Origin of the sequence: Citrobacter sp. C1 (assembly GCF_014596895.2) — a bacterium.
Lineage (GTDB): Bacteria > Pseudomonadota > Gammaproteobacteria > Enterobacterales > Enterobacteriaceae > Citrobacter > Citrobacter gillenii.
Map to the genome: position 1 here is coordinate 4,309,708 of NZ_CP115035.1, position 115,343 is coordinate 4,425,050.

General features: G+C 53.4%; 110 protein-coding genes, 4 tRNA genes, 2 pseudogenes and 1 other annotated feature (2 of these 117 only partly in view). Of the genes and pseudogenes, 51 read left to right on the forward strand and 65 right to left on the reverse strand.

Features of this window, described 5'->3' with window-relative positions; translation table 11 throughout:
- From thrA to yjjY, 4 genes are all read right to left on the reverse strand, one after another.
- Window positions 1-659: the 5' portion of a bifunctional aspartate kinase/homoserine dehydrogenase I gene (gene thrA / locus IB214_RS20650; RefSeq protein ID WP_117342345.1), read on the reverse strand. The gene continues 1,804 nt to the left of window position 1, outside the view; the window shows 659 of its 2,463 coding nt (coding positions 1-659); the start codon lies at window positions 657-659; its stop codon lies beyond the left edge, outside the window.
- Between the two features lie 23 nt (window positions 660-682).
- Window positions 683-809: a sequence feature (Thr leader region), on the reverse strand.
- A complete protein-coding gene (thrL, locus tag IB214_RS20655; protein ID WP_096759473.1) occupies window positions 739-804 on the reverse strand; it encodes a thr operon leader peptide in 66 nt (21 codons plus the stop codon). Its footprint overlaps the feature before it by 66 nt.
- A gap of 206 nt (window positions 810-1,015) precedes the next feature.
- The gene (locus tag IB214_RS20660; RefSeq protein ID WP_115259514.1) at window positions 1,016-1,702 is read right to left on the reverse strand and encodes a tRNA/rRNA methyltransferase; all 687 of its coding nucleotides are present in this window, start codon (window positions 1,700-1,702) and stop codon (window positions 1,016-1,018) included.
- A gap of 399 nt (window positions 1,703-2,101) precedes the next feature.
- On the reverse strand, window positions 2,102-2,242 hold the full coding sequence (gene yjjY / locus IB214_RS20665) for a protein YjjY (RefSeq protein WP_001541509.1): 141 nt from the start codon (window positions 2,240-2,242) through the stop codon (window positions 2,102-2,104).
- Window positions 2,243-2,337: 95 nt separating this feature from the next.
- Between yjjY and arcA the strand changes: the two genes are divergently transcribed.
- Window positions 2,338-3,054 (forward strand): two-component system response regulator ArcA, encoded by a 717-nt coding sequence (gene arcA, locus IB214_RS20670; protein WP_001194359.1) that lies wholly within the window; start codon window positions 2,338-2,340, stop codon window positions 3,052-3,054.
- Window positions 3,055-3,114: 60 nt separating this feature from the next.
- Here the strand turns inward: arcA and creD are convergent, their stop codons facing one another.
- The 4 genes from creD to creA are packed head-to-tail and all read right to left on the reverse strand — an operon-like array spanning window position 3,115 to window position 7,118.
- Window positions 3,115-4,461 carry a cell envelope integrity protein CreD gene (gene creD / locus IB214_RS20675; protein ID WP_115259515.1) on the reverse strand — a complete coding sequence of 449 codons (1,347 nt, stop codon included), beginning with the start codon at window positions 4,459-4,461 and terminating at the stop codon, window positions 3,115-3,117.
- 57 nt (window positions 4,462-4,518) lie between these two features.
- Entirely contained in the window at window positions 4,519-5,943 is a 1,425-nt protein-coding gene (gene creC / locus IB214_RS20680) for a two-component system sensor histidine kinase CreC (RefSeq protein ID WP_117342346.1), read from the reverse strand.
- The gene (creB, locus tag IB214_RS20685; protein ID WP_096758387.1) at window positions 5,943-6,632 is read right to left on the reverse strand and encodes a two-component system response regulator CreB; all 690 of its coding nucleotides are present in this window, start codon (window positions 6,630-6,632) and stop codon (window positions 5,943-5,945) included. Before creB ends, creC begins: the two co-directional genes overlap by 1 nt.
- Before the next feature lie 12 nt (window positions 6,633-6,644).
- Window positions 6,645-7,118 (reverse strand): protein CreA, encoded by a 474-nt coding sequence (gene creA, locus IB214_RS20690; protein ID WP_096758388.1) that lies wholly within the window; start codon window positions 7,116-7,118, stop codon window positions 6,645-6,647.
- Window positions 7,119-7,329: 211 nt separating this feature from the next.
- Between creA and robA the strand changes: the two genes are divergently transcribed.
- A complete protein-coding gene (gene robA, locus IB214_RS20695) occupies window positions 7,330-8,199 on the forward strand; it encodes an MDR efflux pump AcrAB transcriptional activator RobA (protein ID WP_096758389.1) in 870 nt (289 codons plus the stop codon).
- Here the strand turns inward: robA and gpmB are convergent.
- Window positions 8,196-8,843, reverse strand: coding sequence for a 2,3-diphosphoglycerate-dependent phosphoglycerate mutase GpmB (gene gpmB, locus IB214_RS20700; RefSeq protein ID WP_096758390.1), 648 nt, complete (start codon window positions 8,841-8,843; stop codon window positions 8,196-8,198). The two genes, robA and gpmB, sit on opposite strands and share 4 nt — an antisense overlap.
- Window positions 8,844-8,895: 52 nt before the next feature.
- Between gpmB and yjjX the strand changes: the two genes are divergently transcribed.
- Complete coding sequence (yjjX, locus tag IB214_RS20705; RefSeq protein ID WP_096758391.1) at window positions 8,896-9,411, forward strand: inosine/xanthosine triphosphatase; 516 nt, start codon at window positions 8,896-8,898, stop codon at window positions 9,409-9,411.
- Window positions 9,412-9,460: 49 nt separating this feature from the next.
- Here the strand turns inward: yjjX and trpR are convergent, their stop codons facing one another.
- Both trpR and sltY read right to left on the reverse strand, forming a co-directional pair.
- Complete coding sequence (gene trpR, locus IB214_RS20710) at window positions 9,461-9,787, reverse strand: trp operon repressor (protein ID WP_096758392.1); 327 nt, start codon at window positions 9,785-9,787, stop codon at window positions 9,461-9,463.
- Window positions 9,788-9,875: 88 nt separating this feature from the next.
- Window positions 9,876-11,813, reverse strand: a complete 1,938-nt coding sequence (sltY, locus tag IB214_RS20715) for a murein transglycosylase (RefSeq protein ID WP_117342347.1) — start codon at window positions 11,811-11,813, stop codon at window positions 9,876-9,878.
- 331 nt (window positions 11,814-12,144) lie between these two features.
- Here sltY and ettA point away from each other — a divergent pair, with 331 nt between their 5' ends.
- Entirely contained in the window at window positions 12,145-13,812 is a 1,668-nt protein-coding gene (gene ettA / locus IB214_RS20720; RefSeq protein ID WP_096758394.1) for an energy-dependent translational throttle protein EttA, read from the forward strand.
- 101 nt (window positions 13,813-13,913) lie between these two features.
- Here the strand turns inward: ettA and nadR are convergent, their stop codons facing one another.
- The 3 genes from nadR to serB all read right to left on the reverse strand — a co-directional run bounded on the left by nadR (window position 13,914) and on the right by serB (window position 17,651).
- A complete protein-coding gene (gene nadR / locus IB214_RS20725; protein WP_117342349.1) occupies window positions 13,914-15,146 on the reverse strand; it encodes a multifunctional transcriptional regulator/nicotinamide-nucleotide adenylyltransferase/ribosylnicotinamide kinase NadR in 1,233 nt (410 codons plus the stop codon).
- A gap of 142 nt (window positions 15,147-15,288) precedes the next feature.
- The gene (gene radA / locus IB214_RS20730; RefSeq protein WP_117342350.1) at window positions 15,289-16,671 is read right to left on the reverse strand and encodes a DNA repair protein RadA; all 1,383 of its coding nucleotides are present in this window, start codon (window positions 16,669-16,671) and stop codon (window positions 15,289-15,291) included.
- 11 nt (window positions 16,672-16,682) lie between these two features.
- Complete coding sequence (gene serB, locus IB214_RS20735) at window positions 16,683-17,651, reverse strand: phosphoserine phosphatase (RefSeq protein ID WP_117342351.1); 969 nt, start codon at window positions 17,649-17,651, stop codon at window positions 16,683-16,685.
- Window positions 17,652-17,766: 115 nt separating this feature from the next.
- On the opposite strand from serB, the gene IB214_RS20740 reads away from it, so the two are divergent.
- Window positions 17,767-18,408: a YtjB family periplasmic protein gene (locus IB214_RS20740; protein WP_096758398.1), complete on the forward strand. Its 642-nt coding sequence runs from the start codon at window positions 17,767-17,769 to the stop codon at window positions 18,406-18,408.
- 22 nt (window positions 18,409-18,430) lie between these two features.
- Window positions 18,431-19,447, forward strand: coding sequence for a lipoate--protein ligase LplA (gene lplA, locus IB214_RS20745; RefSeq protein ID WP_117342352.1), 1,017 nt, complete (start codon window positions 18,431-18,433; stop codon window positions 19,445-19,447).
- A gap of 85 nt (window positions 19,448-19,532) precedes the next feature.
- Here lplA and deoD read toward each other — a convergent pair whose 3' ends face one another.
- The 4 genes from deoD to deoC all read right to left on the reverse strand — a co-directional run bounded on the left by deoD (window position 19,533) and on the right by deoC (window position 23,836).
- Window positions 19,533-20,252 carry a purine-nucleoside phosphorylase gene (gene deoD, locus IB214_RS20750; RefSeq protein ID WP_000224864.1) on the reverse strand — a complete coding sequence of 240 codons (720 nt, stop codon included), beginning with the start codon at window positions 20,250-20,252 and terminating at the stop codon, window positions 19,533-19,535.
- A gap of 99 nt (window positions 20,253-20,351) precedes the next feature.
- Window positions 20,352-21,575 carry a phosphopentomutase gene (gene deoB, locus IB214_RS20755; protein ID WP_117342353.1) on the reverse strand — a complete coding sequence of 408 codons (1,224 nt, stop codon included), beginning with the start codon at window positions 21,573-21,575 and terminating at the stop codon, window positions 20,352-20,354.
- Window positions 21,576-21,626: 51 nt separating this feature from the next.
- On the reverse strand, window positions 21,627-22,949 hold the full coding sequence (deoA, locus tag IB214_RS20760; protein ID WP_115259523.1) for a thymidine phosphorylase: 1,323 nt from the start codon (window positions 22,947-22,949) through the stop codon (window positions 21,627-21,629).
- A gap of 107 nt (window positions 22,950-23,056) precedes the next feature.
- Window positions 23,057-23,836, reverse strand: a complete 780-nt coding sequence (gene deoC, locus IB214_RS20765) for a deoxyribose-phosphate aldolase (protein ID WP_197970842.1) — start codon at window positions 23,834-23,836, stop codon at window positions 23,057-23,059.
- A gap of 261 nt (window positions 23,837-24,097) precedes the next feature.
- Here deoC and IB214_RS20770 point away from each other — a divergent pair, with 261 nt between their 5' ends.
- Together IB214_RS20770 and IB214_RS20775 are read left to right on the forward strand one after the other, a co-directional pair.
- Window positions 24,098-25,648, forward strand: a complete 1,551-nt coding sequence (locus IB214_RS20770) for a YjjI family glycine radical enzyme (protein WP_117342355.1) — start codon at window positions 24,098-24,100, stop codon at window positions 25,646-25,648.
- Window positions 25,620-26,483, forward strand: coding sequence for a YjjW family glycine radical enzyme activase (locus tag IB214_RS20775; protein WP_117342356.1), 864 nt, complete (start codon window positions 25,620-25,622; stop codon window positions 26,481-26,483). Before IB214_RS20770 ends, IB214_RS20775 begins: the two co-directional genes overlap by 29 nt.
- Window positions 26,484-26,540: 57 nt before the next feature.
- Here IB214_RS20775 and IB214_RS20780 read toward each other — a convergent pair whose 3' ends face one another.
- From IB214_RS20780 to IB214_RS20815, 8 genes are all read right to left on the reverse strand, one after another.
- Complete coding sequence (locus IB214_RS20780; RefSeq protein ID WP_117342357.1) at window positions 26,541-27,317, reverse strand: metal-dependent hydrolase; 777 nt, start codon at window positions 27,315-27,317, stop codon at window positions 26,541-26,543.
- Window positions 27,314-28,387, reverse strand: coding sequence for a patatin family protein (locus IB214_RS20785; protein WP_117342358.1), 1,074 nt, complete (start codon window positions 28,385-28,387; stop codon window positions 27,314-27,316). Before IB214_RS20785 ends, IB214_RS20780 begins: the two co-directional genes overlap by 4 nt.
- A gap of 121 nt (window positions 28,388-28,508) precedes the next feature.
- Window positions 28,509-28,670, reverse strand: coding sequence for a DUF1328 family protein (locus IB214_RS20790; RefSeq protein WP_003019081.1), 162 nt, complete (start codon window positions 28,668-28,670; stop codon window positions 28,509-28,511).
- Between the two features lie 126 nt (window positions 28,671-28,796).
- A complete protein-coding gene (gene osmY, locus IB214_RS20795; RefSeq protein ID WP_115259528.1) occupies window positions 28,797-29,414 on the reverse strand; it encodes a molecular chaperone OsmY in 618 nt (205 codons plus the stop codon).
- A gap of 305 nt (window positions 29,415-29,719) precedes the next feature.
- Window positions 29,720-31,309: a peptide chain release factor 3 gene (prfC, locus tag IB214_RS20800; RefSeq protein WP_115259529.1), complete on the reverse strand. Its 1,590-nt coding sequence runs from the start codon at window positions 31,307-31,309 to the stop codon at window positions 29,720-29,722.
- Between the two features lie 92 nt (window positions 31,310-31,401).
- Entirely contained in the window at window positions 31,402-32,082 is a 681-nt protein-coding gene (yjjG, locus tag IB214_RS20805; protein WP_117342359.1) for a pyrimidine 5'-nucleotidase, read from the reverse strand.
- A 14-nt stretch (window positions 32,083-32,096) separates the two neighbouring features.
- Window positions 32,097-32,543 carry a ribosomal protein S18-alanine N-acetyltransferase gene (gene rimI / locus IB214_RS20810; protein WP_096758411.1) on the reverse strand — a complete coding sequence of 149 codons (447 nt, stop codon included), beginning with the start codon at window positions 32,541-32,543 and terminating at the stop codon, window positions 32,097-32,099.
- Window positions 32,512-32,925 (reverse strand): DNA polymerase III subunit psi, encoded by a 414-nt coding sequence (locus IB214_RS20815; protein WP_096758412.1) that lies wholly within the window; start codon window positions 32,923-32,925, stop codon window positions 32,512-32,514. The genes rimI and IB214_RS20815 overlap by 32 nt, the downstream gene beginning before the upstream one ends.
- A gap of 155 nt (window positions 32,926-33,080) precedes the next feature.
- On the opposite strand from IB214_RS20815, the gene rsmC reads away from it, so the two are divergent.
- From rsmC to IB214_RS20835, 4 genes are all read left to right on the forward strand, one after another.
- Window positions 33,081-34,112, forward strand: a complete 1,032-nt coding sequence (gene rsmC, locus IB214_RS20820) for a 16S rRNA (guanine(1207)-N(2))-methyltransferase RsmC (protein WP_115259530.1) — start codon at window positions 33,081-33,083, stop codon at window positions 34,110-34,112.
- 137 nt (window positions 34,113-34,249) lie between these two features.
- Window positions 34,250-34,336, forward strand: a tRNA-Leu gene (locus IB214_RS20825).
- A 29-nt stretch (window positions 34,337-34,365) separates the two neighbouring features.
- Window positions 34,366-34,451 (forward strand) — tRNA-Leu (locus IB214_RS20830).
- Between the two features lie 34 nt (window positions 34,452-34,485).
- Window positions 34,486-34,571: transfer RNA gene (locus IB214_RS20835), tRNA-Leu, on the forward strand.
- Window positions 34,572-34,610: 39 nt separating this feature from the next.
- Here the strand turns inward: IB214_RS20835 and IB214_RS20840 are convergent.
- Window positions 34,611-34,847: a DUF1435 domain-containing protein gene (locus IB214_RS20840; RefSeq protein WP_223240169.1), complete on the reverse strand. Its 237-nt coding sequence runs from the start codon at window positions 34,845-34,847 to the stop codon at window positions 34,611-34,613.
- A 255-nt stretch (window positions 34,848-35,102) separates the two neighbouring features.
- On the opposite strand from IB214_RS20840, the gene IB214_RS20845 reads away from it, so the two are divergent.
- From IB214_RS20845 to IB214_RS20855, 3 genes are all read left to right on the forward strand, one after another.
- Window positions 35,103-36,167, forward strand: a complete 1,065-nt coding sequence (locus tag IB214_RS20845; protein ID WP_115259532.1) for a diguanylate cyclase — start codon at window positions 35,103-35,105, stop codon at window positions 36,165-36,167.
- 119 nt (window positions 36,168-36,286) lie between these two features.
- Window positions 36,287-37,084 (forward strand): siderophore-iron reductase FhuF, encoded by a 798-nt coding sequence (gene fhuF, locus IB214_RS20850; protein WP_117342361.1) that lies wholly within the window; start codon window positions 36,287-36,289, stop codon window positions 37,082-37,084.
- A gap of 155 nt (window positions 37,085-37,239) precedes the next feature.
- Window positions 37,240-37,698, forward strand: coding sequence for a YbaK/EbsC family protein (locus tag IB214_RS20855; protein ID WP_115259534.1), 459 nt, complete (start codon window positions 37,240-37,242; stop codon window positions 37,696-37,698).
- A 54-nt stretch (window positions 37,699-37,752) separates the two neighbouring features.
- Here the strand turns inward: IB214_RS20855 and bglJ are convergent, their stop codons facing one another.
- A complete protein-coding gene (bglJ, locus tag IB214_RS20860; protein ID WP_117342362.1) occupies window positions 37,753-38,430 on the reverse strand; it encodes a DNA-binding transcriptional activator BglJ in 678 nt (225 codons plus the stop codon).
- The gene (locus tag IB214_RS20865) at window positions 38,391-39,116 is read right to left on the reverse strand and encodes a LuxR C-terminal-related transcriptional regulator (protein WP_117342363.1); all 726 of its coding nucleotides are present in this window, start codon (window positions 39,114-39,116) and stop codon (window positions 38,391-38,393) included. Before IB214_RS20865 ends, bglJ begins: the two co-directional genes overlap by 40 nt.
- Before the next feature lie 456 nt (window positions 39,117-39,572).
- Between IB214_RS20865 and IB214_RS20870 the strand changes: the two genes are divergently transcribed.
- From IB214_RS20870 to opgB, 6 genes are all read left to right on the forward strand, one after another.
- Window positions 39,573-40,349 carry a threonine/serine exporter ThrE family protein gene (locus IB214_RS20870; RefSeq protein ID WP_138140550.1) on the forward strand — a complete coding sequence of 259 codons (777 nt, stop codon included), beginning with the start codon at window positions 39,573-39,575 and terminating at the stop codon, window positions 40,347-40,349.
- Complete coding sequence (locus IB214_RS20875; protein WP_096758421.1) at window positions 40,340-40,813, forward strand: threonine/serine exporter; 474 nt, start codon at window positions 40,340-40,342, stop codon at window positions 40,811-40,813. Before IB214_RS20870 ends, IB214_RS20875 begins: the two co-directional genes overlap by 10 nt.
- Before the next feature lie 122 nt (window positions 40,814-40,935).
- Complete coding sequence (gene dnaT / locus IB214_RS20880) at window positions 40,936-41,475, forward strand: primosomal protein DnaT (protein ID WP_096758422.1); 540 nt, start codon at window positions 40,936-40,938, stop codon at window positions 41,473-41,475.
- Between the two features lie 2 nt (window positions 41,476-41,477).
- Entirely contained in the window at window positions 41,478-42,215 is a 738-nt protein-coding gene (gene dnaC, locus IB214_RS20885; RefSeq protein ID WP_096758423.1) for a DNA replication protein DnaC, read from the forward strand.
- A 68-nt stretch (window positions 42,216-42,283) separates the two neighbouring features.
- Window positions 42,284-42,772 carry a DUF2501 domain-containing protein gene (locus tag IB214_RS20890; protein WP_115259538.1) on the forward strand — a complete coding sequence of 163 codons (489 nt, stop codon included), beginning with the start codon at window positions 42,284-42,286 and terminating at the stop codon, window positions 42,770-42,772.
- 235 nt (window positions 42,773-43,007) lie between these two features.
- Window positions 43,008-45,299 carry a phosphatidylglycerol--membrane-oligosaccharide glycerophosphotransferase gene (gene opgB / locus IB214_RS20895; RefSeq protein WP_117342365.1) on the forward strand — a complete coding sequence of 764 codons (2,292 nt, stop codon included), beginning with the start codon at window positions 43,008-43,010 and terminating at the stop codon, window positions 45,297-45,299.
- A gap of 46 nt (window positions 45,300-45,345) precedes the next feature.
- Here the strand turns inward: opgB and IB214_RS20900 are convergent, their stop codons facing one another.
- Window positions 45,346-46,368 (reverse strand): zinc-binding alcohol dehydrogenase family protein, encoded by a 1,023-nt coding sequence (locus IB214_RS20900; RefSeq protein ID WP_115259540.1) that lies wholly within the window; start codon window positions 46,366-46,368, stop codon window positions 45,346-45,348.
- Between the two features lie 137 nt (window positions 46,369-46,505).
- Between IB214_RS20900 and IB214_RS20905 the strand changes: the two genes are divergently transcribed.
- Both IB214_RS20905 and IB214_RS20910 read left to right on the forward strand, forming a co-directional pair.
- Complete coding sequence (locus IB214_RS20905) at window positions 46,506-47,420, forward strand: GntR family transcriptional regulator (RefSeq protein ID WP_096758427.1); 915 nt, start codon at window positions 46,506-46,508, stop codon at window positions 47,418-47,420.
- A gap of 213 nt (window positions 47,421-47,633) precedes the next feature.
- Window positions 47,634-48,995: an MFS transporter gene (locus IB214_RS20910; RefSeq protein WP_096758428.1), complete on the forward strand. Its 1,362-nt coding sequence runs from the start codon at window positions 47,634-47,636 to the stop codon at window positions 48,993-48,995.
- 82 nt (window positions 48,996-49,077) lie between these two features.
- On the opposite strand, the gene tsr is transcribed toward IB214_RS20910, so the two are convergent.
- Window positions 49,078-50,742, reverse strand: coding sequence for a methyl-accepting chemotaxis protein (tsr, locus tag IB214_RS20915; RefSeq protein WP_117342366.1), 1,665 nt, complete (start codon window positions 50,740-50,742; stop codon window positions 49,078-49,080).
- A gap of 364 nt (window positions 50,743-51,106) precedes the next feature.
- On the opposite strand from tsr, the gene btsT reads away from it, so the two are divergent.
- The 3 genes from btsT to yjiA all read left to right on the forward strand — a co-directional run bounded on the left by btsT (window position 51,107) and on the right by yjiA (window position 54,528).
- Entirely contained in the window at window positions 51,107-53,257 is a 2,151-nt protein-coding gene (btsT, locus tag IB214_RS20920) for a pyruvate/proton symporter BtsT (protein ID WP_117342367.1), read from the forward strand.
- Window positions 53,258-53,364: 107 nt separating this feature from the next.
- A complete protein-coding gene (locus tag IB214_RS20925) occupies window positions 53,365-53,559 on the forward strand; it encodes a YbdD/YjiX family protein (RefSeq protein WP_003830038.1) in 195 nt (64 codons plus the stop codon).
- A 12-nt stretch (window positions 53,560-53,571) separates the two neighbouring features.
- A complete protein-coding gene (gene yjiA, locus IB214_RS20930) occupies window positions 53,572-54,528 on the forward strand; it encodes a GTPase (RefSeq protein ID WP_096758431.1) in 957 nt (318 codons plus the stop codon).
- Window positions 54,529-54,638: 110 nt separating this feature from the next.
- Here yjiA and IB214_RS20935 read toward each other — a convergent pair whose 3' ends face one another.
- The 3 genes from IB214_RS20935 to IB214_RS20945 form a co-directional block, all read right to left on the reverse strand.
- Window positions 54,639-54,941, reverse strand: a complete 303-nt coding sequence (locus tag IB214_RS20935; RefSeq protein WP_117342368.1) for a BrnA antitoxin family protein — start codon at window positions 54,939-54,941, stop codon at window positions 54,639-54,641.
- Window positions 54,928-55,215 carry a BrnT family toxin gene (locus IB214_RS20940; RefSeq protein ID WP_117342369.1) on the reverse strand — a complete coding sequence of 96 codons (288 nt, stop codon included), beginning with the start codon at window positions 55,213-55,215 and terminating at the stop codon, window positions 54,928-54,930. The genes IB214_RS20935 and IB214_RS20940 overlap by 14 nt, the downstream gene beginning before the upstream one ends.
- A 172-nt stretch (window positions 55,216-55,387) precedes the next feature.
- Window positions 55,388-55,552 (reverse strand): DUF1127 domain-containing protein, encoded by a 165-nt coding sequence (locus IB214_RS20945; protein WP_117342370.1) that lies wholly within the window; start codon window positions 55,550-55,552, stop codon window positions 55,388-55,390.
- Window positions 55,553-55,728: 176 nt separating this feature from the next.
- Between IB214_RS20945 and IB214_RS20950 the strand changes: the two genes are divergently transcribed.
- Window positions 55,729-57,141 (forward strand): PLP-dependent aminotransferase family protein, encoded by a 1,413-nt coding sequence (locus IB214_RS20950; protein ID WP_117342371.1) that lies wholly within the window; start codon window positions 55,729-55,731, stop codon window positions 57,139-57,141.
- A gap of 26 nt (window positions 57,142-57,167) precedes the next feature.
- Here IB214_RS20950 and IB214_RS20955 read toward each other — a convergent pair whose 3' ends face one another.
- Window positions 57,168-58,118, reverse strand: a complete 951-nt coding sequence (locus IB214_RS20955) for an Rpn family recombination-promoting nuclease/putative transposase (RefSeq protein ID WP_117342372.1) — start codon at window positions 58,116-58,118, stop codon at window positions 57,168-57,170.
- Between the two features lie 274 nt (window positions 58,119-58,392).
- Between IB214_RS20955 and mdtM the strand changes: the two genes are divergently transcribed.
- Window positions 58,393-59,634, forward strand: coding sequence for a multidrug efflux MFS transporter MdtM (gene mdtM, locus IB214_RS20960; protein ID WP_117342373.1), 1,242 nt, complete (start codon window positions 58,393-58,395; stop codon window positions 59,632-59,634).
- A gap of 81 nt (window positions 59,635-59,715) precedes the next feature.
- Here mdtM and metC read toward each other — a convergent pair whose 3' ends face one another.
- Both metC and IB214_RS20970 read right to left on the reverse strand, forming a co-directional pair.
- On the reverse strand, window positions 59,716-60,906 hold the full coding sequence (gene metC, locus IB214_RS20965) for a cystathionine beta-lyase (RefSeq protein WP_117342374.1): 1,191 nt from the start codon (window positions 60,904-60,906) through the stop codon (window positions 59,716-59,718).
- 32 nt (window positions 60,907-60,938) lie between these two features.
- Window positions 60,939-62,171 carry a dicarboxylate/amino acid:cation symporter gene (locus IB214_RS20970; protein ID WP_115259547.1) on the reverse strand — a complete coding sequence of 411 codons (1,233 nt, stop codon included), beginning with the start codon at window positions 62,169-62,171 and terminating at the stop codon, window positions 60,939-60,941.
- Between the two features lie 224 nt (window positions 62,172-62,395).
- Between IB214_RS20970 and IB214_RS20975 the strand changes: the two genes are divergently transcribed.
- From IB214_RS20975 to IB214_RS20995, 5 genes are all read left to right on the forward strand, one after another.
- Window positions 62,396-63,322, forward strand: coding sequence for a LysR family transcriptional regulator (locus tag IB214_RS20975; protein ID WP_115259548.1), 927 nt, complete (start codon window positions 62,396-62,398; stop codon window positions 63,320-63,322).
- Between the two features lie 75 nt (window positions 63,323-63,397).
- Entirely contained in the window at window positions 63,398-64,678 is a 1,281-nt protein-coding gene (locus IB214_RS20980) for a DUF445 domain-containing protein (protein WP_115259549.1), read from the forward strand.
- A 9-nt stretch (window positions 64,679-64,687) separates the two neighbouring features.
- Window positions 64,688-64,927 carry a DUF2164 domain-containing protein gene (locus IB214_RS20985; RefSeq protein ID WP_115259550.1) on the forward strand — a complete coding sequence of 80 codons (240 nt, stop codon included), beginning with the start codon at window positions 64,688-64,690 and terminating at the stop codon, window positions 64,925-64,927.
- Window positions 64,928-65,016: 89 nt separating this feature from the next.
- Window positions 65,017-66,204: an MFS transporter gene (locus IB214_RS20990; protein WP_117342375.1), complete on the forward strand. Its 1,188-nt coding sequence runs from the start codon at window positions 65,017-65,019 to the stop codon at window positions 66,202-66,204.
- A gap of 192 nt (window positions 66,205-66,396) precedes the next feature.
- Window positions 66,397-66,798: a hypothetical protein gene (locus IB214_RS20995; RefSeq protein WP_115259552.1), complete on the forward strand. Its 402-nt coding sequence runs from the start codon at window positions 66,397-66,399 to the stop codon at window positions 66,796-66,798.
- A gap of 63 nt (window positions 66,799-66,861) precedes the next feature.
- On the opposite strand, the gene IB214_RS21000 is transcribed toward IB214_RS20995, so the two are convergent.
- The 6 genes from IB214_RS21000 to dld form a co-directional block, all read right to left on the reverse strand.
- Complete coding sequence (locus IB214_RS21000) at window positions 66,862-67,869, reverse strand: porin (RefSeq protein WP_096758445.1); 1,008 nt, start codon at window positions 67,867-67,869, stop codon at window positions 66,862-66,864.
- Window positions 67,870-68,059: 190 nt separating this feature from the next.
- Window positions 68,060-68,260: a hypothetical protein gene (locus IB214_RS21005; protein ID WP_096758446.1), complete on the reverse strand. Its 201-nt coding sequence runs from the start codon at window positions 68,258-68,260 to the stop codon at window positions 68,060-68,062.
- Window positions 68,261-68,975: 715 nt separating this feature from the next.
- Complete coding sequence (locus IB214_RS21010) at window positions 68,976-69,671, reverse strand: lactate utilization protein C (protein WP_117342376.1); 696 nt, start codon at window positions 69,669-69,671, stop codon at window positions 68,976-68,978.
- Window positions 69,664-71,091, reverse strand: a complete 1,428-nt coding sequence (locus tag IB214_RS21015; protein WP_117342377.1) for a LutB/LldF family L-lactate oxidation iron-sulfur protein — start codon at window positions 71,089-71,091, stop codon at window positions 69,664-69,666. The genes IB214_RS21010 and IB214_RS21015 overlap by 8 nt, the downstream gene beginning before the upstream one ends.
- A 10-nt stretch (window positions 71,092-71,101) precedes the next feature.
- Entirely contained in the window at window positions 71,102-71,821 is a 720-nt protein-coding gene (locus IB214_RS21020) for a (Fe-S)-binding protein (protein ID WP_064186363.1), read from the reverse strand.
- A gap of 130 nt (window positions 71,822-71,951) precedes the next feature.
- Entirely contained in the window at window positions 71,952-73,649 is a 1,698-nt protein-coding gene (gene dld / locus IB214_RS21025) for a D-lactate dehydrogenase (RefSeq protein WP_096758449.1), read from the reverse strand.
- A 432-nt stretch (window positions 73,650-74,081) separates the two neighbouring features.
- On the opposite strand from dld, the gene IB214_RS21030 reads away from it, so the two are divergent.
- Window positions 74,082-75,635 (forward strand): L-lactate permease, encoded by a 1,554-nt coding sequence (locus IB214_RS21030; protein WP_096758450.1) that lies wholly within the window; start codon window positions 74,082-74,084, stop codon window positions 75,633-75,635.
- A gap of 472 nt (window positions 75,636-76,107) precedes the next feature.
- Here IB214_RS21030 and IB214_RS21035 read toward each other — a convergent pair whose 3' ends face one another.
- Together IB214_RS21035 and IB214_RS21040 are read right to left on the reverse strand one after the other, a co-directional pair.
- Window positions 76,108-77,373, reverse strand: a complete 1,266-nt coding sequence (locus IB214_RS21035; RefSeq protein WP_096758451.1) for an aromatic amino acid transporter — start codon at window positions 77,371-77,373, stop codon at window positions 76,108-76,110.
- Between the two features lie 189 nt (window positions 77,374-77,562).
- Window positions 77,563-78,933: a tyrosine phenol-lyase gene (locus IB214_RS21040; RefSeq protein ID WP_096758452.1), complete on the reverse strand. Its 1,371-nt coding sequence runs from the start codon at window positions 78,931-78,933 to the stop codon at window positions 77,563-77,565.
- A 780-nt stretch (window positions 78,934-79,713) separates the two neighbouring features.
- On the opposite strand from IB214_RS21040, the gene symE reads away from it, so the two are divergent.
- Window positions 79,714-80,076: an endoribonuclease SymE gene (symE, locus tag IB214_RS21045; RefSeq protein ID WP_117342378.1), complete on the forward strand. Its 363-nt coding sequence runs from the start codon at window positions 79,714-79,716 to the stop codon at window positions 80,074-80,076.
- A gap of 58 nt (window positions 80,077-80,134) precedes the next feature.
- On the opposite strand, the gene tssD is transcribed toward symE, so the two are convergent.
- The 8 genes from tssD to IB214_RS21085 all read right to left on the reverse strand — a co-directional run bounded on the left by tssD (window position 80,135) and on the right by IB214_RS21085 (window position 88,095).
- Entirely contained in the window at window positions 80,135-80,620 is a 486-nt protein-coding gene (gene tssD / locus IB214_RS21050; protein WP_094760967.1) for a type VI secretion system tube protein TssD, read from the reverse strand.
- Window positions 80,621-80,639: 19 nt separating this feature from the next.
- Complete coding sequence (locus IB214_RS21055) at window positions 80,640-80,972, reverse strand: DUF1493 family protein (RefSeq protein ID WP_117342379.1); 333 nt, start codon at window positions 80,970-80,972, stop codon at window positions 80,640-80,642.
- The gene (locus IB214_RS21060) at window positions 80,966-81,421 is read right to left on the reverse strand and encodes an STM2901 family protein (RefSeq protein WP_094760969.1); all 456 of its coding nucleotides are present in this window, start codon (window positions 81,419-81,421) and stop codon (window positions 80,966-80,968) included. The genes IB214_RS21055 and IB214_RS21060 overlap by 7 nt, the downstream gene beginning before the upstream one ends.
- Window positions 81,422-81,963: 542 nt before the next feature.
- Window positions 81,964-82,974 (reverse strand): Ldh family oxidoreductase, encoded by a 1,011-nt coding sequence (locus tag IB214_RS21065; RefSeq protein ID WP_117342380.1) that lies wholly within the window; start codon window positions 82,972-82,974, stop codon window positions 81,964-81,966.
- Between the two features lie 11 nt (window positions 82,975-82,985).
- On the reverse strand, window positions 82,986-84,587 hold the full coding sequence (locus tag IB214_RS21070; RefSeq protein WP_117342381.1) for an APC family permease: 1,602 nt from the start codon (window positions 84,585-84,587) through the stop codon (window positions 82,986-82,988).
- 11 nt (window positions 84,588-84,598) lie between these two features.
- The gene (locus IB214_RS21075) at window positions 84,599-86,206 is read right to left on the reverse strand and encodes an aldehyde dehydrogenase (NADP(+)) (protein ID WP_117342382.1); all 1,608 of its coding nucleotides are present in this window, start codon (window positions 86,204-86,206) and stop codon (window positions 84,599-84,601) included.
- A gap of 14 nt (window positions 86,207-86,220) precedes the next feature.
- Window positions 86,221-87,141, reverse strand: coding sequence for a dihydrodipicolinate synthase family protein (locus tag IB214_RS21080; protein ID WP_117342383.1), 921 nt, complete (start codon window positions 87,139-87,141; stop codon window positions 86,221-86,223).
- A gap of 138 nt (window positions 87,142-87,279) precedes the next feature.
- Entirely contained in the window at window positions 87,280-88,095 is an 816-nt protein-coding gene (locus tag IB214_RS21085) for an AraC family transcriptional regulator (protein ID WP_117342384.1), read from the reverse strand.
- Between the two features lie 308 nt (window positions 88,096-88,403).
- Here IB214_RS21085 and IB214_RS21090 point away from each other — a divergent pair, with 308 nt between their 5' ends.
- From IB214_RS21090 to IB214_RS21105, 4 genes are read left to right on the forward strand one after another with little or no spacing between them, the layout of a single operon-like run.
- Window positions 88,404-89,345: a 4-hydroxyproline epimerase gene (locus IB214_RS21090; RefSeq protein ID WP_117342385.1), complete on the forward strand. Its 942-nt coding sequence runs from the start codon at window positions 88,404-88,406 to the stop codon at window positions 89,343-89,345.
- On the forward strand, window positions 89,342-90,445 hold the full coding sequence (locus IB214_RS21095; RefSeq protein WP_117342386.1) for an FAD-dependent oxidoreductase: 1,104 nt from the start codon (window positions 89,342-89,344) through the stop codon (window positions 90,443-90,445). Before IB214_RS21090 ends, IB214_RS21095 begins: the two co-directional genes overlap by 4 nt.
- Window positions 90,442-90,696, forward strand: coding sequence for a 2Fe-2S iron-sulfur cluster-binding protein (locus IB214_RS21100; RefSeq protein ID WP_117342387.1), 255 nt, complete (start codon window positions 90,442-90,444; stop codon window positions 90,694-90,696). The genes IB214_RS21095 and IB214_RS21100 overlap by 4 nt, the downstream gene beginning before the upstream one ends.
- A complete protein-coding gene (locus IB214_RS21105) occupies window positions 90,683-91,939 on the forward strand; it encodes an FAD-dependent oxidoreductase (protein ID WP_117342388.1) in 1,257 nt (418 codons plus the stop codon). Before IB214_RS21100 ends, IB214_RS21105 begins: the two co-directional genes overlap by 14 nt.
- 545 nt (window positions 91,940-92,484) lie before the next feature.
- On the opposite strand, the gene IB214_RS21110 is transcribed toward IB214_RS21105, so the two are convergent.
- From IB214_RS21110 to IB214_RS21130, 5 genes and pseudogenes are all read right to left on the reverse strand, one after another.
- Window positions 92,485-92,874, reverse strand: a complete 390-nt coding sequence (locus IB214_RS21110) for a TA system toxin CbtA family protein (protein ID WP_117342389.1) — start codon at window positions 92,872-92,874, stop codon at window positions 92,485-92,487.
- Between the two features lie 38 nt (window positions 92,875-92,912).
- Window positions 92,913-93,056, reverse strand: a pseudogene (locus IB214_RS21115) (type IV toxin-antitoxin system YeeU family antitoxin); the annotation flags it as partial.
- A gap of 8 nt (window positions 93,057-93,064) precedes the next feature.
- A protein-coding gene (locus IB214_RS21120) for an IS3 family transposase (protein ID WP_117342391.1) occupies window positions 93,065-94,233 on the reverse strand; the annotation gives its coding sequence in 2 pieces (ribosomal slippage) (window positions 93,065-93,984 and window positions 93,984-94,233; 1,170 coding nt in all).
- A 75-nt stretch (window positions 94,234-94,308) separates the two neighbouring features.
- Window positions 94,309-95,169 (reverse strand): annotated as a pseudogene (locus IB214_RS21125) (integrase arm-type DNA-binding domain-containing protein); the annotation flags it as partial.
- 186 nt (window positions 95,170-95,355) lie between these two features.
- Window positions 95,356-95,440 (reverse strand) — tRNA-Leu (locus tag IB214_RS21130).
- Between the two features lie 289 nt (window positions 95,441-95,729).
- Here IB214_RS21130 and IB214_RS21135 point away from each other — a divergent pair.
- From IB214_RS21135 to IB214_RS21145, 3 genes are all read left to right on the forward strand, one after another.
- Complete coding sequence (locus IB214_RS21135) at window positions 95,730-96,743, forward strand: HNH endonuclease (protein ID WP_117342392.1); 1,014 nt, start codon at window positions 95,730-95,732, stop codon at window positions 96,741-96,743.
- Window positions 96,743-97,324, forward strand: a complete 582-nt coding sequence (locus tag IB214_RS21140) for a class I SAM-dependent methyltransferase (RefSeq protein WP_096758481.1) — start codon at window positions 96,743-96,745, stop codon at window positions 97,322-97,324. The genes IB214_RS21135 and IB214_RS21140 overlap by 1 nt, the downstream gene beginning before the upstream one ends.
- A 74-nt stretch (window positions 97,325-97,398) precedes the next feature.
- Window positions 97,399-98,418 carry an NAD(P)-dependent alcohol dehydrogenase gene (locus tag IB214_RS21145; RefSeq protein ID WP_096758482.1) on the forward strand — a complete coding sequence of 340 codons (1,020 nt, stop codon included), beginning with the start codon at window positions 97,399-97,401 and terminating at the stop codon, window positions 98,416-98,418.
- Window positions 98,419-98,449: 31 nt separating this feature from the next.
- Here IB214_RS21145 and idnK read toward each other — a convergent pair whose 3' ends face one another.
- On the reverse strand, window positions 98,450-98,971 hold the full coding sequence (gene idnK / locus IB214_RS21150; RefSeq protein WP_117342393.1) for a gluconokinase: 522 nt from the start codon (window positions 98,969-98,971) through the stop codon (window positions 98,450-98,452).
- 217 nt (window positions 98,972-99,188) lie between these two features.
- On the opposite strand from idnK, the gene idnD reads away from it, so the two are divergent.
- The 5 genes from idnD (at window position 99,189) to IB214_RS21175 (ending at window position 105,042) form a co-directional block, all read left to right on the forward strand.
- Entirely contained in the window at window positions 99,189-100,232 is a 1,044-nt protein-coding gene (gene idnD, locus IB214_RS21155; RefSeq protein WP_096758484.1) for an L-idonate 5-dehydrogenase, read from the forward strand.
- 11 nt (window positions 100,233-100,243) lie between these two features.
- A complete protein-coding gene (gene idnO / locus IB214_RS21160) occupies window positions 100,244-101,008 on the forward strand; it encodes a gluconate 5-dehydrogenase (RefSeq protein WP_096758485.1) in 765 nt (254 codons plus the stop codon).
- An 82-nt stretch (window positions 101,009-101,090) separates the two neighbouring features.
- Window positions 101,091-102,410: a gnt-II system L-idonate transporter gene (gene idnT, locus IB214_RS21165; RefSeq protein ID WP_016155581.1), complete on the forward strand. Its 1,320-nt coding sequence runs from the start codon at window positions 101,091-101,093 to the stop codon at window positions 102,408-102,410.
- Between the two features lie 51 nt (window positions 102,411-102,461).
- Window positions 102,462-103,460, forward strand: a complete 999-nt coding sequence (locus tag IB214_RS21170) for a LacI family DNA-binding transcriptional regulator (RefSeq protein WP_096758486.1) — start codon at window positions 102,462-102,464, stop codon at window positions 103,458-103,460.
- 79 nt (window positions 103,461-103,539) lie between these two features.
- Complete coding sequence (locus tag IB214_RS21175) at window positions 103,540-105,042, forward strand: helicase HerA-like C-terminal domain-containing protein (RefSeq protein WP_117342394.1); 1,503 nt, start codon at window positions 103,540-103,542, stop codon at window positions 105,040-105,042.
- Between the two features lie 122 nt (window positions 105,043-105,164).
- On the opposite strand, the gene lptG is transcribed toward IB214_RS21175, so the two are convergent.
- The 3 genes from lptG to IB214_RS21190 form a co-directional block, all read right to left on the reverse strand.
- Entirely contained in the window at window positions 105,165-106,247 is a 1,083-nt protein-coding gene (gene lptG, locus IB214_RS21180; RefSeq protein ID WP_115259560.1) for an LPS export ABC transporter permease LptG, read from the reverse strand.
- Window positions 106,247-107,347 carry an LPS export ABC transporter permease LptF gene (lptF, locus tag IB214_RS21185; protein WP_115259561.1) on the reverse strand — a complete coding sequence of 367 codons (1,101 nt, stop codon included), beginning with the start codon at window positions 107,345-107,347 and terminating at the stop codon, window positions 106,247-106,249. The genes lptG and lptF overlap by 1 nt, the downstream gene beginning before the upstream one ends.
- A gap of 62 nt (window positions 107,348-107,409) precedes the next feature.
- Window positions 107,410-107,460 carry a hypothetical protein gene (locus IB214_RS21190; protein WP_212723231.1) on the reverse strand — a complete coding sequence of 17 codons (51 nt, stop codon included), beginning with the start codon at window positions 107,458-107,460 and terminating at the stop codon, window positions 107,410-107,412.
- 153 nt (window positions 107,461-107,613) lie between these two features.
- Here IB214_RS21190 and pepA point away from each other — a divergent pair, with 153 nt between their 5' ends.
- From pepA to IB214_RS21210, 4 genes are all read left to right on the forward strand, one after another.
- A complete protein-coding gene (gene pepA / locus IB214_RS21195; protein ID WP_115259562.1) occupies window positions 107,614-109,125 on the forward strand; it encodes a leucyl aminopeptidase in 1,512 nt (503 codons plus the stop codon).
- A 129-nt stretch (window positions 109,126-109,254) separates the two neighbouring features.
- Entirely contained in the window at window positions 109,255-109,698 is a 444-nt protein-coding gene (gene holC / locus IB214_RS21200) for a DNA polymerase III subunit chi (RefSeq protein WP_096758490.1), read from the forward strand.
- The gene (locus IB214_RS21205) at window positions 109,698-112,553 is read left to right on the forward strand and encodes a valine--tRNA ligase (protein ID WP_117342395.1); all 2,856 of its coding nucleotides are present in this window, start codon (window positions 109,698-109,700) and stop codon (window positions 112,551-112,553) included. Before holC ends, IB214_RS21205 begins: the two co-directional genes overlap by 1 nt.
- A 207-nt stretch (window positions 112,554-112,760) precedes the next feature.
- On the forward strand, window positions 112,761-113,264 hold the full coding sequence (locus tag IB214_RS21210) for a GNAT family N-acetyltransferase (protein WP_115259564.1): 504 nt from the start codon (window positions 112,761-112,763) through the stop codon (window positions 113,262-113,264).
- Window positions 113,265-113,289: 25 nt separating this feature from the next.
- Here the strand turns inward: IB214_RS21210 and IB214_RS21215 are convergent, their stop codons facing one another.
- From IB214_RS21215 to rraB, 3 genes are all read right to left on the reverse strand, one after another.
- On the reverse strand, window positions 113,290-114,120 hold the full coding sequence (locus IB214_RS21215) for a topoisomerase II (RefSeq protein WP_096758493.1): 831 nt from the start codon (window positions 114,118-114,120) through the stop codon (window positions 113,290-113,292).
- Between the two features lie 148 nt (window positions 114,121-114,268).
- Window positions 114,269-115,027 (reverse strand): tRNA isopentenyl-2-thiomethyl-A-37 hydroxylase MiaE, encoded by a 759-nt coding sequence (gene miaE / locus IB214_RS21220; protein WP_117342396.1) that lies wholly within the window; start codon window positions 115,025-115,027, stop codon window positions 114,269-114,271.
- Between the two features lie 51 nt (window positions 115,028-115,078).
- Window positions 115,079-115,343 carry the 3' portion of a ribonuclease E inhibitor RraB gene (gene rraB, locus IB214_RS21225; protein WP_117342397.1) on the reverse strand. 167 nt of this gene lie beyond the right edge of the window, so 265 of the gene's 432 nt are visible here — the last part of the coding sequence; its start codon lies off the right edge, out of view — the gene reads right to left on this strand; it ends in the stop codon at window positions 115,079-115,081.

Sequence of the window (115,343 nt, forward strand, 5' to 3'; positions counted from 1 at the left end):
GCACGCAAACAGGCAGCCAGCACGGCGGCGGAGTAATCAGAGCCGTTACGACCCAGCACCACCAGCTCACCTTTTTCATTCCCGGCGGTAAAGCCTGCCATCAACACCATATGGTCTGCCGGAATACGGCTGGCGGCAATTCGACGCGTAGATTCGGTAATATCAACGGTCGATTCGAGGTAATGACCCACCGCTAACAGTTTCTCAACCGGATCAATAACCGTCACTTTGTGGCCACGTGCTTCCAGCAGCCCGGCCATAATTGCGATCGACATTTTTTCACCACGGCAGATAAGCGCGGCGTTGATGCTGTCCGGGCACTGTCCCAGCAGGCTGATGCCGTGCAGAACATGCTTAATTTGGGCAAATTCTTGTTCAACAAAGGCTTTGAGTTGCGCCAGCGGGAAACCGGGCTGAACCGCGGCAAGACCGACCAAAAGCTCAGAGAAAATACGTTCGGCGTCGCTGATATTGGCTAAAGCATCCTGGCCACCGATGGTCTTCTCAATCATCGCCACCAGATGGTTAGTGATTTTTGCCGGGGCAGAGAGGACGGTCGCAACCTGCCCCTGCCTGGCATTGCTTTCCAGAATATCGGCAACCCGCATAAAGCGCTCTGCATTTGCCACTGATGTACCGCCAAACTTCAACACTCGCATGGTTTACCTCGTTGCCTCTGGTCGAAAAAAAAGCCCGCACTGTTTAGGTGCGGGCTTTTTTCTGTGTTTCCTGTACGCGTCAGCCCGCACCGTTACCTGTGGTAATGGTGATGGTTGTAGTAATGGTGGTGCCGATGCGTTTCATGATGTTGTGTGCTCTGTAATTATTATCTGTCTGTGCTCTATTCTTTTAGGGTTAAAGTATCTCGTGACCTAAGTCAATAAATTTCTAAATTGATCACGTTCCGAAACTTGTTCACGAGTCACTGCTTACCGTTTTACTTTCAACCAATACGGCGCGTCAGGCACGCTTGAAGTTAGAATAAAAAACCCACAAAGAATAGATTGGCAATATTTTATTTTGTGATATTTTTTTCAATATCATGTAAAAAACGGTGCAACATTGCCGTGTCTCGCTGTCCTAACAGGCCCATTCGTTGTTGCAACCAGTCCGTGAGTTTGATGTCATCGGCAACATCCAGCGTGGTCAATAAACGTAAAACACGCGTCCGTAATGCCTGGAGCTGAAGCTCATCCGTCACCTCAGCGGTTTTAGCGGGCTGTTGTATTAAACCGGCTAATTGATAGCAATACACCATCACCGCCTGCCCCAAATTCAGTGAAGGATAGTCAGCCACCATCGGTACGCCGGTCAACACGTCTGCCAGCGCCAGTTCTTCATTCGTCAGGCCAGAATCCTCACGGCCAAAAACCAGCGCAGCGTGATCCATCCACGCCGATTTCTCCTCCAGCAACGGAACCAATTCGACCGGAGTCGCGTAATAATGAAACTTTGCGCGACTGCGCGCCGTGGTAGCAACGGTAAAATCCACGTCGTGCAGCGCCTCGGCTAACGTTGTAAAAACGTTAATATTATCAATAATGTCACCCGAACCGTGGGCCACCCAGCGCGTGGCCGGTTCCAGGTGTGCCTGACTGTCAACGATCCGCAACTCGGTGAATCCCATGGTTTTCATCGCACGGGCTGCCGCACCAATATTTTCCGCTCTGGCAGGGGCCACCAGAATAATTGTTAAACGCATTTTGCTACTCTTTTTGGTCAGTTTGCCGATAATAATGTGATGCACATCAACATATTACGCAGCGCGAATTTACATATTTTTAACAGAGATCACTGAAAAAGCATTTTACATTAAGTAAAAAATGCTAAACTGTTTCGTACCTGTACTATTGCTTTTTATGTTAACAGAAGTTGCATATCCTTCTGTTTATTCATGATAATTTAATTTAAAATGGATCTCATTCGTAGGATTCATTACATTTATTAGTTAGCACGTGCAACTAGTTGTATTATTGCAATTTTGTGATGAAAGCTAACATTTGGATACGATGATTTCATCAAACTGTTAACGTGCTACAATTGAACTTGATATATGTCAACGAAGCGTAGTTTTATTGGGTGTCCGGTACGTCTTAGCCTGTTATGTTGCTGTTAAAATGGTTAGGATGACAGCCGTTTTTGACACTGTCGGGTCCAGAGGGAAAGTGCCCACGACCAAGCTAATGATGTTGTTGACGTTGATGGAAAGTGCATCAAGAACGCAATTACGTACTTTAGTCATGTTACGCCGATCATGTTAATTTACGACATGCATCAGGCAGGTCAGGGACTTTTGTACTTCCTGTTTCGATTTAGTTGGCAATTTAGGTAGCAAACATGCAGACCCCGCACATTCTTATCGTTGAAGACGAGTTAGTAACACGTAACACGTTGAAAAGCATTTTCGAAGCGGAAGGCTATGATGTATTCGAGGCGACAGATGGCGCGGAAATGCATCAGATCCTCTCTGAATATGACATCAACCTTGTGATTATGGATATCAATCTGCCAGGTAAAAACGGTCTTCTGTTAGCGCGCGAACTCCGCGAACAAGCTAACGTTGCGCTGATGTTCCTGACGGGCCGCGATAACGAAGTCGATAAAATTCTCGGCCTCGAAATCGGCGCGGATGATTACATCACCAAACCGTTTAACCCGCGTGAACTGACTATCCGTGCTCGTAACTTGCTGTCCCGTACCATGAACCTGGGCACGGTCAGCGAAGAACGTCGTAGCGTCGAAAGCTACAAGTTCAATGGTTGGGAACTGGACATCAACAGCCGTTCTCTGATCGGTCCTGACGGCGAGCAGTATAAACTGCCACGCAGCGAATTCCGTGCCATGCTTCACTTCTGTGAGAATCCGGGCAAGATCCAGTCTCGCGCAGAACTGCTGAAAAAAATGACCGGTCGCGAACTGAAGCCGCATGACCGTACCGTTGACGTGACTATCCGTCGTATTCGTAAGCATTTCGAATCTACGCCGGATACGCCAGAAATCATCGCCACCATTCACGGTGAAGGCTATCGTTTCTGCGGCGACCTGCAGGATTAATCTCATCCTTGCGGGAACAAAAACGGCGCGTAAAGCGCCGTTTTTCATTTTATCTCCACCCTACTTCCACAAACGAAATTCATCGTTTTCCACGGGTTGCGTCTCTTTTGCTTTGGGCCGAGCCAGTGCGTGCCAGTCAAGATGACGCGTCAGGAACATAATCCCGCACAGTGCCAATAACAGCACGCCGGTTCCCAGTAGCAAAGAACTGTCCTGCGAACGCAGTAACACCCACATCACCCCGTCCAGTGCCAACAGCGCCAGGGTGAACAGAATACTGTTACGCCACCCTTGTAATACCGCCTGTAAATACACGCCGTTCATCAGGGCACCAATCAGGCTGGCAATAATCCACGCCGCGGTAAAACCAATATGTTCTGACAGTGCCAGCAACAGCAGATAAAACATCACCAGCGATAACCCTACCAACAGATACTGCATGGGGTGCAGGCGAAGACTGGTCATACTCTCAAGCACAAAGAAAGACATAAAAGTCAGTACGATCAGTAAGATGGCATACTTCGTTGCTCTGTCGGTCAGCTGATATTGATCGGCCGGTGTAGCTACCGCCACGCTAAACGCTGGCATTCCCTGCCAGCCAATTTTTTCCCCATCAAAACGATCACCGAGGTTATTGGCAAACCAGCTGCTTTGCCATTGGGCCGTAAACCCTGATGCACTAACTTCACGCTTCGTGGGCAAAAAATCCCCCAGAAAATTGGGATGCGGCCAGTTACTGGTTAGGGTCATTTCGCTGTTACGTCCAATGGGGACAACGGAAAAATCCCCGGTACCGTTCAGATTAAGCGACAGCGCCAGACTAAGGTTTTGCTTCGTCCATTCCGCATCCGGCAGCGGAATGTGGATCCCCTGCGCACGCCCATCAAGCCCCGTTCCCGGCTCAACGGCCAGCGACGTCCCGTTAATCTGCGGCACTTTCACCACGCCAATCCCGCGTGCGTCGCCGACGCCAACCACAATAAACGGTTTCCCTAACGTTATATTAGGGTGATGCAATTCACTCAGCCGTTCCGCATTGAACTCCGCGTTCAACGACACATCGTTATGCCAGACCTGGCCCTCATAAATGCCGACTTTACGTCCTTCAACATTTTGATTGCCCTCAACCATCAACGACTCCGGCAGCCAGAAATGGATATAGCTGCGCTTTTGCGAGACTTCTTTACCGTCTTCCAGCGAGGTATAAAGTTCGGTCACGGGGATAGCAATTAGCGGCCCAACTAACTTCTGCGGCCCACTGGTACTCTGCCGGATAGCATCTTCGACCTCATTACGGTAATCCGATCGCTCAACGATTATCTGCCTGACCATCGTCAGAGGAATTAACAGCAACAGCATGGCGCCACCTAAGGTGACGATTTTCCAGAACAGGGGGGATTTCAACATAGCGTTCTCCTTTGCAATGACGACAAGGTAGAACGGCTATGTGCGCAGAATTTGAAGTTATGTGAAGTGACGGTGAAGTGTGAACGACGCCTGTACTCCGCCTTCGGGGCGATTACTCAGTGTCACATCGCCGTCAAACAGACGGGCAACTTCGCTGACAAACGCCAGCCCCAGACCGCTGCTCTTGTGACCATTCTTGCGGGGCAGTGAATAAAATCGTTCAAAAATGCGCGGTAACGCAAAATCAGGGATCCCGCTGCCGCAGTCCGTCACCTGCAATGAGACCTTTTCTCCTTGCTGCTGCGCACTCAGGACAATGGTCCCCTGTTCAGGGGTAAAGTCGATGGCGTTATCCAGCAGATTACCCATGGCCTGCTCCAGCAGCGCAGGTTCAGCCGCAACCACCCATGATGAGGGCACAATGTTGAGCGTGATATGTTTAGCAGCCAACTGGACGCTACGCGACTCGCGCAACTGAGCAAACAGTACATCAACCGCAACGGGCGTAAACGCAACATCCTGCCGGTTTTCCAGCCGCGCCTGGCGCAACAGGGTTTCGACCAGTGCCTGCATACGCGCATTTTGCGTCAGAATATTTTCGGTAAAACGTGCCACCACGTCAGGTGGCGGCCCTTCACGTAAAATCTCCGCCGCGCCACGAATAGCCGCCAGCGGGCTTTTCAGTTCATGGGTTAAGGCATACACATACTGCTCAATGTAATTCTTACCCTCCAGCTTCAGGCGCATACTTTCCAGCGCCTGCGCCAGTTTTCGCAATTCACTGCTGCCTAAATCCGGTAACGCGACGGGCCGATTCTCCGTCACCGAGTCAGCATAGCGCGCCAGCCGGGCAATAGAGCGGTTGATCCACCATACCATTCCCACGCCAATCACTAATGCGATCCCCAGCAACACCGCGCTCGCCCACAGCATCCGCCGCTCGCTGCGTTTAATTACCGGTGCCATTGCCGCATTGGGCTTCCCGACGCTAAGCACCCCAATAATGCGCTCACCGTCGATAATCGGTGCCGCAACGTACATCACCGAGCTTTCCGGGTCAGCCGGATTTTGCAGCGTACTGCGCGCACCATATTGCCCGCGCAGCGTTAACCACACGTCGTTCCAGCGGGAATAATCTTCCCCTACTGCTTTATTGGCGGAATCAAACAACACCTTGCCCTGAGCATCTGTCATGTAGACGTGATACTCATTGCGCACTTTGTTAATGCCGCTGATGTTGGCACGAAAAGGGCGGTTATGCAGTTGCGAGAAGGCCTGCGCCAACTTGCCGTTGGCAGCAGAGCCAGAGAGTACGTCGTCGCGTGCCAGCGCCGCTAACAGCGTGGCGGTGTCAATCAGCGTGCCTTCGGTGGCCCGGCGTACGCCAGGTTTAATCTCCTGCACAAAAATAGACAGAACAAACCAGGCGGCAACGGCGACAATCAAAAAGTAGCCCAGCAGCAGTCGCATGCCAATGCGCATCAGGCGTTCCTCAGGCTGTATCCCATCCCGCGATGCGTGTTAATCGGCGAGAGATCCGGATTAATAGCTCGCAGTTTGGCGCGCAGTGTTTTGATATGCGTGTCCACCGTTCTGTCGTAGGTATCCTGCGCATCGGCCCAAACTAAATCCATCAGTTGCTGGCGCGAGTAGATACGCCCCGGCGACATCAGCAAGGTTTTCAGCAACAGGAACTCATAGCGCGTCAGGTTTAACGGACAGCCAAACCACGCAATCTGCGCGGCGGGTTCATTGAGTTCAAAATTGCCAAAACGCGCTGCCGATGGCGGTGCTGCAAATTTCCTCACCCGCCGCAGCAGCGTGCGCACTCGGGCGCACACCTCGCGCGGCGAGAAGGGTTTGGCGACGTAATCATCCGCGCCGATCTCCAGACCTAACAGGCGGTCCACTTCATCGCTGCGGGCGGTCAGAAAAAGAACCGGCAGCGCCGGGTGGCGCTCCAGCAGACGTCGGCACAGTTCAAAACCGCTGATATCAGGCAGTCCGACGTCGAGGATTATCGCATCCGGGCATCGCTGACGCGCGCTTTCCAGCACCGGCAGTCCACGCTCAAACGCCTCCACGCTAAAACCTTCCTGTTGCAGCATGTAGATAAGCGTATCCGCGATACCCTGCTCATCCTCAACCAACCAGATCAACGCCTGTTGCATTTTGCTTCCTTGTTACTGCCGCCACGGCATGATGGGCACCGCGCTGATGGCATTTTTCGGCGAACCGTCGACAACCTTGTCGGAATAGGCCAGATACGCCAGCGTGTTGCGTTTTTCATCATAAAAACGCACCACCTGTAATGATTTAAACACCAGCGACGTCCGTTTCTTAAAGACGACTTCGCCCTGCGCTTTACCGTTCTTGATTCTGTCGCTTAGCTCAACCGGCCCCACTTGCTGGCAGGAAATGGCGGCATCGGAGGTATCTTCAGCCAGCCCTAACCCGCCCTTAATGCCGCCGGTTTTTGCGCGGCTAACATAGCAGGTCACGTTGGTTACATCGGGATCGTCAAACGCTTCGACGACGATTTTATGATCCGGTCCAAACATTTTAAATACCGTATCGACAGAACCAATCTGCTCCGCATGGGCCACCTGCGCCAACAACAGCAAAATTGAGGAAATGACTAAGCTCTTATATTTCATATTGTTACCATTTTTAAAAGTTGCCCTGAGCAATTATTCAACATTCTAAAATAAAATGTATACAGATCACAGGATTACAATAATCACGCTTTCGTATGTCCGAAAACAGCATTTATGAGCAAAAAAAACACTGAATGCTAAAACAGCAAAAAATGCTATTATCCTCTTACCTGACGTCAGGTACTCGCTGTTGAAAGGATGAGGATATTTTATGGATCAGGCTGGCATTATTCGCGACCTATTAATCTGGCTGGAAGGTCATCTGGATCAGCCTCTGTCGCTTGACAATGTGGCGGCAAAAGCAGGCTATTCCAAGTGGCATCTGCAGAGAATGTTTAAGGACGTGACGGGCCACGCTATTGGTGCCTACATCCGCGCCCGTCGTTTATCGAAGTCCGCTGTGGCGCTACGCCTGACTGCGCGTCCGATTCTGGATATTGCCCTGCAATACCGTTTTGACTCTCAACAGACGTTTACCCGTGCGTTCAAAAAACAATTCGCTCAGACGCCTGCACTGTACCGCCGCTCGCCGGAATGGAGCGCTTTTGGTATTCGCCCACCGATGCGACTCGGGGAATTTGCGATGCCAGCGCATCAGTTCGTGACGCTGGAAGACACGCAGTTGCTCGGCACCACGCAAAGCTACTCTTGCTCGCTGGAACAGATTTCCGACTTCCGTCATGAAATGCGTATTCAGTTCTGGCGCGACTTCCTGAGCCAGGCTCCTGCCATTCCGCCGGTGCTGTACGGACTCAACGAAACGCGTCCGAGTTTTGAAAAAGATGACGAGCAGGAAGTCTTCTATACCACCGCACTCACGCCGGAACAGGCCAGCGGCTATGTACCGTCCGCGCAGCCAATCCTGTTGCAGGGCGGCGAATATGTCATGTTTACCTATGAAGGCCTGGGAACGGGCGTGCAGGAATTTATTCTGACAGTGTATGGCACCTGTATGCCAATGCTGAACCTGACCCGTCGTAAAGGTCAGGATATAGAGCGATACTACCCGGCAGAAGATGCCAAAGCAGGCGATCGCCCTATTAACCTACGCTGCGAATTCCTGATTCCTATTCGCCGTTAACGCTGTAGCTCATCCAACGCAGGGGCGTCCAGATGCGAGATGTCCCCTGCCGTTTCGACCACCCAACCCGGCGCAAGCCATAAACTTTCCTGATAATCGACGCGGGAAATCGAGCAGTTGCGCAGACGCAGCCGACGCTCAGCCCAGGCGGGCAGTCCCAGAATCGTACTCACCAGGCAACCCAGCGCAATACCGTGGCTTACCAGCAATGGGCGGCTCCCTTGCGGCAGTTCCAGACAAGATGCCAGCGCGGCGTTAACACGATCGGCCAGTTCCTGCATGGATTCCCCATCCGGAATACGACCATCAACCGTGCCGTTGACTAACTGGCGACGCCAGCCCTCTTCCTCTGGCGTCAGAGAGTCGATGTGGCGCTTTTCCAGCACCCCCATATTCAGCTCGCGCAGGCGGGCGTCGAAGGTGATATCACAGCCACACGCCTGGGCGATGATTTCTGCGGTGCGTCGTGTACGACCTAAATCGCTACTGATGACGTGAGTAATGCCAAGCGAGCGGGCGCGTTCGCCAACCTGCATAGCTTGCTGTTCACCTTTAGCGGTCAGCGGGCTGTCTGACTGGCCTTGAATACGTCGCTCGGCGTTCCACTGCGTTTCACCGTGGCGAACAAGGTATACCTGTAACATGCGTTTTTTCCGTTATACTGCGATGCGATGAATTTTCAAACTGAGCTTAATTATGCACAAGGTTATCTCTGCGACCACCAATCCTGCCAAAATTCAGGCAATTCTTCGGGCATTTGAAGAGATTTTCGGTGAAGGATCCTGCCATATTGAACCCGTCGCCGTCGAGAGCGGTGTGCCGGAACAACCTTTTGGAAGTCAGGAAACGCGCACTGGCGCACGAAATCGCATAGATAACGCACGCCGCCTGCATCCGCAGGCCGATTTCTGGGTGGCCATTGAAGCCGGCATTGACGATGACGCGACCTTCAGCTGGGTGGTGATTGATAATGGCGTTCAGCGCGGTGAAGCGCGTTCCGCTACGCTGCCGCTGCCGGCGGTGATTCTCGACAGAGTCCGTCAGGGAGAAGCGCTCGGTCCGGTGATGTCACAGTACACTGGCATTGACGAGATAGGCCGTAAAGAAGGGGCGATTGGCGTGTTTACCGCCGGGAAGTTAACCCGTGCTAGCGTCTATCACCAGGCGGTGATCCTGGCGCTCAGCCCGTTCCATAACGCGGTGTATCGGTAATTATTTGCGCTACGTTGTAGGCCTGATAAGCACAGCGCCATCAGGCAATTCAATCTTTTCCGAGCAGCACCTGTTCCAGCCACTGACGCAGCTCGACCGGCGCAGTTTTGAGGCTATTGGACCCACGCGTTATGGTCGCAATACCGGCCCCAAGCTCGTTTTTCAACTCGCGTTGGCTCATCTCGCCGCGCAGCAGTTCTTCAATAATGCGCACGCGAGTCCCCAGCGCTTCGCGCTCATCAGGCGTTAACATCAAATTGAGCAATGGCTGGTGTAAATCTTGCTCATAAGCGTGTTTAAGCAGGTCGACAAAACGTAACCACTCCTGGTGACGCTGTTCTGCCATCTCTGCTGAATAGGGTGATTGCTGAGTCATAAGATATCGCCATCGTTGCGGGGGAGGCGCGATTGCCTCCCCCTTTGTACTCTTTAACGAGTACGATAGCATAACACACTCACCACGATCAGTAACGGCGTTGCCATTCTGCGTCGTTCATCAATTCCGGCTTATCACCGAGGAAGTAACGATAGTAGGCATCGTAAGCCAGCACGTTTTTCACGTACCCACGGGTCTCGGAGAACGGGATGCTTTCTACAAAGGCCACCGCGTCAATGCGCCCTGCACTGTTGCCAAGCCAGGTACGAACGCGGCCCGGTCCGGCGTTATAGGCTGCTGAAGCAAAGATGCGGTTATTGCCAAACTGTTGATACACATACTGTAAATAGCTGGTGCCGATGTTGATATTGGTCTCAGGATCCAACAGCTGATTAGGACTGCTGTAACCCGGAATCGAGAACATCTTCACTGTATGCGTCGCCGTACCCGGCATAATTTGCATCAACCCGCTGGCACCCACCGGCGATTTTACCTTCGGGTTCCAGGCACTTTCCTGACGGGCAATGGCCATCGCGTAGCTTGGCTGAATGTCTTTCCCGCTGGTGTAACGGGTAAACAGATCTTTGTAGGCCAGCGGGAAACGCTCTTCCAGATGATCCCAGAGTTTGCCAGCGATCGTGGCCTGCACGCTCAGATCCCACCAATGGTTGTTAAACGCATAACGCGCCAGCTGCGCCTGCTCAGACTTGGTGCGGCTGGTGACCAGATTCGCCCACTCGCTGCGCGCGGTGTTGTCCATGTTCCAGTACATCAACTCACGTACGCGCGCCATCTCCGGTCCCTGCGTCAGGGCAGCGTCAACATCCGCAGGCGCTTTGTCGATTTTCAGCGTGTATTCTTCACCAAGGCGCTGTGCTGCCACCATCGGATAGAAGCCACGCTGCTGCATCAGCGCATGCAGGATCTCTTTCGCTTCGGCGTCACGTCCGCGCTCCAGCAGCAGATCCGCCTGCCAGTAACGCCATTCATCTTTTTCCTTCGCGTCCATCGGCAGACGCGCCAGCCAGGTATTCAGCCCTCGACGATCGCCAGTTCCCAGCGCCATCCGCACGCGGCGCTCCACAAGCGTGGTGGATTGTGAGCGCATAATCGCGTCATCGCGCCATTTGGCCTGCTCGTCAGTAACGTCGTTGCCCATCAGACGCCAGGCGACGATATCGCGCAGCTCCTGAGTTTGATCGTCATTTAACTGCTGCGCCTGCGCCAATGAAGGGATCATCAAACGTGCATTTTCCGCGTCCTGACGCGCTACGCTGGCAAACGCCACCGCCGCCATCTGACGGGTAAAATCCGTAGCGCCGGTGGTGCGCGCAAACGTCATCACCGAATTAGGGTTATTTGCCAGTGCAATAATCGCTGAAGCAATGGTCTGATAATCCGCTGGCATTTGTCCGGCCAGCGCGGTAACCAGTCCGGTATTACCCGCCTTCATCGCCAGGCGAATACGTTCAAGATACGCTAACGGATCCTGAGTCCCCGATGCCCGCCATACGCCGAATAATTTGTCACAGGCGTTAGGCTGACTCTTCCCGGTCAGCCAAAGATCTTTTGCACCTTGCCAGGCTTCTTCGGCCTGCCCGGTACTCCATTTCGCATAGTAGTAATTACATTGCGCTTCGGTGGTGCCGGGCTTATCCGGGCTGAATGCTAACAACCCTCGCCAGTCTTCCCGACGTGCCAATTCGTTCACGAAGCGCGATTGCAACGTGCGTGCAGGCGGCAGCGTTGGATTAGCGCGCACAAAATTGGTGACGGTAACGGTGGGCTGATTCATCAGATCGTCAGTAATCTGGCGATATTCAAGGTAGGGATACAGAGGGTAGCTTTTCAGGCCCGGCATCATCTGCTCGACGATGTCCATCTGCCGGTTATCCCAGGCCTGCTTAATTTGTGCATAGCGATTGCGCTGTTCATCCAGAGAATCCGCTCGCGCCACTTGACTGATCGTCAGCAGACATACGCTGGCTGCCAGCAGGCGCCAGGCTACGTGTTTGGCTTTGTCCACAAGCTCTTCCTCTTATCGTGTTACGACTGTGCAGCATCATGCCGCTTAATAGATTCATGCTAATCAGACATTGCAGAAAGTGCCACGTTCCGGACACTTTTTTACTTTTGTTGCGAGTGAGATCTGCTGGCTGGGATTGAGCAATGAAAAAGGCTACACTTCGCCTTTGATAACTATTCATCACCCTACTCAAAATCATTCTGGCTGCATCAAGGCGGCAAGAGAGAAAATCCCTGCAAGCATAGATAGCTATGTGACCAGGGTTTTCGAATGCAGCCAACACAGAGGCAGCCTGAAGGATGAAGAGTATATAAAAGAGGCGAAGTCCAACGTGGCTCAATTCGTTTATACCATGCATCGTGTCGGCAAAGTCGTTCCGCCGAAACGTCATATTCTTAAAAACATCTCTCTGAGCTTCTTCCCGGGTGCCAAAATCGGTGTACTCGGTCTGAACGGCGCGGGTAAATCCACCCTGCTGCGCATCATGGCCGGTATTGATACCGACATCGAGGGCGAAGCTCGTCCACAGCCGGGCCTCAAGATCGGTTACCTGCCTCAGGAGCCGAAGCTGAATCCGGAACATACCGTGCGTGAGTCCGTTGAAGAAGCGGTCGCCGACGTGGTTAACGCCCTGAAAGGCCTGGATGAAGTGTACGCGAAGTACGCCGAGCCGGATGCCGACTTCGATAAGCTTGCCGCACAGCAGGGTAAATTCGAAGAAATCATTCAGGCACACGACGGCCACAACCTGAACGTACAGCTGGAGCGCGCCGCTGACGCACTCCGTCTGCCGGACTGGGATGCCAAAATTGAGAAGCTGTCCGGGGGTGAACGCCGCCGCGTCGCGCTGTGCCGCCTGCTGCTGGAAAAACCAGACATGCTGCTGCTCGACGAACCGACCAACCACCTGGATGCTGAATCCGTGGCATGGCTGGAACGCTTCCTGCACGACTTCGAAGGGACCGTGGTGGCAATTACCCACGACCGTTACTTCCTCGATAACGTGGCTGGCTGGATCCTGGAGCTTGACCGCGGTGAAGGTATTCCGTGGGAAGGTAACTACTCTTCCTGGCTGGAGCAGAAAGATCAGCGTCTGGCGCAGGAAGCCTCTCAGGAAGCTGCTCGCCGTAAATCCATTGAGAAAGAGCTGGAGTGGGTACGCCAGGGTGCAAAAGGCCGTCAGTCGAAGGGTAAAGCCCGTCTGGCACGCTTTGAAGAGCTCAACAATACCGAATACCAGAAGCGTAACGAAACCAACGAACTGTTTATCCCACCAGGACCTCGTCTGGGCGATAAAGTCGTTGAGGTTACTAACCTGCGTAAATCCTACGGCGACCGCGTCCTGATCGACGACCTGAGCTTCTCGGTACCGAAAGGCGCTATCGTCGGGATCATCGGTCCGAACGGCGCAGGTAAATCCACCCTGTTCCGCATGCTCTCCGGTGAAGAACAGCCAGATAGCGGCACCATTGAACTGGGTGAAACCGTGAAACTGGCCTCCGTTGACCAGTTCCGTGACGCAATGGATAACAGCAAAACCGTGTGGGAAGAAGTATCCGGCGGGCTGGATATCATGAAGATCGGTAACACCGAAATGCCAAGCCGCGCTTACGTAGGCCGCTTCAACTTCAAAGGTGTTGATCAGGGTAAACGCGTCGGCGAACTGTCCGGTGGTGAGCGTGGTCGTCTGCACCTGGCGAAGCTGCTGCAGGTTGGCGGCAACATGCTGCTGCTCGATGAACCGACCAACGACCTGGATATCGAAACCCTGCGCGCGCTGGAAAACGCCCTGCTGGAGTTCCCGGGCTGCGCAATGGTTATCTCGCACGACCGTTGGTTCCTCGACCGTATCGCCACCCACATTCTGGATTACCAGGATGAAGGCAAAGTCGAGTTCTTCGAAGGTAACTTTACCGAATACGAAGAGTACAAGAAACGCACGCTGGGCGCAGATGCGCTGGAACCGAAGCGTATCAAGTACAAGCGTATTTCTAAGTAATTGCCGTTAAGTGCCGGATGGCGCTGTGCGTGTCCGGCCTACGAGGTGAGTGCAACTTGTAGGCCGGACAACGCGTTTACGCCGCCATCCGGCATTAAAATCTATCCCTGCTCACCCATCAATTCTTTCACCAGCTCCACGCAGCGCAGGAAGCGGCCGTCATAGTCAGGCTCCTCGACGTGGACAAAATCGATGTTATTTTCCTGCAGCATTTCCACCAGCAGCGACTGAAACGCCTTCCGGTCAACCGAACTGCCCAGACTGCGTAGTCCATCTGCCACCCACGGCGTGTTATTTTCCAGCAGAATCACCAGGTCAAAGCGGTACTCGTCGATCAGCGCCTGCACAAACGGGTGCTCACGCCCTTCGTACTTTTTACAGAACGCCTGCGTCGTGACAAAGTCGGTGTCGATAAATGCCACTTTATTAGCATATTTAACTGCAAAATCAATGTATTGCGCTTGTCCAAGCGCGATTTTATCGTAATCGGAATACTGCAGAGCCATCTCATCGCCGCCCAAATGGGAGAAGACGTAATCACGGCCATATTCCCACGCACTGGTGGTGTTGAAGATATTGGCGAGTTTGTTCACCAGCGTCGATTTCCCGCTCGACTCACCGCCAAGGATCGCCACGGTGCGCACGAAAAACGGCTTCACCTCGGTGGGGATATACTCCCAGTAGCGAAACGGGTTTTCACGGATTTGCCCACCGCTGATGCTCATGAATGTGCGCCTGGGATCGACCAGCACCGTTTCGATTCCCAGATGTTCCAGATACTGCGGCGCATCGGCTTCTTCAGAGGTGTAGATCCAGTTTGGTTGGATCCCTTTCTCCTGCATAAACGTTTTTATGCCGTTACTCCAGACATCCCAGCCGTGCGGATAGGGCTCCATGCCTTCTTCATTAAAGGCATGAATACGGATATTTTTCTGATATTTGAAGGTTTGCAGCAGCCAGCGAAGACGGTCAGAAACTGTGGGCTGCTGTGACATGGCGCTGTCTTCAAACAGGCTACGGTCGCGCGTTTCATCATAGCCCATGATGATATGCAGCTCGTCAACCTGGCTACAGGCGCGCTGGATCAGATAAATATGCCCGGTATGCAGCGGATAAAACTTACCGAATACCACACCGATATTTTTCTGCTGACGGGGAAACTCAAGCCCGAGAAAACGGTGCAGCGCCTCCAGCTTTTGCGCGCTGGGGCTTTTGATTTTGGCATTCAGCAGTTGGCTTAAATATCCCTTGGTCATACCACTGGCATCCGCCACCTGTTGCAAGGTACAGCCCTTTTGCTTAATGGCGGTTTTGAGATAGTCGAACGATGACACAAGAGCCTCCTGCTGGAAAAATCGCGTAACACTGCCTGATGGCGCTTCGCTTATCAGGCCTACAGGGTGAAACAAATAATTACCCTATGGATTTCTGGTGGCAGCCAACACACCTGCCGACAGAAAGACGACGGGTAATGAATTATAAGTCGTCAAACACGTTTAACGCATCCGCGAGCTTTTTAACGCCAAAAACCTGCATTCCTTCCGGCACCTTTTTCGGCACATTGGCGGCAGGGACAATCGCCCGACGGAAACCGTGCTTCGCCGCTTCAGAAATTCGCTCCTGGCCGCTGGGAACCGGGCGAATCTCCCCCGCCAACCCCACTTCGCCAAAGACCACGAGATCGTGCGGTAGCGGCCTGTCGCGCAGGCTGGAAACCATCGCCAGCAGTAACGCAAGATCGGCACTGGTTTCGGTGACTTTGACGCCGCCAACCACGTTAACGAACACGTCCTGGTCAGACATTTGCAGGCCGCCGTGACGGTGCAACACTGCCAGCAAGATCGCCAAACGGTTTTGTTCCAATCCGACTGCTACGCGCCGAGGATTCGCCATCATCGAGTGATCGACCAGCGCCTGAATCTCCACCAGCAGTGGACGCGTCCCTTCCCAGACCACCATCACCGAGCTGCCGGAGGTCACTTCATCGCCACGGCTTAAGAAAATAGCGGAAGGGTTACTGACTTCGCGCAGGCCCTGTTCGGTCATGGCGAAGACGCCAAGCTCATTCACCGCACCAAAGCGGTTTTTATGGCTACGCAGGGTACGGAAACGAGAATCCGCATCGCCGTCAAGCAGCACCGAGCAGTCAATGCAGTGCTCCAGTACTTTTGGCCCAGCCAGAGAGCCATCTTTGGTGACGTGACCGACCATGACAATCGCCACGCCGCGCGTTTTAGCAAAGCGCGTCAGGTATGCGGCGGTTTCACGCACCTGCGCCACGCTGCCCGGCGAAGACTGAATATCCGCCATGTGCATCACCTGAATGGAGTCGATGACCATCAGCTTTGGCTGCTCTTCCTCTGCAATCAGGCAAATCTGCTCAATGCTGGTTTCTGACAGCATATTCAGATTTGCCGTCGGCAGACCGAGTCGATGGGCACGCATCGCCACCTGTTGCAGCGATTCTTCCCCGGTGACGTACAGGGTCTTCATCTGCTCGGCAAGCTTGCACAGCGTTTGCAGCAGCAGGGTGGATTTCCCGGCGCCTGGATTACCGCCGATCAGAATGGCACTGCCGGGCACCACACCGCCGCCCAACACGCGGTCAAACTCTTTAAAACCGGTAGAAAAACGCGGCAGCTCTTCCAGACTGATATCCGCCAGCTTTTGCACCTTAGCGATGCCTGCATTACCGGCATAGCCGCTGAGGCGCTCGTTACGCGCCACCGTCGGTGACGCCGCAAGACGCACCTCGGTGATGCTGTTCCAGGCCTGACAGGCGCTACATTGCCCCTGCCAGCGCGGATAATCGGCCCCGCATTCATTACATACAAAGGCGCGTTTAGGAGCTTTTGCCACGTTTTACCTCGTTATTTCTGGTTCATGCTGCCGGAGAGAATGCAGAACACCCCCATCAGGTCAGCGTGACGGATAGTAATCTCCGTCTTTTCATTCACTTTCGGCTTAGCATGGTAGGCGATCCCCAGCCCTGCCGTTTTGATCATCGGCAGATCGTTAGCGCCGTCGCCAATCGCCACCGTTTGCGTCATTGGGATTTCATATTCCTGCGCCAGTCGGGTCAGGGTGGTGGCCTTGTACTGAGCATCGACGATATCGCCAATCACGTTGCCGGTAAATTTCCCGTCCATGATCTCCAGCTCGTTCGCCACAACCGCCGTCAGGCGCAGCTTTTCGCGAAGATATTCAGCAAAGAAGGTAAAGCCACCGGAGGCTATCGCGACTTTCCAGCCCAGCGTTTCCAGCTTCAGCACCAGTTGCGTTAAGCCGGGCATCAGCGGGAGATTTTCACGTACCTGCATCAAAATATTGGCATCCGCACCCTTCAGCGTGGCGACGCGGCTGCGCAAGCTAGCGGTAAAATCCAGCTCCCCGCGCATCGCGCGTTCCGTCACTTCTGCGACCATCTCGCCGGTTCCGGCCAGTTTAGCGATTTCGTCAATGCACTCGATCTGGATCGCCGTCGAATCCATGTCCATCACCAGCAGGCCTGGCGTGCGCAAATGCGGGATTTTCCCCAGCGGGGCAACATCCAGTTTGGCATCATGCGCCAGTTTTGTTGCCCGCGGCGTTAACGATCCCGCGAGGCGAATCACCTGATAATCCTCGACGCACCAGGCCGCCACAATCACCATCGCCGCCCCCAGTTTGCTCTGGTATTGCGTTAAGCGTTGTTTATCCAGCCCATGACCATACAGCAGCCAGCCGCTACGGCCCGCGTGGTAATCCAGTGGCATCACTTCATCACCACTTAAAGAGAGGGGCAGACCTGGCCACAGAGAGACATCTTCAGGTAGATCGCACCAGGTAATGTTAGGCATTAAAGCTCCTGTAAAATCGTTCGGGTCGGAATCATCAGGGGAAAATAACGCATGAGGCTACCCTGTAACCAGCGCTTCTGGCAACATTAAGTCTCAAATTTTCAGCAGGTGGAATATGGCTCGCGCAAAACTGAAATTCCGACTTCATCGTGCAGTGATTGTATTGTCCTGCCTCGCGCTGCTCGTCGCCCTGATGCAGGGCGCGTCGTGGTTTAGTCAAAACCATCAACAGCAGCGAAATCCGCAGCTGGAAGAGCTGGCCCGCACGCTGGCCCGCCAGGTTGCGTTAAACGTCGCGCCGCTGATGCGTACCGAAACGCCGGATGAAAAACGCATCGCTGTCGTGCTGCGCCAACTCACCGACGAGAGCCGTATTCTCGATGCCGGTGTCTATGATGAACAGGGCGATCTCATTACGCATGCCGGTGAGAGCGTGAATGTTCGCGACCGGCTGGCGCTGGACGGTAAAAAAGCCGGGGGCTATTTTAATCAGCAAATTGTCGAACCCATTCAGGGCAAAAATGGTCCGCTGGGCTACCTGCGCCTGACGCTGGATACCCACACCCTTGCCACCGAGGCCAAACAGGTGGATAACACCACCAACATTCTACGCCTGATGCTGCTCCTGTCACTGGCGATTGGCGTGGTATTAACCCGGACATTACTGCAAGGTAAGCGCACCCGCTGGCAACAATCGCCGTTCCTGCTGACCGCCAACAAACCGGTGCAGGAAGAAGACAGCGAGAAAAAAGAGTAATTCACCAGGAAGGAAATCAACCATGACCACATTACGCCTGCTTATCTCCGACTCTTACGATCCGTGGTTTAATCTGGCGGTTGAAGAGTGCATTTTTCGTCAAATGCCCGCCACGCAGCGCGTGCTGTTTTTATGGCGCAACGCCGATACGGTGGTCATTGGCCGGGCGCAAAACCCGTGGAAAGAGTGCAATACCCGACGCATGGAAGAGGATAACGTCCGGCTGGCTCGCCGTAGCAGCGGCGGCGGCGCGGTGTTTCACGATCTCGGTAATACCTGCTTTACCTTTATGGCAGGCAAACCGGAATACGACAAAACCATCTCCACCACTATCGTACTCAATTCCCTGAACGCGCTGGGCGTCAACGCTGACGCCTCCGGGCGTAACGATCTGGTGGTCAAAACGGCCGAAGGCGATCGCAAAGTTTCAGGTTCGGCGTATCGAGAAACTAAAGATCGCGGGTTCCACCACGGTACGCTGTTGCTGAATGCCGACCTCAGTCGTCTCGCGAATTACCTCAACCCTGATCAGAAAAAGCTTCAGGCGAAGGGGATCACCTCCGTGCGTGGTCGGGTCGCGAATCTGGTTGAACTGCTGCCTGAGATCACTCATGAAAAAATCTGTGAAGCCGTGACCGACGCCTTTTTCCAACACTACGGCGAACGCGTAGCGGCTGAAATTATTTCCCCGGATAACACGCCGGATCTGCCCAACTTCGCCGAAACGTTTGCCCGCCAGAGCAGTTGGGAGTGGAACTTTGGTCAGGCCCCTGCCTTCTCTCATCTGCTGGATGAGCGTTTTACCTGGGGTGGCGTCGAGTTACATTTCGACGTGGAGAAAGGCCATATCACCCGCGCGCAGGTCTTTACCGACAGCCTCAATCCCGCGCCATTAGAAGCGCTGGCGGGCAGCTTGCAAGGGTGTCTGTATCGGGCGGACAGGCTGCAACAGGAGTGCGAGGCGTTGATTGGCGATTTCCCGCAACAGGAAAAAGAGCTACGAGAACTGTCGGCGTGGATAGCGAGCGCGGTACGCTAATAAAAAAGCCCGCTGGCGCTGTGCTTAGCGGGCCTACAAAACCGTAGGCCGGGTCAGGCGAAGCCGCCTCCCGGCACTAAAGATATTACTCTTTATCGCCCAGCAGCACGGATTCCAGCGCGATTTTGATCATGTCGTTGAAGGTCGTCTGACGTTCAGCAGCCGTGGTCTGCTCGTGAGTACGGATATGATCGGACACGGTGCAAATGGTCAGCGCTTTCGCACCAAACTCAGCCGCAACACCGTAGATACCCGCCGCTTCCATTTCCACGCCCAGCACGCCGTATTTTTCCATCACGTCGAACATTTCGCCGTCCGGCGAGTAGAACAGGTCAGCGGAGAACAGGTTGCCCACGCGCGCGTCTACGCCCAGCGCTTTGGCCGCATCAACAGCATTACGCACCATGTCGAAGTCAGCAATAGCGGCAAAGTCATGATCTTTAAAGCGGATACGGTTAACTTTGGAGTCGGTGCAAGCACCCATTCCAATCACCACGTCACGCAGTTTGACGTCCATACGCACAGCACCACAGGAGCCTACGCGGATGATTTTCTTCACGCCGAAATCGGTGATCAGTTCTTTGGTGTAGATGGAGCAGGATGGGATACCCATACCATGACCCATGACGGAGATCTTACGGCCTTTGTAAGTCCCGGTGAAACCTAACATGCCGCGAACGTTGTTCACTTCACGGACATCTTCGAGGAAAGTTTCAGCAATGTGCTTCGCACGCAGCGGGTCGCCAGGCATCAATACGACGTCAGCGAAATCACCCATTTCTGCATTAATATGTGGAGTTGCCATCTTTTATCCTTATTTCGTTGTTATTGCCTGATGGCGGCTACGCCTTATCAGACCTACAAAACCGTAGGCCCGGTAAGCTTGCGCCACCGGGCAATTGCATTACAGCATGTTTTTACCGTAGTCCATCGGCGACGTACCAAAGTAGCTCGCCAGCGTCTGACCGATATCCGCGAAGGTTTCGCGGTGACCCAGTGAACCCGGTTTAACTTTCGGGCCATAGATCAGCACCGGAATGTGCTCACGCGTGTGGTCAGTGCCCGGCCAGCTTGGGTCACAGCCGTGGTCAGCGGTCAGGATCAGAATGTCATCTTCACCCACCAGCTCCATCAGCTCAGGCAGGCGGCGGTCGAACAGCTCCAGGCCTGCGGCATAACCGGCGATATCGCGACGATGGCCCCATGAGGAGTCGAAATCGACGAAGTTGGTGAAAACGATAGTCTCGTCACCGGCTTCTTTCATCTCTTTGATGGTGGCGTCAAACAGCGCGTCCAGACCGGTCGCTTTCACTTTTTTAGTGATACCGCAGTTCGCGTAAATGTCGGCAATTTTACCCACAGAAACAACGTGGCCATTTTTCTCGTCGACCAGCTTCTGCAGAACGGTCGCCGCTGGCGGTTCTACAGCCAGATCGTGACGGTTACCGGTACGCTGGAAGTTACCCGCTTTATCGCCAACAAACGGACGGGCGATCACGCGACCAATGTTATAGCCGCCTTCGGTCAGTTCTTCACGGGCGATTTCGCACAGCTCGTAGAGTTTATCCAGACCATAGGTCTCTTCGTGACAGGCAATCTGGAACACGGAGTCAGCGGAGGTATAGAAAATCGGCTTGCCGGTTTTCATATGCTCTTCGCCCAGTTGGTCCAGAATCACCGTACCGGAAGAGTGGCAGTTGCCGAGGTAGCCCGGCAGGTTGGCACGCTTAACCAGCTTGTCCAGCAGCTCCTGCGGGAAGCTGTTTTCATGATCGGAGAAGTAACCCCAGTCAAACAGAACTGGCACACCGGCGATTTCCCAGTGACCAGACGGCGTGTCTTTGCCGGAAGAGAGTTCATGCGCCCATGCGTAGGCACCGATCACTTCTGCATTACCGTCCATTCCGGCGGCAATTTTACCTGTAGAACCTTCGTGAGCTTTCACCAGGCCCAGACGGGTCAGGTTAGGCAAATTCAGCGGACCTTTGCGACCATTGTCAGCTTCGCCTTTCGCACAGGCTTCTGCAATATGCCCCATAGTATCGGCGCCAACATCGCCAAAGCGGTCAGCGTCTTCAGTCGCACCTATACCAAAGGAGTCCAGCACCATAATAAATGCACGTTTCATCTTGTTCTCCATACATCTGCGCCGCAAAAAAGCGATCAGATCAGTATACAGTTATTCGGTTATACGACGATAGACTGTCGGTGTAATTTCTGGCGCTTTGTCGTCAAGACTGATTGCCGCTTTGACCGCTTTCGCCGCTTCCTGCCAGCTGGCTTCATCTTTGGCATGGATCACCGCCAGCGGACGCTGCCCGTCTACGCTGTCGCCCAGACGCGCCATGTCGCTAAAGCCGACGCTGTAATCAATGGTGTCCGATGCCTGACGACGACCGCCGCCCATGGAAACTACCGCCATCCCCAGCGCACGGGTATCCATTGCGCTAACAAAACCTTCGGTATCAGCATATACCGCTTTGCTGAGCATTGCCGTCGGCAGATACTTCGCATAATTTTCCACGAAGTCGGTCGGACCTTTTTGCGCCGCGACCATGCGACCAAAAATTTCCGCCGCTTTACCGTTATCCAATACCGCCTGCAGCTTGGCGCGGGCTTCGGCATCGTCTTTCGCCAGTTTGCCGGAGATCAGCATTTCCACACTCAGCGCCATGGTGACGTCTAACAAACGTGGATTGCGGTATTCACCGGTCAGGAACTGCACGGCTTCGCGGACTTCTACTGCGTTACCGGCGCTGGAAGCCAGCACCTGGTTCATATCGGTTAACAGTGCGGTGGTACGCACGCCTGCCCCGTTCGCCACGCCGACAATTGCTTCAGCAAGGGCTTCTGAAAGTTCGTAGGTTGGCATAAAGGCGCCGCTACCAACTTTCACGTCCATGACCAGCGCATCCAGCCCTTCCGCCAGCTTTTTCGCCAGGATCGAACCGGTGATCAGCGGAATGGAATCCACCGTCGCGGTAATGTCGCGGGTGGCATAAAAACGTTTATCCGCCGGTGCGAGCGAGCTGGTTTGCCCAATAATCGCCACACCCACGTCTTTAATAATTTCACGGAAACGCGCGTCATCCGGGAAGATGTCAAATCCCGGGATCGCTTCCAGTTTATCCAGCGTACCGCCGGTATGACCCAGACCCCGCCCGGAAATCATCGGAATATAGCCGCCGCATGCTGCGACCATTGGACCTAACATCAGTGACGTTACGTCACCCACACCGCCGGTAGAGTGCTTATCCACAATCGGGCCGTTCAGCTGCAGACTCTTCCAGTCCAGCACGGTTCCTGAATCACGCATTGCCATGGTCAGCGAAACACGCTCAGGCATTGTCATATCGTGGAAGAAAATGGTCATCGCCAGGGCGGCGATTTGCCCTTCAGAGATGGTGTTGTCGCGAATACCGTTAATAAAGAAACGAATTTCTTCATCACTCAGCGCATGACCATCACGTTTTTTACGAATAATTTCTTGTGCGAGAAACAAGGGAACCTCCCGATTATGGGCCGGGTAAGCAATGCGCCACCCGGCAAGTCGTATTCATGCCGGATGGCGGCTTGCACCTTATCCGGCCTACGATGGGCAATAAAAACTTAGTAGCTGCTTGCGCTCTTACCGTCGCCGTGACCCAGCGCCTTCAGCAAGCTTGCCAGCAGGCTGGATGCGCCAAAGCGATAGTGACGGGAATCCGCCCAGTCTGCGCCAAACAGTTCATCGGCAATGGCGAGGAATTGCTGCGCGTCTTCCGCAGTACGCACGCCGCCAGCCGGTTTGAAACCAACGGTTTTCGAAACGCCCATATCGCGGATCACTTCCATCATGATGCGTGCGCTTTCCGGCGTCGCATTAACCGGGACTTTACCGGTAGAGGTCTTGATGAAATCAGCCCCTGCTTTGATGGAGATTTCAGATGCTTTGCGAATCAACGCTTCTTCTTTCAGTTCACCGGTTTCGATGATCACTTTCAGCAGCACGTTTGCCGCTGCACATGCTTCTTTACAGGCTTTCACCAGGTCAAAACCGACCTGCTCATTACCGGCGATCAGCGCACGATACGGGAATACCACATCAACTTCGTCTGCGCCGTAGGCAATCGCTGCACGGGTTTCTGCCAGCGCAATATCGATGTCATCGTTGCCGTGCGGGAAGTTGGTTACCGTTGCAATACGGATATCCGGCGTGCCCTGCTCGTTCAGCGTTTTACGCGCAATAGGGATGAAACGCGGATAGATACAGATTGCCGCCGTGTTACCCACTGGGGTTTTTGCCTGATGACACAGCGCGATCACTTTTTCGTTGGTGTCGTCATCATTCAGGGTGGTCAGGTCCATCAGTTTCAGGGCACGCAGGCTGCTTGCTGTTAAATCGGTCATAACATTCTCCAACGGCATCGCCGTATAAAATTTCACCTTGCGAGTTTGTTAGTATTCTAACATCCGCTCGCTATTACACTTCGATATACATCACAGTTAATGAAAACCACATACAGATTTGCATTACTCTAATGAGATCTACTTCAAATAATCGAGCTTTACTGGCGAGAAGCGATGGCATCAGGCGCATCCGGATCAAAGGTTAAGGATCGGTTGCTTCCTACAATGTTGCTTAACCTTCGGCACATAAAGGAATCGACGATGCCCACTTCAAGCGAACTCGCGCTGCAACAGCGCTGCCAACAAATCGTGACCAGTCCGGTGCTCAGCCCTGAGCAGAAACGCCACTTTCTGGCGCTGGAGGCAGAAAACGCACTGCCTTATCCGCAGTTGCCTGCTGAAGCACGCCAGGCGTTGGATGACGGAGTTATCTGCGATATGTACGAAGGTCATGCCCCGTTCAAACCACGTTATGTTTTGCCCAATTATGCGCATTTTCTGGCCAACGGTTCAGCCTGGCTGGAGCTGGAAGGTGCACAGGATCTTGATGACGCCTTATCCTTGCTCACCATTCTGTACCACCATGTTCCGTCAGTGACGTCGATGCCGGTGTACCTTGGTCAGCTCGATGCCCTGCTGCAACCGTATGTTAGAATTCTAACACAAGAAGAGATCGATATTCGAATAAAACGTTTCTGGCGGTATCTCGACAGAACCCTGCCAGACGCCTTTATGCATGCCAATATTGGCCCGGCCGATACGCCGATCACCCGCGCCATTTTACGTGCAGATGCAGAGCTAAAGCAGGTTTCGCCTAATCTTACCTTTATTTATGATCCACAAATCACACCTGACGACCTGCTGTTAAACGTGGCGCAAAATATTTGCGAATGCAGTAAACCGCATATTTCCAACGGCCCTGAAAATGATAAAATTTTCACAAAAGGCCATTATGGCGTCGTCAGTTGTTACAACTCGCTGCCGCTGGCGGGCGGCGGAAGTACACTGGTTAGGCTGAATCTGAAAGCCATCGCAGAGCGCAGCACGTCTGTCGATGACTTCTTTACGCACACCCTACCGCACTATTGCCAGCAGCAAATTGCCATCATTGATTCACGGTGTGAATTCCTCTATGAGAAATCACATTTCTTTGAGAATAGCTTCCTGGTGCAGGAAGGGTTGATTGATCCCGAACGTTTTGTGCCGATGTTTGGTATGTACGGCCTGGCGGAGGCGGTAAACCTGCTGTGTGAGAAGGCCGGGCTGCACGCACGCTACGGCAAAGATGAGAGCGCTAATGAGATGGGCTATCGGATCAGCGCCCAGCTTGCCGACTTTGTGGCCAACACTCCGGTGAAATACGGCTGGCAGCAGCGGGCGATGCTGCATGCGCAGTCGGGGATCAGTTCAGACATTGGCACCACGCCGGGCGCGCGTCTGCCGTATGGCGACGAGCCGGATCCTATTACTCATCTGCAAACCGTGGCCCCGCATCACGCGTATTATCACGCCGGGATCAGCGACATCCTCACGCTGGATGAAACCATCAAGCGTAACCCACAGGCGCTGGTACAGCTTTGCCTGGGCGCGTTTAAAGCCGGAATGCGTGAATTTACCGCCAACGTCAGCGGTAACGATCTGGTCCGCGTCACCGGTTATATGGTGCGCCTGTCGGATCTGGAAAAATACCGTGCCGAAGGCTCACGCACCAACACCACCTGGCTGGGCGAAGAGGCCGCTCGCAATACTCGTATTCTGGAACGTCAACCTCGCGTGATGAGTCATGAACAGCAGATGCGCTTCAGTAAGTAGGCTGATCCCTTTCTCCTGCGTCGACGGGCCGGGCAGTCGCCTGGCCCTGTTCCTGCAAGGGTGCAATCTGCGCTGTAAAAATTGCCACAATCCGTGGACGATGGGGCGATGCAACGATTGCGGGGAGTGCGTACTGCATTGTCCACATGACGCCTTAAGTCTGAGTGCGGGAAAAGTGTGGTGGCAGTCCGATGTTTGCCAGCAGTGCGACACCTGCCTACAAATGTGCCCGCAGCAGGCCACGCCAATGACGCAGACGATGAGCGTCGATGAGGTGCTGCATCACATTCGTAAGGCATCGTTGTTTATTGAAGGGATAACCGTGAGCGGCGGTGAGGCGACAACGCAGCTTCCTTTCGTGATTGCGCTGTTCTCAGCGATCAAAGCCGATCCGCACCTGCAACACCTGACCTGCATGGTGGACAGCAACGGCATGCTGCGTGAAACCGGCTGGGAGAAGCTGCTGCCGGTTTGCGATGGTGTCATGCTGGATTTAAAAGCCTGGGACAGCGCATGTCATTTGCAGCTCACCGGGCGCGATAACGCGGCAATCAAGCGCAGTATTCTCTTTCTGGCCGAGCGGGGAAAACTGGCGGAGCTTCGCCTGCTGGTCATTCCCGGACACGTTGATTACCTGCAGCACGTTGATGCGCTGGCCGCGTTTATTCACCGCCTGGGCAACATTCTCGTGCGGCTTAACGCGTTTCATGCGCATGGCGTGTATGGTGAAGCCAAAGCCTGGCCGAGCGCGACGCCAGAGGACGTGGAAGAATTGGCAAAGGAATTACGGGCACGCGAGGTTGATAACCTAATTTTCCCGGCGTTATATCTGTGACTTGCCGGATGCGACGCCAAAGCGTCTTATCCGGCCTACAAGCGGCGTCGCCCGCAGTCAAACATTAAACAACGTCGTCGTATTGCGATACAACGCCTCGGCGATGACCTCTGCGGGCTCCGGGCGCAGCTCACATAATACTTCAAACACCCTGGTGACCTGCTCCGGGCGATTGGGCTGACCCTGAAAGCCGTTGAGCGGCATATCCGGCGCATCGGTTTCCAGCAGCAAAGATCCCAGCGGCAGCCGCGCCATCACCTCGCGCGTTTTGCTGGCACGGGGATAGGTAATGGTTCCGCCCACGCCAATTTTATATCCCAGCTGCACAAAGCGTTCCGCCTGCTGCAAGCTCCCGGCAAAGCCATGCACTACGCCGGTACGCGGTAGCGCATGGCGCTTAAGGTGCATCGCCAGTTTGTCATGAGTACGTCGTGAATGCAGGATCACCGGCAGTTCGTAGCGCTTCGCCAGTTGAAGCTGCGCGTCCAGCATCCTTTCCTGCTTGTCGAACTGCGGATCATCACGATACAAATCCAGTCCTATCTCCCCTACCGCCACCACCTTCTGTACACGCTTTTCCAGCGCCTGTTGCAACTGGTCTAGGGCATCATCGTCATGATGTTCAATCACAATCGGATGTAAACCCAGAGCTGCAAATAGCGGGGGGTAGGTTTGCGCCAACGCCAGCACGCGGGAAAAGTTCGCCGCCTCGGTCGCCGGCACAATAATGCGGCTCACACCGGCTTCAATTGCCCGCTGAATGCTTGCAGGTTCGTCGCCGGTGAACGGCGGAAAATCAAAATGACAATGCGTATCGATAAACCGATAGCTCACGCCAGATCCTCATGGCTAAACGTCGTGTCGTTGGCCTGAGGTGCATCGGCCACCACCGGTATAAGGGCATCGTTGGCAACCGGTGCCGGAGGGACCACCACCGGTCCAGGCACCATAATCTTCGGCGTCTGGCGGGGCAACGGTGTGTTTTTCGCCAACAGTTTACCGACGGTCGCCAAAAAGTAACGTCCGCACAGGCGTCCGGTTTTATAGTCTTCCCGCAGGGCCGGAATTCGGCTTCCCAGCGCCATACTGTGGAGCGGCTTGGGCGGATAGATCTCAAAGATACGCAGCTTACCCGGCGGTTTTTCAATAAAACTCTGAATGGCGCGGTAGCTGGCCTCATGATGCTGCACCAGATTGACCAGCGGTTGCAGGCTGCTTTCCCCCAGCCAACGTTCCATGCGTTTGAACCACTGCGGGGTGTAGTACATTTGCGAGGGCACGGTGCGGATCACCACCAGCGTTTTCGCCCCCTGCTTTACCGCCTGCTGAACGGGGATGGCGTCACTGACCCCACCATCCAGATAGTTCACGCCGTCCAGCGCTACCCCGCTACGATAAAATCCAGGAATGGCGCTGGACGCACGCAGAAGGTCGAGCCAGTTTTGTCGGTTCGGCAAAAAATAACCCGGCGTGTAGTCATCTCCGCGACAGGCGCACATGTAAAACGCTTTTCCCGCGGCAAATAACTGTTCGGCATGGTCTATCGCCAGCGGCATCTGCGCGGCGGTGGCCTCTACCAGCCAGTCGAGATCGATGAGATTTCCCCCGCGCACAAACCGCACCGGGTCAAAGAATTCACGTCGGGTGGTGTAGCGCATAATCACTTTGCGCCCGTAACCTGGCTGGTTACAGAGATAGGCCGACAGGTTTTGCGCACCAGCGGACGTCCCGTAGAAGAGATCAAAAGGATTAAACTGCGCGCGCATAAACTCGTCCAGCACGCCCGCGGTAAAAATGCCTCTTTGCCCTCCGCCCTCGCACACCAGCGCCATGCTGCCGGGTTGAAACGGACGTAACGATAACGGCGCAATATTACCGAGCGTGACGGGTATTCTCTGCCCCACCTCTGCCTTCCTGTTTTTTTTATGATAGAGCGACAAAGTAACGCAAATTACGTATCACTAAAACCGTAAAAGCCAGTCCGCTGGACTGGCTGAGTAGCAATTTTTCTTTACGGTTTACCAACTAGGGTCGTTTACGCCCGGTAAACAGGCTGACCAGGAACAAGATAATCCCCACCACGAAGACAATTTTCGCTGCACCTGCAGCGGTACCCGCCAGTCCACCAAAGCCCAGAGCGGCGGCAATTAACGCGATAACCAGAAATATGATGCCCCAACGAAACATACGCTTCTCCTTTACCATAGTTAATGTCAACCGCTTGATATGGGCGCTCAGGCCGCCCATTGCGATATTTTAGTGTGGTGCACAACGCGCCTTCCGACAAATATCAGGTTGGCGAATTAAGTCGAATTACTGAGTTTTGAGGTCGTTTTTAACGCTTTTCACGCCATCAACGGCTTTGGCGATACTCTCAGCGCGCTCGATTTGCGCCTGTGAGTCAACGGTGCCTGAAAGCTGAACCACGCCATCGGTGGTCTCCACTTTCACTTTGCGAGAAGGAACGATGTCATCAGCCAGCAATTTGGCTTTGACTTCACTGGTGGTTGCCGTATCGCCCGCATAGCCTTTTACAGAAGTGCTTTTGCTGTCACGCACGTGCAGTTTGTCGCTCACGGAGGTAACTCCCTCAACGCCTTTCGCCACTTTTACCGCTTCTTCTGCCTGCGCCTGGCTTTCAACAAATCCGCTTAACGTGACCACTTTCTGGTCTGTTTTAACCGAGATATCGGTGCTCTTAATGCTTTCGTGATCGACCAGCGCGGCTTTCACTTTTGCGGTAATGGAGCTGTCATCCATGAAATCGCCGACTTTATTCATCGAGCTATCGACTTTCTGCCCTGCGCTTTCAAGACCGGATTGCCCTTTATCGGTGGTCGCGTTTTCTGCAAATGCAGACCCCGTGGCAACAGCAGACGTCAGCATCACAGCCAGCAGCGTTTTTGAGATCTTCAGTTTTGTCATTGTCATCGATTTAATCCTTTTTTTGCTCATATCGATGCTCTGCCGCTTATCGGGCTGAGCCAGCAACTAATCTCGTAATCAAAATAAATATCAGCTAAAACAACTAAGATGAGAAAGTAACGTAGAATTTAAAGCCGATATTTATGTCATCACATTGTTAAATATAGATCACAATTTTGATGCCGCAGACAAATATGGTCAAAAAATAGGCAAAATGAGGAAAAAGTGCGGGATTTAAGAACATTCCGTAAGGGATTAATAAGGCTGGGAAAGTCGCAGGGCACGGCATAAGCCGCACCCTGGAAGGTCGATTAGTGTTCGCGAGTTTTACGGAACGTCACGTCCGGATAACGTTCCTGGGTGAGGTTCAGGTTAACCATGGTCGGGGCGATATAGGTCAGGTTATCGCCGCCATCCAGCGCCAGCTGAATTTCGTTTTTACGCTTAAACTCTTCGAATTTCTTCACGTCTGAGCATTCTACCCAGCGCGCGGTCGCCACGTTGACCGATTCGTAGATCGCTTCAACGTTGTATTCGCTTTTCAGGCGGGAAACGACGACGTCAAACTGCAGCACACCAACGGCACCGACGATCAGGTCGTTGTTGGCAATTGGACGGAAGACCTGCACCGCACCTTCTTCAGACAGCTGTACCAGCCCTTTCAGCAGCTGTTTTTGCTTCAACGGATCTTTCAGGCGAATACGACGGAACAGTTCTGGCGCGAAGTTCGGAATACCGGTGAACTTCATCATCTCACCCTGGGTAAAGGTGTCGCCAATCTGAATGGTGCCGTGGTTGTGCAGACCGAGGATATCGCCCGGGTAGGCTTCTTCCACGTGAGAGCGGTCACCCGCCATAAAGGTCAGCGCATCAGAGATCACTACGTCTTTACCAATGCGCACCTGACGCATTTTCATGCCTTTCTCGTACTTGCCGGAAACCACACGCATGAACGCCACGCGGTCGCGGTGTTTCGGGTCCATATTGGCCTGAATTTTAAACACAAAACCGGTGAATTTCTCTTCAGATGCCTCAACGATGCGGGTGTCGGTTTTGCGCGGCATAGGCGCAGGCGCCCACTCCACCAAACCGTCAAGCATATGGTCAACGCCGAAGTTACCTAACGCGGTTCCGAAGAACACCGGAGTGATTTCACCGGCGAGGAACAATTCCTGGTCGAACTCGTTAGACGCGCCCTGCACCAGTTCCAGCTCGTCGCGCAGCTGCTGCGCCAGGTCTTCACCGACGGCGGCATCCAGCTCCGGATTATTCAGGCCTTTAACAATACGGACTTCCTGAATAGTGTGACCTTTACCGGTCTGGTACAGATAAGTTTCGTCTTTATACAGGTGGTAAACACCTTTGAACAATTTACCGCAGCCAATCGGCCAGGTAATTGGCGCGCAGCCAATTTTCAGTTCGTTTTCGACTTCATCCAGCAGCTCCATCGGATCGCGGATATCACGGTCGAGTTTGTTCATGAACGTCAGGATCGGCGTATCGCGCAGACGCGTTACTTCCATCAGCTTACGGGTACGGTCTTCTACACCTTTCGCGGCGTCGATAACCATCAGGCAGCAGTCCACCGCCGTCAGCGTACGGTAGGTATCTTCCGAGAAGTCTTCGTGCCCTGGGGTATCCAGCAGGTTTACCAGGCAGTCATGATACGGAAATTGCATCACAGAGGTGGTAATAGAGATACCACGCTGCTTTTCCATCTCCATCCAGTCTGATTTCGCGTGCTGGTTAGAGCCGCGGCCTTTAACGGTACCGGCGGTCTGGATTGCCTGTCCGAATAACAGCACCTTTTCGGTGATCGTCGTTTTACCGGCATCCGGGTGAGAAATAATGGCAAAGGTGCGGCGTTTGGCCACCTCTTGCAAATAAGGAGACAACGTCATAGTTCAATCTTCTTGAGTAAGCGCGGCTCTACGTCACGCATGTTGAATACGAAAAATTGCGGCTATTTTACCCATCAATGGGGGGGAGGCAATCAGTGTTTACACAGGAGTTGTTCCAGTTCGCTTAATGAAGCCACGGTCCAGGTCGGTTGAATGCCCGCCGGCTGTTCGCGTTGGTGCGCATTTAGCCAGCAGGTTGATAGCCCGGAATTGATGCCACCCAGAATATCGGACTCCGCCGTGTCACCCACCATCAGCACGCGGGAGCGTTCGGGATTGCCCGCCTGCTCCAGCGCATAATCAAAAATACGCGGGTCGGGTTTTGCTACACCAACCTGCTCAGAAATAACCATCAGGTCAAAGTAATCGCGCAGACCGGTGCGCTCAAGACGGATTTGCTGCAACGCGGTAAACCCGTTGGTAATAATACCGATTTTCGTTTTGCCACGAATCGTATTCAGCAGCGACACCGCACCTGGCAACGGAGAGCAGATTTCTGCCATCGCATTAATAAACGCATCATTGAGCGACCCAGGCGGCACGTTCAGACGCTCAGCCCAGCTCAGGAAACGGGCATGCTGCAGTTGTAATGAGGTGATCGCACCGTTTTGATAATCCACCCACAGCGGTTTATTCACGGCCTGGTAGTCCTGAAAATCCTCAGCGGTAAAGGTAATGCTGTAGTCAAGAAACATCCGCTGTAGGCCGGTAAACGCGTCAAATGTGAACAGCGTTTCGTCGGCATCAAAGAAAATCCAGTCCCACTTCTTCATCATTACACCTTGTCTTACATACTGATTGGCAATGCCATAATAATGGCGTCTTCGTGGCCGTCGGCTGTCGGGTAGTAATTGCGGCGGATCGTCGCCTCGTTAAAGCCCAGGCTTTCGTACAGCGCAATCGCCGCAGCGTTCGAGGCGCGAACTTCTAACCACAGCGTCAGAATGCCGCGTTTTTCCAGCTCGTCGATCAGGTACTCCAGTAGCTCACGTCCCAGTCCCCGTCGCTGAAAATCAGGATCGACGGCAATGTTGAACAGCGTGGCTTCATCCAGCACGACCTGCGTTATCGCAAAGGCGGCCATCGTTCCATCAACGGTTAACTGATAGTTGAGATAGCGATCGCCCTGGTTGCTGGCAAATGTTTTTTCGCTCCATGGAAAAGCATGGGCGCGTTTTTCAATCTGAAATGCTGCGGGTAAATCAGTCGGATTGAGGGAAGAAATCGTGTTCATATGCGCAGATTTGTTGCCATAAGGCGGCGCGTGCCGCTGGGTTTTCCCGTAATTCATTAAACGCAGGACTGGTGACCTGAGCGCCATCCAGTTGCAGAGGCTCTTCGGTTCCCAGCCGCCAGCTATTACAGCGACTGCCTTGCGGCAGCATGGCGACACGGTCTGGCGTCAGTTGTAAAACCTGATCCGCACTGACGGTCAATGCGCGTAAAATATCGTTCATCAACGGTTCGGTTAACGCGGGTGGCTCCGCCGCGACCATCACCAGACGGACGTGCGCAGGAATGGAAATCGCGATCTCCCCTTGCAGTGCGCCAGGACGGCGCAGCGACCACTGCGTAATGCCCAGTTGCTGTAACTGCCAGTCTCGTCGGGATGTCATAGCGAAACACTCCTGTCTATCAGGGGCGCAAATATAGCAAATCTGTCGAATCTACGCCAACAAACAACGATACACGACATCCCGCAGGACGCCTTGATTCAGCTTGACTGATTTTGTGTATATAATCGCAACCTGTATAAATTGAGGAGCATTCCATGTCTGCTTTTACCCCGGCAAGTGAAGTCTTGCTGCGCCACAGTGATGATTTCGAACAAAGCCGTATTCTGTTTGCCGGTGATTTGCAGGATGACCTGCCTGCCCACTTCGAAAGTGCCGCCAACCGTGCACATACCCAACAACTCCACCACTGGCAGGTGTTAAACCGCCAGATGGGCGATAACGTACGCTTTAGCCTCGTAGCCCAGGCCGAAGACGTTGCGGACAGCGATACGCTGATCTATTACTGGCCGAAGAATAAGCCGGAAGCCCAGTTCCAACTGATGAACATTCTGTCGCTGCTGCCGGTCGGCACCGATATTTTTGTCGTTGGCGAGAACCGCAGCGGTGTACGCAGCGCGGAGCAGATGCTGGCCGAATTCGCGCCACTGAATAAAATCGACAGCGCACGCCGCTGTGGTCTCTATCACGGTCGCCTGGAAAAACAGCCGGTCTTTGATGCCGAAAAATACTGGGACGAGTACAGCGTCGACAACCTGACCATCAAAACGCTGCCGGGCGTGTTCAGCCGTGACGGCCTGGATGTCGGCAGCCAACTGCTGCTCTCAACCCTGACGCCGCACACCAAAGGTAAAGTGCTGGATGTCGGTTGCGGGGCGGGTGTTCTCTCCGTAGCCTTAGCCAGTCATTCACCGAAAGTGCGACTGACCCTGTGTGATGTCAGTGCATCCGCGGTTGAAGCCAGCCGAGCTACGCTTGCGGCAAACGGAATTGAAGGCGATGTCTTCGCCAGCAACGTTTTTTCTGACGTGACCGGTCGCTTTGACATGATCATCTCCAACCCGCCGTTCCACGACGGGATGCAAACCAGCCTCGATGCCGCACAAACTCTGATTCGCGGCGCGGTGCGTCATCTGAACAGCGGCGGTGAACTGCGTATTGTGGCCAACGCCTTCCTGCCGTACCCGAAAATTCTGGATGAGATGTTTGGCTTCCATGAAGTCATCGCCCAGACCGGTCGTTTTAAGGTGTATCGCACGGTAATGACCCGCCAGGCAAAGAAAGCCTAACGGAAATCACTCACGGCCATGTACGTGGCCGTTTTTGCGCCAATCAACCCAGACCGCGTAATTAGCTATTGACGAAAAGTTGAAAACCACTAGAATGCGCCTCCGTGGTAACGATACTTTTTGAGTGTCGATGGTATGCGAAGGTGGCGGAATTGGTAGACGCGCTAGCTTCAGGTGTTAGTGTCCTTTCGGACGTGGGGGTTCAAGTCCCCCCCCTCGCACCATAATCCACGTTTGATATTGCTCGCACTGGGCGAAGGTGGCGGAATTGGTAGACGCGCTAGCTTCAGGTGTTAGTGTCCTTAGGATGTGGGGGTTCGAGTCCCCCCCCTCGCACCAACGAGGCGATATCAAAAAAAAGTAAGATGACTGTGCGAAGGTGGCGGAATTGGTAGACGCGCTAGCTTCAGGTGTTAGTGTCCTTAGGATGTGGGGGTTCGAGTCCCCCCCCTCGCACCAATTATCTTATTTTCCTCTCGATTATCTTCCTTGCTTTGTTCATCCCTGATTCCAGTTCATCATCATCAGAACCACACCGGCGATCACTGCTGCGCATGAAGGCAGTAAAACATAATGCCGTAAACGCTTGTGGTACAGCATCAGTGAAGTTAACAGTAATCCTAATACAATCATCGCTTTCCATGCGTGAACTGACAGGTCAGTAAAAGCCAGACCCGCAATGAATATCCCCGGCAGCAGCACACCCCATCCACTGCCCAGCGCACGTTGCAACATGGTTTCACCTATGACATTGATAATGATAACCAATATCATATGATATATTTTCTCATTTGTCAGCGGGGAAGTACTATCAATTATATGAGTTTTACTTAACGATTGATGACATGAATAATTTAAGGTGATAAATTGCTCGCCGGTTAGCTTTTCAACTAAAAACAATAAAGACCCCGGCTAATGATACCTCGTTCGTTATTTGTTTTATTTACCAACACACCTTCGTATATAGCAGATAAATAACAACATTTACCTATGACAGTACAATCCTGGCGAACGCTACGCACCAAAAAATATCAACTCTCTTTACGACTGTTTCTGCTGCTCAACGCAGTCTCCGCACTGTTTACACTCTTTTTTCCACTTTTTGCCGTTAAAGCGTTATCAGAACCGGCGTTGACGATACTCGTGATGAGTACACTGTTGCTGGCATGGCATGGGAAATATGCGGATAAACGAATTAATCTTCCTTTTATTTCACTCGCTTTTGGCTTGTTGTGGGCATTACATATTTCCTTGAAATATAACGCACTAGGTCATAATGATTATTCTTTTCTATTGATAGCGCTGCTCAGCGTACTGTTTATTGGATCAATTGCTTTTGCCAATAATATCATCGCCTTTACCTTCCATTCACTCCCCTCCGTTGCCGTCTGCTTGTGGCTGAACGGCAGCGAACATGGACTGCGCGTGATCTATTTTATGGCGCTGCCGATGGCCGGGATCGCCATTCAGCACGTGATACAAAAGCGCTATGACGGTTTTGCTCAGCAACTGATGTACAAGCTACTGGAAGAACGGGAAACGCTAAACGGTCTCAGTATGCTCGACCCGTTAACCGGGCTGTATAATCGCCGGGGACTGCAACACCGACTCGATACGCTGCTGGCCCTGAGCAACGCGAAGCATTACGTGCTGCTGCTGGATATCGACCATTTCAAAGCCTATAACGACCATTACGGGCATATGATGGGTGACCAGGCGCTGATCCGTGTTTCCGCCGCCATTCGGGATTCCGTACGCTCACGGGATGTGGTGGCACGCTTTGGCGGCGAGGAATTTATGGTTTTACTGACAGCAGTCGATCCGCAGCAGGCACAGGCCGCCGCCGAGCGTATTCGCCAGAAAGTCTACGATCTTAAAATTCCCCACATGTTTAACGAAAACGTGGCCACCAACGTGACCGTCAGCATCGGCATTGCGCCGTTGGTGGATCAGGATATTGATGCCGCAATAAGCAAAGCGGATAAAGCCCTTTACGAAGCCAAAAATCAGGGACGCAATAACACGCTAGTCAGCGATGAACTGCGGATAAACTAACCCCTGCCTACGCTATCCGTGCGCTGCCTCCCGACACCACGACAAAGATCTTGCCATAGCCAGCCCTCGCCTATAGGATTAGCAATCATTATCATTTAGATTAACATCCTTATATAGCTATGGCTTATCGTTCCACACCGATCGTTGAAATCGTTGAAGATGTCATCTGGCGCAGCCACCTCCCTACGGAGATGCCGTCGCTGGCCGATTCAGTGCGTGCAACCATTGCTCAAACCCGTGAGCACCTACTGGACTTCATTCGTCTTGATGAAACACCGCCACAAGGTGCCATGACGCTGCATGAATGGGCCCAACCCGCCACGCTGCGTTCACTCCTGGCAGTTTATTCCGATCATATCTATCGCAATCAGCCCACGTTAACTCGTGAAAACAAACCGCTGATTTCACTCTGGGCACAGTGGTATATCGGCCTGATGATGCCCCCGCTGATGGTGGCGCTGCTGACGCAAAAAGACGCCATTGATGTTGCACCCGAACATATGCACGTCGAGTTTCACGAAACGGGTCGTGCAGCCTGCTTCTGGATAGACGTTCACCCCGACAGGCAGACCAGCGCCCGCTCACCACAGCAGCGGATGGAAACACTGATTCTTTCTGCACTGACGCCGGTTGTCCGGGCGCTGGAAGCAACGGGAGAGATTAACGGCAAGCTTATCTGGAGCAATACCGGATACTTAATTCACTGGTATTTGACAGAGATGAAGCCGCTGCTGGGTGATGAACTACTGGCAGCGTTGCGCCAGGCCTGCTTCTTTGAGAAACAACTCACCTGTGGCGAGGATAATCCACTCTGGCGCACCGTGGTGCCACGTGACGGGCTGTTAGTCCGCAGAACCTGCTGCCAGCGCTACCGTCTGCCAGACGTCCAGCAATGCGGCGACTGTACGCTGAAATAAGCGAGAATCCTCCCCCTCGCCGCTCGTCTTAAACGTCCTGCTGATGTTGCTTTGTTGTAACAATAAAATATTTACAGCCACGCTTCCCCTGTGACAAATTACGCCATGCGGTTTTCTGCCGTGCAGAACTGCGCGTACGCTATCGGGAGAGAAGAATGAGTTTGCAATCAGTACGGCAATTTTTGGCGGAACATGCCCCGGATATTGAAATCATTGAACTGGACCAGAGCACGGCCACCGTCGATCTGGCAGCGAAAGCCCACAATGTTGAACCCGGACAGATCGCTAAAACGCTTTCTCTAAAAGTAAAAAATGACATTATCCTGGTCGTCGCCAAAGGCGATGCCCGTCTGGATAATAAGAAGCTAAAAGGTACGTTTGGCGCGAAAGCCCGCATGCTGAGTAGTGATGAAGTGGTCAACGCAACGGGACATCCGGTTGGTGGCGTCTGCCCTTTTGGACTGGAGACCCCCATTTCAGTCTACTGTGATATCTCCCTGAAGCATTACGCTGAAGTCCTTCCCGCAGCTGGAGCCACGCACAGCGCAGTGCGTATCACGCCAGACAGAATGGCTGAACTGACTTCTGCTACCTGGGTTGATGTCTGTCAGTAACGAATACCCACCCTGGTGCCGGAGAGTGAATCCGGCACACGCGTAATCGCCCCGTTACGAAACCGCATGGAGAAAAGGCGCTGGCTCCCCGGCACGCAGGTACAGCAGAATATCAGCGGCATCCAGGAGTCCGGCGTCAGAATTCACACCCAGTTTAGACATCACGTTAAATTTATGCGCCCGAATGGTTTTAATGTTCCGTTCAAGCTGAATGGCGATCTGCGGCATCGAGTATCCATTCGACATAAAACGCAGTATTTCGCGCTCAGTAGGGCTTAACATACGGTTTTGGTTAACAAACCAGTGATTTTTTGTCCCTTCGATTCCCCGTTTGGCGCAATTCAAGGCCGCGAGTAGCCCTTCCTGTAATACATCCAATGATGATGCTTTGCTGATGACCCCATCCAGCGGCAGCGGGGAAAGCGAGCTAATTAATCGCACTTCCGCATCATCATCAGCGATCACCACGCGCCGGATACGCGGGTAATTGACCGCCAGTTCCGTCAGGTAGACCAGCCCTGCGCGGCGATCCGCTCTTAACGCTGAAAGTGAAAAAATGACCGCAGAAAAAGACGTTTTTAACATTTCCTGGCTAAAGGTCGGCTGATTAGAAAACTGATAAAGATGGTATGGGCTATCTGGCATGGTATTAAATAAACTCTTAATACCTACACGACTCATTGCGCACTTTTCTACCAGTGCGACATTGCTTTTGTTATTTCTGCTTTCCATTCCGTGGTCTCTCCATAAACTGAAGGTAAGTTCAGCTCTCGTGCTCCTTGAGAACTGTTTATCCATGCATACATTTCTGCATTGCTATGGATTGATAAACGACGCATCGCGCTATTTTTTTGCGCGCTAATTGTTTTATTACTTTTCTTTAGTAACATCGCAATCTGGTTAATTCCCCAACCTTTTCCGAGTAGCCGTAACACTTTTCTTTCAGAAAGGGTGAGCACAATTGACCGAGCGCTGTGATCCTGTAATTCAGGGATAATTGGCGGAGAGAGCAGCACCTTACTGATTCTCTCGGCCCGGGTATTTCCCGAATGAATAACATTCACCAGACTCTCAATGGGTTCCGCATCAGATAAGAGTGAGCTGACAGGACACATGAGCAACTCAACAGCCAGAGGATAAAACAGGCGTGAAACGAGAAAAACCCAGTGGATATCGCGATATTGAGACAGTAAAGAATAGTATTGATCGCAGATTGCACGCGGATTACTACAGTCCCTGGTTAAGTCGGCTATCACCAGGTCAGAGCAGCGCAACTGCAGCAAAGTTAGTTCTTCTACGGAGCGACAATACGTCAGTTCATAATCAGAGAACTGCCCTTGCATCACCCCTTTAAGCCCAGTTTGTATGATTGGTAATTTACTAATGATAATTGCGTTCTTGCAGCGTCCTGGCAACATAAATCCTCCATATTCACCTGTCCGCAATCTTGTTCACCTGAAATTCTTTCATAAATAAAAAAACAATAAGACAGCAGGTAAAAAAGATAGACAGTATGAATTGTTTATCCTTGGTTTTTATTTTAAATATATGAAAAAGTGATGACACTACAATCCTAATAGCATCACACTATAAAACCATCCTGACATAATCACTTAGAGGAACATTAATTGTACAATTAAAATATCTACATTAATTTATTAGCGCTACTTACGTAATTGCTGCACACAGGAATAACCGCACCAGGGAAGTTAACCCTATAGCATAGAAAAGAGAGCCGCACATCGGCAAAACTCACCGCTCTGCCTCTTTTTTCAACACAAAGATTGATCTTAGCCAGAGCCAGCGGGATCATGCTTCATGATAAAAAGAAGACAATCGTTATCCAGAGTGCATCTTTTCAGTCAGAGCGAGCCATGCAAACAGAGCAGTCGTCACAGCGAACGGTTACACGGTTATGTATACAATGCGGACTATTTTTATTGCAACACGGAGCGGAAAGCGCGCTGGTTGACGAACTCTCTACCCGCCTCGGCCTGGCGCTTGGTATGGATAGCGTAGAAAGCGCCATCTCCTCTAATGCTATCGTCCTGACCACCATTAAAGACGGACAATGCCTGACATCGACCCGAAAAAATCAGGATCGCGGCATCAATATGCACGTCGTAACCGAAGTTCAGCACATCGTCATTTTGGCCGAGCATAAGCTGCTGGACGGCAAAGGCGTGGAGAAACGCTTTAGTCAGATTAAACCGCTGCGCTACCCTCGATGGCTGGTTTCATTGATGGTCGGCCTGTCCTGCGCCTGCTTTTGTAAGCTGAATAATGGCGGATGGGATGGGGCGGTTATTACCTTTTTTGCCAGCATGATTGCCATGTATATCCGCCAGATTCTGGCCTCCCGGCATTTGCATCCGCAAATTAACTTTTGCGTCACCGCTTTTGTCGCCACCACCATTTCCGGTCTGCTGCTGACGTTGCCGACGTTTAATCACACGCCGACGGTTGCCATGGCGGCCAGCGTGCTGCTGCTGGTTCCAGGTTTCCCATTGATTAACGCGGTCGCAGATATGTTTAAAGGGCACATAAATACCGGGCTGGCGCGCTGGGCCATTGCCAGCCTGCTCACGCTAGCAACCTGCGTTGGCGTAGTGATGTCGATGACTCTGTGGGGGTTACGCGGATGGGTGTAATTGATTTCATTTTTGCCCTGCTGCAGGACATGATCCTGTCTGCAATTCCGGCTGTCGGATTCGCCATGGTCTTTAACGTACCGCATCGGGCGCTCCCCTGGTGTGCCCTGCTCGGCGCGCTTGGCCACGGTTCACGCATGGTGATGATGACCGCGGGGCTCAATATCGAATGGTCAACCTTTATGGCATCATTACTGATTGGCTGCATCGGGATCCAATGGTCACGCTGGTATCTGGCGCACCCGAAAGTCTTTACCGTCGCGGCAGTAATCCCCATGTTTCCGGGGATCTCCGCATACACGGCGATGATCTCTGCGGTAAAAATCGGTCATTTCGGTTACAGCGAAGAGCTGATGATTACCCTGCTGACTAACTTCCTGAAAGCCTCGTCCATCGTGGGGGCTTTGTCCATCGGGCTTTCCGTACCTGGATTATGGCTGTATCGCAAACGCCCGCGCGTGTGACGGTGCACCTGCTTAATACCATAGCGGATGGGGAATCACCCTCATCCTGCTTCTCTCCTTCTTCTCTGTGTTACTATAAAAGCAGTCCCCTTCTCGGTTGTTGTTCAGTATTGAGAAACATTATGCCCTGTAAAATTTTGACTCCGGACGTCGTCGGTATTGACGCCTTATTACACGATCACCAGGCCGTGCTGGCAAAGTCAGCAGGTGGCGCAGTGGCCGTTTTCGCCAATAATGCGCCCGCGTTTTATGCCGTAACCCCTGCGCGTCTGGCCGAACTACTGGCGCTCGAAGAGAAGCTGTCACGTCCGGGAAGCGATATCACGTTGGATGCGCAATTTTACGAAGAACCGCAAGCGGCACCTGTTGCCGTACCGATGGGGAAATTTCCGATGTACGCTGACTGGCAGCCCGATGCTGACTTTCAGCGACAGGCCGCGCTATGGGGCATCGCGCTCAGAGAACCGGTCACCGCCGAAGAGCTGGCCGCGTTTGTGGCCTACTGGCAGGCAGAAGGCAAGATCTTTCACCATGTTCAGTGGCAGCAAAAACTCGCGCGTAGCGTACAAATTGGCCGGGCCAGCAATGGCGGAATGCCCAAACGTGATGTTAACAGTGTCAGCGAACCTGACAGTCATATTCCACCGGGTTTTAGAGGATAACGATGAAAAACGTTGGCGACCTGATGAAACGTCTGCAAAAAATGATGCCGCCCAATGTCGAGCCCGCATTCAAAACGGGCGAGGAACTGCTGGCGTGGCAAAAAGAACAAGGTGAAATTCATGCCGCGGCGCTGGCGCGCGAGAACCGGGCCATGAAAATGCAGCGCACGTTTAACCGCTCCGGTATCCGTCCGCTGCACCAGAACTGCTCGTTTGAGAACTATCGGGTCGAGTGCGAAGGACAAATGAATGCCCTGAGCAAAGCCCGTCAGTACGTCGAAGAGTTTGATGGCAATATCGCCAGCTTTATCTTCTCCGGCAAACCTGGCACCGGAAAAAACCATTTGGCTGCCGCCATCTGCAACGAACTGCTGCTGCGCGGCAAGTCAGTGCTGATCATTACCGTGGCAGACATTATGTCGGCAATGAAAGAGACGTTCAGCAATCGTGAAACCAGCGAAGAACAACTGCTCAACGATCTCAGCAACGTAGATCTGCTGGTGATCGACGAGATCGGCATGCAGACCGAATCGCGCTATGAAAAAGTGATCATCAACCAGATCGTCGATCGCCGCTCTTCCTCCAAGCGACCGACCGGCATGCTGACAAACAGCAATATAGATGAAATGAACAAACTGCTGGGTGAGCGCGTGATGGATCGTATGCGGCTCGGCAATAGCCTGTGGGTGATTTTTAACTGGGAAAGTTATCGCAGCCGAGTGACAGGCAAAGAGTATTGAGACCATTCCTAACATCAGCAGCGCTATACTGCGCTGAAAAGGCATAACACGAGTTACCTATAATGATAATGATGAAAGCAACAAAACGATTTCTGTGCTGTGCGGTTGCCGCCAGCACGCTGATCTCCACCAGCGTTTTCGCCGCCTCCTGGCAGGATTCACTCTCCAGCGCGGCTGGCGAACTGAGTAAGCAAACCTCTGGCTCTCAGAGCAGCAGCTCACTTTCTTCCCTGACCAGCCTGCTCGGCAGTAATCAGTCGCTCACGTCCAGCAGTATGAACAACGCAGCCGGGATTCTGGAATATTGTGCGAAACAGAAACTGGCTTCGGTCACCGATACCGAAAACGTCAAAAATCAGGTGCTGGATAAACTAGGCCTGGGCGCAACGGAGCAGAAAAAAGACACCAACTATCTGGACGGCATTCAGGGCATGCTCAATGCCAAAGATGGTCAACAGCTTAATCTGGATACGATTGGTAACAGCTCGCTGGCAAAGCAAGTCAAAACCAAGGCCTGCGATCTGGTGTTAAAACAGGGTATGAACTTCATTTCCTGATGTACAAATGCCGCGCACGGTTTTTCACAGCCTGCGCGGTATCAATTTATGTCCCGCAAACATTCCTCAAAATAATCAGTAATCCCCTTAAACACCCTGCATATCTAAACCAATTCTGAATAACAACGTAATTAAATGTCACTACAATTGCAGCAATGTAACAACGCTATTACATTGTACTTTCCAGAAATGATTAGCCTGCCAGGTATTTACCCGGCTTACTGAGGATCGTCCGTTGTCTGAATTATTCTCCATCACTCTGTTTCTCGCGTCGGTGTTGATTTACGCCTGGAAAGCGGGTCGCAACACCTGGTGGTTTGCCGCCACGTTAACGGTGCTGGGGATTTTTATTGTCCTGAATATCACGCTGTATGCCAGCGACTATTTCACCGGCGACGGCATCAACGATGCAGTTCTGTACACGTTGACCAACAGTCTGACCGGCGCGGGCATTGGCAAATATGTTCTGCCCGGCATTGGGATTGCACTGGCGCTGGCCACCGTGTTTGGCGCGCTGGGTTGGGTGCTTCGCCGTCGTCGCCACCATCCTCATCACGTGGGTTACAGCCTGCTGGCTCTGCTGCTGGCGCTGGCGTCTGTGGATGCCAGCCCGGCGTTTCATCAGATAACCGAACTGGTGAAATCCCAGTCGCGCGATGGCGACCCGGATTTTGCGGCGTATTACAAAGAGCCGTCAAAAACCATTCCCAACCCGAAGCTGAACCTGGTATATATCTACGGAGAAAGCCTGGAGCGCACCTATTTTAACAATGATGCATTCCCGGATCTGACCCCGGAGCTCGGGGCATTAAAAAACGAAGGGATGGATTTCAGCAATACTATGCAGCTGCCGGGAACGGATTACACCATCGCCGGCATGGTCGCTTCACAGTGCGGCATTCCGCTGTTTGCCCCATTTGAAGGTAACGCCTCGGCATCAGTTTCCAGCTTCTTCCCAAACAATATTTGCCTGGGCGACATCCTGAAGAACTCCGGCTATCAAAACGTCTTTGTACAGGGCGCAAATCTGCGCTTTGCCGGGAAAGACGTGTTCCTGAAATCCCATGGTTTTGATCATCTGTACGGCGCTGAAGAGTTAAAAGGCGTAGTCGCGGACCCGGCCTATCGTAATGACTGGGGCTTTTACGACGATACCGTCCTTGATGAAGCGTGGAAAAAATTCGAAGAGCTTTCACAGTCTGGTCAACGTTTTTCACTGTTTACCCTGACGGTCGATACTCATCACCCGGATGGATTTATTTCGCGCACCTGCAACCGCAAACGCTATGACATCGATGGCAAAGCCAATCAGTCATTTAGCGCAGTCAGCTGTAGTCAGGAAAACATTGCCGCGTTTATTAAGAAGATCAAAGCGTCACCGTGGTTTAAAGATACCGTTATTGTAGTGTCCTCCGATCATCTGGCGATGAACAACACCGCCTGGAAATACCTGAACAAGCAGGATCGCAACAACCTGTTCTTCGTGCTACGCGGCGACAAGCCGCAGCAGGATACGCTGGCGGTGAAACGCAACACGATGGATAACGGCGCGACCGTCCTGGATATTCTCGGCGGCGATAACTTTATCGGTCTAGGACGCAGTAGCTTGTCGAGCGAGTCCGTGTCAGAAGTATTCCTGAACATCAAAGAGAAAATGCTGGCCTGGAAGCCCGATATTATTCGCCTGTGGAATTTCCCCAAAGAGATGAAAGCATTCACCGTCGACACGGACAAAAGCATGATCGCGTTCTCCGGCAGTCACTTCCGCCTGCCGCTGCTGCTGCGCGTGTCGGAGCAACGCGTTGAGCCACTGCCGGAAAGTGAATACTCTGCCCCGCTGCGCTTCCAGCTGGCGGATTTCGCCCCGCGCGATAATTTTGTCTGGATAGACCGCTGCTACAAAATGGCCCAGCTGTGGGCACCGGAACTGGCGCTTTCCTCCGACTGGTGTGTATCACAAGGGCAACTGGGCGGGCAGCAAATTGTACAACACGTCGATAAAGCCAAATGGCAAGGTAAAACCGCGTTTAAAGACACGGTGATCGACATGGAGCACTACAAAGGTAACGTCGATACGCTGAAAATTGTTGATAACGATATTCGCTACAAGGCCGACAGCTTCGTCTTTAACGTGGCCGGCGCGCCAGAAGAGGTGAAACAATTTAGCGGGATTTCGCGCCCCGAATCCTGGGGGCGCTGGTCCAACGCGCAGCTGAGTGACGAGGTAAAGATCGAATACAACGCCCCGTTACCGAAGAAATTCGATCTGGTGATCACTGCCAAAGCGTTCGGTGACAACGCCAATCGTCCCATCCCGGTACGCATCGGCAACGAGGAACAAACGCTGGTGTTAAGCCATGACGTCAGCACCACCACGCTGCATTTTGATAACCCAGCAGACGCCGACACGCTGGTCATTATCCCACCCGATCCCGTCGCTACCAACGAGGGCAACATTCTGGGCCACTCTCCGCGTAAGCTGGGGATCGGAATGGTTGAAATCAAAATCGTGGACCTGCAAGGATAAAAAAAACAGCGCCCAACACACCTCCGGGCGCTGCATGGCAACCTTATCAGAAGGTGATCACGCCCTTAATCAGTTCACGGTTGTTGATCACATCCCGCTCGTAGATCTCTGCAAGCGTGGCAAACGCGTAACGGTGAGTCAGCATCATGTCCGCCGTCAGCTTACCTTCCGACATCAGGCGACCGACTTTGGCAAAGTCTTCCGGCGTGGCGTTGCGACTGCCCATCATGGTGGTTTCTTTCTTGTGGAATTCTGGGTCAGAAAACTGCAAATCACCTTTGAACAGCCCAACAAACACAATGCTGCCGCCGTGACGAATCAAATTCACCGTGTTGTTCATTGCATGCTGATTCCCCGTCGCATCAATCACTTTTTGCGCCAGAGAACCGTCAAACTGCGCGCGTAGCTGCGCGTCAAAATCCTCAGCAGAGGGATCGATAACCGGTAATCCTAAGCGGGAGACTACATGCTCCCGCCTGGCAGGGCTGGTATCCGCCACCACCACCTGCGCACCATCGGCTTTGGCAATCGCCGCTGCGCCAAGACCAATCGGCCCCGCCCCCACCACCAGCACCTGCTCGCCAGGCACCACGGCAGCCCGACGCACAGCATGCGCACTGATGGCATACGGTTCGATCAGCGCCGCCGCCTGCGGATCAATGCCCTGCGCATCCAGCAAGTTGGTCTCCAGCACGGACAGGTATTCGCTGAAGCCCCCATCCTGGTGCACGCCAATCACCGAAATCTTCTCGCAGCAGTTAGTGCGCCCGCTCTGGCACGCCGGGCACTGTTGGCACGCAACGTAAGGAATAACCGCAACCTGCTGGCCTATTTCCAGATTTTGTATATTCCGCCCCAGACTGACAACTTCCCCACATATTTCATGGCCTAATACGCGTGGATAGCTGAAAAAAGGTTGATTGCCACCCCAGGCATGAATATCGGTCCCACAAATTCCGACAGACTTTATTTTTATTAATGCTTCGCCATTACCCGGAATAGGTATATCACGTTCTTTCCAGACTAATTTTTTGGGTTCCTGGCAAATCAGTGTATTCATCGTAGACATGATTCTGCTCTCCTGTTTTTTTGTTGCCTCAGATATCGATGAAAATAAAAATGCTGGCGCAAGCAGAAACATAATCTGTGAAACCCAACGCATAAAAATGTTTTAAATCGGGTTTTAATAGGTAAAAAGGAGACGCCATGAGCCGTTCACAGAATCTACGCCACAATGTGATTAACCAGATAATTGATGATATGGCGCGGGGTCATATTCCTTCCCCACTTCCTTCGCAAAGCGCGCTGGCAGAGATGTACAACATCAGCCGCACCACCGTGCGCCATATGCTGGGCCATTTAGCTGAATGCGGTGTGCTGACGCAGGTGGGTAGCCACTACGTAATCGTACGCAAACCGGATCATGACGACGGTTTTGATTGCACTACGGCCTCCATGGCTGAGCAAAATCGTATTTTTGAACAGGCCTTTTTCACTATGATTAACCAGCGCCAGTTGCGCGCAGGCGAAACGTTCTCCGAGCTGCAGCTTGCCAGAGCAGCGGGTGTCAGCCCGGTCGTTGTGCGGGAATACCTTTTAAAATTCGAACGTTACAACCTGATTAAAAACGAAAAACGCGGTCAGTGGAGCATGAAGCAGTTCGACCAGGCCTATGCCGAACAACTGTTCGAACTGCGCGAAATGCTGGAAACGCATTCTTTGCAACATTTCCTGAATCTGCCCGACAACGACCCGCGCTGGCTACAGGCCAAAACGCTGCTTGAGCGCCACCGGATGCTACGCGACAGCATTGGCAGTAGCTTTCGTATGTTCTCGCAGTTAGACCGCGAGTTCCACGCCCTGCTGCTTTCCGCTGCTGATAATATCTTTTTCAATCAGTCACTTGAGATAATCTCTGTGATTTTCCACTTCCACTATCAGTGGGACGAAAGCGACCTCAAGCAGCGCAACATCATTGCCATCGATGAGCATATGACCATTCTCAGCGCGCTGATCTGCCGCAGCGACCTGGATGCCACCCTGGCACTCTGTAACCATTTGAATTCAGCCAAACAATCGATGATTCGCTCTATCAATCAAACCAGTGACAGCACCCATTAAGAACGGATAAAAAACAGCAAACCACTACCGGGAGCACGATTTTATAAAAATAAAAACGCCAGAAAAAACCTCTTGCCTATGCTCACGCTAAGTCGACTGCATTAAAAAAATTTCGTGAGCGGTGATGAATAACGTGATTTATCACTGGTATTTTTCAATACAGCACGGTCTGGCACCGTGTAAAAATAAATTATTGAGGTTCAGGAGTCCGGCGTGGAAAAAAATAATATTACCCTCGACCCGAGTTCTTCGTTTGGCACCTCGTCATCTGCGGATATTAATGTCCCGCCAGACGGCATGGTGCAACGCAGCAGTCGAATAAAACGTATTCAGACCACAGCAATGATTTTATTATTTTTTGCGGCGGTCATTAATTATCTCGACCGCAGTTCACTGTCAGTAGCTAACCTGACAATTCGTGAAGAACTGGGACTCAGCGCAACTGAAATCGGCATCCTGCTGTCCGTGTTCTCTCTCGCTTACGGTATTGCGCAACTGCCCTGCGGTCCGCTGCTGGATCGCAAAGGCCCGCGCATTATGCTGGGGCTAGGCATGTTCTTCTGGTCGCTGTTTCAGGCGATGTCCGGCATGGTACATACCTTCACTCAGTTTGTGCTGGTACGTATCGGGATGGGGATTGGTGAAGCGCCAATGAACCCGTGCGGCGTGAAGGTGATCAACGACTGGTTTAACATTAAAGAGCGCGGCCGCCCAATGGGATTATTCAACGCTGCCTCAACGATTGGTGTCGCCATTAGCCCACCGATTCTGGCCGCGATGATGCTGGTGATGGGCTGGCGCTGGATGTTTATCACTATCGGCGTACTGGGTATTTTCCTCGCCATCGGCTGGTACATGCTGTATCGCAACCGCGAGCAGATTGAACTGAGCGCCACCGAACAAGCGTACCTGAACGCCGGTAGCGTCAATGCCCGCCGCGATCCGCTGAGCTTTGCCGAATGGCGCAGCCTGTTCCGTAACCGTACCATGTGGGGCATGATGCTGGGCTTTAGCGGCATCAACTACACGGCATGGTTGTATCTGGCCTGGCTGCCGGGTTACCTGCAAACGTCCTATAACCTGGATTTAAAAAGTACCGGGCTCATGGCCGCGATCCCGTTCCTGTTTGGCGCAGCTGGCATGCTGATTAACGGTTTTGTCACCGACTGGCTGGTGAAAGGCGGCATGGCGCCGATTAAGAGTCGTAAGATTTGTATCATTGCCGGGATGTTCTGCTCTGCTGCATTCACCTTCGTGGTACCGCAGGCGACAACCTCAATGGCCGCAGTGTTACTGATTGGGATGGCGCTGTTCTGCATCCACTTCGCCGGCACGTCCTGCTGGGGTTTGATCCACGTCGCAGTGGCTTCCCGTATGACCGCATCCGTGGGCAGTATTCAGAACTTTGCCAGCTTTATCTGTGCGTCGTTCGCACCGATTGTCACCGGATTTATCGTGGATACCACCAATTCTTTCCGTCTGGCGCTGATTATCTGCGGTTGCGTGACGATGGTAGGGGCGTTCGCTTATATCTTCCTGGTTCGCCAGCCGATTAGCGACCCGCGTCAGGAGTAATGACGTGTAGCCCGATAGAATCGGGCTACACATACCTTCCCGGTAAGCCGGATGAGCAATAGCGCCATCCGGCATCACAGGCTTAGAACGTTTCCCAGTTCTCACCCGCATCCTTCGCCACGGCTTTACGCGGCTGGGTGGTTGTCGATGCCGGTTTTACGGCAGCAACATCACGCGGACGCTTTTGATCGTGCTGAATACGGAACACGGCAACGGCCTGGGTCAAACGGCTGGCTTGTTCTTCCAGCGCCGCGGCGGCAGCAGCGGACTCTTCCACCAGCGAGGCGTTCTGTTGGGTTACACGATCCATCTCGGCAACGGCCAGACCGACCTGATCGATACCGCGGCTCTGCTCGTCAGATGCTGAGGCGATTTCCCCCATGATATCGGTCACGCGGGTCACCGCATTGACGATCTCATCCATGGTTTCACCGGCGCTTTCAACCAACGTTGAACCGACATCCACGCGGCTGACCGAGTCTTCAATCAGGCTCTTGATCTCGCGCGCGGCCTGCGCACTGCGCTGGGCCAGGTTACGGACTTCACCGGCGACCACCGCAAATCCACGGCCCTGCTCACCTGCGCGTGCCGCTTCTACTGCGGCGTTCAACGCCAAAATGTTAGTCTGGAAGGCAATGCCGTCGATCACGCTAATAATGTCGGCAATTTTCTGCGAACTGGAGGCGATGTCACGCATAGTCTGCACCACGTTATCCACCACCTTGCCACCTTTCTGCGCCGTTTCAGAGGCACTCAGCGCCAGATGGCTGGCCTGACGGGCGTTTTCGGCGTTCTGCTTCACGGTTGCCGTCAACTCTTCCATGCTGGCCGCGGTTTCTTCCAGCGAAGCCGCCTGCTGCTCAGTACGTGACGAGAGATCATTATTGCCCATCGCAATCTCGCTGGCACCGCTGTAAATGGCGTTAGCACCGTTACGCACATCACCCACGGTGCTCATCAACTCACTCTGCATGTGGCGCAGGCTCTCGGCCAGTTGCCCAATCTCGTTGGAGCCTTCCACGTCGATGCGCTTCACCAGGTCACCGCTGGCAATATGACGAATGCTGTCAATCAGGCGGTTCATCGGGGCGATCAGCGAGAACTTAATGCCAAACCAGACGGCGATAATGGCCGCCAGCACGGTAATCAGCACGCAAGCCAGCACCCACATCGCCTGGCTGTAAGAGCTGTTGTTATCTTCAACCGCAATGTCATACAGACGATCGTTCTGCTGCATGTAGTTCATATACTGCTTCTCAAAGCCATCCTGATAGCTTTGTGTCGGCTGATCAAAGAACGCATTGATCTTGCCGTCGCCCAGCAACTGGATCAGCTCTGCCAGCGCACCGTGGTAGATGTCATAGGTACGATTGATCTCCTGGAACGCGGCTTCGCTTTGACGCGGATCGCGCGGCAGCGATTCATAGGTTGCCCAGTTTTTCTCAGTCATTTTCAGCGCAGTGCTCGCCACCTGCATCAGCTCCGCCACGGTGGCGCCGCTGCCGATATTGCTCTGATCCATCATGTAGCGGATCCCTGCCCTGTTCAGGGTATTTCGTGTTTGCAGCAGTTCAACCCAGGTCGCATTCAGCGCAGACTGCTGCTGGCGAATGGTTTGCAGAACGGTAAAGTTCTCCTTGTCATTCTTCAGTGAATTAAAGAACAACCCGCCCGAGGCCAGTTGTAAAAGGCCAAACAGCGCCAATACCAGCAGTAAGCTGGTAACAATCTTCATTCGTTTTAACATGTTTTCTCTTTCCGCTAGACAGATGTCAGAATTTTCGGCCTGAAAAGAGAAAACTTTACGGAATTCGTGCTTCCTGAATCGATCGCAGCATCGACGAATCGTCGATACCGCCTTCCGTAAGGGCTCTAAAGGAGTTTTTTAGTGATCTCAATCACATAATCATCCCCGTTTACCGCTCCCCGGAACCGCTCGCTGACACTTGGGACCGCTTAAGCTGACATATAACCACTCACATATTTACCTTACTTTACGCGCGTAATTCTCTGGCAAGATCCTCCCAACATAGCAGTCAACTTATCTCCTCAAACACACACTCAAACCCACGCGGCTTCGGCCAATTATTAATTAGATACCAGGTTTTACTATGGATACGAAAAAGATATTCAAGCACATACCCTGGGTGATTCTCGGAATCATCGGTGCATTTTGCCTCTCGGTAGTGGCATTACGTCGGGGTGAACACATCAGCGCCCTGTGGATCGTGGTCGCCTCTGTCTCTGTTTATCTGGTGGCCTATCGTTACTACAGTCTGTACATCGCCCAGAAAGTGATGAAACTTGACCCCACGCGTGCCACGCCGGCGGTCATCAACAACGACGGTCTGAACTACGTCCCAACCAACCGTAACGTCCTGTTCGGTCACCACTTTGCTGCTATCGCCGGGGCAGGTCCGCTGGTTGGACCGGTACTGGCCGCACAAATGGGCTACCTGCCTGGTACGCTGTGGCTGCTGGCGGGCGTAGTGCTGGCCGGTGCAGTGCAGGACTTCATGGTGCTGTTTATCTCTTCTCGTCGTAACGGCGCGTCTCTCGGTGAGATGATCAAAGAAGAGATGGGCCCGGTACCGGGAACCATCGCGCTGTTCGGCTGCTTCTTAATCATGATCATCATCCTGGCGGTGCTGGCGCTGATCGTGGTGAAAGCGCTGGCGGAAAGCCCGTGGGGTGTGTTCACCGTCTGCTCAACCGTACCGATCGCGCTGTTCATGGGGATCTACATGCGCTTCCTGCGCCCGGGACGTGTGGGCGAAGTGTCGGTGATTGGTATTGTTCTATTGGTTGCCTCCATTTACTTCGGCGGCGTGATTGCCCACGACCCGTACTGGGGCCCGGCACTGACCTTTAAAGACACCACCATTACCTTTACGCTTATCGGCTACGCGTTTATCTCTGCGCTGCTGCCGGTATGGCTGATCCTCGCCCCGCGCGACTATCTGGCCACCTTCCTGAAAATCGGCGTTATCGTTGGTCTGGCTGTCGGTATCGTTATCCTTAACCCAGAGCTGAAAATGCCGGCGATGACCCAGTACGTTGACGGTACCGGTCCGCTGTGGAAAGGTGCGCTGTTCCCGTTCCTGTTCATCACCATCGCCTGTGGTGCGGTATCTGGCTTCCACGCGCTGATCGCCTCCGGTACCACACCGAAGCTGCTGGCCTGTGAAACCGACGCGCGTTTCATTGGTTATGGCGCGATGCTGATGGAATCCTTCGTCGCAATTATGGCGCTGGTTGCTGCTTCCATCATCGAACCAGGTCTGTACTTCGCGATGAACACCCCGCCTGCGGGCCTTGGCATCACCATGCCAAACCTGCATGAAATGGGTGGCGAGAACGCGCCGCTGATTATGGCGCAGCTGAAAGACGTGACCGCACACGCCGCGGCAACAGTCAGTTCCTGGGGCTTCGTGATTTCGCCTGAGCAGATCCTGCAAACCGCGAAAGACATTGGTGAACCGTCCGTTCTGAACCGCGCCGGTGGCGCACCGACGCTGGCTGTCGGTATCGCGCACGTGTTCCACAAAGTGCTGCCGATGGCTGACATGGGCTTCTGGTACCACTTCGGTATTCTGTTTGAAGCGCTGTTCATCCTGACTGCACTGGATGCCGGTACCCGTTCTGGCCGCTTTATGCTGCAAGATTTGCTGGGTAACTTCGTCCCGTTCCTGAAGAAAACCGACTCCCTGGTTGCCGGTGTTGTGGGTACTGCGGGCTGTGTAGGCCTGTGGGGCTACCTGCTGTATCAAGGCGTGGTTGACCCGCTGGGCGGCGTGAAGAGCCTGTGGCCGCTGTTCGGTATCTCTAACCAGATGCTGGCCGCCGTGGCGCTGGTTCTCGGCACCGTGGTACTGGTTAAAATGCAGCGCACCAAATACATCTGGGTCACCGTGGTTCCGGCCGTATGGCTGCTGATCTGCACCACCTGGGCGCTGGGTCTGAAACTGTTCAGCACCAACCCGCAGATGGAAGGCTTCTTCTTCATGGCAAGTCAGTACAAAGAGAAGATTGCTAACGGCGGTGAACTGACCGCACAGCAGATTGCCAACATGAACCATATCGTCATCAACAACTACACCAACGCAGGCCTGAGTATTCTGTTCCTGGTGGTGGTGTACAGCATCATTTTCTACGGGTTCCGTACCTGGCAGAAAGCCCGCGCCATCAACGGCCGCTCTGATAAAGAGACGCCGTATGTACCGGTGCCGGAAGGCGGCGTGAAGACCTCTTCACACCACTAACCTGATGCCGGGAGGCGCGCAGCGATCCCGGCCTACAGAATGCAGTTAACGTAGGCCGGATAAGGCGCAAGCCGCCATCCGGCTTTATTCATTAACAGGACGGCAGAATGTTTGGTACTTTAGGTCAGGCAAAAAAGTATCTCGGTCAGGCGGCAAAAATGCTGATTGGTATTCCGGACTACGACAACTACGTCGAGCATATGAAGACCAACCATCCCGATAAGCCGTACATGACCTACGAAGAATTCTTCCGCGAGCGCCAGGAAGCCCGCTACGGTAGCGGCGGAAGCAGTTGCTGTTAGAAGGAGAAATGAATGACCCCGATTGCAGTCACCCTACTCACCGGTTTTCTCGGCGCGGGTAAAACCACCCTGCTGCGCCATATTCTCAACGAGCAGCACGGTTACAAAATTGCCGTTATCGAAAACGAATTCGGCGAAGTCTCGGTGGACGATCAGCTGATTGGCGACCGCGCCACGCAGATCAAAACCCTGACTAACGGCTGCATCTGCTGCACCCGTTCCAGTGAACTGGAAGACGCCTTGTTAGACCTGCTCGACAACCTTGATAAGGGGGCGATCGATTTTGACCGTCTGGTGATTGAGTGCACCGGCATGGCCGATCCCGGCCCGATTATTCAGACCTTTTTCTCCCATGAAGTGATTTGCGAACGCTACCTGCTGGACGGCGTGATCGCGCTGGTTGACGCAGTGCACGCCGACGAACAGATGAACCAGTTCACCATCGCCCAGTCGCAGGTTGGCTACGCCGACCGCATCCTGCTGACCAAAACCGACGTAGCAGGTGAAAGCGAGAAACTGCGTGAGCGCCTGGCACGCATCAACGCCCGCGCGCCGGTGTATACCGTCACTCATGGCGACATCGACCTCGCGCAGCTGTTCGACACCAACGGTTTTATGCTGGAAGAGAACGTGGTCAGCGCCAAACCGCGTTTCCACTTTATCGCCGACAAACAAAACGATATCTCCTCGATCGTCGTCGAACTGGATTACCCGGTGAATATCAGCGACGTGTCCAGGGTGATGGAAAACCTGCTGCTGGAATCTGCCGAGAAACTATTGCGTTACAAAGGCATGTTGTGGATCGAAGGCGAACCCAACCGCCTGCTGTTCCAGGGCGTCCAGCGCCTGTACAGCGCCGACTGGGACCGCCCGTGGGGCGACGAACAGCCGCACAGCCAGCTGGTGTTTATCGGTATTAACCTGCCGGAAGACGAAATTCGGGCGGCATTTGCGGGCTTGAAGAAGTAATCCCCTGCTGAATTGCCCGGTGGCGCTACGCTTACCGGGCCTACAAAGCCTTCTCCCGTAGACCGAATAAGGCGCAGCCGCCATCCGGCACTCACAACCTCGGTATAGGGCTATTTCTTGTTTTGCTCTCTCAGCATAGCCTCGCGCAAAATAGCATTTAGCCGCGTCTGGTAACCCTTCCCGGGGCGCTTTAACCACTCCATCACATCGGCATCAATGCGCACCGATGCCTGAGTTTTCAACGGACGGAAAAACGTACCGCGATTAGCCTCTGACCACTGCTCATCTTCAGTCACCGGAATGTCGCTATAATCAATATCATCATCCGGTTTATTCGCCAGCGCCTTCAGTTCCGCCTCATGCTGAGCACTCAGCGCGGATGCGCTGCCACGTTTATGTTTAATCATGCTCATAACGATTCCTCTCTTTACGATCTGCCTTTCTGGCACTGATGATACGAATGACTTCAAAGCCACTTTCAAACCTAACGCTATGGGCAACCAGAATAACCACAATGCCATGAACAAGACCGATGGTCTGCCACCGGTACTCACCGTTCTCATAACGATCCTGTCTGGACAAATGCCGGGGGTCGTCGAAAACGAGTACCGCGTCCTCAAAGCGAACACCATGTTTACGGTGGTTACTTTGTGCCTTGTTTGCATCCCACTCAAACTCCATTGGCATGTATTTTATCCCTAATTGTATATACAAAAATGTATCTACAATTATCTTACGATTATACCTGGATTGTTGGAAATAGCTTCACAACTTGACGATCAGGGATTAAATTTTGTAGGCCGGATAAGGCGGTTACGCCGCCATCCGGCACTGACAGCCTCTGTCGATGAAAGAACAATTACTCCACCTGATCGCGTCGCAGCCCGACATCCTTTAGCCGCTCATCGCTCATCTGTTGCAATACGCGCCGCGTTTGCGCCCGCAGATGCCAGCGTTTAATCGCCCTCCAGACCTGCACCAAACCAATAAATGGCTGCTTTGCTCTGTTCTCATGAAATTCCATACCCGCCTCCCCGTCTTATCTGAGACGTTATCTTCGCGGATCCAGGGGGATACAATACAGATTCACAAAGTACTTTTATTTAACATACAGATTGGTTAAAAAGGATCCTGAATCACCTTTTTCACGCCAGTCTGTACGGGTTTTTTGATCTGTATGGTACCCATGAGGGATACAGCATGACGCGTTACCAATATCTGGCCAGTCTGCTGGCCGAACGCATTGAGCAGGGGTTGTATCGCCATGGCGAAAAGCTGCCGTCGGTGCGCAGCCTGAGTCAGGAACATGGGGTCAGCATCAGCACCGTACAGCAGGCATATCAGATGCTGGAACAGCGACAGCTGATCACCCCGCAGCCGCGCTCCGGCTATTTTGTCGCCCCGCGTAAAGCACAGCCGCCGGTGCCGCCAATGTCGCGTCCGGTACAGCGTCCGGTGAAGATAACCCAGTGGGATCAGGTGCTGGACATGCTGGCAGGTCACGCAGACACATCAATCGTCCCTTTCAGCAGCGGCGTTCCCGATATTAATCAACCCAGCCTGAAACCGCTGTGGCGCGAGTTAAGCCGCGTGGCGCAGCATAATCTGCGCGCGGTGCTGGGTTACGACGAGCTGCCCGGCTGTCGGGAACTGCGCCAACAGATAGCCCGGCTGATGCTGGACGGCGGTTCGGTGGTCAGTGCGGACGATATCGTAGTCACCAGCGGCAGCCAGAGTGGAATGTCACTGGCGCTGCTGACGGTCTGCCAGCGCGGCGATATCGTCGCCGTGGAATCCCCCGCCTATTACGGCACCATGCAGCTGCTACGCGGTCTTGGCATCAAAGTGATTGAGATCCCGACCGATCCGGATACCGGGATCAGTATTGAAGCCCTGGAGCTGGCGCTGGATCAGTGGCCGATTAAAGGGGTGCTGCTGGTCCCCAACTGCAATAATCCCCTCGGATTTATTATGCCGGATGCGCGCAAGCGGGCGGTACTCACCCTCGCCCAGCGTCACGACATTGTGATTTTTGAAGATGATGTGTATGGCGAGCTGGCGACGGAGTATCCGCGTCCACGCACAATTCATTCCTGGGATAGCGACGGTCGGGTGCTACTGTGCAGCTCATTTACCAAATCTGTGGCACCGGGTCTGCGCGTGGGTTGGGTGGTTCCGGGTCGCTATCATGACAAACTGCTGCACATGAAATACGCCGTCATCGGCACCAGCGTTCCCGCCACGCAGCTGGCGGCGGCAACCTTTGTGCGCGAGGGTCATTATCATCGCCATGTCCGGCGCATGCGCCAGATCTACCAGCGCAATATGGAAATCTACACCTGCTGGGTACGGGAATACTTCCCCTGTGGGATCTGCGTCACCCGACCAAAAGGCGGCTTTATGCTGTGGGTCGAATTGCCACCACTGGTCGACATGGTCTGCGTCGCCAAACAGCTCTGCCGCCTGAAAATCCAGGTCGCGCCAGGTTCGCTGTTCTCGGCGTCAGGAAAGTATCGCAACTGCGTACGCATCAACTGCGCACTGCCACCAGACGAAAAGCACCGGGAAGTGATGCAGAAACTCGGAGAGGCGGTGATGGTGGCGATAGAGTAAATCGGCACACCCGGCTTCGCCTCTATCTAATGGCTTAAACCCTGGATATCCTCAGCGGACAGTCGGGTAATTTTTTGTATCGTGTTGATATCGATACCGTCGGTCAACATGGTGCGGGCAATACGCAATGCTTCATCACGCCGCCCCTCCATCAGCCCTTCCTGTTTACCTTCCTGTTTGCCTTCCTGTTTGCCTTCCTGCCATCCTTTTTTAAATCCCGCCTCATGCAATCTGTCCGCGATCGTCATCAAATGCTCCTTATGCTGCGGTGAACGTTCGGCAATCGCACTGATAAACGTATTGAAGCGAGGTGCATCACCGGTTCGCAAAATATAATTAAACAGCGTCTTGAGCTGGCTGTCATTAGTGGACCCGGTAACTAACAGAGAAACAATGTTCTCGACCAATCCCATAAGATCGCGCTGACGGATATGTTTTTGTATTAATTCCAGCAGCGCCATACGGCGATGCTGCACAATCTCATCGTCCGGAATAACTGTAATATCGACCAGCGGAAACGCTGCGGCATAAAGCCGACGAGCCAATGTTGGATTGGCAAATTCATCCAGCCAGCACAGTGACCAGGGATACGGACTTTTAGCGCCGTGATAAAACAGCATCGGCACCACCAGCGGTAATTGCGGGTGTCCGGCATCTAAATGTTTTTGCATGGCCGCTATCGCATAGCGCATCAACCTGAACGCCATATGCGCATCCGGTGTACTCTGATGTTCAATCACTACGTAAATATATCCATCCCCTTCCGTCGTTTTCAGCGACCACAGCACATCGGAGTAATACGCGCGTAAATCCCCCTCAATAAAACTGTCAGACTCGAGCTTTAGTGTCTGCAGGTCACATATTTCGCGTAACGCATCAGGGAGATGAATCTGTAGAAAATCCCGGGCAGTCTCCGGATGACGTAAAAATGTTTTAAAGACCGCATCATGCGGGGTTGAGGTCGGTGTTTTTTTCATGGAGATCCATCGTCCGAGGAAAAAGATGGCGCGACTATAACGGCTAAATTTATGACTCTCATTCAACACGTTTTATGTCTGCGAGGCACTATCCACAGTAAATACCGCCCTCTGCAAGGCAGACATTTTCTCAGAACACTCCCCGCAAAAACGCGTTTGCTTACGCGCCCATTCGCATTACACTGCGGATGTCTATTTTCCATTCAACTGACGCTACCCGAGGTGCGATCTCGCTATTCCCGTTGAGGGTTTTCTCCCGACAAGGAGCTGTTTTATGCAACGGATTTTCGCGTTTTTCTCGCAACGCGCCACGACGCTGTTTTTCCCCATCGCGCTGATTCTGTACGACTTCGCCGCCTACCTGTCAACGGACCTGATCCAACCCGGCATCATTAATGTCGTGCGGGATTTCAACGCCGATGTCAGCCTGGCACCGGCTGCGGTTAGCCTGTATCTGGCGGGTGGGATGGCGTTACAGTGGTTATTAGGGCCGCTTTCCGATCGAATTGGTCGCCGACCGGTGCTGATTACCGGCGCGCTCATCTTCACCCTTGCCTGCGCGGCAACACTGTTCACCACCTCAATGACGCAGTTTCTGATTGCACGCGTTGTGCAGGGCACCAGCATCTGCTTTATCGCCACCGTCGGCTACGTCACGGTGCAGGAGGCATTTGGCCAGACAAAGGCCATCAAGCTGATGGCCATCATCACCTCCATTGTGCTGGTGGCACCGGTAATTGGCCCGCTCTCCGGGGCAGCGCTGATGCACTTTGTCCACTGGAAGGTTCTGTTTGCCATCATTGCCGCGATGGGCCTGGTCGCCTTTATTGGCCTGCTGTTGGCGATGCCAGAAACGGTGCAGCGCGGCTCGGTGCCGTTCAGCGCACGCGGCGTACTACGGGATTTTCGCGATGTATTTCGCAACCGGGTGTTCCTGTTTGGGGCCGCCACGCTATCACTGAGCTACATCCCGATGATGAGCTGGGTGGCGGTATCGCCGGTGATCCTGATCGACGCGGGCGGCATGACCACCTCGCAGTTTGCCTGGGCGCAGGCTCCAGTATTTGGGGCGGTTATCGTCGCTAATATGGTGGTGGTGCGATTTGTGAAGGACCCGACAAGGCCGCGCTTTATCTGGCGGGCGGCACCTGTCCAATTGAGCGGGCTGGCGATACTGATTGGTGGCAATTTACTCTGGCCGCACGTCTGGCTGTGGTCGGTGCTGGGCACCAGTCTGTATGCATTTGGTATCGGGATGATTTTCCCGACGCTGTTCCGTTTTACGCTGTTTTCCAACAACCTGCCGAAGGGCACGGTCTCCGCATCGCTGAATATGGTGATCCTGACGGTAATGGCGGTTTCTGTCGAAATTGGGCGCTGGCTGTGGTTTAACGGCGGCAGGATTTCGTTTCACCTGTTGGCGGTTGTCGCAGGTATTGTCGTGGTATTCACGCTCGCCGGATTGTTGAAGCGGGTACGTCAGCACGAGACCACGACGTTAGCCACGGAAAACTAACCTGCCATGCTTATCCGGCCTACGACATCGTGGTAGGCCGGATAAGGTGCTGGCACCGCAGCCGGCATTTATCACATCACATTACGCGATACGCGCGAACCCGGCGTCCAGATCGGCAATCAAATCACCGACATCTTCCAGGCCAATATGCACCCTGACCAGCGTGCCGCTGAAGTCGACATCCCCGGCCGGGCGAATGCTGTTCAGCTCCTCCGGCTGGTTAGCCAGAATCAGTGACTCGAATCCGCCCCACGAATAGGCCATATGGAACAGCGAGAAGTTATCGAGGAAATTCGCCATCTGTTCATCAGTCAGGCGCTTTTTCAGGATAAACGAGAACAGGCCCGAGCTACCGGCAAAGTCGCGCTGAAAATACTCATGGCCCGGACACTCCGGTAACGCCGGATGGTTCACCCGCGCCACCTCCGGTCTTGCCGACAGCCAGCGGGCAATATGGATACTGCTTTCCTGATGCTGTTTCAGACGTACCGCCAGCGTGCGCAGTCCGCGGCTGCCGTTATACGCCGTGTCGGCATCCAGCGTTTGCCCCATCAGATACGAGTTCTCACGCAGACGATCCCAGCAGCGGGCGTTGGACACCGCCGTGCCCAGCATGCCGTCCGAGTGACCAATGGTGTATTTCGTCCCTGCCTGAATGGAAATATCCACGCCGAAATCCAGCGCCTTGAACAGTACGCCTGCCGCCCAGGTGTTGTCGATCATGATGACGATGTCCGGGTTCACTGCGCGGATCGCCTTCACCATTCCCGGCACGTCCTGGACTTCCATGGTGATTGAACTGGGCGATTCCAGAAACACCACTTTCGTCTCAGGGCGCAGAAAATCGACGATACCTGCGCCAATCAGCGGATCGTAATAGGTGGTTTCCACGTTGAATTTACTCAGGATTTTATTACAGAAATCCTGGGTTGGCTCATAGGCCGCGCCGGTCATCAGGATATGATCGCCGCTTTGTACAAACGCCAGAATCGCATTAGTAACCGCCGCGGCCCCGCACGGGTACAACGCACAGCCCGCACCGCCTTCCAGCTCGCTCATCGCCTTCTGAAAAGCGAAGTGGGTATACGTACCGCGACGACCATAAAACAGTTCCCCGTTAGCGCGATTGGCGGTAGCGAATTTTTTATCCTTCACGGTATCAAACACCAGCGAAGAAGCGCGTTGGATAACCGGATTCACCGCCCCCTGGGTGTAACGTTTGTCACGTCCGGCGACGACCAGTTGGGTTTCAATCTTCATTGCGTCTTTCATAACATCTCCTGTTTCTTAATCCGTGTGCAAACCTATACCGCAGCGGCGGTCGCGTTGATTTCAGCGTCGTTCTGCTTTTTTCCAGCAAACCGCTCAACAATTTGTGCCGCGTTCAAATCATGGATCACGTTGATAAGCGTGGCGGGCGCATCGGTAATCGTACCCAGCACCACCAGCATCGGGATCGCTTCCATCGGCAACCCGAGCGTGGTGACAATAAAGATCTCACCCAGAAACGCGCCGCCCGGTACGCCGCCGACGATAATGGCGGAGAGCACGGCAATCAGCATGGTCAGGAAGAAGGTCTCGGTGGTGAACGGCATGCCGAGCACGGAATAGATAAAGACAATTTTCAGCGCGGCAATCATCGCCACGCCGCCTTTGTTCAGGTTAACCAATAGCGGAATAGAGACATCGACGATTTCCGGGTTAATCCCCATCGCCTTTCCGGCGCGCAGCGTGACAGGTAACGTGCCCAGTGAAGAACAGGTTCCCAGCGCGGTGGCGGAAGGTTCAATCGCATTACGCCAGAAGGCTCTGACCGCCGGAACACCGCCACCAATATACGAATAGAGAATTGAGCCGAAAACAAAGTAGACCAGCGTGGCGACCATAAACAGACCAATGGCGCGGGCAAAGGTTAACAGCAGCGCGGAATCCTGACTGGCCATGGTCGCAGCGAAATAGCAACCAAGACCAATCGGCGCCACTTTCATAATGATAGAGACGATCTTCATGATCACGGTATTGGCATCTTCCAGCAGTGACGCAATGCGTTTCCCCGCCTGATCTGATTGCCCAATCGCCACACCGGCAATGATCGCCATGACGATCAGCGCCAGAATATTGGACTTCGAAAACAGTCCGATAAAATCATTGGTGGTGATCATGCTGACAAAATCCATCTTGCCACTGCCCGCCTGCACGGACTGCGAGAGATCGATAGTGACGCCCTGCGCCGGGTTGTACCATAGCGCCAGCGCCACAATCCCGGCAGCCGGAATAAAGGCCATCGCGATCGAAACAATAAAGATAATCGCCATAATGCGTCCCAGCCTTTTCAGGTCGGTCATACTGGCGATAGAAGACATGACGCTGATCCCCACCAGCGGCACGATGATCATAAATAACAGGTTTAAGAATATCTGACCGACTGGCTGGAGTGTGCTGGCAAACGTCGGGGCATAAATACCTAATAAGCCGCCAATAACCAGAGCAAATAATAAAATAATCGACGATCTGTAGGGTTCGAGTCGTGACCACATAATGGGTACCTTTTAAATTATATAATTTTTAATGAGACTACATTCACAACTTGATGCGTTTCAGGCCTGCCTCCTTATATTTTGTGATGCAACTCACTTAACCTGTTATTTTTTCATTTTGCCAGCGAGTTGTTTCCTGTGATTCAATAGTTGCATGTTTAAAATGCGAATGTAACGGCCTATTCGTACCGTTTTTGCAAATCACTTGTGAATTAAAGGAAATTATGGGTACGCCGATTTCACTCAAGCATTTGGAATTTTTCGTCAAAATCGTTGACTGCGGAGGGTTATCGGAGGCTGCCGCGCAGCTCAACGTCTCGCCTTCCGCGGTGAGCAAAAGCCTGACGGCGATGGAAGACACGCTGGGGACAACGTTAATTAAACGCACCACCCGCAGTATTACCCTGACCGATGCCGGGCAATATTTATTTAACCGCGCCAATAAGCTACTGACAGAGTTTGATGAAACGCTGAATACTACCTCCGGTTATTACCACAGCCCGCAGGGCGAATTACGCATCACCTGTTCCATTGCCTTTGGTTATTCGCGACTGGTAAACCTGGTGGATAAATATCGTACCCAATTCCCGGATGTGAATCTGTACATCGATCTCAACGATAACTTCGTCAATCTGAACGAAACCGATTTCGACATCGCCCTGCGCATTTCCACCGCGCCGCCGCAGAATTACGCCATGCGTAAACTGGTCCCTATCCGCTGGGCGTACTGCGCGTCGCCGGGATACCTCGCAAAAAAAGGGATGCCCCAGCGTCGCAGCGACTTGGTGAATCATGATTGCCTGGTTTACCCCGGCCTCACGCCAGTGCTTAAAGTGGCAGACGAGCAGGATCGTTTGCATCAATTGAAGCTGCATATGCCGATCCAGGCCAACAGCAGCCTGGTGTTATTGAAGTCGGTGTTAGAAGATCAGGGCGTGGCGTATTTACCCACCTATCTGATTGGCGATCATATTCAAAAAGAAGAGGTCACGCCGCTGATGCTCGACGGCACCATCACCTGTGAAACCCACGCCCTGTATGCGCTGTATTTTCCCAGCAAGTACAGTAATCCGAAGGTACGATCGTTTATCGATTTTCTGGTGGCGGAACTCGGTCCGTTACCCGCGTGGGACAACTGGATCCCAGGATAAGATCGTTCAGTCTAAAAATGGGAGGCGTGCCACAATTTTTGCACGTTCCCCCCGTCTGGCTCTATCCTTAAGTCTATGAATAAAATTGCTGAACTCAAACGCGCCAAGCGACTGGCGCTCTCTCTGCTGCTGATTGCTGCCGCGACCTTCGTCATCACGTTGTTTCTGCCACCCAACTTCTGGGTGCTCGGGATCAAAGCGATTGCCGAAGCGGCGATGGTAGGCGCGCTGGCGGACTGGTTCGCCGTGGTCGCGCTTTTTCGCCGGGTACCGATCCCGTTTATCTCGCGCCATACGGCGATTATCCCGCGTAATAAAGACCGCATCGGCGAAAACCTGGGTCAGTTCGTGCAGGAAAAATTCCTCGACACCCAGTCACTGGTGGCGCTGATTCGCCGCCATGAACCGGCGCTGCTCATTGGCAACTGGTTCAGCCAACCGGAAAATGCCCGGCGCATCGGCCAGCATCTGCTGCAGATCATGAGCGGATTTCTCGAACTGACCGACGACGCCCGCATCCAGCGGCTGATCAAACGCGCGGTGCATAAGGCTATCGACAAGGTCGATCTCTCCGGCACTAGCGCATTAATGCTGGAAAGCATGACCAAAAACAACCGCCACCAGGTGCTGCTCGACACGCTGATTACGCAGCTGATCGCCCTGCTACAGCGCGACAGTTCGCGGGCGTTTATCGCCCAGCAGATTGTGCGCTGGCTGGAGACCGAACATCCGCTCAAAGCGAAGATCCTGCCAACCGAATGGCTCGGTGAACACAGCGCCGAGCTGGTCTCTGATGCGGTCAACTCCCTGCTGGATGACATCAGTCACGATCGGGCGCATCAGATCCGCCACGCCTTCGATCGCGCCACGTTGAACCTGATCGATAAGCTCAAACACGATCCTGACATGGCCGCACGTGCAGAAAGCCTCAAAAGCTACCTGAAAGAGGACGAAGCCTTTAACCGCTATCTCGGCGAGTTGTGGGCGGATCTGCGTCAGTGGGTGAAAACCGACATTAACGCCGATGATTCTCGCGTGAAACAACGCATTGCCAGCGCCGGACAGTGGTTTGGCGAAACGCTGGTTGCCGATGGTGCCCTGCGTGCGTCGCTGAATGAACACCTGGAGCAGGCTGCGAAAAAAGTCGCACCGGAGTTCGCTACCTTCCTGACGCGCCACATCAGCGACACGGTCAAAAGCTGGGATGCACGGGAGATGTCGCAACAAATTGAGCTCAACATCGGCAAAGATTTGCAGTTTATTCGCGTCAACGGCACGCTCGTTGGCGGTTCTATCGGGCTGGTGTTATATCTGTTGTCGCAACTACCGTCTCTGCTCACGCTGCCGAATTTTTAAGGAGAAAAAATGGCTGAAATCACCCTGTCATCCGCGGAGCGCGATCGCCTGCGCAACGAACTGGAAACGTATTGCAGCGACCACTTCGATCTCGACCTTGAGCAGTTCGATGCCGAGTTCTTTATTGATTTTATTATCGAAAAACTGGGACCTGCGTTTTACAACGCCGGTATTGAAGAGGCGATCCGCACCCATATCGCCTACAGCGAACGGATCCAGGAAGAAATGGACCTGAAGAAAATCCTCTGACGGTAAAACCCGCATCATTTAACTTTAAATTATCATTTGCATATGTAATATAACAAATATCCACATAACAGCGTGAAGTGAGCGTCTGCATGCCGCAGGGAAGTCCTGGTTCAAATCATCATTCCATCCGCATCGCGCTGTTTGGCCTGCTGGTCTTGACGCTGGGCATGGGGATTGGCCGCTTTCTGTATACGCCAATGCTGCCGGTGCTGCTGACTGAAGGTCAGTTTACCTTTAGCCAACTCTCGTGGATTGCCAGCGCCAACTACGCCGGGTATCTGGCAGGCAGCCTGCTGTTTTCCTTCGCCTTGTTCCACCAGCCCTCACGCCTGCGTCCGATGCTATTAGCCTCTGCGCTCGCGACCACCGGACTTATCCTGGCGATGGCGTTTTTTACTCAGCCCGCACTGATGATGGCGATCCGCTTTCTGGCAGGTGTCGCCAGTGCAGGCATGATGATCTTTGGTTCGATGGTGGTTCTGCAGCATACCCGTCATCCGTTTGTGATTGCGGCCCTGTTCTCCGGCGTCGGGACCGGCATTTTTCTCGGTAATGAGTATGTCATCGCTGGTTTACGCTTTGCGCTGTCATCGCATACGCTGTGGCTGGGTGCCGGAGTCCTTTCTGGCTTACTCCTTCTGCTGCTGGTCATGCTGCTCCCCTCTCGTGACCGCGTGCTGCCCGCCGTACCACTGGCAAAATCCGCGCATCAACCGATGTCATGGTGGCTGCTGGCGTTGCTTTACGGGCTGGCCGGTTTTGGCTACATCATTGTCGCCACTTACCTGCCGCTGATGGCGAAAAATGCCGGTTCGCCACTGCTGACCGTACACCTGTGGTCGCTGGTTGGCATCGCAATCATTCCGGGGTGTTTCGGCTGGCTATGGGCGGCGAAACGTTGGGGAGTCCTGCAATGCCTGACAGCCAATCTGCTGACCCAAAGCGCCTGTGTGGTGTTAACACTTGCCAGCGACTCGTTGTTCCTGCTGGTTCTCAGCAGTATCGGTTTTGGCGCAACCTTTATGGGAACCACCTCACTGGTGATGCCGCTCGCCCGCCAACTCAGCGTGCCGCGAAACATTAACCTATTGGGACTGGTGACGCTGACGTACGGCATTGGGCAAATTCTCGGGCCGCTATTAACCAGCCTGCTGGGAAGCGGTGCTGTCGCCATTATCAACGCTACGCTGTGTGGTGCAGCGGCGCTATTTTTTGCTGCACTGATTAGTACAGTACAATGCTATAAACAGCGCTCTCTTACACCTAAAGAAGTATAAGTACCCCCCTCTATAAAATCTTAAATTCGGATTACTCCGCAATTAAATGTCAACATTTCATAATCCACAAATAACCAATAATTCATTTTCCAGACACTTTATAATCCGTCTTAACTCATTTGTAGAATAAACATAAAATGAGTAAAAATGGACATATCCATACAACATCAACAGCATATTCAGGAACAGTACATGTCGTGGTTTAAAAAAATCATACTTGGGTTAATTATTATCATCAGCTTATTTAGCACCATGAAGGATTATAAAGACTTCGGCTTTTTCGGGGCCGCAGGGCTGTTTATTATATTTGTACTCACCACGATTTTTCTCTGGCAGTGGGCTGCCGGAAAGTGGCCAGAGATAGGCACCGTCAAAGCGATTCTTATTTTGCTGGCCAGTACCATTGCCTCTATATTCGTCATTAATATGGCCATCGCCGGAAATTTACATGTAGATCTGATGGAAGTGATGCGCGTTTCGATTACGCATAAACCCCTTTTTTATCTCATTTTCTGCGTGGTGGCATGGGTAAAAGTGGGGATCTGGAAGTGGTTATTTAGCGAAGTGCGTGGCAACCCACAGCAGCCAGTCTGACAGGAAAAGCAATGTAAAAAAGGCGTCTGACTAGAGACGCCTTTTTCATAACATAACAAAAACTTAGAACTGGTAGGTCAGGCCAGCAACAACTTCGTTGTCACCGTCCTGGCCATTGAGCAGGTTAAACTTGTAACCCACATCGGCCACGATGTTTTTGTTGAAGTAGTAATCGGTACCCAGCGCCACGTACTCGGTTAGGTCAGTGTTGTCAGTGTCACGTGAGTGGACGTAAGCCACGTTCGGACGCAGACCAAAATCAAACACATAGGCCGCCATCGCTTCAAAGTGCTGCGCTTTGTTGGCATTCTGGATCAGGTTGTGGGATTCACCGTACATCGTCGCCACATAGACAGCATTGGCATCATACTTCAGGCCCGCACCCCAGAATTCAGCGTTATCACCTTCCCAGCCCTGCTGTTTCTGCTCAGCAGTTACCGCGCTGGTAGAGTAAGCCGCGATGGCAGACACGCCAGAGTCCGCGATGTTGTCATAACCCAGAGAGAAGCCGTAGCCATTGCCGTGCTGTTTAGCCGGGTCTGCATCGGTATCATCCTGACCCTGGTATTGCGCCGCCAGGTTTACACCATCAACGGCACCAAACAGATTTTTGGTACGGAGTGTTGCAACGCCAGAAGTGCGTGTAGTAAGGAAGCGGTCAGTATTTTCATAGGAATCACCGCCGAACTCTGAAAGAACGTCAGTGTAAGATCCCACGTCATAAGCGACACCGTAGTTACGACCGTAGTCAAAGCTAACGTCGTGACCGTAATCCAGGCCAGCAAACGCGAGACGTGTTTTAATACCATCCTGAGAACCTTCTGCTCCAGCGGCATCAAACTGACTTTCAAAGTGGCCATAACCGGTCAGCTGATCGTTAATTTGTGTCTCACCACGAAAACCCAGACGCGCATAAGTACCGTCGGCGTCGGTGCCGTCGGTCCAGGTATGTACTGCTTTAACTTTGCCGTACAAATCCAGTTTATTGCCATCTTTGTTATAAATTTCCGCTGCATGAACGGACGTTACCCCTAATGCCATCACGGCTAATGCCACTGCTGTCTTTTTCATTTTTTTACTCACTTTTAATTGTGAATTTTGCTATCAACTTTGTTATGCGGGCGGCGCGCCAACATAAAAAAGCCCCCTATTGAACAAGGGGAAAACAAATAACACACCAGTAAAATTATTAAGGACGTAGCAAGGCATATATCATTATTGGGAATATAAATAAAACCCAGACAGAGCGTGACAGCATGTATTACTGAGAGTCACTCTCATTAATAGAGCGATGTAGCATTAATGCTTCAGCAATAATATCTTGTTTGCTTTTTCGTGTTTCAAATGCCAGCGTGCGAACGTATTCCCACAAAGAGGTATCGACACGCGCACTTAAAAGAACCATATCTTTCGAGCGGGTACCTCTGGCTTTTCGACTATCGGGATAATCTCGAGAAGGCATTGTCATCTCCTGAACGCAATAATACGCTTATGGCGATGAAATATGCATCCAGTGTAAAAACATGTCAACGGCAAAAAAAATGCACAATAGTAATGAAACTGTTAATAAATCACTTAAAAGTGGAACGCTATTTCAAATGAAAGATAACTTGATTGTAGAATAATGTGTAATTTTTACTTTACGCACATTCATTGTGACTCATTAGATTAAAAAAAAGACGTCTACCGCGTGGCTAACAATGTGCCATCAAAACATCATTCCAGCCAATAGGTTACATAACGTGTTTAATGTCTACTTTTACCTAAAACCCCTGTTTTTATATGCCTTTTTGCGTTGATTTTCGGTGCTATCCGCTGCGTAAATCGCGTTGATTCTCACTGCGTTGTCGCCTGCGTTGTCGAAAAATAAGCACGGAAAGGTAAAATTTTAGTAAACATTGCATTCTTTCGCTTTTAAAAATAAGTCGATTTAAATTGATTTAGATCAATTTTACCAGCCACGTAACGGCGTAAAAATCGCCACTTGCGGTGACTGGAAACAATGTTGTACGCCGATTTTATCAGCAGAAAAAACAGGTGCAGGAACGTTAAACCGCAGAGGAAAGCGCGGACCAGGACGCCATTTTCAGGCGATCCCTTGCGAAAGGAGAGTCCGCAGAGTGCGGAATGTCATCCCGCTCTGGGCTACAACGCCAGAGCGGTCTTATTCACGAATCTCAACAATCTTCAATAATCAGATACACCGCCTTCACCGGACCATGCACCCCGACCACTTTGATAAGCTCAATATCCGCCGTTGAGCTGGGCCCGCTGATGATGTTAATGCACGACGGCATACGCTCACCGGCCTGCGCTTTCTGATGCAGAACCTGCGCCAGTTGCGCCACACGCGGCAGGATGCTGCTTTTACGCAGCACGAAAATAGAGGACTCGGGCAACAGGCTGATTGAACGCCCGCGCTCCGGAGCGGAAAACAGCACCACGCCCCCGGACTCCGTCAGGCCATACTCGGCATACACCACGCCAACTTTCGCCTGCTCGGCCTGAACAATATTCTCGGCTCCACGCACCGGATCCCAGACCACAGCATTACACTCTCGCTGCAAACGCTCGGTTATCCCCAGTTCTGCCAGCCGACTGTCGCCGCTAACCACCACCGGCTGCTGCCCCAGCTGTTGGCACAAACGTAACGCCGCCTCAGGGGCCTGCGCCTCATGGGTCAGTTCGCACTGCGCCAGCATCACCTCGCTGGCAAACTGCACAAACGCGTCGCAGCGCTGCTGCGGGCTGAGTTCGGTCAGCCGCTCGTTCGCATAGTTGTTCACCGGCGCGGCTTCGGCCTGCGGTTCCCGCCGCAGCGGACGGCCCAGTGCCTGGGCAACGGTGTTTAAAAACGCGGTACGGTTATCCATTCTTTTTCTCCTGCGCCTGATGTTTCTTAAACCAGCTACGGAAACTCTCTCCGTCAGCATCAGGAAGATCGCGCGCTTCCATCCAGTCGCCAATCGCGCCAACCTTGAGCGGCGTTTTACCGCCATTGATAAACCAGCTCGCCGCGTGGGCACCGGCCATCATGCCGACCTTCCACAACCCTGGATGGCTGTTGGCATAAGCGAACATTTTGATCGCGCGACGTTCCGCTTTCGGGGTAATCCCTTCCTCGGCCATTACCCGGCGATGGCGCAGGATCAGTTTTGACAGCGGGATCTGTACCGGACAAACGCTGTCGCAGGCCGTGCACAGTGAACAGGCGTAAGGCAGGTCTTTAAAATCTTTATAGCCGCCGAGCAGCGGAGAGATCACCGCCCCGATAGGCCCTGGATAAATAGAGCCGTAGCCGTGCCCGCCAATATGGCGATACGCCGGGCAGGTGTTCATACAGGCTCCACAGCGGATGCAGCGCAGCACATCGCGAAACTCAGAACCCAGCACCTGCGAGCGACCGTTATCCACAATCACCAGGTGAAACTCTTCCGGCCCGTCGACGTTATCCGCCTCGCGCGGCCCGGTAAGCCAGGTGTTATAGCCCGTCAGACGAGCGCCCACCGCACTGCGTGCCAGCATAGTGATCAGCACGTCCACGTCGGCAAACGTCGGCGCGATACGCTCCATGCCCATCACCGCAATGTGTGTTTTCGGTAACGTGGTACACATCCGCGCGTTACCTTCGTTGGTGACCAGACAAACCGAGCCGGTCTCCGCCACCGCGAAGTTACAGCCGGTAATGCCAATTTCAGCGCTGAGGAAATCCTCGCGGATCTTCTGGCGGATGAACAAGGTCATCGCTTCCGGCGTTTCCGGACCGTCATAGCCCATCTGCTCATGCAGCACGCGACGGATCTGATAGCGATCTTTGTGGATAGCCGGGACCACCACATGCGAAGGCGGATCCTGATCCAACTGGAGAATATATTCGCCCAGATCGGTTTCGATCACCTGAATACCGGCATCCTGCAGCACGTGGTTAACGCCGATCTCTTCGGTCACCATCGACTTGGACTTCACCACCTTCTTCGCATTTTTCGCTTTCGCGACCTGCAAAATATAGCGGGTAGCCTCTTCCTTGGTCTGCGCGAAAAACACCTGACCGCCGTTTTCCGTCACTTTCTCGGAGAGTTGATACAGGTAGGCGTCGAGGTTACTCAGAACGTGGTCGCGGATCTGGCTGGCACGGTCGCGCCATTCTTCCCAGTGCCCTAACTCATCGACCATTTTTTGCCGGTTCGCGCCGATGCGCCCCTGCGCGTTCGCCACGGCTTTGCGCATAATCGGATCGTCAATTTGCTGGCGAATGCGCGTTTTAAACTCTACATCGCTGGTTTTTATCGACATCTCTTTCCCCTCAGCGGCTCATCAGCACTTCAGCAATATGCATTACTTTGACCGGCTGGCCTTCACGCTGCAGTCGGCCGCCAATGTTCAGCAGGCAGCTGACGTCGGCACCAATCAAATACTCCGGTTTCGCATCCATGAGATGCAGGACTTTCTCTTTCACCATCTCGCCGGATATTTCGGCCATTTTGACCGAGAAAGTGCCGCCGAATCCGCAGCAGGTGTCCTGATCGGCAAAGGTTAACAGCTCCAGACCGCGTACGTTTTTCAACAGCGTGAGCGGCTCTTCTCTCACGCCCAGCTTGCGAGTCAGGCTGCACGAAGGGTGATAAACCGCTCTGCCCTGCAGGCTGGCACCGACGTCCACGACGCCCAGTTTGTTGACAATAAAAGAGGTGAGATCCTGCATACGCGCGGCAACCTTTTCGGCGCGCAATGCCCATGCAGGTTCATCGGCCAGATACGTCGGGTAGCTTTTGACCGCATAGGTGCACGAACCTGCCGGAGAGATAATCGGATCGTCATTATCCTCCAGCGCAGCGATCATGTTTTTCATCCCCGGGATGGCTTCTTTGATATAGCCACTGTTAATGGCGGGCTGACCGCAGCACCCCTGCTTCTCGGGGAAATTAACGCGGCAGCCGAGCTTTTCCAGCAACAATACGGAATCGCGTGCCATCCGTGATTTCAGCGCGTCACCAATACAGGTGACAAAGAAATTTACATTCACAATAAATACCCCATTGCTTCATTGCCTTTTAAAACCGGCGGCACATCGCCGCCCGGTAATAATTCAATAATAAAAACTGGCCATTAATAAAACGGTGATACCTGACCTTTACTGTTTTATTGTCTTTTCGTCAGGCCCAGTTTTTACGTTTACTGGTTTTACCAATGCCCGGGTTCATGCTGTTGGTCGGGTCATTTTCCTGATAAAACCGCGCCAGATTTTCAGGCGCTTTATAAAGGTGGCCAACATTATGTTCTGCCGGATATTGCGCCCCGCGTTGGCGCAACAGTTCTAGCATCTGTTCTTTTAACGCGTGCGCATCAACGCCTTTTTTAACGATATAATCCTGATGGAACACATGGCACATAAAGTGGCCATAATAAAGTTTATGCACCAGCTGACTGTCAATTTCAGCCGGCAGATGTTCATACCACTCGGTATCATTGCGGCGTAGCGCAATATCCAGCGCGAGAATATCCTCAACCTCATCAGAATGAACGGCCTGATAGCGAATGGCGGCTCCCGCTGCAGCAAAGCGGTGCAGAAACGCCTTGCTGCCCTCTTCCGGGGTACAGGCAAAGAAATCTCCGTCTGCCGTTTTAAAGTACTCGGTTAACCACGCCTGCGCTTCGCCGATGCCATCCCCTGCCATTTTCAGCATCAGATGATGCTCGTAGTTGTCACGCCAGGTTTTCATGCGTGGCGGGAGATGGCTCGGGAAAAAATGACTGAATGTCTGCATTGCGCGGTCGGTAAAGTGCGGGCGGAATATCTTCACCTTCTCCAGCATGGCCTCGGTGCGCCCCTTCAGATTAAAGAAAAACGGCATTTTGTCGGTGCCGAGTTTGTCGATCATCAGGAAGGTGTCTTTGCTGTATTTCTCTGCAACATCATAGATATCACGATGCATATACTCACCGGCGACCGGTAAGTGTGTAAACGTCGCCAGCATATGGCGGCGTATGTCCGTCAACACCGAGGTCTGATTGGTACCAATGTAGAACACCTGCTGATTCTTCTCAGCTTCAAAGGTGTCCAGACGCACGGCAAACACCGCCAGTTTCCCCGCGCAGCCTGAGGATTCGAACAGGCGGTCCGGGTCGGCGTTGTAGCGCGCCGGGGTGTCGGCATCAACGTCTCTGACGCGGGTCACGTAGTCGTGGTCGTGCGCGTGACGCCCGTCATGACTGACGTCAGCACGCGCAATCGCGTTGTTATCCAGGCGGGCGAGGATCTGTTCCGGCGTCTCGCCCAGTTCGATGCCCAGATGATTAACCAGTTGTAGCTGTCCCTGTTCATCCACGCGGGCAAACAGTGACATCTCGGTGTACGCCGGGCCACGCTGAACCAATGCACCACCAGAGTTATTACAGATACCGCCAATCACCGACGCACCAATGCAGGAGGAGCCAATCACCGAATGCGGCTCGCGGCCAAACGGCTTCAGCGCCTTCTCCAGCGAATACAGCGTGGTGCCCGGATACGCCAACACCTGCTTGCCCTCATCCAGCACATGCAGACTGTCGAGGCGCAGTGTGCTGATGATAACGATGTCGCGATCGTAGCCCTTGCCGTTCGGTGTGGAGCCTTCCGTCAGGCCGGTATTTGAGGCCTGCATCAGAATGATTTTATCGGCCTCCACGCAGGCCTTGAGCACCTGCCACAGTTCAAGCAGAGAGCCGGGGATCACCACCGCCAGCGCTTCGCCCTGACCCGAGCGGAAGCCCTTGCGATAACGCGCCGTTTTGGACGGATCGGTAAGGACGTAGGCGGGGCCAACCCGTTGGGTAAGTGCAGTCAAAAAGGATTTATTATCAGTGTTTTTCATGGAGGGCGGCTCTCCGCTCCTTATATCAGGGCAATCGAAAATGGCGATACATTCATTTGTATGACAAAACAAAATAATCCCCCAATCATTACTTACATGCAATACCCTGGTTTATTTCTTTCGGCCTCGCTCACATTTTTATATTGAAAAACCCAATTATCAGAAATCAAAAAACCGTTTAAAACGACTTACCCGCCCGTCCCTATCATTATTACACAGACCATTATATAACTATTTATAGGTACCCATTTTGCGCCCAAAGATATTTACAGAGCATTATTTCTCAATTAAAAGCTTACAATAGTTACAAAACCATTAATCATAATTACTTTATCAACTGAAGCGATTCAGTTTGCATATTTTATTTACCCAGCCATGTAAGTTTCCCGCCATAAATACAAATAAGGTTTAATAAACCCATCAGGAATAGTAATGAACGAATATATTATGTTTGTTTTAGCCCTCTCTCCTTTGCTGCTTATGGTATTTTTAATACTAAAATTAAAAATGCCGATTCATTATTCAGTCTTGATAACGCTGGCCTTTACCATCGCGCTGTCGGCGATATTCTGGGATATGCCGTTACAGAATTTGAAAGCCTCCGTGGGCTATGGTGCCCTCAAAGGGTTATGGCCGATTGTGATTGTGATCCTCGGTGCGATATTCAGTTATAACGTGATGCAGGCCACCAAAGCGCTGGATATTCTGCGCGATATTCTCGCCAGTATTAGTGAAGATAAACGCATCCAGGTACTGCTTATTTCGTGGTGTTTTGGCGGATTTCTTGAGGCCGCCGCTGGCTACGGCACCGCGGTTGCCATTCCTATCGGCATCCTGATCGCACTGGGATTCAATCCGCTCAAAGCGGCCATCGCCTCACTCGTCGCCAATACCGTGCCGACGGCATTCGGCGCGGTGGGTATTCCGGTTTCAATTCTCGCTGAACAGGTTAACCTGCCGGTTTTCACCCTCGGCGGAACCATTATTATGCAGTTGGCGCTGTTTAATATTCTGCTGCCGTTTGTGATTATTTGTATTATCGGCGGTGGCCTGAAGGCGATTCGCGGCGTGTTCTTCATCACACTAATTTGCGGTATTACCACGCTGGTGCCGCAGTATTTTGTCGCTATCCACCTTGGCGCAGAACTCCCTGCATTTGCCGGCAGCCTGGTCAGCCTGTTTGCCGTCGCCATTCTTGGTCGCCTGCGCAACGGCAAAACCGCCCCCGAATGGCGCATTGAAACCAGCCATACCCGGGAAACCACACCGCGCTCGGCGAAGGTGCTGTTCCGGGTCGGCTCCATCTACCTGTTTATTTTTATCTTTATTCTGCTGTGCTCGCCGCTGTTCCCGGCGGTAAAAGCGGCAGCATCGCAGCTGGCTTCGGTGCTGCATTTCACCCTCGCCGACGGTAAAACGCTGGCGCTGAAAATCGAGTGGGTCACCACGCCGGGGATGCTGATCATCTTTGCGACCCTAATCGGCGGTTTTATCCAGGGGGCTTCGGCGCGCGGGATGCTGGAAGTGTTTGTCAAAACCATTTTCCAGTTGAAGAACTCGATCGTCGCCATTATGGCGATTGTTGCGCTGGCCACGGTGATGGATCTCAGCGGTATTATCGCCACGCTGGCTCAGTCGATTGTTGACCTGACCGGCGGCTCGTATGTCTTTCTCGCCCCGGTTATTGGCGCGCTGGGTACGTTTGTCACCGGCAGCGACACCAACTCGAATATTCTGTTTGGTAAACTGCAAACCATTGCTGCCAGCAAGTTGAATATTGACCCTAACTGGCTGGCGGCGGCCAACACCTCCGGCGCGACGGGCGGGAAAATGATCTCCCCGCAGAGCATCGCCATTGCGGTTTCCGCCACCAAAATGGAAGGCCAGGCGAACCAGATTATGTCTGGCACCATGAAATACTGCTGCGCCTACATCGTGATCCTCGGCTTAAAGGTCGGCCTCTTCTACTACTGGTTTATGGCGTAACGCATTGTCAACCCCAGCCATATTCTGGCAAGCGTGTTTGACAAGACAGTGAACAAAAAGGTTTACAGCCACCCGGTCAGGAGAACGCTGCGGCTGGCTTTACGATTTGTCGGCGCTGACTAAAATAGCGCCGATATTTCAAAGAGAGGATTGTTGTTATGTTGTTCTGGAAAAAGATGGTGAAGAAGTTCGACGCCTTTTCTGCGTTGATCCCACCACGCTACTTCCGCGTGTAATGCCTGGCACTTATGCCTGATGGCGCTTCGCTTATCAGGCCTACGTTTCACGCACATTTGTAGGCCGGATAAGGCGCAAGCGCCGCATCCGGCTGCTACAGCAGAGTAAAACACTCACCCCTTTCTCTTACGCATTCCGCACGTTCTTAACACCACCACCCGTAAACGCAGCCACGCAAAGCGATAAATCAGCGGATGCTGAAACCGTAGCAATGTCAAAAACATAGCGCCTCCCGTTACCGGAACGTAGGCAGCAGGCCAAACACGTCCAGCACCACCGTCAGATAGACAACCGCCCCGCAGACGATCACCAGGTTAAGCACCGTGTTATTGCAGGGTGCAGTGTAGCTGGCCGTAGGGAAACGCTTACGCGCCGCTTTTACCAGGAACGGTGGCAGGATCACGCTCCAGATGGTGAAGGCCAGACCGGCATAGCCAATCGCGTGGACAAAACCATTCGGGAAGAAAAAGCACACAGCAGCCGGTGGGAAGTAGGTTACCAGCGCAGTTTTCAGACGACCGACGCCATTATCCGGGAAGTGAAACAGGTCAGCGATATAGTCAAACAGGCCGAGGGTTGCCGCCAGCAGGGAACTGGCTACCGCAAAGTTGCCGAAGAAGGTCAGGATCAGATCCATATAGCGGCTGGTAAACAGCCCGCTGATGGCCTCGACAAACACATCGATATTGCCGCCTTTAGCGATAATCGGCGGGAATTCCGAACGGCTGATGTTGCCCATCGTCACGCCCAGCCAGAAGACATACAGCAGCAGAGCAAACAGCGTGCCGATGATTATCGAACGCGTAATATGCGGGATCCCACTCTTACCGTACAGTTTGACCAGGCTCGGCACGTTGCCATGAAAACCAAATGAGATAATACAGAACGGCAGCGTCATCAGGATATACGGCAGGTACTGCGACCCTGGGATCGCCACCGCGACACTGTCGACCAGTTTCGCCACTTCAATATGGCCGACCAGCCCGGAGAATGTGGCAAAGAACGCGATAAACTTACCGATGATCAAAATAGTGGTGATGCGTCCGACCAGCAGCGAACTGTACCAGGCAATCGCCCCGACCAGCATACTGACAATCACCACCGAGACATTCGCCGGAAAACGCACGCCGCTGTATTTGAACACAGTTTGCGCCATCACCGCCGATGACCCGGAGATATAGGCGTAGGTCAGAATATACAACACAAAGCCAAACGCGATACCGACCACGATATTCCACTTCTGGCCTAATAAATCCTGAGTAAAGGTATTAAAACTGGCACCTGCGCCGTAATGCAGGTTAACTTCAACCAGCATCAGGCCGGTTAATAACATCATGATGGCAACAAAAAGCAGAATGACAGAGGCGCCGGGAAACCATACGCCGGCCATCGCAATCGGCAGGGAAAACATTCCACCGCCCACGACGGTTGCGATAACCAACATGGTTCCGCTAATCAGTCCGGGGGTACTACTCTGTCGCTCAATGGCATTAATATCCATGATAAATGTTCCTGTAGACTATTCGTTATAATTACAGCTGTCATTTGTACATCATGCGGATAATAAAAATGTCGGAGTCAGGGTTTGCATTTTTTTCGTTATATTGCGGTAACGGGCACCGCAAAGGCTTCCTGTTCATGGAAAAGGAATACAAAAAAGCCCCATCACAAGATGGGGCCTGAATAACATTTAAATATAGTCAAAGCGTGCGGTAAAGAAGCGCAACTGCTTCGGCTCGTAAATAAACTTCAACCCGCGAATATCTTCTTTATGCTGGTAAAGTTTAATGATGCCGTCTGCCACCACATCCATATGCGCATAGGTATACACGCGGCGTGGAATAGTCAGGCGTACTGTTTCCAGTTTTGGTCTGTGGTGCTCACCGGTGGCATTATTACGGCCCGCAGAGATAATTCCACGCTCCATACTGCGCACGCCGGTCTCGACATAAATGCTGGCTGCCAGACTCTGCGCCGGGAACTCGTCCTGGGTCAGATGCTCGCAGAAGCGACGCGCATCGAGGAATACCGCGTGTCCGCCCACTGGCTCAACAATCGGCACACCGGCAGCTTTCAGCTTGTCGCCGAGGTAGCGAACTTGCTTCACGCGGTGCTCGATGTACTCATACTGCATGGCTTCGCGCAGGCCAATCGCCATCGCTTCCATGTCGCGTCCGGCCAGACCGCCGTAGGATGGCATGCCTTCATAGACCACCACTAACTCTTTGGCAGAAGAGAACATTTCGTCGTCGTTCATGCACAGGAAGCCGCCGATGTTCACCAGACAGTCTTTTTTACCACTCATGGTACAACCGTCGGCATAGCTGAACATTTCATGGACGATCGCGGCGATGCTCTTGTCCTCAAAGCCCTGCTCTTGCTCTTTGATAAAGTAGGCGTTTTCTACGCAGCGGGTGGCATCGTAGAACACTTTAATGCCGTGAGCTTCCGTCAGCTCGCGCACCGCACGCATGTTAGCCATCGAGACCGGCTGCCCGCCCGCGAGGTTAACCGTCACCGCCAGGCAGATATACGCAATATTCTCTGCGCCTTTTTCATCAATCAGCTTTTGTAATTTTTTAAGATCAATATCACCTTTAAAAGCAATATTCAGACCGGCATCGTGTGCTTCGTCACGCACGATATCCACGAAGATGGCACCGTTTTTTTCCTGGTGATAACGCGTGGTGGTGAAATACATATTCCCGGCAACATATTGCCCCGGCTTAATGGCCAGCTGCGATAACAGGTTTTCTGCACCGCGTCCCTGGTGAGTCGGAACAATATGTTTAAAGCCAAACAGTTCCTGCACGGTTCTTTCCAGATGATAGAAGTTTTCGCTGCCCGCGTACGCTTCATCACCCATCATCATTCCGGCCCACTGCTTGTCGCTCATCGCGTTAGTGCCGCTGTCTGTCAGCAGGTCAATATAAATATCTTTCGAATTTAACAGGAAAGTATTGTAACCCGCTTCTTGCATTTTTATCAGGCGTTCATTACGCGGGATCATAGATACAGTTTCAACGCTTTTAATACGGAAGGGTTCTGCCGGATAATTCATGTTGTTTCTCCAGTAACAGTGGTCGTGTACGTATTAATGTGAAGTAAATCATATCGAGTTCATCAACAGAGGCTGATGAAATATTACTATTCTCCGCCTGATACAGGGGGTGAAATAATGTGGAAGCACTATGCAAGATTTGATTGATTATGGAAATAGCCCAATCAACATTAATCACTGCCAATAATTTAAAAAGCTGTAAATGTGAGTGATGCAAATCACACGTCTTTTTTTTACCCGTTCATATTCAACAAGTTTTTTTCTGCGTATTGATTTGCTGTTTGCCGTTGTGTGTCTGTGGAAAGTGGAAATACTGAAAACTTAACTTTCCACGCTGTTCTCACAATCTACGGGTGAATAAGTACACGCCATTTTGTGAGAGTCGGATCACTTCACGGGGTTATATTTGTGATTCATATCACTAAAAGTGTAAACCAAAGTGTACAAACCAGTGTAGTTTCAGAGTTTGCTATTTGCTTCAGTGATTTAGATCGCATTTTTAGCCCGACTCAGGGCCATGATATTTTCTGGAAATAATCGGTCTTTGACGGATGGAATGAGAATGAATTTATACGCTGAATAATACTGGTTTTGTTGGTGCAGGGAGATGTTCTGTTTATTCCGAATAGCACGCTAATCGCGCTTATTTCATTATATTTACATCTGGACTTCCCCCATTCTACTGGCGTAATTTACAGGGGTTTTATTAGCGCGACACGAAGGTGCTACCAACACCCTCGCATCGCTAATCGCAGTAACTATTATCGGAGAATAGCCACCATGACTGATACGCATTGTATTGCAGTTTCGTTTGATCCAGAAGTCCACGCCGCCGATAACCGCCATTTGAAGGTGGGATATGCGAGTCGTTATCCCGATTACAGCCGTATTCCGGTGAAGTACGTTCGCTTTCCGTCCATCGTGATGAAGGGGATGTGGTTAAAAGCCGCCGGATTCGACACCGGCACCGACGTAAAAGTACGGGTGATGGAAGGCTGCATCGTGCTCACCGCCCAAACGCCCCAACCCGAAGAGTCAGCGCTGATGAAATCGCTGCGCAAAGTGGAAAAACTGTCGGCACGTAAACAAAAGCAGGTGCTGGAGTTTATCGCGGTAATTGCGGGGAAAGCGTCGAAGGGGTAACGGTCTTGCTAAAGGCGCCTGCGGGCGCCTTTTTAGAGTGGGCTGCGCCATCATTCCATTATGCCGTGGCGCGTTCGTTCCAGGAATCATGCGCTAAAAGATTACCGTCTTTATAGAGATGAGTGATCTTCTCGTAATTCATTGCAACTTCTTCCATATGACCCGTACCCGGACAACCTCTCGTGTCATGCATAACCGGACTGACTGAAATGACCTTTACGTTTTCCAGCGTGATCCGATAATACTCCACCTCCTGCCCTGCATCATTGATATGGTAGAAACGAAAGTCAGCAGTTTTAAACGTCTGGCCCGTTGCTGTCGCCTTGAAAAGATAGGGAGACGAACTATCAAGTTCTTTGGTGAATTGGAATGGCGAATGCTGACGGGTGCCAGTAACCTTGCCGGTCATTGGATCTGTCGGGATGTTTAAATTATGGTACAAACCCCGTAGTTCAATGCTTCCCTCACGAGCAGCAACATCAGAAGAACCGCGGATAACTGCACCGCCATCATCAGTCAAAAATAAGTGTACTGGTACAGCCATTTTTTGCACTCCTTACCACTTAGTCGTATAACCATTTCCCGGCTTTTGCCGATGCAATCAACATCCCGATAGTGAAGTCAGGCACAGGAACAGGTCGTAACTTCTTGAAGGGATTCCATGAGAAAGGCTCAACAGGATAGTAAGTTTCAATCTTAAAATTCCCTCTGGCGACCTGAAATTCTTCAAAGAACTCATCCATTAGCTCTTCTGCTTCACTAACATCAAACTGCATGTCAGTGTCAAAATCACTGTCCATCGTTAGCAAGCTTTGCTTCTTTTCATTATTGAATAAATAAACACCGTTGTAGCGTCTTACCAGTGCAAAAACACGTTGCTCAATATCATCTACCATAACTTATCATTACCCCGAGCTATACGATTGTAATCGCGTATTGAGCAGTAAGTGATTATCGAAACATCAGCGAATAAAATCACCTCACCTATTAGGGGAATCGTCCGACCTACGAATGTACTTATTTTCGTAACCATTCGTCGTTTTGCCGTCCAGGGAGTATAGCCGCCAACCCAGGTTGGTAATTTTATGCCAAAAGGAAATTTGGCAGTTTTAAAATACCTCCGCATTGCTTTAGAAATCCGTGACGTACCTTCCTTTGCCCCTTTAGGCTTGGCTCTCGTTTTCTGATTGTTAACGCCGCTGTAAAGTGCAACCATTGCTAACACATCAACCCCAAAGTGATCTGCTGTGGTTTCGCAGAAAATCATGAAAAACAATTCAGACGCGGTAAGGTTAGAGCGACCGGCATAAAAGTATGTTCCGTTGAGTTCCTCTACTGTGTCCATCAGCCCCCCTTCTCCCCTCAATAATTTGCTTGCTTATCGTACTCCTGAGGAATCACGAAGAATAAGGTTGACTACCATAAAAGTTCTATTTTCAGATAAAATAAAATTCATGTCGCTGGTAGTAAGATAACAGACGACAGTAATATAGTAATTGACTGTAATATCTGGCAAGGAAGACATTCATAACAGTAATATAAATAAAAATACTGAGACAGTGTAATATTAGCAAGCTTACCATTTCGATAATAAATATAATTCTTAGCAGCTATTTGGCAATTGTATATTTAATTTACTTATTCGACTTTCCATTATTATCACCGCCAGGAGTGATTATATTCCCGCCTTTATAGTCAACAGGTTATTATCCTCGAAGATACGCCTGTTGGGTGGAGTACTTGATATATTATCCGTCACCATACCCGATTTCCCTCTCTGCATAGATCCTGGCAAGGAGACATTACGCGCAAAACACAGTATGAAAAAAAACACGTGACAAAAAACCTATAACAGGAGGGACATTATCCCGCCTGTTATAGCGATAATTATTTCACTAACGCAGATATATCCTTGAAAAGTGAATGGGCGATTTCCACACCGTCTCGAATTGTACGCGTACGGGAATGGTAGCGACGCTCACCCGGCAAACGCGCCCCTTGCCGCTGCATCCCGGCAAAGAGCATCTCGGCACGCGCCAGATGCCGCGGGGCATCCAATCCCAGGAAGCGGACCGGATCCAGGGCCAGGATCAGCTCACCACCATAGGGCAACCCGCCAGCGCCGTTATCCCACGCCAGTGATTCCGCACTGGTCATATCACCGATGAGCGGTCCGGCAAGCAGTTCCACCATCGCCGCCAGAGCTGACCCTTTATGCCCGCCAAACGTCAGCATCGCACCGTCGAGGATCGCCTGCGCGTCGGTGGTGGCCTGACCGTCACCATCGATACCCCACCCTTCCGGCACCGCTTTTCCTGCCCGTTGATGGAGCTGGATCTCACCCCGTGCCGCTGCACTGGTCGCCATATCAAAGATAAACGGTGGTTTTTCTTCACGCGGCCAGCCAAACGCTATCGGGTTAGTGCCAAAAAGTGGCTGCGTCCCGCCAGCAGGGGCAACCCACGCATGGCTGGGCGTCGTCGCCAGCGCCACCAGCCCAGCCTCCGTGAGCGGCTCAACATCGGCAAACAGCGCCGAAAAGTGGACGCAGCGGTTAATCACCAGTGCTGCAATACCACTGTGGCGCGCCTTTTCCATCAACAGCGGAAGCGCGCGCTCGAACGCCAGCAGGGAAAATGCCCCACCGGCGTCCACCTTCACAATGGCCGGCGCGGTATCGGTGATAACTGGCTCGGCGTCGGGTGACACCTTCCCTTTACGTAGGGTCGCCACAATCCCCAGCAACCGCCACAGACCATGCGAGGCACAGCCATCACGCTCGCCGTGGGAAACGTTTTTCGCTACCACAGCGGCATGCGCTTCACTGAATCCGTTCCCGCGCAGCACCTTATATGCCAGCGCATAAGCCTCTGTTAACGAGAGGTTTACCATCTCCATGACCGACTCCTTTACTCTTCTTCATCACCGGTAAAGTTAGCCTGCGGCAGACAGGTTCGCTCGCCCCAGTAGTAAATCCCCAGCGACATCACCGCCACCACGACCGTATCCCACGGATGAGCAATGACCCCTGTGCCGCCAAAACTGCCCAGCCAGGAGAAGAGCATAATCAGCGCGTAGAAGGCGATAAGCCACAGAGACGATTTCACCTGCTGTGCCAGACTCACGGTGTGCACCGGCACTTTTGACTTGCACAGCACATAGACGACAAACATCACAATCTGCAGCCCCAGCAGCCATGACAGCGTGCCCCAGCCGGACCAAAATACAATCAGCGCCGAAATCACAAACGACACCGGGCCGATGATCCCGAAGGCACGCACGCGGAATGGGCGCGGCAAATCCGGCGCATTACGACGCAGCCCCGCCGCCGTGACCGGAGCAATGGCGTAGCTCAGCACCAACGCCGCCGACACCACGCTAATCAACTGTTCCCATGACGGGAACGGCAATGTCCAGAAGATAGACAATGCGAAGGTCAGCCACAGCGCCGGACGCGGAATGCCAGACTCTTTATCAATGTGGGTAAACGCCTTAAAGAAGGTGCCCGCTTTGGCCCAGCCATAAATCACACGCGGCGTGGCGTTCATGTAGATATTGCCGGTACCACTTGGAGAGACAATCGCGTCGCACACCACCATAAACGCCAGCCAGCCCATACCGAGCGTAATGGCGATATCTCGGTACGGCAGCGAGAATTGCTTGCTGATTTCCGCCCAGCCCCCTCCCAGCATATCGGTCGGAATACTGCCAAGAAACGCCACCTGCAGCAGCACGTAAATAATCGTCGACAGCACCACAGATAAAATCAGCGCCACCGGAATGGTACGCTGCGGATTCTTTACTTCACTCGCCACCGAAATAATTGGCGTCAGCCCCAGGTAGGCAAAGATGATCCCACCGGCGCTAATCGCGGCCTCAACGCCCGACATGCCAAAAGGGGCAATGCCCTGAATGTGCAAGTTCTCCGGTTTGAAAAAGGTAAAGAGCGTCACAACCACCGCCAGCGGTACCAAAAACTTCAGAATACTGATGATGTTATTGGAGCGGGCAAACGTTTTTACACTGTAGTAATTCAGCGCGAAGAATAAACACAGCAGCAAAAACTGCACCACCCATCCCAGCAGCGTTGGGTCGCTCGAGCCAGGTTGAGTCAACATAGGGAACCAGGCTGCCGCATACTGCCGCGCGGCAACAATCTCAATGGAGATGAGGCTTGAGAACGCAATCAGCGTAATAAATCCAAGCAGGTATCCCATCAATTCACCGTGGGAAAAGACCGGATAACGGATAATCCCCCCGGCGCGAGGCAGCGCAGCGCCCAGTTCACAATAGACAATCCCCAACAGCAGAACGGCAATCCCGCCGATGACCCACGAGGCAATACCCGCAGGTCCGGCAATGGATGCGACATGGCTTGCGGCAAACAGCCAGCCGGAACCGAAGATAGCCCCAAGCCCAATAAACGTCAGGTCGGTTAGCGTAAGCTGCTTTTTAAATTTACCCACCTCGGCAACGCGGGCCTGTGTTTGGTGCGTAGAGTGAATCGTCATGGTCATGCCCTTCAGTCAACAGAGGGGGAAATGGCTTCCCGGGTCCACTGCCCGTTAATCAGGCGCAGCAGGTTCAGAGGGTTGTCATCCTGGACAGCAGGCGGAAGCAGCGCGGCAGGCACATTTTGCAGGCATACCGGGCGTAAAAAACGATCGATGGATTGCGTCCCTACCGAGGTGCCGCGAGCGTCGGTGGTGGCTGGCCATGGGCCGCCGTGCACCATGGCATCACAGACCTCGACACCGGTCGGATAACCGTTAAACAAAACGCGTCCCGCTTTTTCACTGAGGGCGGGCAGCAGACGTTGCGCCAGCGGCCCATCATCAGATTCAGCGTGAACCGTTGCCGTTAGTTGGCCTGGAATGGCACGCAGAATGGACTGCAATTCCCCCTCATCTGCCACCTCGACCAACACCGCCAGCGGGCCAAACACCTCATGCTGCAGAAGTGGATCCTGTGCCAGCAGCAGCGAAGCCGGTGCCTGATACAGCCGGGCCTGCGCGCGACCGATAACCCTTTCGTCCGATCCTGCCAGACGCTGAATATTCGGATGCGCCTCAAACGCGCTGACCCCTTCTTCGTAATGGGCAAGCGTCGGGGCATTCAGCATGACTTGTGCCGGCACCTGGCCCACCGCGTCTTTCAGTGCCTGCGTGAAGCGGGACATGCCCTCGCCGCACAAGGCAAGGATCAGCCCCGGCTTGGTACAAAACTGGCCACATCCCAGGGTGAAAGAGGACACCAGCTCATGTGCCAGCGTTTCTGCCCGGGCAGCGACGGCCTGCGGCAGAATAATCAGCGGGTTAATGGCAGACATTTCCGCAAAGACGGGGATCGGCTGTGGACGCTGCTGCGCCAGTTGCCAGAGCGCCTTGCCACCGCGCAGCGAACCGGTAAACCCCACCGCCTGAATCGCCGGATGGCGAACCAGCTCCGCGCCAATATCGGTGCCGAAAATCATGTTAAAAACACCCGCAGGCAGGCCAGAGGCCGCGACCGCACGCACTATCGCCTGGGCAGTCAACTCCGCCGTCGCCATATGCCCAGGATGGGCTTTCACCACCACCGGGCAACCGGCCGCCAGCGCGGAGGCGGTATCGCCCCCCGCCGTAGAGAAGGCCAGCGGGAAATTGCTGGCACCAAACACCGCCACCGGGCCAAGCGCGGTCAGATACTGACGCAGATCCGGGCGCGACAGAGGCTGACGCTCAGGGAGTGCGGTATCAATGCGTACGCCAAATGCATCGCCCCGACGCAGCACCCCGGCAAACAGACGCAGCTGATTGCTGGTACGCGAGCGCTCTCCCTGTAACCGTGGCAGCGGCAACGCCGTCTCCTGATGGGCAATCGCGAAAAAGTCCTCACCGAGCAGATCCAGCTCGTTGGCAAGCGTGTCGAGAAAGTGGGCACGCACATCGGGCGATGTCTGTGAATAGACCGGGAACGCCTGCTCAGCCGCCAACGCCGCCGCCGCCGCCTCCTCGCGGGAGGCCGGGTAAAAATGGTATCCGGTCAGTTCGCCATCAGCGGCGCGCAGGCTCGGCAGTGTCGCCTCACCGCTTGCCACGCGGCGACCGGCAATAAACTGCTGCCCCGATACAGAGAGAGGTAATGTCATCATCGCTCCTTTACTTAAAGGCCGACATCCGGCAGCTGTGGTCGGGTCGCCAGCGCCTTCTCAACAATCGCCACCACTTGCGCACGGGTATCCCCTTCCAGCGCCAGACGCGGTGGGCGGGTAATGGCGCTGCCGCGCCCCAGCAATTCTTCACAGAGCTTGATGCACTGCACCAGATCCGGACGCGCATCCAGATGTAGCAGCGGCATAAACCAGCGGTAGAGCACCATCGCTTCCTCATAACGCTGCTGTTTTGCCAGGCGGAACAATGTCTCTCCTTCACGCGGGAAGGCGTTTGACATCCCGGAGATCCAACCTTCTGCCCCAACGGCGATACTCTCTACCACCACATCATCCAGCCCGGCGAACAGCACAAAGCGGTCGCCAACGGAATTACGCAGGTCGATAAAACGGCGGGTATCACCGGAGGAGTCTTTGAAGCAGACGATGTTGTCGCAGTCGGCGAGCGTGGCCAGAATGTCCGGCGTCACGTCGTTTTTGTAAATCGGCGGGTTGTTGTACACCATGATCGGCAGGTCGGTAGCCATAGCCACACTGCGGAAGTGGGCCGCCGTTTCATGTGGTTTTGAGGAATACACCAGCGCAGGCATCACCATAATGCCGTCAACGCCTACGTGCTCAGCCTCTTTCGCCATCTTCTGTGCAAACGCGGTGGTGAATTCGGCCACCCCCGCAATGACCGGGATCTGACCGCCCGCAGCGTCTTTCGCCACTTCGATGATCTGCAGCTTTTCCTGCGTGGTCAGAGAGGTGTTCTCCCCCACGCTGCCGCACACCACCAGGCCAGAAACACCATCCTTGACCAGGTTTTTCATCACCGTGTGGGTGGCATCCAAATCCAGGGAATAATCGCTGCGAAACTGGGTGCTGACTGCCGGGAATACACCGCTCCAGTGAATGGCTTTCTTGCTCATGTTCGGTTCCTTGTCGTCAATTTGTTAATTTAAAGTGAATGAATGGTGAATATTCACTGACAGATTGACGTTTCAGGCGACCGACTGCTTGGTGGTTTTCTTCCTCTTTGATGACGAAATTAGCACAGTGAGCGTGTTTTACCCGGCGAGCGTGAGGCGGAAATCACGCGGTGTAGAGCCCGTCATCGCCTTAAACTGGCGGCTAAACGCGCTGTGATCGGTATAACCACACTGCAACGCAATATCAGTAATCGGCGTATCGCCCGCCAGCAGTTCGGTGGCTTTTTCCAGTCGAACTTTGTGGATCATCTGGCGCGGTGTGAGATGAAAAATACGCTTGCAGTAGCGTTCAATTTGCGCGACCGACATGCCACTCAGGGCGGTTAGCTCTTCCATCGCAATGGGCCGGTGGTAATGGTTGCGGATATGATCATCGACGATCGCCAGCCGCTGCCACGCCGGGTGACGCGCCTGCGCTTCCTGCAGATCGTGTGAAATTCCCGCCATACCGATGACCTGGCCCTGCGTATCCCGCAACGCCAGTTTCTGGGTCAAACACCAGCCACGTTCACGACCGTTGTAGAGATGCATTTCCAGCTGATCGCGCAGCGTTACCCCTTCGCGCAGCACCCGCATATCCTGCTCGGTATAGCCCAGCCCAAGCGCCGAAGGGAAAACATCGGCAGAGGTTTTGCCCAGCAGAGAGACCACTGTCTTAAACCCGCAGCGACGTGCCAGGGTCATATTGACCATCAAATAGCGGGCCTGCACATCTTTGATAAAAAAAACCACATTCGGAATGGCATTAAGCAGTGGCGCAATCAATGCCATCGCATGGAGCAACGTCTGGATATTGTCCGGACGCTGGCGCGCCAGCCCTTCACATATCTGGCTAAGTTCAGCCACTTCCAGCACCGGCGACAGAGCCCGCACATCATCAATCACACAGGACATCATGCTTCCTCCCGATTAGTGACCTGAATATTTATTAACTTTTTGTTAACTGAGCAAGTGTCCTTACCGCGTTTTGCGATCCTGCCGTAGGTTTATAATTTCCCCTTTTCCAACCACTGGCGCGGTTGCCTTTTTTGGTTTACCACACTACTAACCAAATGATTAATAAAAAATAAATATGACAAAGCCCTAACAATGATGCCGGCCATTATGCTGATTTCGTCATTTGGCGTGACGAAAGCGATCAAGCAAGAACGCAAGGCTTGCGTCAGCATTTAGCAACAAAATATTAACCTTCCGGAGATCCTATGACAGCGCAGTACAGTGAACTGAGAGTGATTGATTCCCACACCGGCGGTGAACCTACTCGCCTGGTCATCGACGGTTTTCCGGATCTGGGTACGGGGAACATGGCCGAGCGTCGGGCGCGTTTTTCCCGCGACTACGACGACTGGCGTAAAGCCATTATTCTTGAGCCACGCGGTAACGACGTCCTGGTCGGCGCATTACTCTGTGAACCTGTTTCGCCACAAGCCACGGCGGGGGTCATCTTCTTTAACAACTGCGGCTTTCTGAATATGTGCGGCCACGGCACCATCGGGCTTATTGCCTCGCTGGCATGGCTTGGCCGCATTCAACCCGGTAAACATCTGATTGAAACGCCGGTGGGCGATGTGACCGCCACGCTGCACGAAGATGGCAGTGTCTCGGTCGAAAACGTTCCGGCATACCGCTGGCGTAAGCAGGTACAAATTGAAACCGTTCACGGTACGGTAACGGGTGACATCGCCTGGGGCGGCAACTGGTTCTTCCTCGCCAACGATCATCCGTTCGCGGTCACGCCGGACAAGATCCCTGAATTGACGGCGTACGCATGGGCAATCCGTGAAGGGTTAGATCGTGCAGGCATCCGTGGCGAACATGAGGGCATTATCGATCATATCGAACTGTTTGCGGAGGATGATCACGCGGACAGCCGCAACTTTGTACTCTGTCCAGGTAAAGCATGGGATCGCTCCCCCTGCGGCACCGGCACCAGCGCCAAGCTGGCCTGCCTGGCAGAGGACGGTAAACTCAAATTCGGAGAGTCCTGGCGGCAGGCAAGCATCATCGGCAGTGAATTTACGGCGCATTTCGTGCCGCATGGCGACAAGATCGTCCCGACGATCCGCGGAGAAGCATGGGTCTGCGGTGATAACCGGCTGATCCTCAATCCTGACGATCCGTTCTGCTGGGGGATCGTGCTGTGACCGAAAGTGACGTTATTGTCATCGGTGCCGGGATTATCGGTGCCGCCTGCGCCTGGCAGTTGGCCGCCCGCGGGCAGCGCGTCACGCTGGTCGATGACGGCAACCCGGGCGCGACGGCGGCAGGCATGGGCCACCTGGTGTGCATGGATGACGATCCTGCGGAGCTCGCCCTCTCCGCCAGGTCTCTGGCGAGCTGGCGCAAACTGACGCCCCGGATGCCGGAAAGCTGCGCCTGGCACGGATGCGGCACGCTGTGGCTGGCAGAAACGCCGCAAGAGCTTGCGCTGGCAGAAGAAAAGAAACAACGGATGGCACAATACCAGGTTGTCAGCGAAATGCAGACCCGCGATCAGCTTGCCGCACGTGAACCGCTGCTCACCGCCGGGCTCACCGGCGGGCTGTGGGTCCCCGACGACGGGATAGTTTACGCCCCAAACGTCGCCCGCTGGTTCATTGACGATGCCGATTTAACCCATCTTCGTGATAGCGCCCTCTCTGTTGATGCCCCCTACGTCACCCTACGCAGCGGCAAACGACTGCGCGCACGCGCCATCGTCATCGCCAATGGTCTGGGGGCCAACACGCTGTTGGATGAACACTGGCTCAGGGCAAAAAAAGGCCAGTTGGCGATCACCGACCGTTACGGCCCCTTGCTCAGCCACCAACTGGTAGAGTTGGGATACGGTGCCAGCGCCCATGCAGGCGGCACCTCTGTGGCATTTAACATTCAGCCGCGCCCCACCGGACAGCTGCTGATTGGCTCCTCCCGCCAGTTCGATAACACCGACCGCGAGGTTGATCTCCCCTTGCTGGCACAGATGCTGGCGCGAGCACGCCATTTTTTACCTTCTCTGGAGACGCTTAATATCATCCGCTGCTGGAGCGGTTTTCGGGCAGCATCCGCTGACGGCAACCCGCTGATTGGCCCACACCCCACGCGTCCGGGTATATGGCTGGCGCTGGGGCATGAAGGTCTGGGCGTCACGACCTCACCGGCAACCGCCGAGTTACTCTGCGCCCAGATCCTGGGTGAACGCCCGGCGATATCTCCGGATGCCTGGCTCCCCGCACGCCTGCACAAGCAGGAGGCCATCGCATGACAACTCTGAACGTGATAATCGACGGCCAGACCTGTGAGGTTCCCGTCGGAATAAGTATTGCGGCAGCACTGGCGCTGGCAGGCAACAGTGTAACCCGCCGTTCCGTTAGCGGCAAACTGCGCGCGCCCTTCTGCGGAATGGGTGTGTGTCAGGAGTGCCGCATCACGGTGAACGGGCGCCGGGTGCTGGCCTGTCAGACGGAATGCCAGCCCGAAATGGTGATTGAAAGGAGCCATCATGCAAAACGTTGACTGTGAGATCCTGATCCTTGGCGCAGGGCCTGCCGGATTGTCGGCGGCACTGGCTGCTGCACGTTGTGGAAAATCGGTGGTGATCCTCGATGACAACCCGCGCCCCGGCGGGCAAATCTGGCGCGACGGGCCGCAGGTCTCGCTCCCCCGGCACGCCCGGCAGCTTCGTCAGGCGGTGGCGGAACACCCCCACATTACGCTGCTGAACGGTGCCCGGCTCATTGCCCGTCCCGCCCCACATTCCGTTGTATTCGAAACCGCAGACGACTGCGGCGAAATTCGCTGGCAGCAGCTGATTTTATGCTGCGGCGCCAGAGAACTCTCACTGCCTTTTCCCGGCTGGACGCTACCCGGCGTGACGGGTGCCGGAGGCCTGCAGGCCCAGATAAAACACGGCCTGCTGCTCAAGGGGGAACGCGTGGTCATTGCAGGCAGCGGTCCACTTCTGCTGGCGGTCGCCAGTACGGTGAAACGCGCTGGCGGGAATATTGTGGCCATCATCGAACAGGCACCGATGACCGCACTGGCCCGTTTCGCGACAGGGCTCTGGCGCTGGCCGGAAAAATTGCGCCAGTTCGGCGAGCTCTTTCCGGCCAGCTATCACCCGGCAAGCCAGGTCGTTCATGCGCAGGGGGATTCCTGTCTTCAGTCAGTGACCGTACGCTACCAGGGAAAAACCCGGGAGATCGTCTGCGACAGGCTGGCTATCGGCTACGGACTGGTACCGAATATTGAACCCGGTGCAATCTTTGGCTGCAAAACAGAAAACCAGGCGATTTGGGTCGATGCAGAGCAACGCACCAGTGTGCAAAATATCTTTGCGGCAGGGGAATGCACAGGTTTTGGCGGCAGCGAGCTGGCGTTAGCCGAGGGAGAAATTGCCGGCTACGTCGCAGCAGATTGTCCACAAAAGGCCCAAGCCGCCATAGCCGCGCGCGCGCGCTGGCAGCGTTTTGCCCAGGCACTGCATGCGACGTTTGCGCTGCCGGAGTCGCTCAAAGCCGCGATCACCGCGGATACGTTGCTGTGTCGTTGTGAGGATATTCGCTGTGGAGATGTACAAAATGCTGAAAACTGGCAAACAGCAAAGCTCGCCTCACGCTGTGGTATGGGTGCCTGTCAGGGAAAAGTCTGCGCCACCAGCGCCCGCTGGCTGTACGGCTGGCCGCTACCGCAACCGCGCGAACCGCTCTCCCCCGCGAGAGTCGACACGCTTATCCATCTCGCAAAACCAGAGGGCTGATTTATTTGTTCCCGCGCTTTGCACTATGGCTATTCACACTCAGAGCCATGATGAGTGTCCTTTCAGCGATTCTGCGTGGGTACAAACATTATCGAACCGGGATATACCTGCAGATGTACCTACATCAGCAGGTTGATGTAAATTGAATCAGGTTGACTTAGGTTGAGTGAAAAAGCGTGGAAAGCCTTGCGGATACTGGATTTCAGGCATAAAAAAAGACGTCTGTTGACGTCTGATTTTTCGCTTTTGGTGCGAAGGCCGGACTCGTACATTACAACTAACCCCTTGAATTGAAATCAATAAAAACAAACTAAATTTATGTGTACCAACGCAGATACCAACACATTAATTCATTGGATTTGGGACTCGAATCAGCGCAAAGCCAAGTGAACAAAATCCCCCTATGAGTAGATGATACAGATAAAGATGAGAAGCTGGCTTTAGCCTTCGCGAACTCCTCATCATCTGGTTGCTGTTAGCTTTCCCTACATTGGACAGCATTGTATCAATGTTGTCGATATCAACATTAATTGACTTCCCACTTCTTAAGTACCCTTAGTGATTTTTAGCTTCTGATGATGGCCTGCCGTTACCCGGGTAACAGTTTTGTGACTGCTGCGTTTCATTAGGCCGGAGGCCTTACGGGCACGTAGAATATCGATACTGGTAATAAACGGTGACCTCTCCATGACAGTGCAACCATCGCGGTCAATTCTTTCCAGTTCATATTTTTCGACAAGAAAGTTCACCGCATCGCTGAGCGATACTCCGGCATCAATATGCTCCTGGATGGTGGAATCATTACTGAACGGTGTGTCATTCAGCGTCAGGCCATAATGCTGCGATAACAGATGAGTCAGCAGTCGCTGCCAGATTTCAATGGGTGACAGGCAGGGCTGATTCGCCCGTGTCGGGTGTGATGATATTTTTTGCATGATGTTTACTCTGTGGTGTTAAGGGAATAAGTGGGGATTTATTGCGGCTCAGTCTGCTCAGGATAGATTGCAATGTAGACATAGCCACAGGAGCCGAGTGTGTCGGCTTCGCAGGTGAGTCCGTTGTGGTAAAGCGTGACGCAGTGCTGATAGCGAGGATTGAGCTCGCCGCTAATCAACATTGAAGTGGTCAACAAAAACTGGCCACCACGTTAGATTTTTTCCAGTATCGGTTTTCCGATTCGTTTGGTGGTAACCCACCATTATATTCGTGCGGTCTTAGTACGCTGTAATATCCAACGATATAGTCCGTTATTGCGTGAACTGCATCGCTGAAGCTTACATAGCCCGTCACCGGTACCCATTCGTTCTTCAGACTCCTGAAGAACCGCTCCATTGGGCTGTTGTCCCAGCAGTTTCCACGCCGACTCATACTCTGCCTGATTCGGTATTGCCACAGTAACTGCCGGAACGGCCTGCTCGTATAATGACTGCCTTGATCGCTGTGGAACATCACTCCGACGGGCTTACCACGCGTTTCCCATGCCATTTCCAGCGCTTTCATGGTGAGTCTGCTGTCCGGCGAGAACGACATTGCCCAGCCCACTGGTTTTCTTGCAAACAGGTCGAGAACAACGGCGAGGTATGCCCAGCGCTTACCCGTCCAGATATAGGTCACATCACCGCACCACACCTGGTTTGGCTCCGTTACGGCGAACTGTCGTTCAAGATGATTCGGGATGGCAACGTGCTCATGACCGCCACGCTTATACCGATGAGTCGGCTGCTGGCAACTGACCAGCCCCAGATCTTTCATGAGCCTGCCGGCAAGCCAGCGTCCCATCTGATAGCCTCTCTGGGTTACCATAGCGGCGATGCTTCTTGCTCCGGCTGAACCGTGGCTGATGCTATGCAGCTCAAGTACCTGACTGCGTAATACAGCTCGTCTGCCGTCTGGCTTTTCAGGACGGTTTTTCCAGTATTTGTAGCTACTGCGATGAACCCCGAATACGTGGCAGAGTGTGGCCACTGGATAACGCGCCCTGAGTTTCCCGATTAACGAGAACTGTTCAGGGAGTCTGACATCAAGAGCGCGGTAGCCTTTTTTAGAATATCGTTTTCCATTTCAATACGTTGCAGCTTTTTCTTTAGCTCACGCATTTCGATCTGTTCCGGCGTTATCGGGGAAGCTTCTGTCGTTTTGCCCTGACGCTCATCACGCAGTTGTTTAACCCATCTCGTCATCGTGGAAAGACCGACATCCATTGCCTTAGCAGCGTCAGAGACGGTGTAATTTTGGTCGACAACCAGCTGAGCTGATTCGCGTTTGAATTCAGGACTAAAATTTCTTTTTTTCATTGGTGTACCTGTGTTGTTCTGAGGTGAGCATATCACCTCTGTTCAGGTGGCCAAATTCAGTGTGCCACTACAACGAGATAACGGCACCAAATGAGGTGTACGCATTTTTGAGCCGCGCTGGGAGTGCTTTATCCCTTCAATAGCCTCGCGCTCTGCGGGTATCGTCCACATTGATGTTTCAAAATCAATCTCAGACCAACGAGCAAAACGCAATTCGCTGGAGCGGATGAAGACAAGGAGGGTTAACTCAACGGCAAGACGAGTCAAAGGCCTGCCGGTATAGCTATCAATGCGCTGAAGCAGTTCGGGAGTACGTCTCAACTCTAACGCAGGCCTATGCTGCCGGTTACTTGAAGCAACAGCACCGACCATCTCCTGCGCGGGATTATAGTCGAGCAAACCGCTCTGTACGGCATAACGCATTATTGCCGTTGTTCGCTGTTGCAGACGGGAAGCCACTTCAAGTCGTCCCGAAAGTTCTACGGCTTTTATAGGAGCTAACAAATCCCGCGTTTTTAGTTCGGCAATGTTACGTTTGCCAATGGCAGGAAAAAGGTTGTCTTCCAGGCTTTTAAGCACTCTTCGGCTATGTTCTTCTGACCACTTTTTATTCGTGGCGTGTCACTCAATAGCAAGCTGCTCGAAAGTATGTGATTCTTCCAGCTCAACCTTATCATTTTTCTTTTTGTCTCCCGGATCGATGCTGTTTGCCAAAAGCTTACGAGCTTCATCGCGACGCGCTCTGGCATCTGCAAGAGACACTTCAGGATAAACGCCTAAAGCCAGCATCTTCTGTTTACCGCCAAAGCGGTATTGCAGACGCCAGTATCTGGAACCATTTGGGTGGACGAGAAGATGCATACCGTTGCCATCGGTCAGCTTATATTGCTTATCCGTTGGCCTAGCTGTTCTGACTTTGATATCTGTTAGAGCCATGCTTATCCCCTCCCTGTTGGTACAAGCATTATCGAACCGGAAATACCATCATCTGTACCAACATCTGTTGGTAGATGTACGTTGAAGTCGGTTGACCTTGGGAGAACTAATATAGCGGGAAAGGTAGGTAAATACTGGATTTCAGGCACAAAAAAAGACGTCCGTTGACGTCTATTGATGTTCCGATGGTGCCGAAGGCCGGACTCGAACCGGCACGTATTTCTACGGTTGATTTTGAATCAACTGCGTCTACCGATTTCGCCACTCCGGCACGGAAGGGATGCGGAAAACGTTGTGGATTATACCTGTCGCACGCCACCATGCAAGCGGCAGCGCACGATAGTCGCGCTAAGTGTTGAAAAAAACAGCGCCATTGCGGTTCGATCGCCCACGCGCCCTTCTTCCTCCCGCTATTCTCATCTCTAACCTGAATTTTTCCGGAATTTACCTCGCAAAAAAATGCAACGTGACCCGCTCGGTTTACATTTGCTGCTGTTTACTATGAGATGTCGTTACTGAATCCAGTAATAGCAGTTACCAACCGTTCTCAGGACACCGTTATGCGTTTCTATCAGGTTGAACCCACGCTGGAAAACTACTGGCGCGGGATTATCCTCTTTGGCAAGAATGTGGCTTCCTACAAGTTTGCGCTCGCCCATGCATTGCACGAACTCAAACCTGATGGCAGCGATCTCATCACGCTTGAAGATCTGGCTGTACCGTTCAGCAGCCATTTGTGCCGCCATCTCAGACATGCGCCAAAGCAGATAACCTCACGCAGCAGCCAGTTTATTGCCGCCTGTACGCAATTTAATAACGGCGAGATCACGCGTGATGAACTCACCGCCATCACGGTCCGGCAGGGGTTTAATAATGTGATTGATGCCTTTCACAATGTGAATCAGGGCGAAATTGAAAAACGCTTTTTTATTGATGAGCGTAAAACGCATAAAGGCATCCGGATGACGGATAATTTCTACAATCTGGGTGAGCGCCTGCAATACCGAAACCTTATTTTTGAAACAGATGCGCGCTGGAACCTCGTCGAACAAGCCTGGGCTATGAATATCTCCAGCCACCTGATAAATGTCGAGTATGACAACGATGACCAAATGCTGTTTAGCAGGAACAGTGACCGGCGGGTGCCGATCTCCAGCTGTCGGGACAGCCTTAACGGTTATCAGAAGGGGCGCTGCTTCTACTGTTTTGCGCCTATTAGTTTGCTCCCTGGCGACGACACCTTTGCCGATGTTGATCATTTTATCCCGTGGAAAGCTCGGGGACAGGTCGCAAATATCGATGGCGTCTGGAATCTGGTACTCGCCTGCAAAGAATGTAACCGGGGTGGGAAAGGCAAATTTGCCCAACTTCCCTCACCCAGGCTACTTCAGCGTCTTCGGGACAGAAATGAATATTTCATAAACAGCCATCTTCCACTGCGTGAAACATTGATTCGCCAGACGGGCGCGACCCCGATGCTGAGAAACACATTTTTGAACGACAGCTGGAACGAGGCGCTTAAAATACTCTTTCACCAATGGGAACCCCTTGCACAAGGAACGGATACATTCTGATGACTCTCGAATATTACCAGCGCCACGCGCAGGATTTTTTTAGCTCTACAGTTAATGTCGATATGGAATCGCTTTATCTCCCCTTCCTGCGACACCTCCCGCAGAGCGGACGTATTCTGGATGCAGGCTGCGGCTCCGGCCGTGACAGTAAGGCCTTCCTGGAAAAAGGTTATCAAGTCGAAGCATTCGATGCCTCTGCAGAAATGGTTAACCTTGCCAGCCAGCATACCGGACTGTGCGTCAAACAGATGACATTTAACGATATCGCCGACACCGAACGCTATGATGGTATCTGGTGCTGTGCATCGTTGCTGCATGTGAGCGCCGAAGCGTTACCCGGTGTAATGAGCAAACTCGCCCACGCGCTTAAAACCGGGGGAATATGGTATGTCTCGTTCAAATACGGCGAAACAGAAAGAGTGAAAGACGGCCGTCACTTTACCGATCTCACCGAGCAGGGACTGGAAAAGCTGATCGCACCGCTGAGCGATATCACGCTAATCAGCAGTTGGACGACGCTCGATAAGCGTCCTGACCGCGACGAAATGTGGCTCAACGCATTGCTGCAGAAAAGGCCCTAATCCCCCCTTCTGCGAAGCACCCTATTTCCCCATGCTCTACACTTCCTGTTCAACACCACACTGAGGGAAACACGATGTCGATGATAAAAAGCTACGCCGCAAAAGAGGCGGGCAGCGAACTCGAACTCTATGAATATGATGCGGGCGAGCTAAAGCCGGAAGATGTCGAAGTACAGGTCGAATACTGCGGTATCTGCCATTCTGATTTGTCGATGATCGACAACGAATGGGGGTTCTCTCAGTATCCGCTGGTTGCCGGGCATGAGGTGATTGGTCGCGTGGCGGCGCTCGGCAGTGCGGCGCAGGATAAAGGCCTGAAGGTCGGCCAGCGTGTCGGCATCGGCTGGACGGCGCGCAGCTGCGGGCACTGCGATGCCTGTATCAGCGGTAATCAGATTAACTGCCTGGAAGGTGCCGTTCCCACGATCCTCAATCGCGGCGGCTTTGCCGAGAAGCTGCGCGCAGACTGGCAGTGGGTGATCCCGCTGCCGGAGAGCATCGATCATGCGGCTGCCGGTCCATTGCTGTGCGGCGGCATCACGGTGTTCAAACCGCTGCTGATGCACCACATCACCGCCACCAGCCGCGTCGGGGTGATTGGTATCGGCGGTCTGGGGCATATCGCCATTAAGCTGTTACACGCGATGGGGTGCGAAGTCACCGCGTTCAGCTCCAACCCAGCGAAAGAACAGGAAGTGCTGGCGATGGGGGCCGATAAAGTGGTTAACAGCCGCGATCCGGAGGCGCTAAAAGCGCTGGCGGGCCAGTTCGATCTCATCATTAATACGGTTAACGTCGATCTCGACTGGCAGCCCTATTTTGAAGCGCTGGCCTACGGCGGTAATTTCCACACCGTCGGCGCGGTGCTGAAGCCGCTGCCGGTGCCGGCGTTTACCTTAATTGCCGGCGATCGCAGCGTCTCCGGTTCGGCAACCGGCACACCGTTCGAACTGCGCAAGCTGATGAAGTTTGCCGGGCGCAGCAAGGTGTCGCCAGTCACCGAGCAGTACCCGATGTCAAAAATCAATGAAGCTATCCAGCACGTGCGCGACGGCAAAGCCCGTTACCGCGTGGTGCTAAAAGCCGATTTCTGATGCGGTGGCTCAGTCCCGTAAGGGGCTGAGCTTATTGCCCATGACGAAATGCGAGCACCGCCTGGCGGCACTGTTCCGTCACATGCTCGATGTCATGGTTCACGTCGATGCGGGCAATATCGCGTTCATCTTCCTGCGGGCACTCCAGCGCGTCGAACTGACTTTTTAGTAATCCCACCGGCATAAAATGCCCTGCCCGACGCTGCATGCGCACCAAAATAGTCTCGTAATCGCCATCCAGCCACAAAAAATGCACATTCGGGCTGCCCTGGCGCAATATATCGCGATACTGTTTTTTTAATGACGAGCAGACAATAAATCCGGTTTCATTCTTTTTATACAGGCTGTATGACGCGTCATTTAACCGTTCTAACCACGGCAGCCGGTCTTCATCAGTTAATGGAATACCTTCCGACATTTTATCAATATTTTTGGCGGGATGGAGATCGTCACCATCTATGAATTTAGCGGATAATACGGCGGCAACTTTGCTGCCAATGAGTGATTTACCGCTACCAGAAACGCCCATCAAAATATAACTTTCCCCAGCCATCTAAAAAACTCCAGATTCATATTCCATGGCGCGATATTACGCCTTGCTGATGGGGAAATTCACGCTTTTTCAGTACCACGGAGCAGATTTACAAGGCGCATCACGTTATGCGTAACATTGTAGTGTAACAATTTTCCAGCGTGATCTTCATCACAAATAATAACAATTAAAACCGTTTAAATGCTGCCGAGGTTACTACCTGACCAGTGAGGAATTTATGCAAGTCAAAACCCAATCCTGCGTTGTCGCGGGTAAGAAAGCTGTTGCCATTACCGACCAAAATATTGAATGGAATAATAAAGGAACGTTAGTGCAAATTACCCGCGGGGGAATTTGTGGTTCCGATTTACATTATTATCAGGAAGGCAAAGTCGGTAATTTTACCGTTAAAGCCCCGATGATTTTAGGCCATGAAGTTATTGGTAAAGTGGTCCAGAGTGATTCACCTGAATTACATGAAGGTCAGTCGGTGGCGATTAACCCGTCGAAGCCCTGCGGCCACTGCAAATACTGTCTGCAGCATGAAGAAAATCAGTGTACGGAAATGCGATTTTTTGGCAGCGCCATGTATTTTCCCCATGTTGACGGCGGCTTTACCCGGTTTAAAACCGTCGATACCGCACAGTGCATCCCCTACCCGCAGCAGGCCGATGAAAAAGTCATGGCCTTTGCCGAACCGCTGGCGGTAGCAATCCATGCCGCGCATGAAGCGGGCGACCTGCAGGGTAAACGCGTGTTTATCTCCGGCGTTGGGCCAATTGGCTGTCTGATCGTCAGCGCAGTGAAAACGCTCGGCGCAGCAGAAATCGTCTGTGCAGACGTCAGCCCGCGTTCGCTTTCGCTGGCGCAACAGATGGGCGCAGACACGCTGATTAATCCGCAACAAGACTCGCTCGACGCGTGGAAAAAAGAGAAAGGCTATTTTGACGTCAGCTTCGAAGTCTCCGGCCATCCTTCCTCAATCACCACCTGTCTGGAAGTCACCCGCGCGAAAGGCGTGATGGTGCAGGTCGGCATGGGCGGCGCGGTACCAGAGTTCCCGATGATGATGCTGATCGGCAAAGAGATCGCGCTTAAAGGCTCGTTCCGCTTTACCACCGAATTCAATACCGCGGTGTCGTGGCTGGCAAATAACGTTATCGATCCGCTGCCGTTACTCAGCGCCGAATATCCGTTTACCGACCTTGAACAGGCGCTGATCTTCGCCGGGGATAAAACCCAGGCGGCGAAAGTCCAGCTCGTTTTTGAAGACATAAAATAAGGAATAGCATGATGAACGATCTTTTTTCACTGGATGGCAAAAATATTCTGATCACCGGTTCGGCGCAGGGAATTGGTTATTTACTGGCGACCGGGCTGGGCAAATATGGCGCGCAGATCATCGTCAATGACATTACGCCGGAACGCGCAGAAGCCGCCGTGGCAAAACTGCAGCAGGAAGGGATCCGCGCCGTTGCCGCGCCTTTCAATGTTACGCATAAACAGGATATCGACGCCGCCATTGACCATATCGAAAAAGATATTGGCCCGATTGATGTGTTGGTGAATAACGCCGGTATTCAGCGCCGTCATCCGTTCACCGAGTTCCCGGAACAGGACTGGAACGACGTGATTGCGGTGAACCAGACGGCAGTATTCCTGGTGTCGCAGGCGGTCACTCGTCGCATGGTGGAACGCCAGGCCGGGAAAGTCATCAACATCTGCTCCATGCAGAGCGAACTGGGCCGCGACACCATCACGCCATATGCCGCCTCAAAAGGGGCGGTAAAAATGCTCACCCGTGGGATGTGCGTTGAGCTGGCGCGCCACAATATCCAGGTGAACGGCATCGCGCCGGGCTACTTCAAAACCGAGATGACCAAAGCGCTGGTCGAAGACGAAGCCTTCACCGCCTGGCTGTGCAAACGGACGCCTGCCGCACGTTGGGGCGATCCGCAGGAGCTAATTGGTGCGGCGGTTTTCCTCTCGTCCAAAGCATCCGATTTTGTTAACGGACACCTGCTGTTTGTCGATGGCGGCATGCTGGTCGCCGTCTGATACAACACAACGCAACATCACGCAGCGCCCTGGCGCTGCATTTTTGGCACACCACTCTACATAATTTATAAGAGAAAAGATTATGCCATTAATTATTATTGCGGCAGGCGTCGCGCTGCTCCTGGTCCTGATGATTGGCTTTAAAGTTAACGGCTTTATTGCTCTGGTCCTGGTAGCGGCGGTCGTCGGTTTTGCCGAAGGGATGGATGCCCAGGCCGTTCTGCACTCAATACAAAATGGGATCGGCGGTACGCTTGGCGGGCTGGCGATGATCCTCGGGTTCGGCGCCATGCTCGGAAAGCTAATCTCCGATACCGGCGCAGCCCAGCGTATCGCCACTACGCTGATTGGCACGTTCGGTAAAAAACGCGTGCAGTGGGCGCTGGTCATTACCGGGCTGGTCGTCGGTCTGGCGATGTTCTTCGAAGTCGGTTTTGTTCTGCTGCTGCCGCTGGTGTTTACGGTGGTGGCCTCATCCGGACTGCCGCTGCTGTACGTCGGCGTGCCGATGGTGGCGGCGCTGTCCGTGACCCACTGTTTTCTGCCGCCTCATCCGGGACCAACGGCGATTGCCACGATCTTCGAGGCCAACCTTGGCACCACGCTGCTGTACGGATTTATTATTACTATCCCGACGGTGATTGTCGCCGGGCCGCTGTTCTCCAAGCTGCTGACCCGCTTTGAGAAAGCGCCGCCGGAAGGCTTATTTAACCCACATCTGTTTACCGAAGAAGAGATGCCGTCGTTCTGGAACAGTATCTTTGCCGCGGTTATCCCGGTCATACTGATGGCGGTCGCCGCAGTGTGCGAAATTACGCTACCGAAGACCAACAGCGTGCGGGTGTTCTTTGAGTTTATCGGTAACCCGGCGGTCGCCTTGTTTATTGCCATCGTCCTCGCCATTTTCACCCTTGGCCGTCGTAACGGACGTACGATCGAGCAAATAATGGATATCATTGGCGACTCTATCGGTGCCATCGCCATGATTGTGTTTATCATCGCCGGCGGTGGGGCGTTTAAGCAGGTGTTGGTCGACAGCGGCGTGGGCCAGTATATTTCGCACCTGATGACCGGTACCTCACTCTCTCCGCTGTTGATGTGCTGGACGGTCGCGGCGTTGCTGCGCATCGCACTCGGTTCAGCCACCGTGGCGGCGATTACTACCGCGGGCGTGGTGCTGCCGATTATTAACGTCACCCATGCCGATCCGGCGCTGATGGTGCTGGCAACCGGTGCGGGCAGCGTGATTGCTTCCCACGTTAACGATCCGGGATTCTGGCTGTTTAAAGGCTATTTTAATCTCAGCGTCGGTGAAACGTTGCGCACCTGGACAGTCATGGAAACGTTGATTTCCATTATGGGACTCCTTGGGGTTCTGGCGCTTAACGCCATTCTGCATTAGTTCGGCATTACCGGGGAGCACAAGCCAGCGCTCCCCGGCTCAGGAGAGAAGATGAGGAACCACAGAATTTCTTTGCAAGATATCGCCACCCTGGCGGGTGTGACCAAAATGACGGTGAGTCGCTACATCCGCTCGCCGAAAAAAGTCGCAAAGGAAACCGGCGAGCGCATCGCGCAGATTATGGAGGAGATTAACTACATCCCCAACCGCGCGCCGGCAATGCTGTTGAACGCGCAAAGCTATACGCTCGGCGTGCTGATCCCCTCGTTTCAAAACCAGCTGTTTGCCGACATTCTGGCGGGGATTGAATCCGTGACCTCGGACCATAACTATCAAACGCTGATCGCCAACTACAATTACGATCGGGAGTCCGAGGAAGAATCGGTTATCAACCTGCTGTCGTACAACATCGACGGCATTATTCTTTCCGAGAAATATCACACTTTACGTACCGTGAAGTTTCTGCGTTCAGCGACTATTCCGGTGGTTGAGCTGATGGATATCCAGGGCGATCGTCTGGATATGGAGGTGGGATTCGATAACCGCCAGGCGGCGTTTGATATGGTCAGCACCATGCTGGATAAACGCCCGCGCCACAAAATCCTGTATCTGGGTTCGAAAGACGACGTCCGTGACGAGCAGCGCTATCGCGGCTATTGCGATGCCATGACCCGCCGGGGTCTGGAACCGCTGCGCGTGAATCCGCGCGCCATCTCCTCCATCCATCTCGGTACCCAGATGATGCGTGACGCGCTGGCTGCGCACCCGGATGTAGACGGCGTGTTCTGTACCAACGACGATATTGCGATGGGCGCGCTGCTGCTGTGCCGCGAGCGCGATCTGGCTGTGCCGGAGCAGATCTCGATTGCCGGATTCCACGGGCTGGAAATGGGCAGGCAGATGATCCCAAGCCTCGCGAGCGTGATCACCCCACGTTTCGACATTGGTCGCATGGCGGCGCAGATGTTGCTCAGTAAAATCAAGAACAACGACCATAACCACAACACCGTAGATTTGGGATATCAGATTTATCACGGCAATACGCTTTAAGTCATTTTCTCTCCCCTGCGCATATTCTCTTTCATCGACATTGCCTATACTCCAGGCAGGATAAATGGAGGAAATCTCAATGAGCGCACCCCTGTTAATTGCCCGCACGCCGGACACCGAACTGTTTTTACTGCCTGGCATGGCCAACCGCCACGGGCTGATTACCGGCGCGACCGGGACCGGTAAAACCGTCACCTTGCAGAAGCTGGCCGAATCGCTGTCGGAGATCGGCGTGCCGGTGTTTATGGCCGATGTTAAAGGCGACTTAACCGGCGTGGCGCAGGCTGGACTGGCGTCTGAAAAGCTGCTGACCCGTCTGAACAACATCGGTATTACCGACTGGCAGCCGCATGATAATCCGGTCACGGTGTGGGATATCTTCGGTGAGAAAGGTCACCCGGTGCGCGCCACGGTATCGGACCTCGGCCCGCTGCTGCTGGCCCGCTTGCTGAACCTGAACGATGTGCAGTCCGGCGTGCTGGATATTATCTTCCGCATTGCGGATGACCAGGGGCTGTTGCTGCTCGATTTCAAAGACCTGCGGGCCATTACCCAGTACATCGGTGATAACGCCAAATCCTTCCAGAATCAGTACGGCAACATCAGCAGCGCCTCTGTTGGAGCTATCCAGCGCGGGCTGCTGTCGCTTGAGCAACAGGGCGCGGCGCACTTCTTTGGCGAGCCGATGCTGGATATCAAAGACTGGATGCGCACCGACGCCAGCGGCAAGGGGATAATCAACATCCTTAGCGCAGAAAAACTGTACCAGATGCCCAAACTGTACGCCGCCAGCCTGCTGTGGATGCTCTCCGAACTGTACGAGCAGTTACCGGAAGCGGGCGATCTGGAAAAACCCAAGCTGGTGTTCTTCTTCGACGAAGCCCATCTGTTGTTCAACGATGCCCCGCAGGTATTGCTGGATAAAATCGAACAGGTGATCCGCCTTATCCGTTCGAAAGGCGTCGGCGTGTGGTTCGTGTCGCAAAACCCGTCGGATATTCCGGACAACGTGCTCGGTCAGTTGGGTAACCGCGTGCAGCACGCCCTGCGCGCGTTCACGCCCAAAGACCAGAAGGCGGTGAAAACCGCGGCACAAACCATGCGCGCCAATCCGGCATTTGATACCGAAAAAGCCATTCAGGAACTGGGGACCGGCGAGGCGCTAATCTCGTTCCTCGATGCCAAAGGCAGTCCGTCGGTAGTGGAGCGGGCGATGGTGATTGCGCCGTGCTCGCGCATGGGACCGGTAACCGACGATGAGCGCAACGGGCTGATTAATCACTCCGCGCTGTACGGCAAATATGAAGAAGAGGTTGACCGTGAGTCGGCCTATGAGCGCTTACAGCAAGGCGTGCAGGCCAGTACTGAGCAGCAAAATACACCTCCCGCCAACGACAAAGCGGTCGCAGTGGACGACGGTATTCTCGGCGGGCTGAAGGATATCTTGTTTGGCAGCACCGGGCCGCGCGGCGGCAAGCGTGATGGTGTGGTGCAGAGCGTGGCAAAAAGCGCGGCGCGTCAGGTCACCAATCAGATTATTCGTGGCATGTTGGGAAGTTTGATGGGCGGAAGAAAACGCTAGTGCCTGTGTTACTTTGCCAGATAAGGCATTAACGCCTTATCTGGCCTCCGGGTCCTGAGTAGGCCGGATAAGCGCAGCGCCATCCGGCACTGCGTGTGACGTTGCCGGATGGCGGGCTGTAATTACGATTTACGCAGCATCAGCCACAGGCTTATCAGGAAGAAGCTGGCACTTGGCAGCAGCGCCCCGATAATCGGTGGAATACCGTATACCAGCGTCAGCGGACCAAAGATCTGGTCCAGCACGTAGAACACGAAACCGAAGCTAATCCCCGTCACTACACGCACGCCCATCGGCACACTACGCAGCGGGCCAAAGATGAACGACAGCGCCATCAGCATCATCACCGCCACGGACAGCGGCTGGAAGACTTTGCTCCACATGTTGAGCTGGTAGCGTCCGGCGTCCTGGCCGCTGGACTTCAGGTACTTCACGTAATTATGCAGACCGCTGATCGACAGCGCATCCGGATCCAGCGCCACGACACCGAGTTTGTCTGGCGTGAGGTTGGTTTTCCAGGTGCCGCTCACGGTTTGTGAACCGGTAACCTGCTTCGGATCCTGCAGGTTGGACTCATCCACCTGCGACAGACGCCAGACCTTATTGTCTTTATCAAATTTGGCAGACGCCGCATAGCGCACGGACTGCAAACGACGCTGGTCGTTAAAGGTATAAATACTGATACCCCCTAACTCTTCGTCGCCCTTCACCCGCTCAATGTAGACAAAGCTGTCGCCGTCTTTCGCCCACAGCCCTTGCTGGGTAGACAGCAGCGAGCCACCGTACATCTGCTGTGCGCGGTAGTTACGCGCCATCTGTTCACCCTGCGGCGCAACCCATTCCCCGATGGCCATCGTCAACAGCACCAGCGGAATAGCGGTTTTCATCACCGACAGCGCAACCTGCATGCGGGTAAAACCGGACGCCTGCATCACCACCAGTTCACTGCGCTGGGCCAGCATGCCCAATCCCAGCAACGCGCCGAGCAGCGCCGCCATCGGGAAGAAGATCTGAATGTCTTTAGGGGCACTGAGCAGCGTATACAGCCCGGCCCCCATCGCGTCGTAGCTCCCCTGCCCGGCCTTTTTCAACTGGTCAACAAACTTGATGATGCCGGAGAGCGACACCAGCATGAACAACGTCATCATGATGGTGGTGAAAATGGTTTTACCGATATAGCGGTCAAGTACACCAAAGGGCTGCATTATACCGCTCCTTTACGCAGAAAACGGGCACGCAAGCGGCGCACAGGCACCGTATCCCACAGGTTAAGCGCAATCGCCAGAGCCAGATAACTCAGGTTAACCGTCCACATCCAGAACACTGGATCCAGTTTCCCTTTGCCGCCGTTCGACTTCAGTGAGGTCTGGATCAGGAAGAACATCAGATACAGCAGCATGGCGGGCAGCATCGACAGTACGCGTCCCTGACGTGGGTTCACCACACTCAGCGGTACCACCATCAGCGCCATCATCGCCACCGTGAATACTAACGTGATACGCCAGTGCAGCTCCGCACGGGCGCGATCGGTGTCGGTCGTCCACAGCGTGTGCATGTCCATCTGGTCGGTGTCGTTCGGATCCAGCGCCACGGCCTGATGGCCAATAATTGCCTGATAGTCCTTGAAGTCGGTAATGCGGAAGTCACGCAGCAGCGCGGTCCCTTCAAAGCGCGTACCTTCGTTCAGCGACACCACCTGGGAGCCATCGCGCAGTTGCGTCAGATGTCCGGAATCGGCCACGACCACGGAAGGACGGGCGTTACCTTTTGGGCGGATCTGCGCGAGGAACACATCTTTGAAATTACTGCCATCGACGCTTTCGATAAACAGCACCGAGCTGCCGTTAGTGGCCTGCTGGAACTGTCCCTGCGCGAGTGCCGCCATGCCGGGGTTCGCTTTCGCTTCCGCCAGCACTTCGTCCTGATGCTTTGAAGACCAGGGCCCCGCCCACATCACGTTGATCGCCGCAAAGATACTGGTAAACAGCGCCAGCACCATCGCCGCTTTCACCAGTACGGCCTTACTCAGCCCGCAGGCGTGCATCACCGTAATTTCACTTTCGGTATACAGTTTGCCCAGCGTCATGAGCAGCCCGAGGAACAGGCTTAATGGCAAGATAAGTTGCGCCATTTCTGGCACGCCCAGCCCCAGCAGCGAGAGCACCAGATTTGCCGGGATGTCACCGTCAACCGCCGCACCGAGGATCCTGACCAGCTTTTGACAAAAGAAGATCAACAGCAGGATGAATAGGATCGCAAGTTGGCTTTTGAGCGTTTCCCGTACCAGATATCTTATGATTATCACTTTAAATACGCCCGTAAAAACCCGTCTTTTGCAGGAAAATAGCTTGTTTCATGGCTTAAACGTCATTTATTCTCTTGAGTCGTCGAAATCGTCGCTAAGATCATTATACTCAACGGATCCACCTCTCAGAAATTGTTCTGACGTGCCAATGCCGTAATAACGTTAAGATTAACACGAAGTCACCGCAACAGCGGGTATGAGTTACGAAAGCTTGCAATTCTATCCGTAGCCACCGCCGTTGTCTTTAAGATTCAGGAGCGTAGTGCATGGAGTTCAGTGTAAAAAGCGGTAGCCCAGAGAAACAGCGGAGTGCCTGCATCGTCGTGGGCGTCTTTGAACCACGCCGCCTTTCTCCGATTGCAGAGCAGCTCGATAAGATCAGCGACGGGTACATCAGCGCCCTGCTGCGTCGTGGCGAACTGGAAGGCAAACCGGGTCAGACCCTGTTGCTACACCACGTTCCTAACGTTCTGTCTGAGCGCATTCTTCTCATTGGTTGTGGCAAAGAGCGTGAGCTTGATGAGCGCCAGTACAAGCAGGTTATTCAGAAAACCATCAATACTCTGAATGATACCGGCTCCATGGAAGCCGTCTGCTTCCTGACCGAACTGCACGTTAAAGGCCGTAACAACTACTGGAAAGTGCGTCAGGCTGTCGAGACAGCACAAGAGACCCTCTACAGTTTTGATCAGTTGAAGACCAACAAAAGCGAGCCACGTCGCCCGCTGCGTAAAATGGTGTTCAACGTCCCTACCCGCCGTGAACTGACCAGCGGCGAGCGCGCCATTCAGCACGGCCTGGCGATTGCCGCCGGTATTAAAGCCGCGAAAGATCTCGGCAATATGCCGCCGAACATCTGTAACGCAGCGTACCTGGCTTCTCAGGCGCGTCAACTGGCCGACAGCTACAGCAAAAATGTCGTCACGCGCGTCATTGGCGAGCAGCAGATGAAAGAGCTGGGTATGCACTCTTATCTTGCCGTCGGCCAGGGTTCGCAGAACGAGTCCTTGATGTCGGTTATCGAGTACAAAGGCAACCCGTCAGAAGACGTGCGCCCGATTGTGCTGGTCGGTAAAGGGCTAACCTTTGACTCCGGCGGTATTTCCATCAAGCCTGCCGAAGGCATGGATGAAATGAAATACGACATGTGCGGCGCGGCGGCAGTGTACGGCGTGATGCGCATGGTGGCGGAACTTCAGTTACCCATCAACGTTGTCGGCGTGCTGGCGGGCTGTGAAAACATGCCAGGCGGGCGCGCGTATCGTCCGGGTGATGTGTTAACCACCATGTCCGGTCAGACTGTTGAAGTACTGAACACCGATGCCGAAGGCCGCCTGGTGCTGTGCGACGTGTTAACCTATGTCGAGCGTTTCGAACCTGAAGCGGTCATCGACGTCGCCACCCTGACCGGCGCCTGCGTGATTGCGCTGGGTCATCACATCACTGGCCTGATGTCGAACCACAACCCGCTGGCGCACGAGCTGATTGGCGCGTCCGAACAGGCGGGCGATCGCGCATGGCGTTTACCGCTGGGTGATGAGTTCCAGGAACAGCTGGAGTCCAACTTCGCAGATATGGCGAACATCGGCGGACGCCCTGGTGGCGCGATTACCGCTGGCTGCTTCCTGTCGCGCTTTACCCGTAAGTACAACTGGGCACACCTCGACATCGCGGGAACCGCCTGGCGTTCAGGAAAAGCCAAAGGTGCAACCGGTCGTCCGGTGGCGCTGCTGTCGCAGTTCCTGCTCAATCGCGCCGGGTTTAACGGCGAAGAGTAAGTTTGCTTGATTGCCGGATGGCGCCGCATACGCGTCTTATCCGGCCTACAGTGAGTATTTAACCGTAGGCCGGATAAGCGTAGCGCCATCCGGCTTTGCATTTAAATCCACAACAAGAAGCCCCATATTATGAGAAACGCAACGTTCTATCTTCTGGATAACGACACACAACAAGATGGCTTAAGCGCCGTTGAACAACTGGTGTGTGAAATTGCCGCAGAACGTTGGCGCGCGGGCAAGCGCGTACTGATCGCCTGTGAAGACGAAAAACAGGCTATTCGGCTGGATGAAGCGCTGTGGGCAAGACCGGCAGAAAGCTTCGTGCCGCATAATCTGGCGGGGGAAGGTCCGCGTGGCGGTGCTCCGGTCGAAATTGCCTGGCCAGAAAAACGCAACAGCAGCCCACGCGATCTGCTGATCAGTTTGCGCGTCGGCTTTGTAGATTTTGCCACCGCTTTCACAGAAGTGGTAGACTTCGTCCCTTATGAAGATTCTTTGAAACAATCGGCACGCGAGCGCTACAAAGCTTACCGCGTGGCTGGTTTTAACCTGAATACGGCAACCTGGAAATAATGGAAAAGACATACAACCCACAAGATATCGAACAGCCGCTTTACGAGCACTGGGAAAAGCAGGGCTATTTCAAACCTAACGGCGATGAAAGCAAAGAGTCCTTCTGCATCATGATCCCGCCGCCGAACGTCACCGGCAGTTTGCATATGGGTCATGCTTTCCAGCAAACCATCATGGACACCATGATTCGCTACCAGCGCATGCAGGGTAAAAACACCCTGTGGCAGGCCGGTACCGACCACGCGGGTATCGCCACCCAAATGGTGGTTGAGCGTAAGATTGCCGCTGAAGAAGGTAAAACCCGTCACGACTACGGTCGCGATGCGTTTATCGATAAAATCTGGCAGTGGAAAGCGGAATCCGGCGGCACCATCACCCGTCAGATGCGCCGTCTGGGCAACTCCGTGGACTGGGAGCGCGAGCGCTTCACCATGGACGAAGGTCTTTCCAATGCCGTGAAAGAAGTCTTTGTTCGCCTGTACAAAGAAGACCTGATTTACCGTGGCAAGCGCCTGGTAAACTGGGACCCGAAACTGCGCACCGCCATCTCCGATCTGGAAGTAGAAAACCGCGAGTCAAAAGGCTCAATGTGGCACATCCGCTATCCGCTGGCTGACGGCGCAAAAACCGCAGACGGGAAAGATTATCTGGTGGTCGCCACCACGCGTCCGGAAACCGTGCTGGGCGATACCGGTGTGGCCGTCAACCCGGAAGATCCGCGTTATAAAGATCTGATCGGCAAATTCGTTATCCTGCCGCTGGTTAACCGCCGTATTCCGATTGTTGGTGATGAACACGCCGATATGGAAAAAGGCACCGGCTGCGTGAAGATCACCCCGGCGCACGACTTTAACGACTATGAAGTCGGTAAACGTCACGGCCTGCCGATGATCAACATCCTGACCTTTGACGGCGACATCCGCGAAACCGCGGAAGTGTACGACACCAAAGGCGAAGAATCTGACGTCTATTCCAACGAGATCCCGGCTGAGTTCCAGAAGCTGGAGCGCTTTGCCGCACGTAAAGCGGTGGTTGCTGCTATCGACGCGCTGGGCCTGCTGGAAGAGATTAAACCGCACGACCTGACCGTGCCTTACGGCGACCGTGGCGGCGTGGTTATCGAACCGATGCTAACCGACCAGTGGTACGTCCGTGCCGACGTGCTGGCAAAACCGGCGGTAGAAGCGGTTGAGAACGGCGACATTCAGTTCGTGCCGAAGCAGTACGAAAACATGTATTTCTCCTGGATGCGTGATATCCAGGACTGGTGTATCTCCCGTCAGCTGTGGTGGGGTCACCGCATCCCGGCCTGGTATGACAACGACGGCAACGTTTATGTCGGCCGTACCGAAGACGAAGTGCGTCAGGAAAACAACCTCGGCGCCGACGTTGCGCTGCGTCAGGACGAAGACGTTCTCGACACCTGGTTCTCCTCCGCGCTGTGGACCTTCTCTACGCTGGGTTGGCCGGAAAACACCGACGCGCTGCGTCAGTTCCACCCAACCAGCGTGATGGTTTCTGGCTTCGATATCATCTTCTTCTGGATTGCCCGCATGATCATGATGACCATGCACTTCATCAAAGATGAAAACGGCAAGCCGCAGGTTCCGTTTAAGACGGTCTACATGACCGGTCTGATTCGTGACGACGAAGGCCAGAAGATGTCCAAGTCCAAGGGTAACGTTATCGACCCGCTGGATATGGTTGATGGTATTTCCCTGCCGGACCTGCTGGAGAAACGTACCGGCAACATGATGCAGCCGCAGCTGGCTGAGAAAATTGCTAAACGTACCGAGAAGCAGTTCCCGGACGGCATCGAGCCGCACGGTACCGACGCCCTGCGTTTCACCCTGGCGGCACTGGCCTCAACCGGTCGCGATATCAACTGGGATATGAAGCGTCTGGAAGGTTACCGTAACTTCTGTAACAAGCTGTGGAACGCCAGCCGCTTTGTGCTGATGAACACTGAAGATCAGGATTGCGGCTTCAACGGCGGCGAAATGACCCTGTCGCTGGCGGACCGTTGGATTCTGGCGGAATTCAACCAGACCATCAAAGCGTACCGCGAGGCACTGGATAACTTCCGCTTCGATATCGCCGCGGGCATTCTGTACGAGTTCACCTGGAACCAGTTCTGCGACTGGTACCTGGAGCTGACCAAGCCGGTCATGACCGGTGGTTCTGAGTCTGAGCTGCGCGGCACCCGCCATACGCTGGTCACCGTGCTGGAAGGTTTGCTGCGCCTGGCGCACCCAATCATCCCATTCATCACCGAAACCATCTGGCAGCGTGTGAAGGTTATTTGCGGTAACACTGCCGATACCATCATGTTGCAGCCGTTCCCGGAATACGATGCGGCGCAGGTAGATGAAGCCGCGTTGGCCGATACCGAGTGGCTGAAGCAGGCGATCGTGGCCATCCGTAACATCCGTGCGGAAATGAACATCGCGCCGGGCAAACCGCTGGAGCTGCTGCTGCGTGGTTGCAGCACCGACGCGATGCGTCGTGTGAACGACAACCGTAGCTTCTTGCTGAACCTGGCACGTCTGGAAAGCATCACCGTGCTGCCTGCTGATGATAAAGGTCCGGTTTCCGTGACTAAAATTATCGACGGCGCCGAGCTGCTGATCCCTATGGCTGGCCTGATCAATAAAGAAGATGAGCTGGCACGTCTGGCGAAAGAAGTGACCAAAATCGACGGTGAGATTGGCCGCATTGAAGCCAAACTGTCCAACGAAGGCTTTGTCGCACGCGCGCCGGAAGCGGTTATCGCTAAAGAGCGTGAGAAGCTGGAAGGTTACGCTGAAGCGAAAGCGAAGCTGATTGAACAGCAGGCGGTTATTGCCGCGCTGTAAAGCTGTTTGCCGGATGGCGCTACGCTTATCCGGCAAACAGACACCGTCATCGTAGGTCGGATAAGCGTAGCGCATCCGACACCGCAGACGATAAAAGCCTCTGACGCACTCGCCCAGAGGCTTTTTATTGAATTATCCTCGCTTGCGCTTTCCCTCTCCGCAGTGGTATTAACTGCATATGTCCCACTTTTACGTCATGAGTTCGCTATGAGTGTCATTACACCTGTCTCGGCGACGCTGCGTCGCATTGCTGCCGACGATAACACCGCCATTGCCCACGTGATCCGCCAGGTCTCCGCCGAATACGGTTTGACCGCTGATAAAGGTTACACGGTGGCTGACCCTAATCTCGATGAGTTATTCCAGGTATACAGCCAGCCGGGTGCGGCCTATTGGGTGGTTGAACAAAATGGGCAGGTCGTCGGTGGCGGTGGCGTTGCGCCATTAGGCTGTAGCGAGCCGGATATTTGCGAATTACAGAAGATGTACTTTCTGCCGAGCGTGCGTGGTCAGGGACTGGCGAAAAAGCTGGCGTTGATGGCTCTCGATCACGCCCGTGAGCAGGGATTTAAACAGTGCTATCTGGAAACCACCGAATTTCTGACCGAGGCGATTCACCTCTACGAACGTCTGGGCTTTGCGCATATTGCCGAGCCGCTGGGCTGCACGGGGCATGTAGATTGCGAAGTGCGGATGCTAAAACCCCTCTGACGTTAGGCAAAGGGGCAATACTGCGTTATTGCATTTCGGCTGAGAGCATCAGACGAATCACGCCGGCGGCGCGAGCGGTCGGCAATTTGAGAACCTGCGTCCACAGATCCTGAACCATATCGCAAGCCAGTTGCTCTTTACCCACGCCTTTATTCGGGTCGGCCATGATTTGAATATCCGGCCCATAGCGCTGCACCAGTCCCGGACTAATGGCTTGCAGATCCTGAAGCGCCAGCTCTTTTTCTTCCGCCGTAACTGTATGTTTTCCCGGGCCGTAAGCCGCCTGCAGCATCGTCATGTCATTCGCCATACGGCGACTCATAATTTCACGTGGAATAAGCTGTACCGGGTTGATACCGCCTTTTACCGCCGGGAACAGGAAGCGAAAGCATTCGTCACCGCCTACTTTCGCTATCGCGTCAATTTGCGCGAGGTTCACCTGCATATAGGCAATCACGTTGGCATCGGGTGCCTGCTGTAAGCGCGCCATCTGGAACGTCAGGATCTGCGGCTGTATGGTGTCAATAATCTGCTGCTCGCTTTTCCCCGCCGTTTTCATCTCCACCGCCTGGTTGAGAATCGTCTGCCATAGCGCGGGTTCCTGCTCCTTAATGACCTCATAGACGGGCATTGCCAGCATTGCTTTCTCGAACTTCTGCGTTTCAGTCAGCCCATAGTCCGGACTTTCGCGCGGGATAAGATAGTGCGTATCAAACAGATTCCAGCCGATAATCGCCACGACAAAAATCACCGCACCGGAGACCTTACCTACCCAGCCCTTTTTACGACAGACGCCCACCACGGTCGCAATCACCGCCCCGATATAGCCTGCCAACAATACGTGTGCCCAGTTCATTCACCATCCTTTTTCATATCAATGCATATGGCGGGGATATATTCCCCCTTCAAGTGGTTTGATTATTGCGGCAGGCGCGATCGATTTCTAGCCACCAGATTTTAGCTACCGGGAAGGAGGAAGAGAGACACCGTACCAGAGAGTGGAGCTAGGCTGGCACGCCGCTATGAAAACGAAACTCATCGTCCGGCGATAAGATCAGGGATGCTTCCACCTCACCAAAAAACCGTACCCGGTCACTGATGTCATGGTCGGCCGCCTGCTGTGCCAACGCCAGATAATCCTGATAATGGCGCGCCTCTGAGCGCAGCAGCGACAGATAAAACGCCTGTAATTCATCATCCAGATACGGTGCCAGCGCGGCAAAACGCTCGCAGGATCGCGCCTCAATGTAGGCGCCGCAGATCAGCTTATCAATCAGCGTTAACGGCTCATGGGTACGGACTTCTTTAAGCATGCCCTTGGCGTAACGACTGGCGGTCATTTTGATATACGGAATTTGGCGGCTTAGCATCGCTTCACGCACTTGCCAGAAGTGGTGTAGCTCTTCTTTGATCAGCAGCACCATGCTGTCGATAAGCTGTCGCCCCCACGGGTCGTCAGTCTGGGGCATGATGCTTTTGCTGATCTGCTTGTTCAGCAAGGTGAAATCCGGCTCTTCCCCTTCTCGGAAGGCAAAGGCTTCATAGGGTTTCAGCCACTCCAGCATCGCCTGCGATCCCTGCTTATCCGCAACATATTTACGCACCAGCAGCATCGCGGTTTGCGCCGCTTTCAGCTCGCAGACCAGATGGTCAGTCAGCAGCAGGGGAAGATTTTCCGGGTCGCGCGCTTTATCAAGCCAGGCCTCGGGCGTTTTGCAGTGCAGGAAATCCAGAATCGGGGAGAGTATTTGCGGGTAATCCATACGTTGTCCTTGCCCTACGGCAGCATGCGCCGCCGTAGGTCAGCAGATGACTTAGTGACGCACGCCGTCATCATCTTCGTCGACGAGATCGTCATCGTCGCCGTCTTCACCTTCACCTTCTTCGCCGTTAGGGTCTTCAAAATAAGTGCCCCATCCGTCGTATTCCACGTCAAATTTTTCAGCCAGGTTCATCAGTTGTTCAACCTGAGTGTCAATCAGCTCGGCGTTCAGCGCACATTCACTGAGGATGTCACAGCAAATGACCGTGTCGCCTTCTTCCACTTCCAGCTCTTCCGGCTCGGTGACTTCGTAACCC

Bases quoted from the DNA above. Each gene is read 5' to 3' on its own strand.
- IB214_RS20950 (WP_117342371.1), top strand. From the start codon at position 55,729: ATGACGCGTTACCAATATCTGGCCAGTCTGCTGGCCGAACGCATTGAG.
- IB214_RS21080 (WP_117342383.1), bottom strand. From the start codon at position 87,141: ATGAGCAAGAAAGCCATTCACTGGAGCGGTGTATTCCCGGCAGTCAGC.
- IB214_RS21110 (WP_117342389.1), bottom strand. From the start codon at position 92,874: ATGCAAAAAATATCATCACACCCGACACGGGCGAATCAGCCCTGCCTG.
- IB214_RS20940 (WP_117342369.1), bottom strand. From the start codon at position 55,215: ATGCCAATGGAGTTTGAGTGGGATGCAAACAAGGCACAAAGTAACCAC.
- creA (WP_096758388.1), bottom strand. From the start codon at position 7,118: ATGAAATATAAGAGCTTAGTCATTTCCTCAATTTTGCTGTTGTTGGCG.
- IB214_RS20790 (WP_003019081.1), bottom strand. From the start codon at position 28,670: ATGTTTCGTTGGGGCATCATATTTCTGGTTATCGCGTTAATTGCCGCC.
- gpmB (WP_096758390.1), bottom strand. From the start codon at position 8,843: ATGTTACAGGTATACCTTGTTCGCCACGGTGAAACGCAGTGGAACGCC.
- rsmC (WP_115259530.1), top strand. From the start codon at position 33,081: ATGTCTGCTTTTACCCCGGCAAGTGAAGTCTTGCTGCGCCACAGTGAT.
- IB214_RS21040 (WP_096758452.1), bottom strand. From the start codon at position 78,933: ATGAATTATCCGGCAGAACCCTTCCGTATTAAAAGCGTTGAAACTGTA.
- yjjX (WP_096758391.1), top strand. From the start codon at position 8,896: ATGCACAAGGTTATCTCTGCGACCACCAATCCTGCCAAAATTCAGGCA.
- IB214_RS20945 (WP_117342370.1), bottom strand. From the start codon at position 55,552: ATGGAATTTCATGAGAACAGAGCAAAGCAGCCATTTATTGGTTTGGTG.
- IB214_RS20970 (WP_115259547.1), bottom strand. From the start codon at position 62,171: ATGTGGTCACGACTCGAACCCTACAGATCGTCGATTATTTTATTATTT.
- IB214_RS21210 (WP_115259564.1), top strand. From the start codon at position 112,761: ATGAGTGTCATTACACCTGTCTCGGCGACGCTGCGTCGCATTGCTGCC.
- dnaT (WP_096758422.1), top strand. From the start codon at position 40,936: ATGCCCTGTAAAATTTTGACTCCGGACGTCGTCGGTATTGACGCCTTA.
- IB214_RS21070 (WP_117342381.1), bottom strand. From the start codon at position 84,587: ATGACGATTCACTCTACGCACCAAACACAGGCCCGCGTTGCCGAGGTG.
- IB214_RS21055 (WP_117342379.1), bottom strand. From the start codon at position 80,972: ATGGTAGATGATATTGAGCAACGTGTTTTTGCACTGGTAAGACGCTAC.
- IB214_RS20905 (WP_096758427.1), top strand. From the start codon at position 46,506: ATGAGCCGTTCACAGAATCTACGCCACAATGTGATTAACCAGATAATT.
- arcA (WP_001194359.1), top strand. From the start codon at position 2,338: ATGCAGACCCCGCACATTCTTATCGTTGAAGACGAGTTAGTAACACGT.
- serB (WP_117342351.1), bottom strand. From the start codon at position 17,651: ATGCCTAACATTACCTGGTGCGATCTACCTGAAGATGTCTCTCTGTGG.
- IB214_RS20925 (WP_003830038.1), top strand. From the start codon at position 53,365: ATGTTTGGTACTTTAGGTCAGGCAAAAAAGTATCTCGGTCAGGCGGCA.
- deoC (WP_197970842.1), bottom strand. From the start codon at position 23,836: ATGACCGATTTAACAGCAAGCAGCCTGCGTGCCCTGAAACTGATGGAC.
- IB214_RS20865 (WP_117342363.1), bottom strand. From the start codon at position 39,116: ATGTTGCCAGGACGCTGCAAGAACGCAATTATCATTAGTAAATTACCA.
- IB214_RS20855 (WP_115259534.1), top strand. From the start codon at position 37,240: ATGAGTTTGCAATCAGTACGGCAATTTTTGGCGGAACATGCCCCGGAT.
- IB214_RS20990 (WP_117342375.1), top strand. From the start codon at position 65,017: ATGCCGCAGGGAAGTCCTGGTTCAAATCATCATTCCATCCGCATCGCG.
- creC (WP_117342346.1), bottom strand. From the start codon at position 5,943: ATGCGCATTGGCATGCGACTGCTGCTGGGCTACTTTTTGATTGTCGCC.
- bglJ (WP_117342362.1), bottom strand. From the start codon at position 38,430: ATGGAAAGCAGAAATAACAAAAGCAATGTCGCACTGGTAGAAAAGTGC.
- lptG (WP_115259560.1), bottom strand. From the start codon at position 106,247: ATGCAGCCCTTTGGTGTACTTGACCGCTATATCGGTAAAACCATTTTC.
- IB214_RS20870 (WP_138140550.1), top strand. From the start codon at position 39,573: ATGCAAACAGAGCAGTCGTCACAGCGAACGGTTACACGGTTATGTATA.
- pepA (WP_115259562.1), top strand. From the start codon at position 107,614: ATGGAGTTCAGTGTAAAAAGCGGTAGCCCAGAGAAACAGCGGAGTGCC.
- btsT (WP_117342367.1), top strand. From the start codon at position 51,107: ATGGATACGAAAAAGATATTCAAGCACATACCCTGGGTGATTCTCGGA.
- idnT (WP_016155581.1), top strand. From the start codon at position 101,091: ATGCCATTAATTATTATTGCGGCAGGCGTCGCGCTGCTCCTGGTCCTG.
- IB214_RS20815 (WP_096758412.1), bottom strand. From the start codon at position 32,925: ATGACATCCCGACGAGACTGGCAGTTACAGCAACTGGGCATTACGCAG.
- IB214_RS21035 (WP_096758451.1), bottom strand. From the start codon at position 77,373: ATGGATATTAATGCCATTGAGCGACAGAGTAGTACCCCCGGACTGATT.
- symE (WP_117342378.1), top strand. From the start codon at position 79,714: ATGACTGATACGCATTGTATTGCAGTTTCGTTTGATCCAGAAGTCCAC.
- IB214_RS20875 (WP_096758421.1), top strand. From the start codon at position 40,340: ATGGGTGTAATTGATTTCATTTTTGCCCTGCTGCAGGACATGATCCTG.
- IB214_RS20985 (WP_115259550.1), top strand. From the start codon at position 64,688: ATGGCTGAAATCACCCTGTCATCCGCGGAGCGCGATCGCCTGCGCAAC.
- yjjY (WP_001541509.1), bottom strand. From the start codon at position 2,242: ATGACTAAAGTACGTAATTGCGTTCTTGATGCACTTTCCATCAACGTC.
- IB214_RS21100 (WP_117342387.1), top strand. From the start codon at position 90,442: ATGACAACTCTGAACGTGATAATCGACGGCCAGACCTGTGAGGTTCCC.
- IB214_RS21015 (WP_117342377.1), bottom strand. From the start codon at position 71,091: ATGTCGATAAAAACCAGCGATGTAGAGTTTAAAACGCGCATTCGCCAG.
- yjjG (WP_117342359.1), bottom strand. From the start codon at position 32,082: ATGAAGAAGTGGGACTGGATTTTCTTTGATGCCGACGAAACGCTGTTC.
- IB214_RS21075 (WP_117342382.1), bottom strand. From the start codon at position 86,206: ATGACATTACCTCTCTCTGTATCGGGGCAGCAGTTTATTGCCGGTCGC.
- lplA (WP_117342352.1), top strand. From the start codon at position 18,431: ATGACCACATTACGCCTGCTTATCTCCGACTCTTACGATCCGTGGTTT.
- idnK (WP_117342393.1), bottom strand. From the start codon at position 98,971: ATGGCTGGGGAAAGTTATATTTTGATGGGCGTTTCTGGTAGCGGTAAA.
- tssD (WP_094760967.1), bottom strand. From the start codon at position 80,620: ATGGCTGTACCAGTACACTTATTTTTGACTGATGATGGCGGTGCAGTT.
- mdtM (WP_117342373.1), top strand. From the start codon at position 58,393: ATGCAACGGATTTTCGCGTTTTTCTCGCAACGCGCCACGACGCTGTTT.
- holC (WP_096758490.1), top strand. From the start codon at position 109,255: ATGAGAAACGCAACGTTCTATCTTCTGGATAACGACACACAACAAGAT.
- idnD (WP_096758484.1), top strand. From the start codon at position 99,189: ATGCAAGTCAAAACCCAATCCTGCGTTGTCGCGGGTAAGAAAGCTGTT.
- metC (WP_117342374.1), bottom strand. From the start codon at position 60,906: ATGAAAGACGCAATGAAGATTGAAACCCAACTGGTCGTCGCCGGACGT.
- dld (WP_096758449.1), bottom strand. From the start codon at position 73,649: ATGAAAAACACTGATAATAAATCCTTTTTGACTGCACTTACCCAACGG.
- IB214_RS21000 (WP_096758445.1), bottom strand. From the start codon at position 67,869: ATGAAAAAGACAGCAGTGGCATTAGCCGTGATGGCATTAGGGGTAACG.
- IB214_RS21135 (WP_117342392.1), top strand. From the start codon at position 95,730: ATGCGTTTCTATCAGGTTGAACCCACGCTGGAAAACTACTGGCGCGGG.
- IB214_RS20740 (WP_096758398.1), top strand. From the start codon at position 17,767: ATGGCTCGCGCAAAACTGAAATTCCGACTTCATCGTGCAGTGATTGTA.
- IB214_RS21090 (WP_117342385.1), top strand. From the start codon at position 88,404: ATGACAGCGCAGTACAGTGAACTGAGAGTGATTGATTCCCACACCGGC.
- IB214_RS20775 (WP_117342356.1), top strand. From the start codon at position 25,620: ATGAACAGCAGATGCGCTTCAGTAAGTAGGCTGATCCCTTTCTCCTGC.
- IB214_RS20900 (WP_115259540.1), bottom strand. From the start codon at position 46,368: ATGTCTACGATGAATACACTGATTTGCCAGGAACCCAAAAAATTAGTC.
- creB (WP_096758387.1), bottom strand. From the start codon at position 6,632: ATGCAACAGGCGTTGATCTGGTTGGTTGAGGATGAGCAGGGTATCGCG.
- fhuF (WP_117342361.1), top strand. From the start codon at position 36,287: ATGGCTTATCGTTCCACACCGATCGTTGAAATCGTTGAAGATGTCATC.
- IB214_RS20770 (WP_117342355.1), top strand. From the start codon at position 24,098: ATGCCCACTTCAAGCGAACTCGCGCTGCAACAGCGCTGCCAACAAATC.
- IB214_RS21170 (WP_096758486.1), top strand. From the start codon at position 102,462: ATGAGGAACCACAGAATTTCTTTGCAAGATATCGCCACCCTGGCGGGT.
- yjiA (WP_096758431.1), top strand. From the start codon at position 53,572: ATGACCCCGATTGCAGTCACCCTACTCACCGGTTTTCTCGGCGCGGGT.
- IB214_RS21105 (WP_117342388.1), top strand. From the start codon at position 90,683: ATGCAAAACGTTGACTGTGAGATCCTGATCCTTGGCGCAGGGCCTGCC.
- trpR (WP_096758392.1), bottom strand. From the start codon at position 9,787: ATGACTCAGCAATCACCCTATTCAGCAGAGATGGCAGAACAGCGTCAC.
- IB214_RS21060 (WP_094760969.1), bottom strand. From the start codon at position 81,421: ATGGACACAGTAGAGGAACTCAACGGAACATACTTTTATGCCGGTCGC.
- IB214_RS21140 (WP_096758481.1), top strand. From the start codon at position 96,743: ATGACTCTCGAATATTACCAGCGCCACGCGCAGGATTTTTTTAGCTCT.
- prfC (WP_115259529.1), bottom strand. From the start codon at position 31,309: ATGACGTTGTCTCCTTATTTGCAAGAGGTGGCCAAACGCCGCACCTTT.
- creD (WP_115259515.1), bottom strand. From the start codon at position 4,461: ATGTTGAAATCCCCCCTGTTCTGGAAAATCGTCACCTTAGGTGGCGCC.
- IB214_RS21085 (WP_117342384.1), bottom strand. From the start codon at position 88,095: ATGTCCTGTGTGATTGATGATGTGCGGGCTCTGTCGCCGGTGCTGGAA.
- IB214_RS21215 (WP_096758493.1), bottom strand. From the start codon at position 114,120: ATGAACTGGGCACACGTATTGTTGGCAGGCTATATCGGGGCGGTGATT.
- IB214_RS20660 (WP_115259514.1), bottom strand. From the start codon at position 1,702: ATGCGTTTAACAATTATTCTGGTGGCCCCTGCCAGAGCGGAAAATATT.
- IB214_RS21205 (WP_117342395.1), top strand. From the start codon at position 109,698: ATGGAAAAGACATACAACCCACAAGATATCGAACAGCCGCTTTACGAG.
- IB214_RS21145 (WP_096758482.1), top strand. From the start codon at position 97,399: ATGTCGATGATAAAAAGCTACGCCGCAAAAGAGGCGGGCAGCGAACTC.
- deoD (WP_000224864.1), bottom strand. From the start codon at position 20,252: ATGGCAACTCCACATATTAATGCAGAAATGGGTGATTTCGCTGACGTC.
- robA (WP_096758389.1), top strand. From the start codon at position 7,330: ATGGATCAGGCTGGCATTATTCGCGACCTATTAATCTGGCTGGAAGGT.
- IB214_RS20975 (WP_115259548.1), top strand. From the start codon at position 62,396: ATGGGTACGCCGATTTCACTCAAGCATTTGGAATTTTTCGTCAAAATC.
- rimI (WP_096758411.1), bottom strand. From the start codon at position 32,543: ATGAACACGATTTCTTCCCTCAATCCGACTGATTTACCCGCAGCATTT.
- miaE (WP_117342396.1), bottom strand. From the start codon at position 115,027: ATGGATTACCCGCAAATACTCTCCCCGATTCTGGATTTCCTGCACTGC.
- IB214_RS21005 (WP_096758446.1), bottom strand. From the start codon at position 68,260: ATGCCTTCTCGAGATTATCCCGATAGTCGAAAAGCCAGAGGTACCCGC.
- IB214_RS20955 (WP_117342372.1), bottom strand. From the start codon at position 58,118: ATGAAAAAAACACCGACCTCAACCCCGCATGATGCGGTCTTTAAAACA.
- IB214_RS21010 (WP_117342376.1), bottom strand. From the start codon at position 69,671: ATGGATAACCGTACCGCGTTTTTAAACACCGTTGCCCAGGCACTGGGC.
- IB214_RS20840 (WP_223240169.1), bottom strand. From the start codon at position 34,847: ATGTTGCAACGTGCGCTGGGCAGTGGATGGGGTGTGCTGCTGCCGGGG.
- IB214_RS20980 (WP_115259549.1), top strand. From the start codon at position 63,398: ATGAATAAAATTGCTGAACTCAAACGCGCCAAGCGACTGGCGCTCTCT.
- IB214_RS20890 (WP_115259538.1), top strand. From the start codon at position 42,284: ATGATGAAAGCAACAAAACGATTTCTGTGCTGTGCGGTTGCCGCCAGC.
- IB214_RS21030 (WP_096758450.1), top strand. From the start codon at position 74,082: ATGAACGAATATATTATGTTTGTTTTAGCCCTCTCTCCTTTGCTGCTT.
- IB214_RS20845 (WP_115259532.1), top strand. From the start codon at position 35,103: ATGACAGTACAATCCTGGCGAACGCTACGCACCAAAAAATATCAACTC.
- IB214_RS21065 (WP_117342380.1), bottom strand. From the start codon at position 82,974: ATGGAGATGGTAAACCTCTCGTTAACAGAGGCTTATGCGCTGGCATAT.
- deoB (WP_117342353.1), bottom strand. From the start codon at position 21,575: ATGAAACGTGCATTTATTATGGTGCTGGACTCCTTTGGTATAGGTGCG.
- osmY (WP_115259528.1), bottom strand. From the start codon at position 29,414: ATGACAATGACAAAACTGAAGATCTCAAAAACGCTGCTGGCTGTGATG.
- IB214_RS20935 (WP_117342368.1), bottom strand. From the start codon at position 54,941: ATGAGCATGATTAAACATAAACGTGGCAGCGCATCCGCGCTGAGTGCT.
- IB214_RS20995 (WP_115259552.1), top strand. From the start codon at position 66,397: ATGTCGTGGTTTAAAAAAATCATACTTGGGTTAATTATTATCATCAGC.
- IB214_RS21175 (WP_117342394.1), top strand. From the start codon at position 103,540: ATGAGCGCACCCCTGTTAATTGCCCGCACGCCGGACACCGAACTGTTT.
- tsr (WP_117342366.1), bottom strand. From the start codon at position 50,742: ATGTTAAAACGAATGAAGATTGTTACCAGCTTACTGCTGGTATTGGCG.
- dnaC (WP_096758423.1), top strand. From the start codon at position 41,478: ATGAAAAACGTTGGCGACCTGATGAAACGTCTGCAAAAAATGATGCCG.
- idnO (WP_096758485.1), top strand. From the start codon at position 100,244: ATGAACGATCTTTTTTCACTGGATGGCAAAAATATTCTGATCACCGGT.